This window comes from Pseudomonadota bacterium (assembly GCA_013285445.1).
Classification (GTDB): domain Bacteria; phylum Pseudomonadota; class Gammaproteobacteria; order Xanthomonadales; family Wenzhouxiangellaceae; genus Wenzhouxiangella.
The window spans coordinates 3106344-3221686 of the sequence record CP053448.1 but is presented as its reverse complement, the minus strand read 5'-3'; the positions used below and the strand labels follow the sequence as shown (position 1 = coordinate 3221686).

Here is a 115343-nt window from a genome sequence, read left to right as displayed (position 1 = left end):
GATCGACCGCAGTGCGGGCCCGTGAATGGCTGCTGAAGCTGGTCGAGACCCAGTCGCGTGCCGGCGATTCGGTCGAGTTCCTGGACGCGGCCAAGGCCGAGCTGTTTCCCGACGAGGTCTTCGTGTTCACGCCGCGCGGCAAGATCATCGATCTCAAGGCCGATTCGACCGCGCTGGACTTCGCCTATGCCATCCATACCGATATCGGCAACCAGGCCGTTGGCGCTCGTATCGACCGCGAACCCATGCCACTCAACACACGCCTGGAAAGTGGTCAGACGGTCGAGATCATCACCGATCCGGAGGCCACGCCCCAGCCCGAATGGCTGGAGTTCGTGGTCACCTCCAAGGCGCGCTCCAGCATCCGTGCCCACCTGAAGAATCTCGAACAGGCCGATTCGGTCGCCATCGGCCATCGCCTGCTCGATCAGGCCCTGGCCCGCCGCGGCTATTCGCTCGAGAAGATTTCGCAGCGCCGGCTCGGTCGCTACCTCAAGCGCCTCGGTGTCGATCGCCTCGAAGACCTGCTGATCCGGATTGCCCGCGGTGACATGCTCGCACGAGTCGTTGCGCACAAGCTGCTGCCGTTGACCCAGCGGCGGTCCAGCGAGGAGCCAGAATCCGAAAGCCTGACCATTGGCGGCACCGAGGGCAGCGCCATCGAGTACGCCAACTGCTGTCATCCGGTACCCGGTGATGCCATCATGGGCTACCTCTCGCCCGGCAAGGGGATTGTCGTGCATCAGCAGCGCTGCCCCAACGTGCCGGAGTTACGCAAGAGCCATGCCGATCGCTGTCTGGAAGTCAACTGGGCGCCGGTGATGCGTGGACAGTTCCTGGTGCGGCTGAAGATCGTGACGGTCAACGGCCCCGGTGTGCTGGCCTCGGTTTCGGCCACCCTGAGCGAGGTCGGCGCCAACATCGAGCGGGTCGAACAGCCCTCCAGCACGCGGGAGACGGCCATTTTGCACTTCACCCTGGCCGTGACCGGGCGCGATCAGCTCGCGCGCGTCATGCGCCGTCTGCGCCGCAACCGCCACGTGCTAAAAGTCACGCGGGAGATCGCGTGAGTATCAATCCGCCTGATTCACCACCCGCTCTACTGCGACGCCGCCAGACCGCGCATCTGCACCGTTTCGCTCGGTCGCGCATCCTTCACCGTACAGGTGAGTGCATTTCCGGCGCGCTCGGTCGAGAAACGCCTTATCTGCACGCCCTGACGACCTCTCGTGACGTGCGGGTGGTGAATGACGCGGGATCAAACGAGTTGCATGCCGGCGCGGGTGCTGTTACAAGGCAAGTCTGCACGTTCGGCCGCAGGGTGGAGGCGAGGCCCGTTCTTCGGACACGCCCTGTTGCCGGAGCCATCCTGCGCGCAAGTCTTATCAACCATGCGAGATCGGCTCGTCTGCGGCATCAAGGGCTGAACGATTGACACGCTGCCTGGCTTACATCCCCGGAGAAGGATCATGTCAAGACAACCCATCCATTCCAGCCACGCACCGGCGGCCATCGGGCCGTATTCCCAGGCCGTCAGGTCCGGTGACACGGTTTACCTGTCCGGTCAGATTCCGCTCGATCCGGCGACCGGCGAAGTCGTCGAAGGCGACTTCACCGATCAGGTCAACCGCGTATTTGACAACCTGAAGGCGGTGGCCGAGGCAGCCGGCGGCTCGCTTGACGATGTCGTCAAGCTCAATATCTTCCTGACTGACCTGGGGCAGTTTGGTGTGGTCAACGAGCTGATGGCCGAGCGCTTCTCCGAGCCGTATCCGGCGCGGGCCACTGTCGAGGTTTCGGCCCTGCCCAGGGGCGTGCCGGTCGAGATGGATGCCGTCATGGTGCTGGGCGGCGGCTGAACGCCGTCGACCGGTATTGTCTGCATCGTGAGCGAAGGCGGCCTGCGCGCGGTCAGCGAACTCGATGGCGTCGGGCCGCAGGTGGCCTCGCGCCTGAAGGCGCTGGGCCTGACCCGCGAGATCGACTTGCTGTTCCATCGCCCGTTGCGCTACGAAGACCGCACGCGTATCGTGCCGATGAACCGGGTTCGGCCGGACACCCGCGTGCAGGTCGAGGGCCGGGTCGTCCACCATGAAGTGGTGCAGCGCCGGCGGCGCATGCTGCTGGTGACGCTGGCCGACGACGCCGGCGAAATCACGCTTCGTTTCTTCCGCTTCTACCCCTCGCAGCAGCGCATGTTCCGGGTGGGCAACCGGGTGCGCTGCTTCGGCGATGTGCGTTTCGGGCCGCAGGGTTTTGAAATGGCCCATCCACAGGCGCAGGTGCTGGGCAAGGGCGCCGCGCCGCCGCTGCCGAAGTACCTGACCGCCATCTACCCGGTTACCCAGGGCCTGGCCCAGGCCACGCTGGCCCGCTTGATCGACGCGGCTGTCGAGCGCGCGCTTTCCGGTGCGCTGGCGCTGCCGGATGCGCTGGCCGGAGCTGCTTGTCCGGCTCTGGTCGAGTGCGTTCGCATCGTTCACCGGCCGGCACCTGACGAGAGACTCGACGCCCTTCTCGACGGCCATCATCCGGCCGTGCAGCGTCTGGCCGTTGAAGAGCTGCTGGCCCATCACCTCGCCCTGACCCGGCTCAACCGCGCCCGCGCCCGTCAGCAATCGCGGCCGCTCAAACCGGATGCGGCGCTTGAGTCGCGCCTGCTCGAGGCCGTCGGCTTCGCGCCGACGGGCGCACAGCGACGCGTGATTGCCGAGATTGCGGGCGACCTGGCCGGACGCCGGCCCATGCGTCGCCTGTTGCAGGGCGACGTCGGCTCGGGCAAGACACTGGTCGCGGCCTTCGCCCTGCTGGCCGCGGCCGCCAGCGGCCGCCAGGCGGCGATCGTCGCGCCCACCGAAATTCTGGCCGAGCAGCACCTCAACACGCTCTCGGCGTGGCTTGGTCCGCTGGATATCGAGCCGGTCTGGCTGGCCGGCAAGGTCAAGGGCAAGGCCCGGCGCGAGGCGCTTGAGGGCCTGGCCGGCGATGCGTCGATCGCGATCGGCACGCATGCCCTGTTCCAGAAAGGCGTGGAATTCCGTGACCTGGCGCTGGTCGTGGTCGACGAGCAGCACCGCTTCGGCGTGCATCAACGCCTGGCGCTAGCCGCCAAGGGCAGCGAGGGGCAGCGCGTGCCGCACCAGCTGGTGATGACCGCCACACCGATCCCGCGCACCCTGGCGATGACCAGCTATGCCGGCCTCGACATTTCGGTGATCGACGAGCTGCCGCCGGGTCGCAAGCCGGTGACTACCGTGGCCATCAGTCAGGGCCGTCGCGAGGAAATCATCGAGCGCCTCAGGCGCGCCCTGGCCGAGGGTCGCCAGGCCTACTGGGTCTGCCCGCTGATCGAGGAGTCCGATGTGCTCGAGGCACAGGCGGCCGAGTCGACCGCCGGGGAGCTGGCCGCAGCCTTGCCGCAGTTTACCGTCGGGCTGGTTCACGGTCGCATGAAACCGACCGACAAGCAGGGCGTGATGGAAGACTTCGCCGGCGGCCGGGTCGACCTGCTGGTCGCGACCACGGTGATCGAGGTTGGCGTGGATGTACCCAATGCCAGCCTGATGATGATCGAAAACGCCGAGCGGCTCGGGTTGTCTCAGCTGCACCAGCTCAGGGGCCGGGTCGGACGCGGCAGCGAACAGGCCGCCTGCGTGCTGATCTACAAACCGCCGCTGGGACAGACCGCGCAGAAGCGCCTTGAGACGATGCGCGAGACCAACGACGGCTTCGTCATTGCCGAACGGGATCTCGAGCTGCGCGGCCCCGGTGAGGTGCTCGGCACCCGCCAGACCGGCATGCTGCGTTTCCGCGTGGCCGACCTGGCGCGCGATGCCGGGCTGCTCGATTCGGTCAAGTCGCTGGCCGGAACGCTTGATGCTGCAGGCGCCGACCTGATCATCGAGCGCTGGCTGGGGGATGCCGAGCAGTTCGTGGACGTCTGAGCCGACGCTGGCGCCATGGCCCCGAAGGCGGTGGTCGGATGGGTGCCCTGGCCGGCTACTCCAGTTCGTCCAGCCGCACCACGAATTCGGTCAGGTACCAGATCGTGGTGCCCTCGAATCCCGAATCGCTCAGGCCGTAGACCCAGATGCGGCCCTCGGCGTCGGCGGTGACTTCAAGTGCCTGCCCGGCGGTCGAGACGCGCTTGAGGCGCCACGGCCGATCCGGATCCGCGCACAGCGATTCATCAAGGCCGTTGGCCAGAGTGCCGACGCCCAGCGCATCGTCACCCGGGCTGGCCTGCTGACCCAGGTCGAGGATGGCCCGGTGCATGCCGTCGACGATCTCGGTATCGGGCCGTTGGCCGGCCGCGCCGAGCCGCATGAACACGCTGTCCCCGGGCGACCCGCCGATACCGACGCAGCCTGACGGCACATCGCTGGCAAACTGCATCTCCAGCTCGATGACATAGCTGGCGCCGGGAGTCAGTCCGCGAAGCGGGCGAAACAGCAGCATCATCAGATCGTCGGAGTGATTGTTGCCGCTGATCTCGATGCCGCCGCGATCATCCCATGGTGCCGGCATTGCGCGGTGGCCCGCGGCCAACTCGTAGAAGTCCTCCCCGCCTTCGGGATAGTCGACAAACAGCGGCTCGAAGCCCTGGTTGCCGTGACGCAGATCCCAGGCCACGGTCTGGCCCGGCGCCTCCGGGCCGCAGCGCGAGCCATCGATGCGGGTCAGCCGCTGCAGCGGGAACTCGGCGGGCAGGTAGGCGCCCTCTTCGGGTGTGTAGGAAAACGCTGCCGCATCGCAGCCGGTGCGGCGGATCTGGATTCGGCCCCACTTCGTGCCCGCAATCTCGTCGGACTCGAAGTCGGGCGGAAAGCGGGTGCCCTCGAAGCGGTACAGATCGGCAACGATCGTGTCGCCTTCGATGCGGCCCTCACCGAACAGCCACAGGGGCTGGCCCTCGGTGTCGAAGGTATACCAGGCAACGACCGCGCGACTCAGATCGATGATTTCGAGCTGCAGGCCATGTCCGGGCTGACCGGCAACGAACCAGTTTCCGGTCATGTCGGCATCGATGACCATGTCGGCCCTTGCCGACGACACGACCACCGTGCAGAACATGATGACGGCTGTTGTCCGTTTGGCAAGGCTCATCGATCGCTCCAGGCGAGGCAAGACTGCTCCAAGCGTAGCAGACGGAAGCGGCAGCGCGCATCCCGGCGCGCCGTTCGGTTGCTACCGTTGATGCAAGCGCCCCCCGGGTTGTGCGATACTTTGCCGCTCCGTACGGCACGGCATTGTCGTACCGGTTCGTCAAACCACAGCCCAAGGAGACCCCGGTGAGCGACCGCAACATCACCCTGTCCGACGAGGAGTCCGGAAAAGTACTGGAGCTGCCGGTGGTGGCCGGTACTGAAGGTGATCCGACGCTGGACATCAGCCAGCTGCACCCGACACTGGGATACTTCACCTTCGATCCCGGCTACGGGGCGACGGCGAGCTGCAAGAGTGACATCACATTCATTGACGGCAATGCCGGCATCCTGCGCTACCGCGGATATCCGATCGAGCAGCTGGCCGAGCGGTCCAACTTTGTCGAGGTGGCCTATCTGCTGCTCTACGGCGAACTGCCCGACCCGAACCAGTACGGTCAGTTCGAGCGCGATATTACCTACCACACCATGGTCCACGAGAAGATCAACAACTTTATCTCGGGCTTTCACTACAACGCCCATCCGATGGCCATTCTGTCGGGTGTCGTGGGCTCGATGGCCGCCTTCTATCACGACAAGCTCGACGTCAACGATCCCGAGCAGCGCGAGCTGGCCGCCAAACGGCTGATCGCCAAGATGCCGACCATTGCTGCCGCTGCCTACCGCCACTACATGGGCTGGCCGAGCGCCTACCCGCGCAACTCGCTGGACTACTCCGAGCGCTTCTTGCACATGATGTTTTCGGTTCCAGCCGAGGCCTACGAAGTCAATCCGGTGGCGGCCCGGGCGCTGGATCTGCTGTTCATCCTGCACGCCGACCACGAACAGAATGCCTCGACCTCGACCGTCCGGCTGGTCGGATCGACCGGCGCCAATCCCTATGCCTGCGTGGCCGCCGGCCTGGCGGCGCTATGGGGGCCGGCACATGGTGGCGCCAACGAGGCCGTGCTCAACATGCTCAACGAGATCGGCGATCTCAGCCGGGTCGGCGAGTTCATCAAGCGCGCCAAGGACAAAAACGACCCGTTCCGGCTGATGGGCTTCGGCCATCGCGTCTACAAGAATTTCGATCCGCGTGCCACCATCATTCGCAAGGCCTGCCACGAGGTGCTCGAAGATCTGGGCCAGCAGGATCCGCTGCTTGATCTGGCCATGGAGCTGGAACGGATTGCGCTCGAAGACGACTACTTCGTCGAGCGCAAGCTGTATCCCAACGTTGATTTCTACTCCGGCATCATCTACAAGGCCCTGGGGATCCCGACCAGCATGTTCACCGCCATGTTCGCCATCGGCCGCACCGTTGGCTGGGTTAGCCAGTGGCTGGAACAGTCGGCCACGCCCCACCGCATCGGGCGGCCCCGCCAGGTCTACACCGGCGCCGCCGAGCGCGACTATGTGGCGATCGACAGGCGGTAGGGGCGAGGTGAAAGGCGAAAGGTGAAAGGCGCCTTGCGCCGCTTCCCTCCTCCTCAAATAAACAGATCCGGCAACAGCTCGTTGCCGGGCTCGACGGCGTACTGGTCCAGGTCGGTCACACCCATCTTCTCGAGCACATCCTCGTCGATGAAGAAATGGCCGGTGGTCTCGCCGGCGGGCCGGGTCAGGATCCAGTGGGCGGTGTCAGCCAGGATCTCGGGTTTGCGGCAGTTCTCCGGCCGGACGGCGCCGCCGAGCATGGCCAGCGCGGCCGTGGCGATGACCGTCTTCGGCCACAGGGCGTTGACGGCAATGCCGCGCTCGCGGAATTCCGCTGCCATGCCCAGCACGCACATGCTCATGCCGTACTTGGCCATGGTGTAGGCGACGTGCGGTGCGAACCACTTCGCGTCCATATTCAGCGGCGGTGAGAGATTGAGAATATGCGGGTTCCCGGCCCGCTCCAGCCAGGGCAGGGCGGTCTGCGAGCAGACGAACGTCCCCCGCGTATTGACCCCGTGCATGAGATCGAAGCGCTTCATCGGTACGTCCGGCGTGGGTGCCAGATAGATCGCCGAGGCGTTGTTGACCAGGATGTCGATGCCGCCGAACCGGTCGGCTGTCTCGCGCATGGCATCGGCAACGGCTGTTTCGTCGCGAATGTCGACTTTCAGCGGCAGCGCCTGGCCCCCGGCCGCCTCGATTTCCGCCGCCGCCGTGTGAATGGTGCCGGGCAGTTTCGGGTGCGGTCGATCGGTCTTGGCGGCAATCGCGATGTTGGCGCCGTCGGCGGCGGCCCGGAGCGCAATGGCCAGGCCAATGCCGCGTGAGCCGCCGGTAATGAACAGGGTTTTTTGCTTGAGTGATGGATTCATGATGGCAAATCGTCATTCCAGGGACAGAACATCGCATTATGCTATGGAATGACGGTAGCCAGCGCCATTTGGAATGGAATCCAGTCTGATCGCCGGTATCATCGAGTTTGCCCGGGTGCACCCGGGGTGGCTGGTCGGCATGGCCCTGGTGTTTGCCTTTCTCGAATCGCTGGCCATCGTCGGCCTGTTCATTCCCGGGATCGTGCTGCTGTTCATCGTCGGTGCCGTGGTTGGCTCCGACCCGGTCCTGTTTGCCGCCTGCTGGGCCAGTGCTTCGAGCGGTGCCCTGGCCGGTGATCTGGTCAGTTACGGATTGGGCCGCCGCTACCGCGATCGGATTGACCGGCTGTGGATTCTGCGTCGTCGGGCCGATCTGCTGGCTGCCGCCCGGGGTGCGGTGGCGACCCACGGCCGCAAGGGGCTGTTTTTCGGACGGCTGATCGGGCCGTTGCGTCCGCTGACACCGCTGGTGGCCGGCATGATGGACCTGCCTGTCAGGCGCCTTCTGAGCGTGGCCGTGCCGGCGTGCATCATCTGGTCGCCCCTGTATCTGCTGCCGGGCATGCTGTTTGGCGCGTCACTGTCCCTGGCGGCGGAGTTCGCCGGCCGCCTGGTTGCGGTACTGATCATCCTCGTCGCCGGTGTATGGCTGGCGGTCTGGCTGACGCGCCTGGTCTATGGCTACACGGCGCGCCGCAGCGCCTGGTGGCTGCGCAGCCTGATTCGCTGGAGTCGCGATCATCCGGTGATCGGCGGGCTGGCCCGGCCCTTGTTCGAGCCCGCTTCGGGACGGCGCGAAGCCATCTCGGTGGCGTTGCTGGGCCTGCTGCTGCTGGCCTGTATCGGCGTGCTGGCTGCGGTGCTGACGATTGCGCCGCTGGTCGGCGGCGACGATCAGCAGTCCGTCCAGGCGCTTGCCGGGCTGGCCGCCAGCTTGCGCACGCAAACGGCCGATCCCCTGTTCATCACGCTGGGGCTGGCCGGGGATCTGCCGGTCATGGGTCTGGTTGCTGGCCTGATGACGATCCTGATGGTTGCGCTTGGACGTGGAAACGCAGCAGCGCACTGGCTGGTTGCCACCGCCGGCGGCTGGCTGCTGGCCGAGGTGCTGGCGGCGCTGATGAGCCTGACAGCGCCGGCTCCGGCGCTTCTGCCGGCACTTGGTGAGCTGCCGCATCGCGGGCTGACGCTGACCACGGTCGTGCTCGGTTTCTTTGCCGTGATGATTGCCAAGGATCTCGCCGCAAGCCGCCGCAAGTGGCCCTACCTGATCAATTCCGCGCTGCTGACGATGATGGTCTTTTCCCATTTCTACCTGGCGCGCGCGTCTCTCAGCGGCCTGCTGGCTGCGCTGGCACTCGGCGGTGGCTGGCTGGCGCTGGTTGGCATGGCCTATCGTCAACGTGCGCTGCAGCGACGCCATCCGGCGATGCTGGCGGTTGCCTTTTACGCCCTGATCGTTGCTGCGACCGCACTGCAGTTCCCGGCCGGCTACGGGCGGCTGGCCGACATCACCCGCATGGCCCTGCCAGAGCGCTCGCTGGCCCGGGACGACTGGTTGACAGGGCAATGGCGCAGCTTGCCGCAGCAGCGTTCGCAGATCGGTGATGCGGCACGGCAGCGCTTTGACTTCCAGTATGCCGGGCCTGTCGACGCGTTCGAGGACGAGCTGGCGCGGTCGGGCTGGGTGCGGCCCGGGGAGCGATCAGGCGGACTGGCGGCGCTGCTCAGCGTACCGCCCCGTCGCGATGCGCTGCCCCATCTGCCGCGCGACTTTGCCGGCCATCGCGAGCGCCTGGTCCTCGTTCGGCCGCTCGACGAGGATCGAAAGGCCGTGCTGCGGCTGTGGGATTCGGGGGTTGCTCTCGACCCGGGCGCTGTCCCGGTCTGGCTTGGGCAGGTGCGAATCGAGGGTATCGGCGAATTCCTGCTGCTGCTGCACCGCTGGCGCGAGACGGGTGATGCGCGGCGGGCTATGGCGGTGCTGGAGCGCTCGCTTGGATCGATCGAGGTGATTGATGTGGAAGACGGCGGGCGCGTGTTGCTCGCCTACTGATCGTCCTGCAGCAGGCTGACCAGCGCTTCCAGGCGCGCAACGGGGTCGGTGATTTCGAGCAGCGCCTGGCTGTGCTCGAGCGACAGCGCCAGGATGGCGCTCAGCGCGCGTCCCAGGCTGCCGGCATCCTCGATGTCGACATCGACCCGATGGGCCACTTCGCGCTGGCGCAGCAGCTCCTGCATCAGTGTTTGCAGTGTGGCAAATCGTATCGGCACCGGCACGGCCGGCTCCGGCGGCAGCCAGTTCGCCTCGGCAATCAGCAGGCCGTTATCGCGTGCTCGCGTGGACTGAACGCGAAAACGCCGCTGGCCACGACAGCTCACGCCCAGCAGTCCGTCCTCGAGCGTGGTGAAGTCGATCAGCGCCGCCTCCGTGCCGACGCGGGCATGCCGGGCGGCCGGGTGGTCGCCGTCGCCGGTGTGTGCACAGACCACGCCAAAGCCGGTGCTGCTGCGGGCGCAATCGCGAATCATGTCGAGATAGCGTGGCTCGAAAATACGAAGCGTCACGACGGCGCCGGGGAACAGCACCGTTTGCAGCGGGAATAGCGGCAGCTCCACGGTGTTCACTTCAGCGTGTCGAAGAATCGTCGCGGGGCGTTGTCAAAGCCCCGGTTGCTCATGAATATCACGTGATCACCGCTGCGGGCCTGGGCACGCAGGTCCTCGAGCAGGTCGTCGACAAGCCGGTGCGGCCGCCCATCGCCGCCGGTGTGTTCGAGCAAATCGTGAGGGTTCCAGTCCATGCCCTCGGATGTGCGCAACCAGACATGGTCGGCGGCGGCCAGGGCCGGCGGCAGTTCGGCGACGTGAAAGCCGCCGCGCATGGTATTGCTGGCCGGTTCCAGCGCGACCAGGATACGGGCCCCGCCAACGGCGCGCCGCAGGCCTTCGAGCGTCAGGCGGATGGCCGTTGGATGGTGGGCGAAATCGTCGTAGACGCTGATGCCGGCGCGTTCGCCGAGCAGCTCCAGCCGTCGCTTGACGCCGCGGAATCTGCACAGCGCCTCGATGGCGGTCGAGGGTGCCACGTCGGCCTGGGCCGCGGCAGCCACGGCGGCCAGCGCATTGAGCGCGTTATGGCGGCCGGTCAGGGACCAGCTCAGCGTGCCGACGGCCTGTCCGTCATGGAGAAAAGTCAGCTTTCGGCCGGCGGGCTCGTCCAGGCGAACCTGCCAGGCACATTCGCTCGAGTCGCTGATGCCGAACAGGTGCATCGGGCTCCAGCAGCCGCGTTCGAGCACCTGTCGCAGGGCCGCGTCAGCGGCATTGACCACCACATGACCGTTGCCCGGAATGGTGCGAACCAGATGGTGAAACTGGGTCTGGATGGCGCCGAGGTCGGGATAGATATCGGCGTGGTCGAACTCGAGATTGTTGAGCACGGCAATCCGCGGGCGATAGTGCACGAACTTCGCGCGCTTGTCGAAGAAGGCGGTGTCGTACTCGTCGGCCTCGACCACGAACAGGCGCTGGCCCGAGCGGGCGGACAGCTCGAAGTTGAGCGGAACGCCGCCGATCAGGAACCCGGGCTGCAGGCCGGCGTGTTCGAGAATCCAGGCCAGCATGCTGGCGGTCGTGGTCTTGCCGTGGGTGCCGGCGACCGCCAGCACGGTTCGGTGCCGCAGGTAATTCTCGCCAAGCCAGCGCGGCCCCGAGCTGAATGGAATATCGTGATTGAGAATATGCTCGACGGCCGGGTTGCCGCGGCTGAGCGCATTGCCGATGAGCACCAGCTCGACATCGTCCGGGATATGGGCCGGGTCATAGCCCTCGTGGACCGCAATTCCCAGCGACGCAAGCAGCGTGCTCATCGGTGGGTAGGCGTTTTCGTCCGATCCGCTGACGCGGTGCCCGTCGGCTCGCGCCAGCGCGGCCAGACCGCCCATGAACGTGCCGCATATGCCGAGTATGTGAATGTTCACGGAACCCCCGTCAGAGCAGTGATGGTCAGCAGGCTGATGGCAAACAGGACCACCGCCACGGTCAGGCCGGTCACGAACCGGACCTCGAGCGCGTGGCGCCAGATATGGGCATCGACTGCGAACGACCAGAAAAACAGAAACAGGCTGAGCAGCACCAGTGGCGCCGTTGGCGGCCTGGCGTCCGATGCGGACAGCGGCAGGGCCGCCAGCGACAGGATCGCCGCCGTGCCGAACAGCGCGGTCAGGGTCTGCTCGGTCCGCTCCGGACGCCTGCGCAGTGCCAGTACAATGCGAGCCAGCCCGATGGGCAGGACTACGGCCAGCAGCAGGAAAGTTGCCGGACGCTCCGGCTGCCCTGCCCAGTGCATGCTCAAGGCCAGCGCCGCCAGGTAGAGCAATACCGACAGCCCCGTCGGCAGCCAGCCGGCCGGCAGGTCCTGGGGGCCGAGTCGCAGCAGGACAATGCCCAGCAGCCGGGACAGGAATTCAATCATGCAAGAACCACTCAAGCCGCATCGCCGACTGGATTGTACCGGAATGCTGTGTCCGCAGCCGGTGGTCAGCACGCGGTCGGTGATCAACGACATGGCCCAAGGCGAGCTGCTCGAAGTCATCGCAACCGATCCGCTGGCCGAGCTTGACCTGGCGGTCTTCTGCCACAAGACCGGGCATGAGCTGGTTCATGCCGAGCGCGGGCCGGACACGCTGCGGGTGCTGATTCGGGTCAGTCCAAGACCGCCGCCAGCCGCTGATTGATCGCCTCGATCGTGCCGGCGCCGTCAACCTGCACCAGGAGCCCGCGTTCGTCGTAGTAGTGCGACACCGGCGCGGTCTGTTGGCGGTAGACCTCAAGGCGATTGCGCACCACGTCTTCGCTGTCGTCGGAGCGATTTTCCTCGGCCGCGCGGTTTGCCAGCCGTTCGATGATCTGCTCCTCGTCGACAACCAGTTCGACCGCGCGGTCAAGCGGCTGGCCGAGCCGGGTCAGCAGCTGGTCGAGCGCATGCGCCTGGGCCAGGTTGCGCGGGTAGCCGTCGAGAATGAACCCCGGTTCGACCTCGGGCTGACCCAGCTTTTCCTCGATCAGGCCGAGCATCAGCTCATCTGAAACCAGCTGTCCGGCGTCCATCGCCGCCCTGGCCTTGCGGCCCAGTTCGGTGCCTTCGGCAACGGCCGCGCGCAGCAGTTCGCCGGTCGAAATATGCGGCACGCCGATTCGCTCCTTGAGCAGCGCCGCCTGAGTGCCCTTGCCGGAGCCCGGCGGGCCAAGCAAAACGATACGCATAAGATGTTGTCGCCGCGATGCGGCAGTCGGTGGAATCAAGCCGCCAAAGCTAACCGGGATGACCGGGGGTGTCAAATGGCGGCATCGCTGCCTGCGGCTGGTTTGGTGGCGTCCTGGCGGATCGAAGTCCGCGCAGGCCGGGTCCGCGTCGCTGACGGACGAAGTATCAGGCGCGAATACGCGTAGATCGGTGTGTACAGATCTCGGATAATGTCCGTCGGGGACGCGGCCCCGACCTAAGGGACTCAACGGGGCGCGGCCCCGACCTGCGGGCGCTCAATCAGGCAGGCATGCGCATGGACGATTCGATATGCTTCCCCCAACGTCGAGTGAGAAAACACCCCATGCCGAAGAAGAATATCTTGTATGCCCAGTCCGGCGGCGTCACGCCGGTGATCAATGCAACCGCGGCGGCGGTGATCGAGACCGCGCGCGCCAACCGCGATCGCATCGGCCGGGTGCTGGCTGCGCGCGACGGCATCATCGGTGTCCTGGAAGAGCGCCTGGTGGACGCTTCAAGGCTGAGCCAGAAGGATCTCGAGGCCCTGGGTTACACCCCGGGCGGGGTGTTCGGGTCGTGTCGCCACAAGCTCAAGTCGATCGAGGACAACCGGCACGAGTACCAGCGGCTGATCGATGTCTTCCGGGCCCACGATGTCGGCTACTTTTTCTACAACGGCGGCAATGACTCGGCCGATACGGCCTGGAAGGTCTCGCAGATTGGCGACACGCTCGGTTTTCCGGTCCAGTGCATCGGCATACCCAAGACCATCGACAACGACCTGGCGGTGACCGACAACTGCCCCGGGTTCGGATCGGTGGCCAAGTACGTGGCCGTCTCGATCATGGAGGCCAGCCTGGACGTCATGGCGATGGCGTCGAGCTCGACCCGGGTCTTCATCATGGAGGTCATGGGTCGTCATGCCGGCTGGATTGCCGCGGCCGGCGGACTGGCTGCGCGCGGCAAGGGCGATCCGCCGCAGGTCATCCTGTTTCCGGAGGTGGCGTTCGACGAGCGGACGTTCTGTGCCACGGTGAAACGTTCGGTCGACGGCCAGGGCTACTGCTCGATCGTGGTCTCGGAGGGCGCGCGTGATGCCGCTGGCCGATTCCTGGCCGATGCCGGCACCATCGATGCGTTCGGGCACCGACAGCTCGGCGGCGTGGCGCCGGTCGTGGCCGACATCGTCAAGCGCCGACTGGGTTACAAGTGCCACTGGGCAGTCAGCGACTATCTTCAGCGCTCGGCCAGGCACATTGCCTCGGCAACCGATGTCGAGCAGGCCCGGGCGGTGGGCAGGGCGGCGGTGGAACTGGCGCTGGCCGGCCAATCGAGCGTGATGCCGGTCATCAAGCGCCACTCCGATCAGCCTTACCGCTGGACCATCGAGTCGGCACCGCTGTCGCGCATTGCCAACCGCGAAAAGAAGATGCCGAAGAAATTCATCTCGGCCAGCGGGTTCGGCATCACGCCCAGCTGCCGTGCCTACCTGGAGCCGCTGATCCGGGGCGAGGCCTACCCGGTCTACGGGCGCGACGGTCTGCCGCAGTACCTGCGCCCGGAACTGGTCGATCGCCCGCGCCGGCTGAAACCCTTCAAGGTGTAGATTTATTGATGTGGCTGATTGTGTATAAGTTCAGTATTTGAAAAATCGATGCAATGGCGTTGCATCGGCCGGCCTGACTCGCTAGTCTGCACGCTCCTGTCCGACGACTCGCACAAAGACTGAACATGTCATCGAAACTGCAAGCCCTGAACGACTGGGTCGATCAGGTGGCCGCGCACACCCGCGCGGCTCGGGTGCACTGGTGCGACGGTTCCCGTGCCGAACGCGATCGACTGCTCGAGCAGATGCTTGAATCCGGTGAGCTGGAGCGGCTCAACCCGCAGTCTCATCCGGACTGCTATCTGCACCGCTCCGACCCTGACGACGTCGCGCGCGTCGAGCACCTGACCTACGTGTGCACCGAGCGCGAGGACGACGCCGGCCCGAACAACAACTGGATGGCCCCGGCCGAGGCGCGCGCGCTGATGAACGGTCTGTTCGCCGGCTGCATGGAGGGCCGCACGCTTTATGTGGTGCCGTACTGCATGGGCCCGGTCGATTCTCCGCTGGCGCGCTGCGGTGTCGAGATCACCGACAGCGCCTACGTGGTGGCCAACATGCGGCTGATGACGCGCATGGGCGCGTCGGCGCTCGAGCGTATCGAGCGCGACGGCGGCTTCGTCAAGGGGCTGCACTCGACCGGCGAGCTCGACCCGAACCGGCGCTACATCATGCACTTTCCCGAAGCGCTGTCGATCCAGAGTTATGGCTCGGGCTATGGCGGCAACGCGCTGTTGGGCAAGAAATGCCACGCGCTGCGCATTGCCAGTCACCAGGCGCGCAGCGAGGGCTGGCTGGCCGAGCACATGCTGATCGTCGGCATCGAGAATCCAGAAGGTGAGGTGCGCTACATTGCCGGCGCCTTTCCCTCGGCCTGTGGTAAGACCAACCTGGCCATGCTGATTCCGCCGGCGGTCTATCGGGAGGCCGGCTGGAAGGTCTGGACCGTCGGTGACGACATCTGCTGGCTGCAGCCAGGCAAGGATGGCCGGCTGTGGGCGATCAACCCGGAAGCCGGGTTTTTCGGGGTCGCGCCGGGGACCAGCGAAAAGACCAACCCGAATGCTCTGGCGATGCTCGGTCGCGAGACGATCTTTACCAACGTTGCAGTGACCGAGGACCGCCAGCCGTGGTGGGAGGGGCTCGACCAGCGTCGTCCCGTGCGCGATTGGCGCGGACGCGACTATGACCCCAAGAACGGCCCGGCGGCGCATCCGAATTCCCGCTTTACGGTGTCGATCAAGCGCTGTCCGAGCTACTCCGGCCAGGCGGAGAATCCGCGTGGTGTGCCGATCGACGCCATCATTTTCGGCGGGCGGCGCGCGACCCTGGCGCCGCTGGTGCTCGAGGCGCACGACTGGGTACACGGCGTGCTGCTGGGGGCCGGCATGGCCTCGGAGACCACGGCGGCGGCCACCGGACAGGTCGGTGTGGTGCGCCGCGATCCGATGGCGATGAAGCCGTTTTGCGGCTATCACTTCGGTGATTACTGGGCGCACTGGCTCGATATCGGCAGCCGCCTTTCACATCCGCCCCGCATTTTTCAGGTCAACTGGTTCCGGCGCGATGCCGGCGGCCGGTTCATCTGGCCGGGGTTTGGCGACAACATGCGCGTGCTCGAGTGGATTCTGGCGCGCTGTGCCGGCGGTGGTGAAGCCGAGGAGCGGGCCGTGGGGCGTTTGCCTGCCGAAGGCGCCATTCGCCTCGACGGTCTCGACCAGGCGCCCGACATGAGCCAGCTGCTCGCGGTCGATCCCGATCAGTGGCGTGCCGAACTCGAGGCGGTCGCCGGTCATCTGGCCGGGTTCGGGCCGCGTGTGCCGTCGGCGCTCAACCAGGCGCTGGACCGCGTGCGCCGCGAATTGGGTTAGCCGTTTACGATCACTTAACAAACCCCTTTTCTTTGCTGCATGATGGTGCTAGTATCGGCGACGAGTTGAAGGGCCCGTTTGTTCGGGTCGCGCTGTATTGCGGCCGTCTGCGCGTGGCTCCTTGGCTCCGACACATTGCTGTCGATACTAGTATCGAATGCTTTAACCAGAAATCAAAAGACAATGGAGAGTCTGATGAAGCACAACCGTAACCCACTTGCCAAGGCAATTACCTACGCCCTCGGGGCGGGGATGGTTGCCGGCCTGGCAGTGACCGCTGGCCCGGTCGCCGCCCAGGAAGAGGCTGCCGATCTGGATCGCGTCCAGGTCACGGGTTCGCGCATCAAGCGAACCGATATCGAAGGCGCCCTGCCGGTCACCGTCATCGACCGTGAAACCATCGAGTTCTCGGGCAAGACCTCGGTCGCCGACCTGTTGCGCGAAACGCCGTTCAACAGCGCCGGTTCATTCCGCCCGCAGTCCGGCTCGTCCGGTCAGTCGGCGGCAACCCTGTCGCTGCGCGCCCTCGGCTCCGGCCGCACGCTGATCCTGATCGACGGCCGTCGCGCCCCGGTGGCGCCGAACCTCGGCTCGGGTCAGGACCTCAACACCCTGCCGCTGGCCGCCGTTGAGCGCATCGAAATCCTGTCCGACGGTGCCTCGGCCATTTACGGTACCGACGCCATCGGCGGTGTTGTCAACATCATCACCCGCAAGGACTTCACCGGCGTCGAAATTACGGCCGGCCTGTCCGAGCCCGAGCGCGAAGGCGGCGATACCGAGGAAGGCTCGATCGTCTTCGGTGCGGCCAGCGACCGCGGTCGCGTGATGGCCGGCGTGTCCTACAACTCGCGCGACATCATCTTTGCCCGTGATCGCGAATGGTCTCAGGGCGGCGCCTCGATCTTCTCGAACAACTTCCTGACCAGCGGATTCTCGTTCCTGCCGGGCGGCTTAGCGGCCAACCGTGCCGGTTGCACGGGTCCGGGTTTTATCATCAACGAGGCGGCCGGTCTGTGTCAGTATGACTTCACGCTGCAGTCCGCCGACGAAGCCGCGACCCGCAACGAGTCGCTGTTTACCCGCGCCAGCTACGACATCAACAACGACTGGACCATCTATGCCAACGCCCAGGTCAGCCGGGTGACGTCCTTCGGCCGCTACGCGCCGGTGCCGTCCTCGCCGTGGCTGGTCGGCGGCTTCGGTGCCATCGTGCTCAGCCCGGGTCTGCCCAACCATCCGGCCACCCCGCCGGGACAGGGCGGCCTGAACCCGCTGTGGGAAAACTACCAGGACTTCGCTGACGATACCCTGCTGCTGACCCATCGCTTCGCCGCCAACGGCCCGCGTGATACCTCGACCGACGCCAACGTCTACGACATCGACGTCGGCTTCCAGGGTCGCATCGGTACCTTCGATCTCGACTTCGGTCTGCGCCGCACCGAGTCGCAGTACCACGAAATCGGCCGCAACTACATCGTCTCCGCGCTGGCCCAGCCGCAGTTCGACAGCGGCGCCTACAACATCTACGACCCGTTCGGGGTCAGCCAGGACGTGCTGCAGTCGTTTACCGCCACCATCGGTCGTGACGCCAACTTCAAGCAGAAGGAAGCCTACGCCATGGCCAGCACCGATCTCGCCTGGGATCTGGGCGCCGGTCCGGTCGGCGTGGCTTTCGGCGCTGAGTGGCGCGAGGAAGATTATCGCGACATCTATGATGACCTGCAGGCCAACGGCAACATCACCGGTTCGGCCGGCAACTCGGCTTCCGGCGGTCGCGAGCAGTGGGCGGTGTTTGGCGAAATCCTGGTGCCGCTGACCGAAACGCTGGAACTGAGCGGCGCGCTGCGCCACGATGACTACAGCGACTTCGGTTCGGCCACCTCGCCCAAGCTGGCGCTGCGCTGGCAGCCGATCGACGAGCTGACCCTGCGCGCGTCCTGGGGCCAGGGCTTCCGCGCACCGCCGCTCGATATCCTGTCGGCTCGGCCGTCGTTCTCCGCCGACTCGGTGGTTGACGAAGCCACGGCGATTGCCTTCGGTGTCGATCCGACCGATGCCATCCAGGTCACCACCTTCGTCATCGCCAACCCGGATCTCGGTGCCGAGGATGCCGATCAGTACAGCATCGGTGCGGCCTTCGAGCCGCTCGACTGGCTGAGCGGATCGATTGACTTCTGGCACACCGAAATCGAAGATCGCGTTGCCGCCATCGGCTCGCAGCAGATCATCAACTGCCTGCTGGGTACCACGCAGAACTGCCCGCCCGGACTGGCCGATCTGCCGCCGGGCGCCGATGTGCCCGACGAAAACCTCGGCCTGGGTGTGGCGCGTGATCCGAGCACCGGTCAGATCCTGTACGTCCAGCGCGGCTTTGCCAGCCTGGGTACGATCGAGACCGAAGGTGTTGACCTGAACCTGCGCACCAACTTCGACTTTGGCGACATGGGCAGCCTGCGTACCGATCTGCAGGCCACCAATACGTTCAACTTTGAAGTGGACAGCGGCGCCAATGTCGCCGGCGAAGCCGGTTTGCCGAAGTGGCGTGCCACGCTGGCCAACCAGTACCGCTGGGGCGACTTTGCGTTCATCTGGAACCTCAACTACATCCACAGCCAGAACAGTGCCCAGAGCAGTGCGCTGGATCGTCTGCCTTCCTGGACGACCCACGATCTGCAGGTCAACTGGTATGCGCCGTGGAATGCCCAGGTCACGGTTGGCGTCGACAATATCGCCGACAAGGATCCGGTGCTGGATCCGGGTGAGCTGCGCGGCTTCAACTTCAGCCTGTACGACGGCTACGGCCGCATCCCCTACGTTCGCTACAAGCAGAACTTCTAAGTCCTGCCTGCAGCAACGCAGCAACGAAAAACGGCCCGGTCTTCCGGGCCGTTTTTTTGGTTGTGAACCCCCGGCCTGCTAACATGCTTGTTGCCTTGCCGCCGGCCGCACGCAACTGGCCCAATCCGATGCGCGATGACTGAAACCTCTGAAAAACCGGATGCCGCGGCCAGCTGGTCCCGCTACTGGGCGTCTGGCGCCCTGACCTCGCTGCCCGAGGATTTCCACGCCAACTACGACGGGGAGATTGCCGACTTCTGGGCGCGACAGGTCGATGCCCTGCCCGAGGGGGCGGCCGTGCTCGATGTGTGCACCGGCAACGGCGCCATTGCGCTGCTGGTTGCCGAGCAGGCGCGCAGGGCGGGCCGGCGCGTGCGCATCACGGCGGTTGATGCGGCCGAGGTGCACCCCGAGGTCATTGCCCGCCGCTTTCCCGGTGCCGGTGAGTTGCTTTCTTCGATCCGCTTCGTGGGTCGACGGCGGCTCGAGGACCTGGCCGTCGCCCCCGACTCGATCGACCTGATCACCAGCCAGTACGGGATCGAGTATTGCCGCTGGGCCGCAGCTGCCGAGCGTTGCCGTCACTTTCTCAGGCCCGGCGGCCGCCTGGCCATTGTCGCCCACGCGCTGAGCAGCGATCTGCTCTCGACCATGCGGCGCGAACGCGATGAATACGAGCGGCTGCGCCAGGCCGGTCTGACCGAATTGCTGCGGAAGCGGCTGGCCGGGCGCCTGGACGGACCGAGCTTTGATTCGCGCATGCGCGCCGTGCACGCCGGGCTCGAGCACGCGGCTACGGGCTCACCCACGCCCCTGCTGCGCTACGCCCTCAGCCTGGCCGCCGGCAGTATCAGCATGAGCGCGGCCGCGTTTGCCCGCCGGCGCCAGATCATCGAGCAGGCCTGTAATCAGCTTGACGATGGCTACAACCGGCTGTCTCAGATGCTCGCAGTCAACGATGCGCTGGCCGCGCATCCGGACTGGACCGATGCGTTCACCGTCGCCGGACTGGACCGGCTCGATCGCGGTTCGCTCACCTACCGCGGTCAGCACAAGGCCGGCGACTGGTTCGTATTTGGCAAGCCGTCGGCCTGACCAGGACCCTCAGCCGCGCGGCACGTCCGCCGGGCGAGCACCTGCCAGCTTGAAGCGGGCGTTGAAGGCAACCGTGATCCGGCGGGTGTCGCCTTCGTAGGGCATGACCTCGTGCAGCAGCCAGGACGGAAACAGCACCAGCTGCCCCGGCTTCAGGCGCAAGCCCATCGTGCCCATACGGTAGGGTGCGCGCAGTTTGGCGACTGCCGTATCGATGAAGGTCGTCGAGGTAATGAACGGGCTGATGAATGTCAGCTGTCCGCTGCGGGTGTTCGGATCGTCCCCGTCATGCTGCACGCAATAGACGCCGGACCAGGAATGCATCGGGTGGTTGTGCGCGCCGAACAGGCCGCCTCGGTGGGCGATGTGAAACCACGATTCGGTGGCGACGTGCAGTCGGCGCAGCAGGTCGAGATCGTAAGCGTTGAGCTCGCCGATGGCCCGGTAGAGGTGGCTCAGACAGAACTCGCGCAGCCGCTGCACGCAGGCCTGCGGCCACTCGAACAAGGTGAAATTGCTCTCGAACAGGGTATCGTTCCGGTAGACCATCGGGTCGGGATTGCGATACTTGTCGCCTTCGGCCGCGCAGCGCTCGAACAGTTCGATCAGCTCGGCGTTGAGCGAGTCGGGGTCGGCCATATGGGCCACCGCCATCGGTACGGCGAAGGCCGGCGCAATCTCGAAACTGGTGCTGGCGGGTGGGGCGGGCATGATGAGCGCTGGTGTACGGGTTTGCCTCGATTATAGCGTTGTAAGTGCCTGCAGGCGTTCGAACCAGGGCTTGATTGCCGCCGGTGGCCGGGTATGCTGTAGTCATGGTGTCGCATTTGGCAGCAGGACAGGCGGTCGGTCCGCCGCTATCGGTCGGCTTGAGGCATGATGCGCCGGATTGCTTCGGGCGAGAGCGCTGCGGTTGGTCGTGGCCGAATTTTCCGGCGATCCGGATGGCTCTGGCCCGCCTGCTTGCCATGATGGCGCTGGCCGCGGTATCGACTGATGTATTGGCCGACGGTCTGGGCCCGGTATTTCACCGTCTCGGCGCGGCCGACGGCCTGCCCGACAACCGGGTCGAGGCCGTGGTGCAGGACCAGTTCGGCTATGTCTGGATTGGCACGCAGGGTGGACTGGTTCGCCACGATGGGACGCGGATCGAGGTCATCGGCGCTGATCCCGACCGGCCCGATCCGCTGCCCGGCCGCAATATCATGGCGCTGCATGCACACTCCAGCGGCACGGTCTGGGCCGCCGTTGCCGATCAGGGCGTCATTGAAATCGGACCGGATCTGCGCCAGCGCCGGCATCTGGCGCCACGGGATGCCGGCGGTCCGCTGGACTACGGCCACATCTGGTCGATCGCCGAGGACTGCGACGGCGGCATCTGGCTGGCCTTCATGCTCGGCGGCGTGGCCCGCTACGATCCGGTCACCGAGGACTACCGTTTCTATGGCCAGCAGTCCGACAGCGGGCTGAGTCCGAATGGTTTCCAGCTCAAGCTGCTCACCGACAGCGCCTGTCGGGTCTGGCTGCTGCAAACGGGGCAATTGAGTCTGTATTCGCCCGATCAGGATCGCTTCAGGAGCATTGTCGGTCGCGACGACGGCGCAGTGCTGATGTCGCTCGGCGAGGTGGAGGGTCACATCTACTACTCGCAAGGCACCGAGCTTCATTCACTCGGACCGGTTGCCGGGGCCGATGCGGCTGAGCCGGCTGTCGTGCTGACCGCCGAAAGGACCATCAGCGGTCTCGCCGGCGCGGATCCGGACGGCCACATGCTGGTGGTGTCCTACAGCGGCCTGTACCGTTGGCATCCGCAACAGGGCCTTTCCCGGCATATCGGTCATGTCGATGGTCTGCCGTCCGGCCTGCCCAGCGAGCAGCTGCACGCGATCATGATCGATCGCGAAGGCGGTGCCTGGATTGCCGTTCAGCGCCAGGGGCTGGTCTATCTGCCGCCCGATTACGCGGCGTTCGAGCGCTATCAGCGCGTGCCCGGCCATGACACCAGCCTGTCGACGGGCACGATCGCGGCGCTGGCGGCCGATGCGGACGCTCGCCTGTGGCTGGCCGGACCCACCGGCCGAATCGATCGCCTGTCCCTTATCAACGGCAAGATCGAGGCGCTTGAACAGGTCTATCCCGGAGCGAGCTTCAAGAGCACCGGGTCGGTGGTTGATCTGGTGGTCGACGATGATGCGCTCTATGTCGTTTCCCTGGCCAGTGTCCATCGTTATCGGCAGGGCGAGGCGGGGGATGCCGTGCTGATGCAGCGCCGGCAAATCGATGAAGGCACCTTTCATTTCCTGCGTCCCGACGCCGACGGCTGGTTGTGGGTCGGTACCCGTGACGTCGGCCTGTTGCGCCTGCATCCCGAAACCGGTCGGCGGCAGCATTTTCGCCCGCACGCCGAGGGGCGCTTCAGGCTGGCGGAAACAGCGCCGGTCGAGCTGGTGCGCGGCCCCGACAATCGCTGGTGGCTGGCCGGGCAGCAAACAGTGTACCGCTATGATGCACAGACCGGTTTTGCACCGGCCTGGCAGGTCGACCGGCCCCCGCTCAAGCAACTGGTCTGGTCCGGCAACCGGCTCTGGGTCGCGACCGAATCGGGCCTCGAACTCCTGCGTCTGGACGGCCGGCAACTCGAACCGGTGCGCACCTTTCCCTTCGAGCGATCGCTCGGGCCCGGCCAGGTCCTTGCCCTTTACCCGGATGGACAGGATCAGCTGTGGCTGGTGCGCGCCAACGGTCTGGTTCGTCTTGATGTCCCAGGCGCGCAATTCCGCAGCTATACCAGTGACGATGGTTTGCCGTTTTCCGACTTTCTGCCCGCGGCATCGACGCTTCTGGATGACGGTCGGCTGGCGCTCGGCGGCAGTCGCGGGCTGGTGTTGTTCGACCCGGCCCGTCTGCACAGACACAACAGCACCGCGCCGGTCTATATCACTGCCCTGCAAAGCGGTGCCCGTCACTTCGATCTGGCGCCCGGTCCGTCACCCGCCATTGAGCTGACTCATGATCAAAACAGTTTCTCCGTGGACTACCACGGTGTGTCGTTTTCGGCTGCCGGTCGCTTGCGCTATCGTGTCCGACTGGCCGGTTGGGACAATGAATGGAGCGAGCCACTCAGCCAGACCCGCCGCTACTATTCCCGCTTGCGCCCTGGGCGCTACCGCTTCGAGGTTCGGCTCGACGGGCCGACCGATGCCGGGGCGCACGCGACCGATGCCGTCGATATTTACATCGCCTCGCCACCCTGGCTGAGCCCCTGGGCCATTCTCGCCTACGTCCTGACCGGGGTAACCGGCATGGGTTTCGGCTGGCACGGTCTGCGAAAAACGCAGCGCCGCCGGCGCGAGCTCCGCGAGGCGCGCCAGAAGCGCAGGCTGGCCGAGTCGCAAAGCCGTGTCGTTGCGCGGCTCAATGCCAGCCTCGAGTCGCGCGAGCTCGCCGCGACCATTGGCCGGGAGATGTTGATGGTCACCGGCGGACGGCGGGCGATTGTCGGTTTTACGCACCCACTGTTGCCCGAGGAGCTGATCTGTGCCGGCGAGCTGGATGCGGACGCAAGACCGAAACGCGATGACTGGCTGCGCCGCTGCGCCAATACCGACGGCATCACGGCCATGGTCGTGACGCTCGAGGCGGACTGCGAAGCCATCGCCCGCGTCCTGATCGAGGCCGGTGCCGGCGGATTCGCGCCTGATCATGGGGAACGTCTTGACCTGCTGACCCGGGTCTGCGGGCAGGCGCTGCACAACGCGCTGCTGCTAGAACGCGTGCGCAAGCTGGCCGTCGAGGCGCGCCAGGCCAGCTCGGCGAAATCGGAGTTTCTGGCGACCATGAGCCATGAAATCAGAACGCCGCTACACGGTGTGCTCGGCATGGTCGATTTGCTGTGCGAGAACCGAAGCGAGGTTGATCGTCAGCAGTTGCTTGACACACTGCGCCAGTCGGGACAACAGCTGCAGCGGATCATCGATGATGTTCTCGATCTGTCCCGCATCGAGGCGGGCCGGCTGTCGCTCGAGCCGGCCTCCTTTGACCTGGTTGCTACGCTCGAGCACGTGGTTGATCTGCACGCCGCCAATGCCGCGCGCAAGGGTCTGGATTTGCGATTGCGCATGGCCTCCGATCTGCCGCCAGTGGCCTGCGGTGATGCCGACCGTATCGCCCAGATTCTTGGCAACCTGCTCAGCAACGCGGTCAAGTTCACACCGCTCGGCGGCGTTGAGCTGTCGGCCGAACAGGGCCAGGACGGTCAGCTGGTGGTGGTGGTCTCCGATTCCGGTCCCGGTATCGACGCCTGCGACCGGGCCCGGCTGTTCGAGCCGTTCACACAGCTCGATGCGGTCAAGACCCGATCACACAGTGGTTCCGGCCTGGGTCTGGCGATCTGCCGGCGCCTGGTGGACGCCATGGGAGGCAGTCTCGAGCTGCTCGCAAGCCAGCTGCCGGGTAGCCGATTCATGATGAGATTGCCCGTACTCGACGCCGCCAGCATTCCGCTGCCGCTGACCGGCCTGCTCGCTGACATGATTCTGGCCGCCTACGTTCAGGCGCCGACCTGGCGGGTGCTCAGGCGCCTGGCACGCCGCTGGGGCGTGAAGCTGGTCACGCCCGGTTCGAATCAATACTCGTCCTGGGATGTCGTGCTGGTCGATGCGCGGGTTCTGGTCGACGACGACGGCGCCGAGCTGGAGGCATGGCGCGAGCGCGCCGGGACACTGGCCTGGCTGCAGTCGCCGTTCCAGCATGCATCCGGCCAGCCGCCACCGCCTCCCGACTGCTGCTACCTGCGCTGGCCGCTCGTCGAGAGCCGCCTGGCGGGGCTGCTGCTCGATCTGAGGATGGGACGGGTTGCGTCTCAAGGGGATCATTGAAAAGCTTGGGCTGATCCGGCAAAGCGGGTACACTTTTCAGCAGTTCCTCCGGAGTCTCCATAATGGAATGGATCGTACTTGCTCTGGCCGTCGGTCTGGTACTGTTCGGCATCGTCCTCTACAACCGGCTGGTGGCTGCCCGCAATCGCTATAAGAATGCCTTTGCGCAAATCGACGTGCAGCTCAATCGCCGCCATGACCTGATCCCCAATCTGGTCGAAGTGGCCAAGAAGTACATGAGCCATGAGCGCGAGACGCTCGAGGCGGTGATTCAGGCTCGCAACGGCGCGCATCAGCAACTCAAGCAGACTGCCGCTGACCCGTCTGATCCGGACGCCATGCGCAAGCTCTCGGAGGCTGAACAGGGGCTGTCCGGCGCGCTGGGGCGTCTGTTCGCGCTGTCGGAAAACTATCCCGACCTCAAGGCAAACCAGAACATGATGCAGTTGTCCGAGGAGCTGACCAGCACCGAGAACAAGGTGGCGTTCGCGCGCCAGGCCTTCAACGATGCGGTCATGAACTACAACATCCTGCGCGAAAGCGTGCCGGCCAATATCATTGCCGGCCTGTTCAGTTTCAACCCGGCCGAGCTGCTCGAGATCGACGACCCGAGCAAGCGTGAGGCGGTGCAAGTCGATTTTTCATAAATGAAAAAGCGGGGTTCCGGGTTCGGGGTTCGGGGTTCCGGAGCGGGCGCTTCGGGGTTGTGGTGGGCGGCCAAGCCGCGCACTTGCCCGAGTCGGCTTAGCGGCCTCCACTCGGCGACTGCGGTTCGCGGCGTAGCCGCCCACCGTTGCTACAGCGCGCCCGCCCCGGAACCCCGAACCCGGAACCCGGAACCCCTCGCGTTTAAGCGATGAACTTCTTCGAGCACCAGGACCGGGCTCGGCGGCAGACCAGGCTGTTGGTGGTGCTGTTCGCGCTGGCCGTGGTAGCGATCATCGTTGCAGTTGATGCGGTGGTCTTCACCATTGCTGGACCGGACCCCTTGATGCTGCTGACGGCCACGGGAGTGACCGCACTGATCATTTTCGGCGCCAGTACCATGCGCAGCCTGCAGCTGCGCGCCGGTGGCGGCGATATTGCCCGCCAGCTGGGCGGTACCCGGATCGAGCACGACACGACCGATCCGCTGCGCCAGCGCCTGCGCAACGTGGTCGAGGAAATGGCCATCGCCTCCGGTGTGCCCGTACCCGAGATTTACGTGCTCGAGCAGGAACAGGGCGTCAACGCCTTTGCCGCCGGCTTTTCGCCGGCCGATGCAGCGGTTGCGGTCACGCGCGGCACGCTCGAGCACCTTGATCGCGATGAACTGCAGGGCGTGATCGCGCACGAATTCAGCCATATCCTCAACGGCGACATGCGGCTCAACATCCGCCTGATCGGATTCCTGTTCGGTATCCTGGTGATCGCCATCGTGGGCCGCAAGCTGCTCTATTCGTCGCGTTTTGCCCGCGGCAGCCGCAACGCGGCACCGGCCGTGATGATCGGGCTTGCCGTGGTCATCATCGGCTATGTCGGGCTGTTCTTCGGCCGCTGGATCAAATCGGCGGTCTCGCGTCAGCGCGAGTACCTGGCCGATGCCTCGGCCGTTCAGTTCACGCGCAGCGCCGACGGCATTGCCGGGGCGCTGAAGAAAATCGGCGCCCTCCAGACCGGCTCACGCCTCGAGGTGGACACCGAGGAGGTCGGACATATGCTGTTTGGCCAGGGCATGAGCCAGCGCTTGTTCGCGACCCATCCACCGCTCGAGCAGCGCATCCGGGCAATCGACCCCGGCTTCGACCCGTCCGAGTTCAAGCAGATTGCGAAACGGCTTGATCGCCGGGCCGAGATGCGCCGGGCCGAGCTGGACGCGCAGGCTGAGGCCGGCGATGTCGGGGCGAAGGCCGAGCCTGCCTCACCCGGCGCCGGCGGCCTGTTCAATGCCGAGTCACTGATCGACCGCATTGGCAAGCCGGGACTCGAGCAGGTCCTGGCTGCGGCCTTGCTGAGCGCCGAACTGCCGCAGCCGCTGCGGCGCGCTGCGCGCTCTGATGAATGGGTACTGGAAGTGGTGTGCAGTGTGCTGCTCGATGCAGACGACGCGGTGCGTGAACGTCAGCTGCTGGCCATTGCGCGCGCGCTGGGCAGCGAAAGCGAGCGCCGGGTGCGAGCACTGCGTCAGGCCTGCCCGCAGCTGCCCCGTTCGCAGCGCCTGCCGCTGACCGAGATCGCCTTTCCCTCGCTGCGCAAGCGACCCGACGGTGAACTGGTCGAGTTCATGCGTCTGCTCGATGAGCTGGTCGGATCCGACGGGCACGTCGATGTGTTCGAGTATGCGCTGTCACGCCTGGTCAGCCGCCAGATACGCGATTCACTCAAGCCCGAAACTTCCGAACCAGCGGGACGATTGCGGCTGGATGATACCTTGGATGAGGCCGCCGAAGTACTGTCGATTCTGGCCCGACACGGACACCGGCAGTCGCCTGAACAGGCGCAGGCGGCCTTCGCCTCCGGCTGGGCCCTGCTCGGCGATCAGCCGGCCGACGACATCAGGCACATCGACAACTGGCCGGAGGCGCTCGACAGCGCCCTGGCGCGACTCGACAACCTGCGTCCATCGTCACGTCAGAAGCTGGTTCTCAGCCTGATGGCCTGCGTGGTCCATGATCAGCAGGTCAACGACGACGAGCTCGATCTGCTGCGTGTCGTGTGCGGCCTGCTGCACGTCCCGCTGCCGACACTCAGGAGTCCAGCGTAAAACCAACTTCCAGGGTGACCTGCCAGTGGGCGACCCGTCCGTTATCGACATGGCCGCGCGTGTCGATGACCTGAAACCACCGCATGTTCTTGACCGTGCCGGCGGCGCGTTCGATGGCGTTATTGACCGCCGCCTCCATGCTCTCGCTCGACGAGCCGGTCAGCCGGATGTGTTTGTAGACATGATCGCTCATGCGGATACTCCGATGCGTTTTCTGCCAGCCTAACACCATCGGTTGTTCACGCACCAGCCTGGCCGGAGCGCCGTATCGATCAGGCCGCGGCGGCCTCGCGCCGCTTTCTGACAACGGATCCGGTACCACCTCGAATCAGGTCGGCTGCCTTCTCGGCAATCATGATCACCGGGGCGTTGGTGTTGCCGCCAACCAGTGTTGGCATGACCGAGGCGTCGACTACGCGCAGCCCCTGCAGTCCGCGCACTCGTAGCTGCGGGTCGACCACCGAGTGCGGATCGCTGCCCATGCGGCAGGTGCCGACCGGGTGATAGATGGTTTCGGCCTTATTGCGGACAAAGTCAATCAGGCCATCGCGATCCCTGATTTCGTCGCCGGGGAAGATCTCGTGACCGCGAAACGGCTTGAAGGCCGGCTGAGCCAGCACCTCGCGTGACAGTCGCACGCATTCAAGCATCATCTCGAGATCTTCCGGAGCGCTGAGATAACCTGCGTGAATGGCCGGGGGCCGGCGTGGATCGTCGCTGACGATGCGAATGCGTCCGCGGCTTTGCGGACGCAGCGGACAGGCATGGACGGTGTACCCGTCGCCCGGCAGGCGGTTGCGGCCGTGGTCGTCGAGCAGGGCCGGCACGAAATGCATCTGGATATCGGGGCGATCATCACGACCGCGACCGCTGACCAGAAAGCCGCCGGCCTCGGCGATGTTCGAGGTGCCTTCCCCTTCATGGTGAAGGAAATAGCGCAGGCCGACCATCAGCTCGTTGAGCTGGTCGTAGGTGACCGGCTGAGAGCATCTCGTCAGGGTGCAGACGTCGAGATGATCCTGCAGGTTGGCGCCGACCTGGGGCAGCTCGTGGGCTACCCGAATGCCGGCGGTCTCGAGTACGTCTGCCGGACCGATGCCCGAGAGCATCATGATCTGCGGCGAGTTGATCGAGCCGGCGCTGAGCAGAACCTCGCGTTGGGCAGCGGCACGGCGGACCAGACCGCGGTGCCTGAACCGGACGCCTGCGACCCGCGCCCCCGAAACCTCCAGCGCCAGGGTCAGGGCACCGGTCAGCACGGTCAGGTTGCTGCGTCCGCGTATCGGATGCAGGTAGGCGACTGCCGAACTGCAGCGGCGCCCGTCGCGCTGCGTGACCTGGTATCGCCCGAAGCCGCGCTGGGCCGGGCCGTTGAAATCGCGGTTGCGCGCGTAGCCGGCCTGTTCGGCGGCCTGGATGAACACGTCGCTTAGGGGATTGACATAGCCCAGATCCTGCACGCTCAGCGGTCCGCCCACGCCATGCAGTGCCGATGGGCCGCGCCCCTGATCCTCGGCGCGCTTGAAGTAGGGCAGCACCTCGTCCCAGGACCAGCCCTCAGCACCGCCGGCGGCCCAGTCGTCGTAGTCGCTGCGATGGCCACGCGCGTAGCACATCGCGTTGATCGAACTCGACCCGCCCAGCACCCGGCCGCGCGGCCAGTACACGCGCCGGTTGTTCAGGCCGGGCTCGGGCTCGGTTTCGTAGTTCCAGTTGAGCGATTTGAACGCGATCAGCTTCGACAGACCAGCCGGCATGTGAATGAACGGATTCCAGTCACGCGGTCCGGCCTCGAGCAGCAACACCTGCACATCCGGATCCTCGCTGAGGCGGTTGGCCAGTACACATCCAGCCGAGCCGGCGCCGATGATGATGTAATCGTAGGTCTTGGGCATGATGCGTACCGAGTTTATCTCAGTCTCGATGGTAGGCGAGGCGTTTAGAGTAAGGGGTCTAGAAAAGGCGCCTCACGCCCCGCGCCTTCGCCCTCAAAGCCTGTGCAGCTGGCTCATCATCTCGAAACCCTCAAGGGGCTGGTCGAGATCGCGCGTCAGCCCGAGAACCTTGAATTTTTCGCCCATTTCCGCGGGCAGCGTCAGACGCTTGAGTTCGCCGGCAAGCTTCAGGCGTTCACGTTCGTTGCCGGCCAGGGCCAACGCGTCGGCTGCGCCAAGACCGAGCAGGAAACCCGCCTGACTGGTGAATCCGGAGACCTCGAGTCCGGCCCCGGCGCCAGCCTCGGCGGCGGCGGTGAAATCGACAAATGCCGATATATCGGTCAGGCCCGGCCAGGCAAAGGGCTCGAAGTGGGCGCGATGGCGATAGTGGCAGACCAGGGTACCGTCGCTGCGCTGCGGGTGATAGTACTCGTCACGCGGATAGCCGTAGTCGATCAGTAGCACGAGCCCGCGCGCAAGCGGCGCGGTGACCGTTTCGATCAGACCCGCCAGATTCAGGCTCAGCTCGCTGGTATAGCCGGTCGGCAGTCGGCGGCCCAGTTTCCCGGCGAGCCGTTCGATAGCTTGTTCAAGGCGTCTGCGCGGCGGTCGGGGCTGCCAGACCAGGCGGTGGCCGTTATAGGCGACGCAGTGCTCGACCCAGCCCTGATCGGTGAGCGCAAAGCGTGCGACCGGCAGGGCATCGAGCACCTCGTTGGCCACCATCACGCCCGAAAACGGGTCGGCCGGCGGCGCATCAAGCCATTCGACCCGACCCTGCAGCGGGGTGGGCAGGGCAGCGAGAGTTTTGGCCTGGACCTGGCGCAGAACGGCGCTGGGCTCGACGATCAGGTACTGCGCTGGCGGCTGCTGCAGCCGTTCGAGCAGGTCGCGCGACAGCGCACCCGAGCCGGCCCCGAGCTCGAGCACCGACCAGCCGTCGCCAAGGGCGCCGGCCACGGCATCGATCTGCCGGGCCAGCGAGGCGGCAAACAGCGTACCCTGCTCGGGAGCGGTGACGAAATCCCCACCCGGGCCGAACTTGTGCAGGCCGTTGACGTAGTAGCCCAGACCCGGCTCATAGAGCGCCATCGACATGTAGCGGTCGAACGGCATCGGACCCGTCGTTTCGATTTCATCGATGATCCTGGTGCACAATTGATGACTGAGCTCGGCCAGTTCGGCCGGTGGCTCGGGCAGGTCCAGCGCAGGAGTCAGAGATGGCATCGGATCATCAGCAAGACGGAAACCGCGTAGCGATTGTAACCGGCGGTGCGCGACGCATTGGCGCGGCCATCGTCGAGGCGCTGCACCATCGTGGTCTGGATATCGTGCTGCATTACCGCGGCTCCCGGCGCGAAGCCGAGGCGCTGGCCGTCGCGCTCGACCGCCGGCGGCCGGGGTCGGTGCTGGTCGTGCAGGCGGATCTGGCCGATCCGGATGCGCCGGTTGCGATTGCCGAAGCCAGCCGGGCACGCTTTGGCCGGATCGATGTGCTGGTCAACAACGCCTCGACCTTTTTTCCCACGCCGGTCAGGGAGGCCACCGCAGACCACTGGAACGAGCTGATGATCAGCAACCTGCGTGCCCCGTTCTTTCTTTCCGCAGCCTGCGCGCCGTGTCTGCGCGAGGCCCGCGGGGCCATCGTCAACCTGGTCGATATCCACGGTCTCGTGCCGCTGGCTCGTCACCCGATATACAGCCAGGCCAAGGCCGGCCTGATCATGCAGACGCGCTCGCTGGCGCGTGAGCTGGCCCCGCGCGTACGCGTCAACGGTGTTGCGCCCGGCGCCATTCTGTGGCCCGAGAGCGGGCAGGCGGAAGAGGCCGGTGCGGCCATTCTCGAACGCGTGCCGCTCAGGCGCCAGGGGCAGCCGGAGGATATTGCCGGGGCGGTGACCTTTCTGGCCCTGGATGCGCCCTACGTGACTGGCCAGATCCTGGCCGTCGACGGCGGTCGCCTGCTGAATATGTGAGGCCGTCGGTCGGCGAGGCGACGCCGACCTGCGCCGCGATGTCGGCGCTCGGCCGCGTAGGTCGCGGTCGCATCCGCGACGGCTCGGTTGGTGTGCCGCCGCGCGTTCCGCTTCCGAACCTCGTCCGTCGGGGACGCGGCCCCGACCTACATCCTGGGGGTCGGATTCGTGAGTCGTCCGTCGGGGACGCGGCCCCGACCTGCATCCTGGCGGGGCCGGATTCGCAGGTCGCGGTCGCATCCGCGACGGAGTGATACCGGCGCCTCAGTCGGGCAAATCCTCAACCCGCACCAGGGACCGGTCGCCGTCGAATTCATCCCAGTGCTCGGCAAACGTCTTGCCGGTTTCCGGATGCTTCAGATCGGGTGCAAGGTCGGCCAGCGGCCTGAGGACGTGGGCATACTTGAGAATCTCGCCGCGCGGCAGGGTCAGGCCGTCGAACTCGCCGACCTTGTCTCCGTGGAGCAGGATATCGATATCCAGGGTTCGGTCGGAGAACTTGGGCTGACTGCGGTCGCGGCCGTAGGCATCTTCAAGCGCGCTCAGCCAGTCCTTCAGCTCGCTGGGCGACAGGTCGGTATCGATGCGCGCGGCGCAGTTGAGGAAGTCGTTGCCGGAAAACCCCACTGCCGACGAACGGTACACGGGCGAAAAAACGGCGTCGGAAAAAGTGCGATCCAGCACCCGGATACCGGCGCGGATATTGGACTTGGCGTCCTGGTTGGAACCCAGGCCCAGATAGGCTGTGGTCATGGCCGACGCCCCCGTTCGATCTGAATGCCGACCGACCTTGAGCCGCGGACCGCGCCGGGTTTTTCGAGCCGCAAGCGCAGCCAGTCGACCGGAAATTCGCGCAGCACGATTTCGGCACAGCGTTCGGCCAGAGTTTCGACCAGCTCGAAGCGGCTGTCGCGAACGAAGGCGATCAGGCGCTTGGACACCGCCTTGTAGTCGAGCGCATCGTCGATCCGGTCAGATGCCGCGGCCCCGCGGATATCGGCACTCATCTCGAGGTTGAGCTTGACGGTCTGGCGAATCTTGCGCTCCCAGTCATAGATGCCGATGACGGTGTCGATTTCCAGATCGCTGATGAAGACGATATCCATGGCCTTGCCTTGCCGGCTTATGCGGCGGGTTCCAGACAGTCAGTCATCCAGGCGGGCCAGTGATTCGATCGGCCAGCGTGGGCGTACCTCGATCAGGCCATCGGTACTGCCTTCACAGCGGCGATACCAGCCGGCATGCGCGATCATCGCGCCGTTGTCGGTGCACAGGTGCATTGGCGGATAGAATACCTGCTTCGGCAGTGCCTGCTCCAGGGCTTTGCGCAGGTGGCGGTTGGCGCTGACGCCGCCGGCGACGACCAGCTGCTTCATGCGGGTCTGTGCAAGCGCTCGCCGGCACTTGATGACCAGGGTCTCGACCACTGCCTGCTGAAATCCGGCGGCAACGTCGGCGTAGTCGTCCCGATTGAGCCGGGCGACCAGGGTGCGGGTGTGCGTCTTGAGCCCTGAAAAGCTGAAGTCCAGGCCGGGTCGATTGACCATCGGACGCGGAAACTCGAACCGGTCAGAGTCGCCCTGTTCGGCAAGGGCGGCGATTTCCGGCCCACCGGGATAGCCCAGGCCGAGCAGGCGGGCTGTCTTGTCGAAAGCCTCACCGGCCGCGTCATCGAGTGTTTCTCCAAGCAGGCGGTATCGGCCCGGTCCCTCGACGGCCACCAGCATGGTGTGGCCGCCGGAGACCAGCAGGGCGACGAACGGAAACCTCGGGCCGGGACTGGCCAGCAGGGGCGAGAGCAGGTGGCCTTCCATATGATGTACGGCGATGGCCGGTCGCTTCAGCGCAGCGGCCAGGCCAACCGCGGTAGCGGCGCCGACCAACAGGGCGCCGGCCAGTCCGGGTCCGGCCGTGTAGGCGATCGCATCGATGGATTCACTCGGCTGTCCGCTGCGGTCGAGCAGTTCGCGCAGCATGCCGGGCAGCTTGCGGATGTGGTCGCGTGAGGCCAGTTCGGGCACCACGCCGCCGTATGCGGCATGGTCGGCCTGGGTGTAGACGAGTTCGCCGACGATGCCGTGATCGGGGCTGAACAGCGCCACCCCGGTGTCGTCGCAGGACGTTTCGATGCCGATTATGTTTTGCATGCTGCCCAATTCGCGGTTTATAATGGCCGACTTTCCACAAACTTCTGGATAGCGATTTTAATGCCCAGCGTCAAGGTCAAGGAAAACGAGCCGTTTGAATACGCTCTGCGTCGTTTCAAGCGCTCCTGCGAAAAGGCCGGTGTGGTGGCCGAGAGCCGCCGCCGGGAGTACTACGAGAAGCCGACCCAGGAGCGCAAGCGCAAGAAGGCGGCGGCCGTCAAGCGGCATCTGCGCAAGCTCTCGCGCGAACGGGTCAACCGCAGGCGATTGTACTAGAATCGCACCGGTCGCCGTGTCGAGGCTGTCCCTCCGGCCCGCAGCGACCGCCCCCGCTCCCCGCCGATGAGTCTCAAATCCCGCATTTCCGACGACGTCAAGCAGGCCATGCGTGCCGGCGACAAGGCGCGCGTGAAGACCTTGCGCATGGCCACCGCGGCCATCAAGCAGCGCGAGGTCGACGAGCGCGTCGAGCTTGATGACGCGCAGGTACTGGCGGTTGTCGAGAAAATGATCAAACAGCGCCGCGAGTCCGCGCAGCAGTACCGTGCCGGCAACCGCCCGGAGCTGGCAGAGATCGAGGAAGCGGAGATTGACCTGCTCAAAGCCTATCTGCCCGAACAGCTCACGGATGAAGCACTCGATGAACTCCTCACCCGTGCCATCGAACAGACCGGCGCCAGCGACATGAGCAGCATGGGTCAGGTCATGGGCCTGCTCAAGTCCAAGGTACAGGGCCGGGCCGATATGGGCAGGGTGTCGGCCATGGTGCGGCAACGTCTGGCCGGATGAGCCGCGGGCCGCTAGAATGAGCTGGTGGCCGGCCGCATCCCCGAATCATTCATTGAAACCCTCCTGGAGCGTGTCGATATCGTCGAGGTGATTGCCGCGCGCGTTGACCTCAAGCCCGCCGGCCGCGGCGAGCACAAGGCGCTGTGCCCGTTTCACGACGAAAAGACACCCTCGTTCACGGTGAGCGCCGAAAAGCAGTTCTACCATTGCTTCGGATGCGGCGCCCACGGCACCGCGATCGGTTTCATCATGCACTATGACGGGCTGGAGTTCCCGGCCGCAGTCGAGGATCTGGCGCACGCGGCCGGCCTGGGCGTGCCGCGCGAGGCCGGGTCGGAGCCGGTCAGGACCAACGACCGTCTCTACCAGGCGCTGGCGCAGGCCCAGACCTGGTTTCGTCGCCAGCTCGGCAGCAGCGAAACGGCTCGGAGCTACCTCAAGTCGCGCGGGTTCGACAAGGCCACGGTCGATGAATTTGGCATTGGCTATGCGCCGGATGCCTGGCAGGCCCTCGCCGATTTCTTGTTCAGCGATGGATTCCGGCCGCAGGAACTGGAAGACGCCGGGCTGGTCACCCGCCGCGACGGCCGCGTGACCGACCGGTTCCGCGGCCGGGTGATGTTCCCAATCCATGACCGGCGCGGCCGGGTGATCGCGTTCGGTGGACGGGCGCTGAGCGACCGCGGACCGAAATACCTGAACTCGCCTGAAACGCCCGTTTTTCACAAGGGTCGCGAACTCTACCGGCTGTTTCAGGTCCGTCGCGGCGGCCTGCCGGACCGGCTGCTGGTCGTGGAAGGCTACATGGATGCCGCCGCGCTCTACCAGTTTGGCTTCGACAACGCGGTGGCCACCCTCGGCACGTCCGTGACGGCCGAGCACATCGAGTTGCTGTTCCGGGCCACGCCGGTGGTCGTATTCTGTTTCGACGGCGATCGCGCCGGTCGCCAGGCTGCCTGGCGCGGGCTCGAGGCCGCCCTGCCGGTGCTGCGGGACAATCGGGAGGTCCGATTCCTGTTTCTGCCCGAGGGCGAGGACCCGGACTCCCTGATCCGCGAACAGGGGGCCGGCGCGTTCGGGCAACTGATGGATCAGGCCCGGCCACTGTCGAACTTTTTCTTCGATCACCTGTCTGCTCAGGTTGACGTATCCACGCTCGATGGCCGGGCGCGCCTGGTGGCACTGGCCCGACCGCTGCTTGAAAAGCTCCCCGAGGGGCCGTTTCGTGCGCTGATGCGCGACGAGCTGGCGCGCCGCAGCGGCCATTTCGGGGACATGCCGACGTCGGCAGCACAGGTGGGAGTCGTCCGTCGCGGCGCGGCCGAGGACGATCGGTCACTGACGCCGGTTCAGTACGCCGTGGCGCTGATCGTCCAGCGCCCGAGCCTGGCCGCCGGGGTCGATGTGGGCGGGCTGCAGGGGCCGGCGTCGATCAAGGGACTGGATTTCTTGCGTGAACTGATTGACTTTTGCCGTCAAAAGCCCCAATTTTCTACGGCTAAGCTGCTCGAGGCGTGGCGAGAGCGTCCCGAAGCGCCCTGGCTGGCCCGACTGGCCGCCCGCGATGTGATTGACGACCACGAAAAGATGCCCGATGCCTTGGCACGAACTGTGGTCAGAATCCGTCGTCAACAGATAAGGATGAGAGTCCGTGAACTTCAGCAGGCCCAACTCAACGCGGGCGGGCTGGACGAGGACCAAACCAGCGAACTGCGCCGGCTGCTGAGCCTGCGCCTGGATGAGCGACATCATGAGCACTGATACCGCAGCAATGGATAACGCACCCCGACCCTCGCAGCTCAAGCAGCTGATCCAGAAAGGACGTGAACAGGGCCAGTGGCTGACCTATGCCCAGGTCAATGACCATCTCCCCGGCGATATTGTCGATCCCGACCAGATCGAGGATATCGTCAACATGATCAACGATATGGGGATCAAGGTGTTCGAGGAAGAGCCTGACGATGCCGATGCGCTTATCCTCAATGATTCGGCCAGTACCGATACCGATGACGAAACCGCGCAGCAGGATGCCGAGGCCGCGCTGGCCGCAGTGGAAACCGAACTGGGTCGCACCACCGACCCGGTGCGCATGTACATGCGCGAAATGGGGTCGGTGTCCCTGCTGACCCGGGAAGACGAAATCGATATCGCCAAGCGAATTGAAGACGGACTCAACCAGGTCAACCAGGCGCTGGCGCGTTTCCCCGGCACGATCACAACCCTGCTCGAGGAAGTGGAATCCTGGAAGGAAGGCAACCTGCGCCTGAACGAACTGATCAGCGGCTTCATCAATCCGACGCTGCTCGCCGAGATGGATCTGATCTCGGAAGACGCGATGGAAGCAGCGGTTGCCGAGGAAGCGGAGTATTCCGAAGAGATTGACGAAGAAGACGAGGACAAGCCGGCGCCGACGGTCAGCACCTTGCCCGATCCGGAGCAGGTCACCCAGTTCTTCGACGAGATGGCCCGTCTGCACGAGCGCTTTCTCAAGCTATACGATCGCTATGGCCCGACCAGTCCGAAAGCGGCTGAAACCCGAGATTTGATCGCCGAGCAGTTCATGCGCCTGAAGCTGCCGCCGCGGCTGTTCGAGTACCTGATCGACCGAATGCGCTTCATCGTCTCGCGTACCCGCAACATCGAGCGGGCCATCATGATCATCTGCGTTGAGCGGGCCGGTATGCCGCGCAAGGAGTTCCTGGTCAGCTTCCGGGACAACGCCAGCGATCCGGAGTGGCTTGAGGGTCTGGTCAGGCGCCGCACAACATGGGCACGCGCGCTGGCCGATCACGCCGAAGAACTGGCCGAACTTCAGGGCAAACTGGCGCGCTTCGAACGTGACCAGCGCATCTCGATTGCTGAGCTGCTAGAGCTCAATCGCTCGATGTCGATCGGTGAGGCCAAGGCCCGGCGCGCCAAGAAGGAAATGGTCGAGGCCAATCTGCGCCTGGTCATTTCGATTGCCAAGAAGTACACCAATCGGGGCCTGCAGTTCCTGGATCTGATCCAGGAAGGCAACATCGGCCTGATGAAGGCCGTCGACAAATTCGAATATCGCCGCGGCTACAAGTTCTCGACCTACGCGACCTGGTGGATTCGCCAGGCGATCACGCGTTCGATTGCCGACCAGGCGCGCACCATCCGCATTCCGGTGCATATGATCGAGACGATCAACAAGCTCAATCGCATCTCCCGCCAGATGCTTCAGGAAATGGGTCGCGAGCCGACCCCGGAAGAACTGGCCAAGCGCATGGAAATGCCCGAAGACAAGGTGCGCAAGGTACTCAAGATTGCCAAGGAACCGATCTCGATGGAAACGCCGATCGGCGATGACGAGGATTCTCACCTGGGCGACTTCATCGAGGACGCCAACATCCTCTCGCCGGTCGATACGGCCACCACCACGGGCCTGACCGATACCGTGCAGAAGGTGCTCTCCGGCCTGACTCCGCGCGAGGCCAAGGTGCTGCGCATGCGCTTCGGTATCGACATGAACACCGATCACACTCTTGAGGAAGTCGGCAAGCAGTTCGACGTCACCCGGGAGCGCATTCGGCAGATCGAGGCCAAGGCGCTTAGAAAGCTGCGCCACCCGACCCGATCGGAACAGCTCAGGAGCTTCCTCGACCTCGAGTGAGGGCGGCCCCGGGCCGTGCCGCCGGGCTGTCGCAGTTTCAGCCTGGCGCAACCGGCGGCCGTGATGTGTCATACAGGTCGGTCGGGTTTATGAGATCCAGTTCACGGATTGGTCGGCGTTGCCTCGGCAATGATTCCAGGGCGCTTGACCCGCAGCAGCCGGGGGAGTAGTTTTGTGCGTTCAGACCCGCTCAAGCAACGGAATCAACCAGCATGTTCAACAAGCGCGACAACCCTCAAGGGACTGAGGCAGATGCACGGGAACGCCAGTCTGCCGCGGCCGTCGAGGCCCGGCGTTCGCCTCGTCCCGACAGCGGCAACCGACCCGGTTCGGCGGCCGTGATCGGACCGTCCATCAACGTCGACGGCAAGCTGCGCGGCGAAGAGGACCTGGTCATCGAAGGCAAGGTCAAGGGCACGATCGAGCTGAAGAAAAACAGCGTGACCATCGGCAGCCAGGGCAATGTCCAGGCCGATATCTACGCTCACACGATCTACGTCGACGGCACCATGGAAGGCAATCTCGTGGCTTCCGAGCAGGTGGTCATCCGCAAGCCGGCCCAGGTGCGCGGCTCGATCGTGGCCCCGCGCGTCAGTCTGGAAGACGGTGCCCGCTTCAACGGCTCGATCGACATGGATGCCGAAAGTGAAGTGCTCAGCAAGGCCTTTTCGGGCAAGTCACCGCATTCGACCACGGCAGGAGGCCGGTCTTCGACCGCGGACAAGCCATCGGGCGGACCGCAGCAGCCCGGAAAGGGACCGGACCCGGCACCGAACAAACCGGCTGCCCAGGGCATCAAGCACTAATCGTCAGCGCCTGCCGGCCCCGCAATGTCCGTGTCCAGTGCCGCAATGAGTTCGGAGCTTGAATCCGGGCCGCTCGAGCTGCGCGTCCCGCTGTTCGAATCGACCGTGGCCGCGTTTGAAGAGGACCGACGCTACGTCGTGGCCGATCTGGGCTGCGCCAGGGCCGGCACGGTGGATCTGTTCAGCCGCTTTCGCTGCCGCCTGCTGGTCATCGACCTGCCGGCGGCGCTGGAAAAGCGGCCGACCGACGGCGAGCCCGATTCGATGGCGGCCTGGCTGGATCGGCTGCTGGCGCCGATCGACGACGAGCCGCTGGATCTGATCTTGTGCTGGAACCTGCTCAATTATCTGTCACCTGACGAGATCAGAGCGCTGGCCGGCCGACTGGCCCGCTGTGCACGCCCGCGCGCCAGCCTGCACGCCCTGATCGAGTACTCGGCGCGCCACATGCCGAGTACGCCCTGGTCTTTTGCACCGCAGGGCCCTGGGCAATTGACTGTCGAGCCGATCTCCGGTCCGCAGTCTCCGGCCCCCCGCTACAGTCCCAAAGCGCTCGAGAAGCAGCTGCCGGGTTTTGGCTCGGAAAGCACCATGCTGCTAGGCAACGGTATGCAGGAATTCCTCTACCGCCGGCAGTAACCCGCGCCCATCGCCATGTGCTGCCAGCGGCTGTTGCCGGGGCCCGCACACGGAGCGTTCTGGCGCCCCCCCACAGTGCCGGATCCCGCGGCCTGGAAGGCCGTTTTCAGCGCCCGGCCAGCACCTGCAGCGGCCCGCTCCGGCCGGTCAGCTGGCCGGCGATGGCCCGCCGGAATGGCGCCACGCCAGCGGCCGTGCGCAGCGCCGCGCGGCGCAGGATTCGCGCCGGCAGCCGGTCGCTGGTATACAGACTCACAATCGTGTTCGTGGCCAGATACAGCGGCACGCTGTGAGCGCGCAGGCGAGCGGCATAGGCAGCCATGGCGCGGGGTGAGAGCGTCACGCCGGAACGCAGTCGTGACTTGGCGATTTCATCGGTCAGAATCCGGACACCGGTCAGCCCCAGGTTGAATCCGTGGGCGGTCACCGGGTGCATGCCAACGGCGGCATCACCCACGCACACCAGGCGCGGCGCGGTCAGCCGGTCCGGCATCACGCCAACCAGCGGGTAGGCATGACGCTTGCCGACCAGCTGCATCTGGCCGTGGCGGTGGCGGTAGAGCTCGGTGATTTCGCGATTGAAATCGGCTTCCTCGAGGCTCATCAATCGCTCGATGCGCTCGTGCGGCAGGGTGACCACGGTTGATGCCTGCTGGCCGTTGAGCGGCAGCAGGGCAAGGGTAAAGTCATGCCCGAACCACTCGCGTGCGATGTGCTCGTGCGGCTGCTCCAGCGTCATGCGCGTGACCAGCATCGATTTGCCGAAATCACGCATGTGCGCGCTGATCCCTGCCGCGCGGCGCGTCGCCGAGAAGCGACCGTCGGCGGCCACGACCACTCCGGCCTCCAGTTGCGTGCCGTCGGACAGCCTCAGCCGTCGGGCCTGGCCCTGGTCGGAGGTTGCCTCGACGCGCCGACCGGTCAGCCAGGTGAGGCCCTCGCATTCACGCGCGACCTGCCAGGCGGCTCTGCGGATCAGATGGTTGGAGACCAGCCAGCCGAGCTGTTCGGCCCGGCCGTCGCTGTGATCAATCCGCATCGGATGGGTGGAATTGCCGTCGGTAACCTCGGCGTCACGCAGCGCGCTGATCTGATCGGCATCGATGCGCGACCAAAGCCCGAGTCGGTCAAGCACGGTTTTGGAGGCATGCGTCAGGGCAATCTCGCGCCCGTCCCATTCGGGCTCGGCCAGAACGTCCTCGGTGGCCGGATCGATCACGGCCATCGATCGATCCGGCGCCGCCAGAGCCCGGGCCAGGCAAAGTCCCGCCGGCCCCGCACCGACGATGGCAATATCCACGTTCATCGCACACACCTCCGAATCGTGCCAGGACGCCATTATCGCACGCACGCACGGATGCTGTGACAAGGGGCGCGGCGCACGCTGCGGCTGAATGCGATCTGCAATCGTGCCGGGTCAATAGTCACTGCGCGACGTCGGCCCCATTCCTGACCGGGCAATTCAGGCGCCGGCTCACCGGACACGAGCGTTCTGATCGCGTCAGTGAATGTCGCGATGCATGCCCGCGATCCGCCGGGTGGTATTGGCGGGCAGGCCGGCGCGCTCGGCGAAACGGGGCCATTCGATGACGGCAGCCTTGACTTCGGACAGAATCGCCTCGGCCCTGCCGCGCTTCATCGAGGCGTTGCGGGCGCAGGCGCGCAGGTCTTCGAGCTCGAACCCATCGCGCTTGCCGTTGACGCTCATCTGATGGCTAGCGGTCCAGTCGCCGTCGGGGTTGTAGCTGTAGGTGACATCGAAGGCCGGCGACAGGCGCCATTGCCCGCGCTTGTCCATCAGGAAGGCGATGTTCTTGACGTGGTCGTCGTGGTTGCGCGCGAGCAGGTTGAACACCATGCGCCGGAACTGCTGCTCGAGCGCATCCGGGCCGAGATCAAGACGGCGGATGATCTGCAGCGCCTGCTCGTAGCTGTAGGCGCCGGGCAGGTTGTAGTCGAAGTGGGCCAGCGCACACAGCGACTGCATGTGGCGCTTGCCGCCGCGGCGGTCGCGGTCGAAGCGCCGGGTCATGAAATGGCGGCGGCCGTTTTCCTCGAACAACCGGCATTCTTCCATGTCGATGCCGGCGGCGGTAGCCATCAGGTAGTAGGCGTACTCGATCGCCCCATAGCCCTGCGGGTCGTCGAGGTCGTGGTCGCGGTTGCCGCGTACGCCGTCGAACTTCAGGATCCAGTGCTCGAAGCCTTCCTCGACCGGCACCTGGCCCGAACGCACCTCGTTGGTTTCCGGGTTCCAGGCGATGACCGCCTTGGCCCGGGCCCCGCCGGCCGAGGTGCCCACGCGCAGGATGTCGGCCATGGCGCGCTCGCTGGTGTCCTCGTCGAACCTGGCGTGCAGGCGGTCGCGGCCGGTCAGCACTTCGGACGCCAGCGCGACCAGCGCATCGACCTCGAGCCGGCGCGAGCGCGTGGCGCTGGGGCCGATGGCCGGCCGGAATTCCAGCGCACCCATGCCGCGGGCGCCGGTGTAGCACAGCCTCTCGACGGCGTTCATCGAAGCGGGCGGGCGGCCCTGGCGCGCCAGCCAGGCATTGATCAGCGCGTGGCCGAACCTGTCGGGCAGCGAATCGGCCAGCAGGCCGGGCAGCCCGTGGAAGGTCTCGCGCGGCAGCTCGGGAAAGCGGAAGACGCGGCGCGACAGCGGCATGGCCAGCGGTGCGATCTCGATGCCGCTGCTGACGAAAGCAGGGTCGTACTCGAACGCGGCCACGTCGCTGCCGGCCTCCAGCGCCACGGCGCCGATGCTGCGCCCCCACAGCCGGACTTCGGCGACGTCGCTCACGCGTCGTCACCCCAGGTCCAGTCGTCTTCGCCAGACGAGGTTCGGCGTTTCGACACGCGCTGCGGGCGCCGGCCCTGGTGGCGGAGCTTATCGAGCGGGCGCGGTCCGGTCGCGGGCAGCAGCTCGTCGAGCACCGCGAGCAGCTCCAGCACCCGGAAGATGCGCACCAGGCTGGTCATCTGCGCCGACTTGCCGGCCTCGATGCGCTCGACGGTGCGTTTGCCGACCCCGGCGCGCTCGGCCAGCTCGGCCTGGGTTAGGCGCGCGTCGATCCGTCGCTGGGCCAGGCGCTGCCCCAGCTCGGCGAGCACGGCATCATCGGTGGCAAGGTCGGACAGGTTCATGACTCATCAGATCTGACAATTTAAGGGTCAATTATGCCTTAATTCGCCAGTTTGCGCGATTAATTTATGATTACATAGTCGTCGATAATGACGAATTAGGATTATATTATGCGTTCAGTCGTCATATCAGACGGATTGAGATCGTCAGCTCCGTTCTCCACCGTCCGACAACGCCACGGTGCGTGCCCTGCAGGCCCAGACACCTCATGAGCCGCTCCACGGTAAATCGCGGCGATTCATGAATAATGCGGGCTAGGCTACCCGGTATAGCAGCATTTCCGGGGTCTGTACTCGCGTTGCCAATCCTCAGGTAGGGTGAAGCTACGCTCCGGTTGGCAACACTCTGTGCAGCCCCCGGAAATACGACTCTCCGGGCTTCCATCTCCGAAAAGTTATGCAACGTTGGGGTTCAGTTTGCGGTCGAGCTCCGGCTGGGTGAAAAAAGCGCTGGCCGTTCGGGTATTTCAACCCGCACGGCAACAACGCGCCTCGTGGCGCACGTGTGTGGTTCGACATGACCGCGTAGGCGTACACGGACACCGCAAAGCTATCAGCCAGCGCAAGGATGCGATCTTCGATCCACTGGCGGCGGTGCTCGAAGACCTTGCCGGTGGTGCTATCGAAGCCGCTGAGGAAGGCGCGCCCGACGCAGCGGCTCATACAATGATAGAAACCGGGTTTCTCGTTGCTGACCAATGGACTGCGTGGATAAGTCATGCGTTGATCTTGCCACCCGCTTGGGCACTGGCCAATCCTCAGAATCCCGGGTCGGACTGTAGGACAATTCCTAGAATTCGTGGGTGCGTGAATTCCGGTGTCCTGGATTCCGCGTCACGACGCTTTCGTCGATAATCCTTGCCAGTGGATTCGAAGGCTGACCCTAAAACATGTTGACCGTGGCACTGCTCATGGGGATCGCATTCGGAGTGGCCGCAGGGTTCCATCCACTGCTGCGCTTCGAGCGTCCGTTGCTGGCGCTGGCTTGCGCAACTTTTTGCCTAATACTTCTGCCGCTTCCCCTGGTTCTGGAGTCGCGCCTTGGCCGGCTCGTTGCGGCAATCGGCTGCGGATTGCTGGCGCTCAAAATCATCGACGTGTCGGTTGGGGCTGCGAAAGGGCACCGGCCCAATTGTCCAACTTATCTCGCCTACCTGCCCAACTTCGGTAGCTTCGTCCTGCGCAAGGCAAACGCGGAGCCGGCCGGGACCCGGTGCGAGAATGTCATCCACCTGTTCCGTGGCACTGCGCTGATGGCGTGCGGTTTTCTGCTGCTCAAAGGGCTCTATGTCATCGCCTGGGGAAACTGGCCCTTCTTCGTGGAGCATCTGTGCAAGACTCTCGGTTTCTTTGTCGGCGTTCTCGGATTATTCGAGTCTTTCTTTGCCATTGCGCGCCTGATGGGCGCCCGGGCGCGGAATCCACATCATGCGCCGCTTGCTGCCCGCACCCCGGCAGATTTCTGGCGCCGCTATAACCGACCTATCCAGCAGTTTTTCCACGAGAACGTATTCAAGCCGTTCGGGGGACGACGGCGACCGGTGGTGCTGACGCTATGGGTGTTTTTTATCTCCGCACTGATCCACGAATTCGGATTCTCCCTCGGTGCAGGGCACTTCCAGGGCTATCAGCTTGCATTTTTCATGCTGCACGGCATGGTTGTAGCAGCCACGCTTGGGATTAAGCCGAGGGGTGTGCAGGCCATGGTCTGGGTCGGGTTGACGCTGGCTTTCAACGTCACGACCGGTTTGCTCTTCATGGCCAGCCTGGACCAGATCGTTCCGATCTACGTCAATCCCCTTCCACAATGGTTAGCCGGATGGTAAGCGGCGCTGGAGAGTCAGCGATCGAGCGAACTAACCGCCATACGCAGCACGGTTGCTGCCATCACCGCGCAAGGTTGGCCATATAGTCCGCGATCTTCACTTCGCGCCCGGGCACGAGGGTCTGCAGGCTTGCGGTCACCACCGTGTTGAATGGCACCCAAAATTGACCCACTAGCCCCCCCCGGATTTGCATCGAATTTTGACCCACGTATAACACCCCCCTGCCAAAGAATTTCCAACGGAACGTGAGCAGGCTGTAGTAACATCACTTACCCAAGGGCGCGTTCGGAATTGACGGGGTACACTAGCTTAGCCATGGCCAACGAGAACATTAGGCTTGCGCCCGCGTTCGAACGATTGAGCGACGTCCAGGAATGATCACACCTGTCCCGAACGCGGGACGGGCGTGACAAATCGTGGTTGGGAGTGGCCACTTTATGCTTCCCTGGTGACCATAAAGTGGCCAAAACGGCCAATTTATGGTTCCCCAACCAATACGCCACGCACCGTTCTGAATGTGGTGGGCCCTGCAGGACTTGAACCTGCGACCTACCGATTATGAGTCGGCTGCTCTAACCCAGCTGAGCTAAGGGCCCGAAATATCAGTCGTTCTTGATCTCGGTGGGGTTGCCGGCGTGCTGGTCGGCTTCGGCTTTGGGAATCGGTTTGAGTCCCTTGGCCTCCAGCTCTTCTTTCTTGCGCTGCTGGATGTAGGTCAGGTTATTCTTGTACATGGTCGCCACCTTTTCGATGCCGTTGGATGCGAGAAAACCCTGGTTTCCGGCAGCCACGAAGGTGGCATAGACGCCCGAGGCGGCCATCAGCGCGGCCGAAACGACATTCTGGTCGAATCCGCGTTCGTTGACCATCTGGTTGGCCAGTTCGATGAACTCGTTGGTTGCCTGGTTGTGGGCGTCGATCTGCTTTTGTGCGTCTGACATTTCAAGCTCGAATGGTACGGTTGGGGTCTGGCCGGCACCGCATCACACGGTGGCGGCCGCGATCGGAAAGGATAGCACGGCCTGATCCAGAAGCTGTCGGTTGACATTGAAAGAGGGGAAAGGCAACTTGATTCGCTGCAATATTAGCCGGAGTGCATATTTGTCTACAATCAGGACACTGGCGACTGCGCTGCTGTGGCTTTGGGCTGTCGGCGCGCTGGCCTATCCGGGCGTGCGCTTCGAGCGCATCTCGATGGCCGAAGGCCTGTCGCAGTCGGGCATATCGGCCATGGCACAGGACGACGCCGGCTATCTCTGGTTTGGTACCCAGTACGGGCTGAATCGCTACGATGGCTACCAGTTCCAGGTCTGGCGCCATGACCCAGATGACCTCGATTCGCTGGCGTCCAGCCGAGTAACCGACATTCTGGCGTCCCGCTCTGGCGAACTTTGGGTTGGCTCCAAGAAAGGGCTCAATCGATTCGATCCCCGCCACGGTCGGATCAAGCGGATTGAACTGCCCCATCCGGACGCCCCAGCGCATCCCGGGGAAACCGGCGTGTCGATTCTGGCCGGCGAGGACGGGCGCGGTAACCTGCTGATTACATTGTACTCCGGAGCGCCAGCCGTGTGGCGGGCCGCAACCGGTCGCGTCGAGCGACTGATCTTTGAACCGGACCTTCCGGTCGAAGAGCAGCGCACGGCCTCGGCGCTGGTCGATGATCAGGGCCGATTCTGGATTCACAACCGGCATGGATTGTGGCGCGGCTCGGCGGCCAGCCCGAAGCTGCAGCGGGTCTGGCAGGACGAGCTGGTGGTCCACGACAAAGACCCCGCAAACGCCCTGGCGTTCACTAGCGCCGGCGGACTACTGGCACTGGCCCGGGACAGCGGTCTGTGGCTGTTTGAGGCCGGGTCCGCCGAATTGCTGCGCCATGTCGATCCGCGTCGGCACGGAACCGGCTCGAGCATCGTTGATGCCGTGACAGCAAGCAGCGACGGGGCGTTGTGGATCGCAACCAGAAACGCGCTGGTGCGCTATTGGCCGGATAGTGATCATTGGCAGCGGATAGCCAAGCTCGATGATGCACCGGCAGTCAGCCAGCGCCGCCGGCTGCAGATTGCCGAGGCCAATGGCGAGGTCTGGCTGGCCGGTGAGTTTGGCGTGGCCCGTTATCGTCCCGGTTTCTCTCACCTGCAGCGATTCGAGCACCGCCCGGACGATCCTGGTTCGCTGCCGGGCTCGCCGCGCAGAAACCCCTACTCTGTGTTCGCCAGCGACGACGGTACGGTGTGGATTGGCAGCTGGCTGGGCGGCCTGGCCCGATACTCACCGCAGCGACATCGTTTCGAGCACGTCAGCAGCGCCGGGCTGTCGTCGGACATGCCGCTGGCCCGCAGGAACGTGGTGCGCGCGGTGCTGGAAACGCGCCTGAACGATCGGGAACTGCTTTGGATGGGACTCGATTCGGCCGGATTGCGCGTCCTTGAGCGGGTTGGCAACGGTCGTTATAGCTGGCGATTCAGTCTGCATGCCGATGCTCCTGATCCCCGGCACCGACTGCCCAGCGATCGGGTCTGCGGGTTGGCAACCGTCCACGGCGGGCGCGTTGTGCTGGTGTCCAGCGGCAGGAGCCTGCTGGCCGTCGACGGCAGCGACGGCCGCATTCTCTGGCAGCGTCCGGTCGATTCGCCCGAACGGCCCGCACGCAGCCAGTCGCTGCTGGTCAGCCGGTCGCAGGATCGGGTGCTGGTTGGCACCTCTCGCGGAATTCGGGTATTCGATCTGCCCAACGCCCGCCAGCCGCCCCGCTGGCTGACCGATCCGGCGCTGCTCGACGCCTGCGAGGCATTCAACCTGCTCGAGCTGGAGGACGGTCGGGTGCTCGTGGCCTGCCGGTCGCGGCTGGCGCTGCTCGACTCCGTAACGCTTGAGGTGGTGTGGCAGGCGAGCCACGAGGCGCTGGGTCAGCCGGCCGGAACGGCCTTCTACGGGCTGGCGCAGTCGCCGGCAGAGACGCTGTGGGTCGGCGCCGACGAGGGCGGTTTGCTGCGGCTGGACCTGCCCGGGCCCTCGGCCCGTCCCGATGTGTCGTCGCTGCACCAGTACAACGAGGCAGACGGACTGGTCGACCGCACCATTTATGCCATTCTGCCGCAGGCCAATGGCGCGCTGTGGCTGAGCAGCAACCGCGGCTTGATGCGATTCGATCCGGACCTGCCCGGGGTGCGCCATTTCACGCCGCGCGACGGCCTGCAGGAGTACGAGTTCAACAACACGGTGGCCGCCATCGGTCCTTCCGGTCGCTACTATTTTGGCGGCATCAACGGCGTCAACGGCTTCTTTCCCGACCGGATTGAGGCGCATCCCAAGCCGCCGCTGGTTCACCTGCAGGGACTGTCGATCAACGAGCAGCGACTGGATCCGGCGACGCATGAAGGCGTAGTGCAGCTCGATCTCGCCCACGACAACAACACGGTTGAATTCCAGTATGTGGGGCTGCACTATGCCGACCCGCAGCGCAATCGCTATCGCTACCGGCTCGAAGGCGCCGATCGGGGCTGGGTCGAGGCCGGTTACTCGCGCCAGGTTCGCTACCCGGATCTCAAGTCCGGGCAATACCGCTTTTTTGTGCAGGCGGCCAACAGTGACGGTGTGTGGTCGACGCCCCATCTGCTGGCCGGGTTGACGATTCGCCCGCCTCCCTGGCAAAGCGGCTGGGCCTATCTGGGCTATACGCTGGCATCGCTGCTGCTGCTGGGATTGTTCGCCTGGCTGCAGCTTCGCAAGCGCGTCGAGCTGGCCAACCTGGTGCAGCAGCGCACGAGCGAGCTTGCCGAACAGCGGGACCTGGTCGCCCGCCAGGCAAACGAGCTGCGGGAGGCGCTGGCTCAGCGAACCGCGATGTTCGCCAATGTCTCGCACGAGTTTCGCACGCCCCTGACGCTGATCCAGGCCAGCCTGGAGCGCCTGCACCGCCAGGGTGCCGACCCGTCGGCCATCAGCCTGGGGCGTCGCTACCTGCGAAAACTGCTGCTGCTGGTCGATCAGCTGCTCGATCTGGCCCGGCTGCGAAGCGAACAGCCCCGTTCAGAAACCGGGCCCTGGTCGCCGGGTGCACTCGTGTCGATGATCGTCAGCGCCTTCGAGCCGCTGGCCGAGCGCCGCGGCATCGGCCTGACCGTCGAACTCGAATCGGGCTGGCAGACGCGCTGTGCGCAGGAGCTGGTCGAGAAGATCCTGCAAAACCTCATCAGCAACGCGATCAAGTTCACTCCGTCCGGGGGGCGGGTCATCGTGCGCCTGCACGCCCACGGCAGCGGCCTGCGTCTGACGGTGGCCGACAGCGGGCCGGGCATCAGCCAGAGGGATCAGGAACGGATCTTCGAGCGCTTCCATCGCGTGCCGGCCACCGAGCAGCGCCACGTCGCCGGGGCTGGTATCGGCCTGGCGCTGGTCAGGGAGGCGGTCAATGCGCTGGGCGGACGGGTGAGCGTCGACAGCCGGCCTGGCCAGGGCGCCTGCTTTCATGTCGACCTGGCCGGCGAGCGGGTTGGCGCAGCCGCTCCGCCGCCGCGGCGGCTTGTGCTGCAAGCCGATGCCCTGGACCTGCCGCCACCCGCCTACGCGATAACACCTGAGCAGCCCGGGGTGAACAGTGGACAGCGCCGCGTGCTGATCGCCGAAGACAACCCGGACTTGCGTGACTATCTGCGGGAACTGCTGTCGCCGCAATGGCGGGTGATCGAGGCGGCCGATGGCCGCGAGGCCCTGGATCGGGCCCAGCGCCATGCGCCCGAGGTGATCGTCAGTGATATTCTGATGCCGCACATGGACGGCCTGGAATTGCTCACCAGGCTGCGTGAATCGGTCGAGACCCGTCATATTCCGGTGCTGCTGCTCACGGCGCGCCGCGATACATCAACCCGCCTGAAGGGCCTGTCGCTGAGCGCTGACGATTTTCTGGCCAAACCCTTTGAACCGGCTGAACTGACCCTCAGGCTCGAGCGGATGATCGCCAACCGCGAGCGCTTGCGCCAGCGCCTGCGCCGGGAACTGGCCGAGCAGACGCGGGCGCTGGATCGTGGGTCGATCGCCGGCGAGACGGATCTCGACCAGCGCGACCGGGCGCTGCTCGAGCGGCTCCATGACTGGGCCGCGGCGCATTTCGCCGATCCGGATGCGGGGGCGCGGGAGATGGCAGTGGCGGTATCGCTGGAACCGCGTACGCTGCAGCGCAAGGTCAAGTCCCTGACCGGCCTGACGCCGGCCCAGTTCCTGAGAGCCTATCGACTGCGATGCGCCAGCGAAGCCCTGCTGGCCAGCCGGCAGAGCGTCAGTGAGATCGCGTTTGACTGCGGTTTTTCCAGCCCGCAGTACTTCACGCGAGTGTTTCGCCGGGAGTATGGATTGCCGCCCGACCAGTGGCGTCAGCACGGCAGGCGACGCGAGTCAGGATCATGAAATGTCGCTGGCGGTCAAACGATTGTCCGAAAAGGTTAAAAGTGGCCTCGTCAATGCCGTTAAGCTGTCTTGGATTCAACCGCGAAGTGCAACACCACTGACTGGTTAGAGGTGAGGTGCGCTAGCATCGGCACTCTAACCACCACGTTGGAGTTGCACGATGAGCTATACGCACCTCACCAGGGAAGAACGTTACCAGATTCGAGCCATGCTTGACGCCAACTGTACGATCCGCCGCATTGCCAGTGTTCTGGGCCGCTCTCCGGGCACCGTCTCGCGGGAGCTGGCTCGCAATCGTGGTCTGCGAGGCTATCGACCCGGCCAGGCGGATCGGTTCGCCAGCGAGCGTGCGGCTGCCAGCCGATGCCGACACCGAATCACCAAGCGCCAATGGACCGAACTCAGCCGGCTGATTCGCCTCGACTGGAGCCCGGAGCAAATCAGCGCTCGAGCGGCCCTGGAAGGCACGCTCGACATCTCGCCGGAATGGATCTATCAGTTCATCTATGCCGACAAGGCGGTCGGTGGCGATCTGTGGCGCCACCTGAGGTGTCAACGAAAACGGCGCAAGCGCTACGGCAGTGGACGCGATCGGCGAGGCCGCATTCCCGACCGGGTGGGCATTGAGGCCCGGCCGGCGGAGGTGGATACGCGCGAGACCATGGGCCACTGGGAAGGCGACACGATCATCGGCAAAGGTCATCGCGGCGCCGCCATGACCGCGGTCGAGCGCAAGTCGCGATTGCTTCGTATCGGCAAGCTGCCGAGCAAGTCGGCCAATGCGATGCGCCAGGTGTTTCGGCGTCGTCTCGGACCCATGGCCGAGGCTGTTCGATCGATTACATTCGACAACGGCAAGGAGTTCTCACAACATCGCCTGATCGGGGAAGACTTGAACAGTTTGACGTATTTTGCCGACCCGTATGCTTCGTGGCAGCGCGGCACCAACGAGAACACCAACGGACTGATCCGGCAGTATCTCCCCAAGAGCCGCAATCTGGAGACACTGACCGGCGGCGAGATTCGAATGATCGAGCATCGCATCAACAACCGACCAAGGAAGTGCAATGGGTACCTGACGCCAAACGAAGTTGCTTACAATAAGCGAGAGAAGTTAACCGTTGCACTTCGTAGTTGAAACCAAGTGTTGATATTGCGATGGTCACCGGGTGTGACCGTGGCAAAGAAAAACGCCGGTCGGGGTGTGGCAGCCTGCCCGGTGACCAGCAACGGGACGCACCACGTCAGGGAAGGGGAAGACCGGCGCTTGCTCAGGCGGGTGCCGGTTTTTTTCGTTTGGCCGAGGGCGACCGGCATGTGCCTTCAACGGCGACGGATGGTCAGATTGGCCAGCGAAATGCTCGCCGTTTCGCCTTCGGCACTGCGAATCGGTTGACCCTCCTCGGGCGCCCAGGCCGAGGCGTAGACGATTTCCCAGGTGATTGCCAGATCGTCTCCGGGCCGGCCGTCGCGACCAGGCGCTCGCTCCAGGGCATCCGGCAGCCGGCACCGAAAGCCGGATGCCTCCAGGTCGGCCACCAGTTCCGCAACGCTGTTGTGGCGAACGGTGAGCCAGTCGGTATCGAGTACCGGTTCCTGGAAACCCGCCCGGATCAGCGCATCGCCGAGGCGCTGTGCCTCGACGCGATGATCGGGTTCGATCTGCGCACCGCGCTCGATCAGTTCGCGAAACAGGTCGAGTCCGGGCAGCGTCAGCAGAATCAGTCCGCCAGGTCGAACGATGCGCCGCAGGCCATCCAGCGACTCGCCAAGGTCGCTTGAGCGGTGCAGCCAGAAGTTGGCGAAGGCCAGGTCGACACTGTGCTCGGCCAGCGGCAGCGCCCGCGCCGCTGGCCTTGACCAGCAAAAACCGCCGTCGCCATCGACCGCGGCGGCGCCGGGCCGCGGTCAGCCAGTCCGGCTGCGCCTCCAGGGCGATCAGGTCGGCATCCGGGTAGCGCTCCCGCAGCGCCAGCGTCTGGCGGCCCGTGGCGCAACCAATCTCGACAATGCGTCGTGGCTGGAAGCGCAGGCCGTCCAGTCGCTCCAGCAGCCGTTCACCGACCGTCTGGCAGACGACAGCGCGGCGATCAAAATCCGCTCCCGCCTGACCCGGATGACGCCGCCGGTGTTCGGGCGCGGCGGTGCGGCTGTGTGATTTGGGTACCATGAGGGTCAGGTAGACAGGTGGTTTCGGGTCGATGCTGACACTGGCCGATGCCCGTCAGGGGCTGACTGCACTGCGGCGCTTGCTTCTGCCGCCAGTATGCCTGATCTGCGGCGGCAGCGGGCGCGGTCGCCTGGATTGTTGCGCCGGCTGTGAAGCCGGACTTCCGGCTGCTATGCCGGGCTGTCGGCGCTGCGGGCTGGAGCTTGCCGATACCGTTGCCCGCTGCGGTCACTGCCAGCGACGGCCGCCGGCCTTTGACCGCTGCCGGGCAGGCTTTGCCTATCGTGACGAGATCGAGTCACTGGTGCAGCGTTTCAAGTTTCGTCGTGACCTGGCTGCCGGTCGCCTGTTGGCTGAGCTGACCGCGCGCCGCCTGCTGGCCGTCGGTGTGCAGCGTCCTGACGCGCTGGTGCCGGTGCCGCTGCACTGGCGTCGGCTGTTGTGGCGCGGTTTCAACCAGTCCGAGCTGCTGGCTGCAGACCTGGGCCGGGCACTGGGCGGCATTCCGGTCGAGCGAATGCTCAGTCGGATTCGCGCCACGCCGGCTCAGTCGACGCTGGCGGCAGCCCGGCGCCGGAGCAACGTCCAGCGCGCTTTCCGTGCGCTGCCCGGCGCATTGCAGGCCCGCAGCGTGGCCCTGATCGACGACGTCATGACCACCGGTTCGACGCTGAACGCCTGCGCCCGGGCGCTCAAGCAGGCCGGCGTCGACTACGTCGAGGTCTGGGTGATTGCCCGCGCCTGAGACCCGCCGGCCCTCTAAAGAAGCGACAGTGCGGCGCCGCAGAACAGGATCAGACCGACCCAGTGGTTGCTCAGGAACGCCTTGAAGCAGGCGTCCGGTTTGCGCTCCCGAATGCGCCACAGCTGCACCTGGAAATGCGCAAAGACCAGGGCCACCGCAGTCCACCAGGCCGGTTGGGGCAGATACTGACTGCCGATGAGCAGCAGCAGCGCCGTGAACAAGCCCATCAGGGCAGCGATGACCATCACGTCGGCCTGCCCGAATGCGATGGCTGCGGATTTCACTCCGGCGATAAGGTCATCGCGGCGGTCGGCCATCGCGTATTCGGTGTCGTAAATCACCGTCCAGACAAAATTGGCGGCAAACAACCACCAGGCTAGCGCGGGCAGGCTGCCGGCTTCGGCAGCAAACGCCATGGGTATGGCCCAGCTGAACGCGGCAGCCAGCACCAGCTGGGGAAAATGGGTGAAGCGCTTGAAGAACGGATAGGTGGCCGTGAGTGCCGCACCGCCGAAGGCCAGCAGAATGGTCAGGCGGTTGGTCAGGCTGACCAGCACCAGCGCAACGGCCAGCAGAACGAAAAAAAGCCCGAGTGCCTGGCGCGGCGTGATCTCTCCGGCGGCAATTGGCCGGGACCGGGTGCGCTCGACTTTGGGGTCGAGGTGCCGGTCGGCGAAATCGTTGATGACACAGCCGGCCGAGCGCATCACGATTACGCCGAGCGTGAAGATGGTCAGGTTGCCGGGCGAAGGCAGACCGCCGGCGGCAAACCACAGGCCCAGCCAGGTCGGCCACAGCAGCAGCGCGAAGCCAATCGGCCGGTCGAAGCGCATCAGGCGCAGCCAGGGGCCGGCTGAGCCGGCAAACAGTCGTGCGCGCAGCCTGAACTCGATCATGCGGGTTCGTCGGGTGCCGTCGGATCAGGCTCGAAGCACGGGATCTCGAGGCGCTGCGCCCCGGGGGAGGCGCGCATGATAAAGCGCCAGGGTGGCTCACCGTCGTTACTGACCTGATAGTCAACCCAGAACTGCGGGACGGTTTCTCGCCTGACCTCGAGCTGGGCGTTGAAGCCCAGTTCACGAATCTGTCTCTGGCGCTGGCGCGCATTTTCGATCTGTTCATAGAGTCCGACCGAGACCGCGTTTTCCAGCGCGCCGCCGGCCACCACATAGTAGTCCTCCACGCCGCGCTCCGCCAGTCGACGCGTCAGCGTCATGGCCTCGTTACGCGAGCTGGCTGGCAGGTAGACCCACCAGCCGCGGTCGCGGTCGGCCTCGGTCTGGCGGGTGCGCAGTCGGTTCGTGAACGGGCGCAGCCGATCAACAGCCCGCTGCTGGGCCAGCAGCGTGGCCAGCGGGCCGATGGTGTAGCAGCCAGCCGGGCGCTGTTCGTTCGACCTGACCTGCGTGACCAGTTCGGCGCGCGGCAGTGCCGGATCCAGCGGCCGAATATCCTGGTGTATCGGTTCGGGCGGGCTGGAAAACAGCCAGCTCACCAGCAGCACCAGGTTGACCGCCAGCAAGGCGATTGCGGGCCAGCGCCAGCGCGATGGATTCATGTCGTTTTTGCCGCCATTGCCAGTCCTCGCAGTACCAGATATGGATCATGATGCGCCGGCTGCCGCAATACGCCGGCCAGCCCTGGCGCGTCGCCGCCGGTGATCCACACGTCGATGTGGTCGTCCAGCAACCCGCCGGCGCGATCGCAGGCGAACTCAATCGCCCCGGCAAGCTGCAGCCAGCCACCGGCGGCCACCGCTGCAGCGGTGGTCCGTGCCGGCCGTCCAGCCATAAACTCACCACAGGGCTCGCCGGCCAGGCCCGGCGCACGCGCGAGCAGTCCGTCGCGTGCGGCATGCAGACCGGCCATGATCCAGCCTCCAAGATGCCGGCCGGAGGTGTCGACCAGATCGATGGTCAGTGCGCTGCCGCAGTCGGCCACCAGCAGCGCGCCACGGCTTTGCTGCCAGGGCCACTGCAGCGCCAGCCAGCGATCACAACCCAGACCGGGGTAAGCCGGGGTCACCGGCAGAAGCCGGTCGCCGCTTGCAATGATATCGATATCCACCTGGCATTGGGCCAGGCGGGCAGTGATCGCTTCGACTGTGGCTCGCCGGGACTGTGCGCACAGCACGGCGCGCCGGACCGGCGCGTGCCGCCGAACGATCTGCTCGAGTTGCTCGAAGAGGCCCACACCGGCCTGTCCGGCCGTTTCGATGACCAGGCGGCCGTCGACAGCGCAGGCCCACTTGATGCGCGAGTGCCCGATGTCAATGAGCAGATCAGTCGGCACGAACGCTGACCTCACCACCGGCGATTGGCAGGGTGCCGGCCGAAGACCGGATCAGAAGCCGCCCGCTGGAATCAACTCCGGCGGCCACACCGTCTATGGTTTCATCCTGGGCACGCTCGACCCGGACCCGGCGATCCCTTAGCGCGTCGAGGCGATTCCACTGACCATGAAACGGCGCGAAGCCGGTCCGGTCGAAGGTCGCCAGCGCCCGGGCCAGGGCGTCGATCAGCCGGCCTGCCAGGACATTGCGCCCGATCGGGCAGCCGTGGACCATCAGCCCCGTGCAGGGCTGGTCGATCGTCGCAGGGTCAGGCGCAATCAGGTTGATACCGCAGCCGACCACGGCGCGGCAGGGTCCTTCAGCTGCGCCGCTGACCTCGACCAGGCAGCCCCCCAGTTTCGCGTTACCGATGACCAGGTCATTGGGCCACTTGACCTGAACGGCAGCCGGGCCCAGGCCGCGCAGCAGGCCTGCGGCGGTCACCCCCACCACCAGGCTCAGGGGCGCCAGTCCGGCGAGTCCGCTCTCAAACCGCCAGCCCAGCGAGAGGTAGACACCGCCGCCCAGCGGCGAGGACCAGCCACGGCCGCGCCGACCACGGCCTGCCGTCTGTGCTTCGGCAACCAGTGCGGTGGCGTGCGGCGTGCCTTGCCCGATCAGCTGCCGGTTGGTCGATGCGACGGCACCGGCAACCTGCAGATCGACGCCGGCATACGTGGTTTCGGCGGCGATGAGGCTTGCGTTCAGGGGTTCGATGGGCTGTGCCAGGCGGTAGCCTTCTCCGGCCGAACCGCCGATCGCCAGGCCCAGCTGGCGCAACGCCCGGATGCGTTTCCAGATGGCCGCCCGGGTGATGCCCAGTTCTTCGGCCAGCGCGGCGCCGTTGAGACATTCACCGTTGGCCAGGTGCTGGTAGATGTGCATGAGTTCGGGGCTCATCGGCCGGGCCTACCTGCGTCGGATCAGTCGCGCCTTGTCGAAGCGGTTTTCGCGGCCGGCACGCATGCGCGCCAGATTGCCGCGGTGGGTCAGCACCAACAGCAGCGCCAGCGCAATGGCCAGGGCGCCCAGGGCCGGCGGCAGCGGATCGGGGCCCAGCAGCCACATGGACGGCACCAGGCTCAAGCCGGCCAGAATGGTCGACAGGCCAACATAGCCGGTGCCGATGAGCGTGACCAGCCATACCAGCACCAGCGCTGGCAGACACCAGGGCGCGACGATCGCCAGCGCCCCGACTGCGGTGCCGGCCCCCTTGCCGCCGCGGAATCGGAAATACAGCGGCCAGATGTGTCCGAGCACGGCGCAGAAGCCGGCGGCCGCCGCCAGGCTGACCGCCGGCATTGGCTGATTGCTGACCAGTGGCCCGAGCAGCGGCAGTGCAGCGGCCGCCAGCGCCCCCTTGCCGATGTCGATGATCACCACGCCGAGGGCGAACTGCCAGCCGACTGTGCGCAGTGCATTGGTGCCGCCGGCATTGCCCGATCCGAGCTGTCGAATGTCGATGTTGCGCAGACGACCGAGCACCAGCGCGCCGGAGATCGAACCGAGCAGGTAGCCGCCGATCATGGCCAGCAGCAGCTCAATCATCGTGTGCCTCCGGCGGCTGCCAAGGGTGCAGGCCGACAATCAGTGTGCCCGGCCCGGCATGGGCGCCGACGGCCGGGCTGGCCTCGACAATCCAGCACGCATCGATTTCGGTGTGGGCCGCAAGCAGTCGGTCGCGCAGCTGACGCGCGTCACGGGCGGCATCGGTGTGGCTGATGACAACGCGGTAGACCGTGCCGGAATTCATGCGGCGCAGCACGTAGCGACAGAATCGCTCGAGCGCCTTTGTGCGCCCGGGTATGACTGCACGTGCGGTCAGATCCCCCTCTTTCGATGCGGTCAGAATAGGATTGAGGCGAAGCCGGCGGGCAATTGTCTCCATCCAGGGCCGCACGCGGCCGCCGCGCACCCCCCAGGACAGATCGCGCGCCAGCGCAAAGGTGCGGAATTCGTGTCGATGCTCGGTCAGCCAGGCGGCAATGGCAATCCGTTCCCAGCCGCGCGCGGCCGCTTCGGCGGCCCACAGCACCATCAGGCCCTGTCCGCAGGCGGCGTTGCGTGTATCGAACACGGCGATGCGCCCGGCATCAACCCGTTCAGCCGCCTGGCGTGCTGCCTGCAGGGTACCGCTGAGCCGGCCCGAGATGTGCAGGCCAATGACCTCGAGCTGGTGGGAGACGAGGAGCTCGAACTGCCGGCGAAAGTCGGCCGGTGGCGGCTGTGAGGTTTGCGGATGCCGGCCGGGCTGGCCCAGCCGACGGTAGAAGGCGGCCGGGGTCATCGTGAGCTTGTCGAGAAACTCGTCCTGGCCGAAGTTGAGGCGGATGGGAATGATGTGGATGCCCAGTCGCTCCGCTTCCTCGGGGGGCAGATCGGCGGCTGAATCAGTGACGATCGCTACGCGGCCGCGCTGGCTCATCAGCCGGTGCTGGCGGCGCATGTCGTCGGCCTTCTGTTGCCGGATCTCGCCAAAGCGCGCGCAGATGCGGAACACCTCTCCGGGCGTATTGGTGTGGATGTGCACGCGCACGCGCCGGTCGCTGCCGGCAACCACGAGCGAGTCGGCTGACAGCGATTCGAGCTCACGCCGGAGCTGGCCAACGGGCATCTGCTCACCATCGACCAGGCACTCGGTGCAGTAACGGTGGCCGTCCGGAGCCGGCATTTTTTCGGCCGGCAGTTCCGGCACTGTGCTCGCCACGGCTTCGGTGCTGGCCGGGACGCGCCCGCTGCGGGTATAGCGCCAAACGCCTTCGAGCAGGTCGACGAAGCCCTGGGCACCGGCATCGACCACGCCGGCGTCGCGCAGAACCGGCAGCAGGTCGGGCGTGCCGGCCAGCGACTGCCGCGCGCGCCGCAGACCGTAGCGCAGCAGGGCACGAATATCGTCCACGCCGTCGCGGACCCGGCGCGTCAACTCATCGGCGAAGTCCTCGAGCACGGTCGGCAGGGTGCCGGGCACCGGCTCGGACATCGCCTGCCAGGCCGACTGCGCCCCGGCAGCCGCTGCGCTGGCCAGACGGGCGCCGTCGAACACCTGGTATCCCCGGCTGCTTTCGCTGAGACCCTGGAAGTACTGCGCGAGAATGGCCCCGGAGTTGCCGCGTGCCCCGTCGAGGGCTGCGTCGGCAATGCGGCCCAGCAAATCGGGCAGGCTGTTGCCCGGTTGCTGCTCGATGACGCGGCGTACGCTGGCCAGGGTAAAGACCAGGTTGGTCCCGGTATCGCTGTCGGCCACCGGAAACACGTTGATCCGGTTGATGGCCTCCCGGTGCCGGAACACGTTGGCAATGCCGGCCAGTAGCGCTTCACCGAAACGCGACGCATCGACATGCGAAATGGCGCTCGACACGTCAGTCTTCGAGCAGATCGCGAACCTGGGAAGCGGTGAATGGCCAGGCCAGTTTTTCGCCGGTTTGCGGATTGAAAAGCACCGGGATCTGGTCGCCATAGCGCTCGCTGAGTTCGGCGTCGCTGTCGATATTGACCTTTTCGTAACGGTTGCCCAGGCCACCTTCGGCCAGCAACGCCTCGGCCTTGGTGCACAGGCTGCAGTCCGGCCGGGTGTAGAGCTTCAAAGACATGGCTCCCGAACTCCTTGTCGTATCGCCTTGGTCGAATTCACCATTGTAGCTGCTGACGGCGGCGCGCGTTCATTGGTCCAGCGGCTTACACGCGGTAAACTTGGCGCCCATGGCTGTCAGTGTATTCGACCTGTTCAAGATCGGCATCGGACCGTCGAGCTCGCATACTGTCGGGCCGATGCGGGCTGCCGCGATGTTTGCTGAACGGCTTGCCGAACAGGGGCGGCGGGAGGCCGTTGCCCGCGTGACCGTCGAGCTGTTCGGATCGCTGGGTCATACCGGTCGCGGTCACGGCACCGACCGCGCTGTTGTCATGGGGCTGGAGGGTGAGCAGCCCGACCGGATCGATCCCAACCACATTCCCCGGCGCATGCAGGCCATTGCCGGGAGCGGGTCGCTGAGGCTGGCCGGCGTTCGCGAAATCGTCTTCGATCTGCGTCGGGATCTGGTCTTTCACAAGCGCAAGACGCTGCCGCACCATCCCAATGGCATGCGGTTTACCGCAATGGACCGCGAGGGCCAGGTCGTTCGCAGCGGCGAGTACTACTCGATCGGTGGCGGCTTCGTGCTCGATCCGGATGATGCGGCCGAAAGCCGTATCGTGGCCGACGACACGCCACAGCCCTATCCGTTCGCGACAGCCGAGGCGCTGCTGCAGATCTGCAGGCAGCACGATCTTCGGATCGCCGAGGTCATGATGGCCAACGAGTGTGTCTGGCGCAGCCAGGACGAGGTCGTCGACGGCCTGATGACGATCTGGCAGGCCATGCAGGACTGCGTGAAGCGCGGTCTGGGCGCTCCCGGTCATTTGCCCGGGCCGCTGAAAGTGCCGCGGCGCGCGCCGGAGCTGTTCGCGCGGCTGAAGGAGCAGGCCCGGCAGGATGACCTCGACAGTCTGGACTGGATCAACCTGTACGCGCTGGCGGTCAACGAGGAAAATGCGGCCGGCGGCCGCGTGGTCACGGCCCCGACCAACGGCGCTGCGGGGATCATACCGTCGGTTTTGCACTACTACCGGCGTTTCGTCGACGGCGCCAGTGAGGCGGGTGTGATCGAGTTCCTGCTGACCGCCGCCGCGATCGGTCTGCTCTACAAGGAAAACGCATCGATCTCCGGCGCCGAGGTTGGCTGCCAGGGAGAGGTCGGCGTGGCCTGTTCAATGGCCGCCGGCGCACTGGCCGCGGCGCGTGGCGGCAGCATGGCGCAGGTCGAGAATGCCGCCGAGATCGGCATGGAGCACAACCTGGGACTGACCTGCGACCCGGTCGGTGGCCTGGTGCAGATTCCCTGCATCGAGCGCAACGCCATGGGCGCGGTCAAGGCGGTCAACGCCGCGCGCATGGCGCTGGCCGGTGACGGCACCCACAGCGTCTCGCTCGACAAGGTCATCAAGACCATGCGCGATACCGGGCGCGACATGAAGACCAAATACAAGGAAACCTCGCGCGGCGGGCTGGCGGTGAACGTGATCGAATGTTGACGAATCAGGATGCAGGCTCGGGGATGGCGCTTCGCGCGGCGCAGTCGGGCCGGGTGGGTCCGCCTCCCAGCTCTTCAGGCAGCCGGCGGCCGGTCCTGAGCCGTGCGCACCTGGAGGTGATGTGATCGGGCGTGCTTTGACCAGTCTGGCGTTGTGGCTGTTACCCGTCGTGGTCGCGGGGCAGACGATCTATATCTTTGAGGATGACGAGGGCATCACGCATTTCACCGACCGAAAGCCGGTGACCGACCACGAGGTCAGGGTCCAGCGTGCGGTGGCCGAACCGAAGAACCTCATCGAGATGCATCGCAGCGGTCCGGACAGCGCGCCGGTGTGGTGGTTCCGAAATCGCATTCACGGCCCGGTTGCGCTCAGCATCCGCTTTTCGGAGGCGCGCAACGTGGTCAGCGAGCCGCCGCTGCCGGCTCTGTTCGTGCTCGAGGCGCGGGTCGAGCGCGAGCTGGTGACCATCGGGCCGCTGGACCGGACGCGTTCCTGGGAATACCGCATCGAGACGGCCAGTATTCCAGGTCACCCGGATGCAAGGCATCGGCCCGAACGGCCTTACCGGGCCCCGGTGCCGGCCGGCCGACGCTTCCGGATCGGGCAGGCATTCGGTGGTCCGTACAGCCACACGACGGCATCGAGCCACCACGCCGTCGATATCGATATGCCTGCCGGAACGCCGGTGCATGCGGCACGTGCCGGCCTGGTCATGGATATGGCCCGTCATTTCCACGGTACCGGCGAGGATCCCCGGCGCTACGGCCCGCGCGCCAATTTCGTGCGCATTCTGCACGAAGACGGTTCGATGGCCGTCTATGCCCACCTTGGCTACGAGGGGGTGACCGTCAGGCCGGGTGACCGCATCGAGCGGGGTCAGCAAATCGGCCTGTCGGGCAACACCGGTTATTCGACCGGCCCGCACCTGCATTTTGTCGTCCAGGTCAATCGCGCCATGGAGCTGGTCTCGGTGCCGTTCGAGTTCGAGGACGAGAACGGCCAGCCAGTTGCCCCGGAGCCGGGCATGTTCCTCCAGGTACACTAGCCTGATATCAGATCCGCACCCATGCGTCGAAGCGAGCGATAGAGGCTGCCGGATGCGATTCAGGCTGCCGTGGCTGTCGCCGACGTTTTGACGCTGGTGGCGCGCAACGCGCACGACTTCCAACCGGGCGGACGCCCGGAAGTACTCATTCCGTATCAGCTCTGATCGGCGTCCGTTTCGCACTCGGCCAGCATGGGTCGGGCGAGGCGCTGGAGGGGGTATTCGCCGCTGCCAAAGCTCTCCAGCTCGCTGGTCCAGATGATCCGCCCGTCGCCGACTTCCGGGAATCGCAGCTCCAGGCTGCCCCAGTCGACGATCTCGATTTCGTCGGCGTCGAAATCCTGACCGAAGCCGGTGCCCTGCGGCTGGTAGATCTCGATTTCGGCCCGGTAGGGAAATTCCGGCGGTGGATCCATGGTCAGCCCCAGGTTCTCGAACACGCCCTGCCCGATCATCCAGGCCTGCTGGCCAGAACCGTCCGCGGCGTGGGTGAACCAGTAGATCACCACCCGATCGTCCGGCAGCACTTCGACGACGAAGCCTTCGCCTGAGCGTTCCGGGTTGTACCAGGCGCCCGAATACTGCTGGAAGTCACTCCGGTTGTCGCAGGTGGTGCCGGCCAGCCGGCTCAGACGCGTCTGGTCGAAGCGGCCCGTGAAGACATCCCAGAAGCAGGCGCCGGTGATGCAGAAGCCATTACCCCGGTAGTCATAGAAGAAGTGCAGGGTGTCCTGGTCGATCCGGTTCTGGCGTATCCAGGTGTGGCTGGGTCGGGACGAACCGTCGGCCAGCCCTTCGCTGAACCGGCCGCCGGAGGTGATCCACATTGGTCTGAACTCGCCGTACGTGTCAGCCGGGTCGGTGACTTCTACCAGCCACATCTGCTCAGGCGCCTGGTCTTCTTCTTGCCCCTGCGGGGCGTAGGTGAACCAGTAGTTGAGCAACTGGCCATTGTCCAGAAGCATCAGCGTCACGCCTTCGCCGGAGCGTTCGGGCTGGTACCAGGAGCCGCTGATGGTTGGATCCAGGCCGCCCTGTTCACGACCGATGCAGGACTGCAGTGCCAGGCCGCGATGCACCGGTTCAATGGCTTCCAGCATCTCGGCCTCTGGCATCTCGATGTCGTTGAAACAAAGGTCGAGACCGAAGTCCGGCGATTGCCACTGGAAGGGGGTGTTGAACTCGGTGTAGTCGATGTCGGGCAGGGCGCCGGAGAAACGGTTGTTGGCGACGTGCAGGCGAAGCCCGAGATCGCCGTGCGGGCCGGGCACCGGAAAGTCGTCCAGATCGAGCGCTTGGAATACATCGGCGATCGGGCCGGCCAGGTCATTGTTGTCCAGGTCGAGTTCGGCCAGGTCCAGCTCGTCGATCCATTCGGGCAATTCACCCGAAAGCGAGTTGTCACTCAGATCGAGTTCGGTCAACGCCCCCAGGGCTGGAAGCAGCGCGGGCCATTCGGCGATGTCGTTGTCGGCGATGTCGAGTCTGAAAAGATTCGGAAACAGATCCCCTTCAGTTGAATTGATCTCGGTGATCCGGTTTTCCGACAGGTCGAGCAGGTTCAACTCGGGCCACGGTTCGGACAGGTTCAGTGCGCCTTCGAGGCGGTTGTTCGACATTTCCAGAGAATGAATCACGCCAGTGGCTTGCCAGGACGCCGGTGGAAGACCGTCAAACCGATTGCCATTGAGCGCGAGTTCGATTTCCCTGCCCAGTGGGCCTGCGGGAAGCGGACCCGGATCGAAGCCGTCGAGCATGTTGCCGGACAGCTCCACCTGCGTGTGGGGCATGCCCTCTGCCATCGCGAGAATTGCTGCTGGAACCGGGCCGGAAAACTGGTTCTGACTCAGGAAGAGACCCTCGAGCGAAGGCAGCCCCCAGAGATTGGGCGAAATCGACCCCGTGAGCTCATTGTCGCTGACCACCAGACTGATCAGGCGATTGAGTCCGACGAGGGAGTCCGGAAGCCGGCCCACCAGGTTGTTGCCCGGAAGCATCAATCGAAGTATGAACGGCGTGCCCGACTGCTGTCCCGCGCACTGCACGCCGAACCAGTTGCATTCGCTACCCGCTTCGGCCAGCCACCCGGCGTTGTCGTCCCAGTCGTCTCCCCCGGTTGCCTGGTAGAAGTCAATCAGGGCCTGCCGTTCTTCAGCCGAGACCCGGGCGTGCACATTCGTGGACCCGGCGAATGTCAGAAACCCGGCCAACAGCGCCACGAGGAAGCCCGAGCGGACGGCGCTGCGATAGTGGCTGATCGCTCTCACTGGCTGCCTCCGTCCTCGCAGTCGGCCAGCATCGGCCGGGCCAGGCGTTCGAGCTCGTAGCTGCCCGAGCCATAGCCCTCGATATCACTGTCCCAGCGAAAGACCGGATGGTCGGCGTCCACGATTTCGAGGTCGAACTCGATTCGGCCCCACTCGATCAGCCTGATCTCGGCCGGATCGAACTCCGGACCATAGCGACCGCCGGTCGGCTGCAGCACCGGGTCGACCACGAGGCTCGTCGCTACCGTGCCGGGCGCCGGGGCAGCCAGAATGAGGTGACTCTCTATTTCACCCTGACCGACCAGCCAGGTCTGCTCGCGTGAGCCGTCGGGCTTGTAGGTGAACCAGTAGACGAGGGCCTGGCGGTTGGGCAGCACCTCGATGAGGAACCCTTCGCCGACCCGGTCGGGGCTGTACCAGGCGCCGGAGTATTGCTGAACGCTCGATTGGCTGTCGCAGGACACGCCGGCCAGCCCGGTCAGTCGCTGATAGTCCATGCGGTCGCCAATGACCGGCGGCACACACAGCTCGGGCGGCGGCTGATCGGGGTCGGCTTCGTCCCAGGGTCCGCAGCCGGACAGATCATGGTAATGACGCTGCAGGTGAAGCCGGTCGGCTGCGACCCGGCCCATCCGGAAGCCGGCGAGGCCCCGGACGAACGGATGGTCGCCGTCGAAGCGCAGGCCGGCGTTGAAGCTGCCCTGGGTCTCGAGCAGCCAGTCCCACTCGAAAAATCGCTCGCCGGCCAGGCCGACCTCGAACAGCCACTGCTGCCGGCCCTGGGTATCGAAGCCGAAGTGGTAGAGCAGGGGTGCGCCGTTTTCGAGCAGCATCAGGGCAACCCCCTCGCCGGCGCGCTCCGGATGGAACCAGCTGCCGCTGACGGTCGCGTCCACGGGCTGGCGCTCGCGCGCCAGGCACTGTTCGTAGTCCGGGCCGCCGACGTGGCGGTCGGCCACCCATTGCGCGACTTCAGGGTTGTCGATCAGGAAATCGTTGAAGCACAGGTTGAGTCCGCCGCCCATGTTGCCGATGTCGCGCGTGTAGAGCCTGGCGGAGAGAATGTCGGTGCTCAGCTTGCCCGAGAACCGATTGCCGGCCAGGTCGAGCCGGGACCATTCGGTGCTGCTGACAGCGCCAAAGGCATTGAGGTGGCCGGCATCGAGCCGGTTGTCGGCCAGGTCGAGATCGCCCAGATCCAGCTGCTGCCAGCTGTCGGGTACGGCCCCCTCGAAGTCGTTTCTGGCAAGCAGCAGGCGTCGATCCTCGATCAGTGGAACCTCATCTTCAAAGCCCGGCAGGGGCCCGGTGAACCGATTGCCGGACAGATCAACCTGTTGGGTGCGCAGCGGGAAATGGTCGACCTGACCGGAAATCCGGTTGTCGCTGAGGTCGATCAGCCGCCCGGCGGGCAGCAATCTGAACAGCAGCGCCGACAGCCTCTCCGTCATTTCGCCGGACAGGTCGTTGCCCGGCAGTTCAATGGCATCCAGCTCGAAAAGTCCCGGCCAGAACTGCTCGCCGCAGACCACCCCGTACCAGTCACACCAGTGGACTTGCGGGTCGAGCCAGCCGTCGTTGCGGCGCCAGTTCTCGCCGTCCAGGGTTTCGTAGAGCAGCGGCAGCAGTTCATCGTCGGGCTGTGGCGGTTCCGGCGACAGCGCCGACAGCGGGGCGCTGAGCGCAAGTACAACCGCGGCCAGGGCCGGGGCGGGGCGGTTCCGGATTCGTGCGCAAGCCTGCATGAAGTTTCTGCCTTTATTGCAAGGGCCAGGTCGTCCCCCTGCACCGATGGTACGGAAAGGCTCGGAGTCGTGCAATTCCCGAGCCTGGCCCCGTGCGTCCGGGGCGGTGCGGCCGGTATAATAGCACGCTTTTCCCAACCCTGTCGCAGCATGTCCCGACTGACCGATGAAATCGCGCGCCGGCGCACCTTTGCGATCGTCTCGCACCCGGATGCCGGCAAGACCACGCTGACCGAGAAGTTTCTGCTTTTTGGCGGCGCGATCCAGCTCGCCGGCTCGGTCAAGTCGCGCAAGGCCTCGCGTCACGCCACTTCCGACTGGATGGCCATGGAAAAGGAGCGCGGGATCTCGATCACCTCCTCGGTGATGCAGTTTCCCTACAAGGAACGCATCGTCAACCTGCTCGACACGCCGGGCCACGCCGACTTTTCCGAGGACACCTACCGCGTGCTGACCGCTGTGGATTCGGCCCTGATGGTCATCGACTGCGCCAAGGGCGTGGAGGAGCGCACCATCAAGCTCATGGAGGTGTGTCGGATGCGCGACACGCCGATTTTCACCTTCATCAACAAGCTCGACCGCGAGGGCCGCGAGCCGATCGAGCTGCTCGACGAGGTCGAGGACGTGCTCGGGATCGAGTGTGCGCCGGTGACCTGGCCGATCGGCATGGGTCGGCGCCTCAAGGGCATCTACCACCTGATCCGCGACGAGATCCATCTCTACGAGTCGGGCAAGAACTACATGCGCCAGGACCCGAAGATTATCGCTGGCCTGGGTTCGCCCGAGGCCGACGAAGCCCTGGGCGACATGGCCGCCGAACTCCGCGATGAGATCGAACTGGTCAAGGGCGCCAGCCACGACTTCGAACTGGATCGCTACCTGGCCGGCGAGCAAACGCCCGTGTTCTTCGGCTCGGCGCTGAACAACTTCGGCGTGATCCCGCTGCTCGACGAGTTCACCGAACACGCGCCGCGACCGCAGCCGCGTGCCACGCTGGGCCGGACCGTCGAGCCGGCCGAGGACAAGTGCACCGGGTTCGTGTTCAAGGTGCAGGCCAACATGGACCCGGCCCACCGCGACCGCATGGCCTTCATGCGCGTGTGTTCCGGCGTGTTCGAAAAAGGCATGAAGCTGCATCACGTCCGGCTCGGCAAGGAGCAGCGCACCCACGGCGCGCTGACCTTCATGGCCGACGAGCGCGCGGCGGCCGAGTACGCCTATCCCGGCGATATCGTCGGCCTGCACAACCACGGCACGATCGGTATCGGCGACACCTTCACCGAGGGCGAGCAGCTGCAGTTCGCCGGCATTCCCAGCTTTGCGCCGGAGTTGTTCCGCCGGGTGCAGCTGAAGGATCCGCTCAAGCTCAAGGCGCTGGCCAAGGGCCTGACCCAGCTTTCCGAGGAAGGCGCCACCCAGTTCTTCAAGCCGCTGTTCGGCAACGACCTGGTGCTGGGTGCGGTCGGCGTGCTGCAGTTCGACGTGGTCGCCTATCGTCTGAAAGCGGAGTACAACGTCGAGGCGGTGTTCGAACCGGTCAACGTTGCCACCTGCCGCTGGGTCAGCTGCGACGACGAGAAGGCGCTTGAGAAATTCCGCGACAAGAACGAGCGTCATCTGGCCGAAGACGGCGGCGGTCGCCTGGTCTACCTGGCGCCGACCCGCGTCAACCTGCAGCTCGCCGAGGAGCGCCACCCCGAGATCACCTTCCGGGCCACGCGCGAGGTCAGCGTCTACGTCGAAGCCGACTGAGCCGCCTCAGTCGGCTTCGAAATCGTCGGCGAAGATCCGCTCGTTTTCGTCGAGCCACTCGACCGCACCCAGATCGGGCGATGCGCCTCTCGGCCGGCCGAGGATGTCTTTCAAGGCCGCGTTGGACGGGTCTGCCTGGTCGATGATCGGGCTGCCCGCGGCCGGCGTGCCGTAATCGTCAACCAGCTTCTCGAAGGCCTCGCCGATGGTGCTCGAGCCGTCGGCGAAGCTCGTTCCGTTCCACACCGGCGGCACGAGCCCGGCCTGGCCGGGCAGCAGCGGGTCGGCGACGAGGGGGCTGGCGTCGTCGCCGAAGACCACGGCCTGCCCGGCGTCCTGCGGAATGGCGTTGTCCCCGTTGAAGTAGGCGTTGTTGTCGAGCAGGGCCGATTCGGTCTGGCCGGCCGGGGCGTCGAACAGGTCCACGCCGGTGTAGGCCTCGCTGCCCATGCTGCCGGTCGGGTCGGAATAGACGTTGTTGACGAAAACGAGATCTCGGTTGGGCGGATTGTCGGGAGAAGCGATCAGACGCCCGGCGAAGCTGCGCGACGGCATATCGCCGACGAGGGTGTTGTTGCGGAAGGTCACCGCATCGGAGCCCTGGACCGTGAGCGGTGTGCGCATCAGGTCGCCCGAGTTGCCGATCATCAGGTTGTTCTCGATCAGCGTGTCGACGGTTTCGAAGTTGGTCGTGCCGTCTTCGCCCAGGCGCAGGAAGCTCTGGCCGGAGCTGCCGTACCAGTTGAGAAAAACGTTGCGGCGCACGACGGTATCGCGCGTCCCCAGCACGGTGTCGTCGCTGCCGTTGGAGTCCTTGATCACCACGAAGGAGCTGGTGTCCGGGCGCGCGTCGGTGTTGAGGAAGATGTTGTCCTGCACGGTCACGCCGACGACGCTGTTGATGTCGATGTGCTCGTCCGAGCCCGACTGGTTGAAGAACAGGTTCCCTTCGATCAGGACGTTTTCGGCGCCGTTGTTGATCTTGAGGAGATCGTTGTTGGTGCTGGAGTGAATGATGTTGTTGCGGAAAACGAGGCCCGAGACCACCGGGTCGGTGCCGCCGTTCGATCCGTTGAAGTCGCCGAGCAGGTCCTGGACCTGGATGACCAGCGGCGTGGTGTTGGCGGGGTCGTGGGCGATGTCGAAACCCTCGACGACGATATTGCGCCCGTAGAAGCTGATCAGGGCGGCGCCGTCGTCATTGCGCAGCCGGGCCGCGTAGGGAACGCTGGAGCGGACGGTCACCGGCGTATCGAACTGCTGCCTCAGCCGCTGCCGGCCGTTGTAGGTGCCGGGTGCGACCAGAACCAGGTCGCCGCTGCCGGCGTTGTCGACGGCGTGGGTGATCGTGGCCCATGGATTCCCGGGCGAACCGTCGCCAACGGCGTCGCTGCCGTCGGTCGCGACGTACCAGGCGGCTGCCTGCGCGACAGCCGGGGTCGCGAGGATCAGCGTCATGGCGAGGAAAACGGACACTCTCTTCAAGGTGGCTCCTCCGTGATTCGGCCCCTTGATTGGATTTCGTAGGCGCCGACTGAGCCGCCCGGAACCGCCTATCATATTCCAGCGTGGGGGTACACTAGCCGGGCTGGCGGATTGCCGCGACGTTTTTCGTTATTGACGGAAAGGGAGAGCAGTGGCGCTCGCCCGGGTGTGACGCCGCTGTTCATCCCGGGCTTAGCCCACGCTCTGCTATATTGCCAGTCAAGCAGTCGCCAGCGGCCCCGAGGGAAACGGGCAGGAGAACGAAGGTATGGCACAAACACTGGGTCGTTACCACATCATCAGTGAGCTCGGTCGGGGCGGCATGGGCGTGGTCTACAAGGCGCTCGATCCCAAGCTGGAGCGCTTTATCGCGATCAAGTGCCTCAGCGAAGAGCTGAGCGCAGACGAGATCGTTGTTGCCCGCTTTCTGCGCGAAGCGCGCAACGTCGCAGCGCTCAACCATCCCAATATCGCCCAGATTTTCGTCGCCGACGAGCATGACGGCAAGCCGTATTTCGTCATGGAATACGTCGACGGCGAGTCGCTGGCCGACTTCATCGACCGCGAAGGCCAGTGCTCGCCCGAAATGGCGCGCCGCGTGACCGAGCAGGCGGCCAACGCGCTGGCTGCGGCGGCCGCGGAAAACCTGGTGCACCGTGACGTCAAGCCAGGCAATATCATGCTGGACAGACGCCGCCGGGCCGTGCTGACCGATTTCGGCATCGCCGGGGTGGCGACCGGTGGCGGCGAGGGACGTGAATCGTCCATCATGGGCACGCCGGGATATCTTCCGCCAGAGGCGCTTGGCGGTGCGTCCCCTGATGCGCGAGCCGACATGTTTGCCCTTGGCGCGGTCTACTACGAGATGCTGACCGGGGAGCGGCTCATTGTCAGTCACGATTTCAAGGACATGTTCAGGCAGTTCGCCGAGCCCGGCTTTCCGGATCTGTCGTCGCTGGAGGGCAAGATTGACCCGCGCGTGATCGATATTCTGCGCCGCCTGCTGGCGATTCGACCTGACGATCGGTTCGGCAGCTGGGCTCAGGTTCTCGAGGCCATGGCGCCGCTGAAGACCGGCGAAACCGGTCCGGTAAAGCGTCCGGATTCCGGCCCCAGCACAGCCGAGACGGCGATCGCCGCAACGCTGGCAACGCAGCCCACCGGCGCGACCGCCGATACGCCCACCGAGATCGCGACCGGCGCAGCGACGCCGGCGGGCGCGTCGTCGCCGGGGCGTGAGGCAGGCGCGCCCGTTCCGGCAACCGCGCAAGCGCCGCGGCGCGGCAAGCGCCTTGCGCTGGCGGGCGGCCTGGTGGTGGCGCTGGCCCTGGCCGGTCTGGGCGTGGCGCGCATGGACGCTGGCCATTGGCAACAGCTGCGCAGTTTCTGGCCCGGGGGTGAAGAGACAGTCGTTTCCGATGCCGATGCCAATGACACTGCCCTGGCGGTCAGTGCCGGGCCGCCGGGCGCCGTTGAACCTCAGCAGGTCGAATACGCCAGCGCCAACGGCGATCGTGGAGACCCTGCGCCCGCTTCGAGCGGGGATGCCGATGCGCCGGCGGATCACTCGCGTGCCCGGCCGGAGCCGGCCGGTGACCAGCAGACTTCAGTTGACGCTCGGTTGCTCGCCGGAACGGGTCCGGCCCAGGACGCATCGGCAGACGATAAGCCGGAAGGAGCCGACGAGTCGGGCCGGGCCGCAGTCCAAAGCGGCGCGGACATCCAGGTGCCCGCCGAGTCGTTTGCCGCCCGGACCGCCGAGCTTGGACCTGTTTCGGCATACGCCGATGACGCTCAGGAACAGGCCGTCACCGATGATGCCTCTGCCACATCGCCGCAGTTTGATTCACAGCGCGGCCTGGCGCTTGCCGAAGTGCCTGAAACGCCCGTCCGGCCCGTCACTGAAGCAGTGCCGCCGCCGCGTGGCGTCGTCGTGGTTGCGGTTGGTGATCCGGTGCTGGCCGATCCGATGGTGCGGGAGATCGAGGCTGCGCTGGGCGGAACGGGTCGGCCACTGATCGATCGTCGCTTTGTCCGCGGACTGGATCAGTACGCCAGCGGCAACGACATCGATCTCGGCGGGCTGGCCGAGGCCGCGATGGGCGCCGGCGCGCGCTACGCGGTGGTGGTACGTGCCCTGCCGGCCGGCGAGCGTGAACTGTACTACTACAATCGGGTGGATACCGCCTATATCGCCCAGCTCGAGGCGGTCACCTACGACCTGCATCGGCGTGAGCAGATCGGCAGCTCGCCGATCGAGGAGGTGGAATTCACCTCGCTCAATGCCACCGACAAGGCGCGCGAAGCCGTGCAGCCCTGGCTGGTCGGGCTGCGCGAACAGCTGCAATAAGGGGCGGCGACGGCAAGCGAGACCCCGCCGGCACCGGCGGGGTCGTGGTGGGACTCAGAGCCCGGTTACTGTACCGCCAGGGTGTAGTCAGCCGCGACCCAGCCATCGCGGCCCTGGTCGTCGCGAATCTGAATCCATTCCCCGGTTCGCGCGAGCACATCGACAATCGTGCCCGAGGACAGGCTGAACTGGACCGGGTTGCTGCTGCCCGGGCCGCTGCGCACGTTGAGCGAGTTGGCCGTGATGACCACGCGCTCGCCGGTGCCGGAACCCCCGGAGCTGCCGGTCGCCTGGTAGCTGCTGGCCGATGACGACGAAGCGCTTGTGCCGTGGCGGTAGTAGGTCTGCGGTGTGCGCCGCACGACTTCCTCGACCGCCTTGCCGATGACCTGGCGCAGCGCCTTCTCGCGCGGCGTGTTCTTCCAGCTCGACAGGGAGCCGCCGAGGGCGTAGCTGCCGGTATAGCCGGCCAGTGCGCCACCGAGGTTGAAGTCGCGGGCCTCGCCTTCGACGCTGGTCGCTGCCAGCACCCGGCTGGTGTTGGTGTCAATCAGGCGCAGGTCAATGGCCATGTGGGCGCTGCGTGATCCTCCGGCGATGCCGCCGAGTACCCGGCCGATCTTCCCGCCGCCGATCGACCCGGAGGTGCCGCCGGAGTTGTCGGAGAACTCAGTGACGGCTGCGACCACCAGCAGCTCGGCGCCTTCGATCTCGCCGATGGCGGCTGCCGTATCGCCGCGTACCCGGCCGCTGGCGCCGAGATCCTGTTCGGACAGCACATCGTCGATGGCCTGGCGTTCGAGCACGATGAAGCGGCCCGAGTTGAACAGCGCCGTGGTCAGCATATCGGCCATGCCGTCTCCGATGGCCGGGTTCCACCAGCTGCCCATGTTGCCGGCCTTGTTCTCGAAGCGTGACACCGCGATGCGCGCCTGCGGCCCGTCGTAGGGCGCCTCCCGCGCTTCGCTCATGCTCGGTGCGTTACCGCTGTCGCGGACCTGGGTCGTCGTGCCTGCTGTCGGGCAGCCCGTGACCAGCCCGAGCAGTCCAATCCCTGCGATCAGTCTCCAAAACATGGTATTCCTCCTGAGTGTCTCCGATGAGTCGATGGTCTGCATGTCCTGCGGCCAGCGCCGGACGACCGTCTTGTTCCTTAAACGTATTGCCGCGTCAAAGTCGGTCAATGCAATCATCCGTCACGACCGGCATTGTAGGCCGGTCGTGTCCGTTTTTTCCACTGGCAGTACATCCTCGTTGGTGCTACAAGTACTGAACCGCCCGCTGGACCCGGATTGACCATGCAAAGCTTGCTCGGACTGGCCGGAATCTTCGTCCTGCTCTCGCTGGCCTGGAGCCTGTCGCAGGCGCGACGGCAGATTGCCTGGCAGACCGTGATCGTTGGCATCGGCCTGCAGCTCGCCCTGGCCATCCTGGTGCTGTGGGTGCCTTTTGGCAAGCTGCTGTTCGACCGGCTTGGTGAGCTGTTCGTCACCCTGATTGGCTATACCCGTGCCGGCTCGACCTTTCTGTTTGGCCCGCTTGCCGACAGCGATGCATTCGGGTTTGTCTTTGCTTTCCAGGTGCTGCCGACTATCATCTTCTTCGCCTCGCTGATGGCCTGTCTCTATCACGTCGGCATCATGCAGCGGCTGGTTGAGGTGATGGCCTGGGTGATGACGCGTTTCATGAAGGTCTCGGGCAGCGAGTCCCTGGCCACGGCGGCCAACGTGTTTGTCGGACAGACCGAAGCGCCGCTGGTCGTGCGTCCGTTCATCGCCGGGATGACCCGATCGGAACTGTTCGCCCTGATGACTGGCGGCATGTCGACCATCGCCGGCGGCGTGTTGGCGGCTTACGTGATGCTGCTCGGCGGCTCCGATCCGGTCCAGCAGGCCTTTTTCGCCAAGCATCTGATCTCGGCCTCCATCATGGCCGCGCCGGCTGCACTGGTCGTGGCCAAGCTGCTCCTGCCTGAAACACAGCAGTCGGAAACCGCCGGCACGGTGCGCACGGCGATCGATCGGCCGCACACCAATCTGATCGAGGCGGCCGCCGGTGGTGCTGGCGAGGGTCTGAAGCTGGCGCTCAACGTGGGTGCCATGTTGCTTGCCTTCCTGGCGCTGATCGCACTGATCAACGGCCCGCTGGGCTGGCTGGGTCAGGTCACCGGCCTGGAAACCCTGGCCGGACAGCCGATTGATCTGGCGCTGTTGCTGGGCTGGGTCTGTGCGCCGCTGGCGGTTCTAGCGGGTGCGCCGCTGGACGAGGCGGTTGCCGTCGGCGGCCTGATCGGGCAAAAAATCGTGGCCAACGAGTTTGTTGCCTACGTGGCGCTGACCGAGATGCAGGCCGAGCTGTCCGAGCGCGCGGTGCTGATCTCGACCTATGCGCTGTGTGGTTTCGCCAACTTCGCCTCGATCGCCATACAGATCGGCGGCATTGGCGGTATTTCTCCGTCGCGCCGGCCCGACCTGGCCCGGCTCGGTCTCAAGGCCGTGCTGGGCGGGACACTTGTTTCTCTGCTCAATGCCGCCTGGGCCGGCGTGCTGGTGGGTCAGTAATCGCCACAGCGGGCCATCGCGATCTGGCGCTCGGCGTCGAGGTCATAATCGTCGCCGGCGTAGCTGCCGTGAACCCGGATGTCCTCGAATCCGGCGGCGGTGAGCAGGGCACGGAGCTCGCCGGCCGACCAGACGCGGTGGGAAAAGGTTGCCCGATGCGCGTGGCCCTGGTCGATCAGCAGCCATTCGTTCTCGACTCGGGTCAGGTCGTCGATCAGCACAGGTCGTTCGACCAGGACCCGGCCGTCGTCGTACTCGGTCAGATGCACCGGCTGCAGGTTGCGGCATAAGTACTCCAGGCCGACCAGGTCGAGCACCAGGCGTCCGCCGGGTCGCAGGCTCGCGTGGATGTTGTCGAGGACGCGCCGGTGATCGGCCTCGTTTTCGAAATAGCCGAAGCTCGTCCACAAGACGACGACCAGATCGAAGGCGTGCTGACGCCGGAATTGACGCATATCGCCCTCGGTGATCTCGATCGAACGCGCGCCGCGCCGCGCCGCAAGCTGTTGCAGCAGCCAGGGGCTGCTGTCGACAGCGGTTACGGACAGCCCGGCGTCGGCCAGGGGCAGGGCATGCCGGCCCGGCCCGCAGCCCAGGTCGAGAACTGTTTCGGGCTCGCCGCCGACGAGTTCGAGGAGTTGCTGGACTTCTGCTTCGCCGCGGGCGAAGGTAGCGTCGTTGAACATCAGCGAACCGAAATTGCGCCAGAACGTCTCGTCCAGATACCAGTCGTCGCTCAAGACCGTGTTCCTTGTGTATGTGATGGCGGGGCTGGCCGGCTGCGCCACCGTAGCCTGGTACGGCCAGGCTGCCCGGGGCCAGCTCGAAGTGCTGGCCAAGCGTGAGGATATCGCAGATCTGATCGCCGATCCGGCGACCCCGGACAGACTGCGGCAGCGTCTGGAGCGGGTCCTGGCGATCCGGGACTTCGCCTCCCGCAAGCTGGGTCTGCCCGACAGTGGCAGTTACCGGCATTACGCCGATCTCGGGCGTTCGGCGCCGGTGTGGAATGTGGTCGCGACGCCGCGCTATTCCGTCGAGCCGAAGACCTGGTGCTACCCGCTGGTCGGCTGTCTGGCCTATCGCGGTTACTTCCGACGCGATGCGGCGAGCCGCCACGCGTTGCGACTGCGCGAGGAAGGGCTGGACGTCGCCGTTTTTCCGGCCGTGGCCTATTCCACGCTGGGCTGGTTCGACGATCCTGTGCTCGACAGCATGCTGGGACTTGAAGACGAGCAGCTGGCTGAACTGGTCTTCCACGAGCTGGCGCATGAAGCCCTTTATCTGCCCGGTGAAACCGCTTTCAACGAAGCGTTTGCGACCTTTGTCGGCCGTGAGGGCGTGCGGCGCTGGCTTGAGCTGCGCGGCGATGCGGCCGCCCTGGCGCGGTGGCAGCGTCGGCGCATCGTTGACCGGGCGCTGACCGATCAGCTGCTGATGGCCCGCGAAGCGCTGGCCCGGGCCTACGCCGAGCCGGTCGATGAGACGCAGCTCGAAACGGCGCGCGAGCGGATTTTCGGGCGGCTCCGGGCGCAGCTGCGGCAGCTGGCCGATCAGCACGACAGCAGCCGCCTGAACGGCTGGCTGGAGCAACCACTCAACAACGCGCACCTGTCGCTGGTGGCCACCTACGAATCCGGCGTGGCGGCTTTTGCGGGTTTGCTGGCCGAGTGCAACGGCGATGTTGACTGTTTCCGCGACCGCGTCAACGCGCTCGAGCGTTCCGATTCGGCAGTCCGCGCAGCCTTTCTCGCTCCAGACCATTGAACAAATGCCGCGATTGTGCCAATTTAACCGGCTGTCACTGTCGTTGAGTCCGCGCTTGTTTCCGTTTCGCCTGCTTGCCCTGACGATGTCGGCCGCGGCGCTGTCGGCGACCGCTCCGCCGCAGGGTGATACCGCCGGGGCACTGTCGTGCCCGCCGCCGGCCCCCTTGCGCATTCCGCCGCCGACGGCCTCGGGCCAGCCCGGTGCGATCAATATTCGTGCAGCCCGCTACGAAGCGGTCCAGGGCCAGCCCATTCGCTTTCTCGACAACGTGCGCGTCGTGCAGGGCAGCCAGCAGCTCGAGACCGATGAAATTGCCTACGACCGGGCCAGCGGGCGGGTCGACATTCCCGGCCGGCTCCGGTTCAATGACGCCCGCCTGCAGCTCGACGCCGCCGAAGCCTGGTACCAGACGCGCGAGCGCCTGGCCTGGTTTCTGGACGTCGACTATGCGATTTCGGGCACGACGGCAACCGGTTCGGCTGCCCAGGCCGAGTGGCTCGGCCCGGACCGGGCCCGCCTGGAGCAGTTCGACTTCACGACCTGTCCTCCGCAGCAGCGCGACTGGCAGCTCAAGGCTTCGCGCGTCGATCTGGACCTGGACAGCGGGGTGGGCACCGCGCGCAATGCGCGCCTGAGCTTCAAGGGCATACCGCTGCTGTATTCCCCTTGGCTGAGCTTTCCGCTCGATGACCGGCGCAAGACCGGCTTTCTGTACCCCGGCTTCGGCTACTCCACGGACGACGGCATCGACATTCAGGTGCCGTGGTACTGGAATATCGCGCCCGAACAAGACGCCACCCTGACCCCGCGCTGGATCGAGAAGCGCGGCGTCCAGCTTGGTGTTCAGTACCGGTTCCTGGGGGGCAGACAGGCCGGTCAGGTCAGGTCGATATCGAGTGGCTGCCCGACGATCAGCGCGCCGACCGCGATCGCTATTTTGCCGAACTGGCCTACGGCGCCCGTCCGTGGACGGACTGGCAGGCGGCCATCAATTTCAGGCGTGCCAGCGATGACAACTATTTCATCGACCTGGGCGGTGACCTGAACGCTTCGGCAACGCAGTTTCTGCGCTCCTCGGCCAGCCTGACCGGCAATGGGACCAGCTGGCTCCTGTCCCTGTCAGCCGATACGTTTCAGGTGCTCGACGAGAACGTACGCCCGGAGCGCGAACCTTACCGGCGGGTGCCGCGCGTGCAGCTGGCGGTCAATCGCCCGCTGGGCCATGGATGGTCGCTGGCGCTGGATGGTGAAGCAGTGTATTTCGATCGCAGCCAGGGTGTGACCGGCGGTCGCGTCGACCTGCTGACCCGTCTGCACTACGATCTGGTGGCCCCGGGGTGGTATCTGCGACCGCGGCTGGGCCTGCGGGCGACCGGCTATGCGCTGGAAGACCACACGGAGGACAGTCTCTCGCGCACCCTGCCGATCGCCAGTCTGGATGCCGGGCTGACTTTCGAGCGACGCTTGTCCGGCGGCAGGATCCAGACGCTCGAACCCCGTTTCTACTATCTTTACGTACCGTTTCGCAGCCAGGCGGATCTGCCCGACTTCGATACCCGCGAGCTGACCTTCGGGTTCAGCCAGCTGTTCCACTACAATCGTTTCAGCGGCCCCGACCGGCAGGGCGATGCCAATCAGCTGACCCTGGCGTTGACCTCGAGGCTGCTCGATGCCGGTGACGGCAGCAGCCTGCTCGATGCGAGCATCGGTCAGATCGTTCACTTCGGCGACCGGCGCGTACAGCTGCCGGGACGGCCGGTCGAGGAGCGTTCGCGCTCGTCGGTGGTCGCCGAGCTGACCTGGCGACCGGCGCGGGCGCTGGCGGTCAGTGCCGGTCTGCAGTGGGACGATGATGCGGATGAAACGGAAGTGGCTCGTTTCGGTCTCAGTTATCGCGGCGATGATCGTCGCCAGGCGGCATTTGGCTACCGTCTGCGGCGCGACCGGGTTGACCAGGCCGACCTGCGCCTGCGCTACCCGCTCGGTGAGCGATTGAACATCATCGGCCGCGTGACCTATTCGTTCGAGGACAATGAAGCGCTGGAGCTGCTCGGTGGACTGGAATATGACACCTGCTGCTGGTCACTGCGGCTGACCGCACGCGAGTGGATCAACGACCGCGAGTCGGACACGCGCACCGCCTTTTTCATCGAGCTGCAGCTCAAGGGCCTCGGCACCATCGGGCGTGCCCCTTATCCGCTGTTTTACGATCAGGAGTGAACACCGCAAGGAACCCATGGACAGGATGAAGACAATGAGACAGAGAATGACGACCCTGCTGACCGCCCTGGCCGTGCTGCTGCCGGTGCTGGCGATGGGCCAGGATGAACGCGAGGAAATTGACCGTATTGTGGCACTGGTCGAAGAGGACGTGATTCTCAAAAGCGAGCTGGATCAGGCCGTCGAGAGCATCCGCCAGCAGGTCCTGGCGCGCGGGCAGAGTCTGCCGCCTCAGGATGTACTGGAAGAGCAGGTCCTCGAGCGACTGATTCAGACGCGCCTTGAGGTGATTCGCGCCGAAGCCACCGGCATTCGGGTCTCCGACAGCGACGTCGACAGCGCGCTGGAGCGGGTGGCCGAGCAGAACAATATCAGCCTGGCGCAGATGCGCCGGGCACTGGAAGCCGATGGCATCGAATTCGAGGAGTTCCGGCGCGAAATCCGCAACGAGATGATGTCGTCACGGCTGCGCCAGCGGGTGGCCAATTCAATGGATGAAATCACCGAAACCGAAATCGATATTCTGCTTGCCTCTGAACGGTTCGGCGGTCAGGAGTATCTGCTGTCGCAGATTGTCATCACCGCGCCGGAATCAGCCAGTCCGGACGAGCTGCGTCAGGCCAGGGCACGCATGCAGGAGGTCATGGACGAAATTGAATCGGGGATGTCGTTTGCGGCCGCCGCCATTTCCTACTCGCAGGGACCCGATGCGCTCGAAGGCGGTGATGTCGGCTGGCGCAGCATCAGCGCCCTGCCGCAGTCCTTTGCCGAAGCCATCGAGAATCTCCAGCCCGGGGAGATCAGCGAGCCGGTTCGAACGCCGGCTGGATTCGTGGTTTTTCAGGTGCGCGATCTGCGCGATCGCGGCCGGGTCATGGTGCGTGAGCATCGCGCACGCCACCTGATGATCGAAACCAACGAGCTGACCTCGCCGGAGGAGGCGCGCGAACGCATTGAATCGCTGCGCGAGCGCATCGAGCAGGGCGAGGACTTCGCCGAACTGGCCCGGGAGTACTCGGCCGACGTCTCCAGCGCCAATCTCGGCGGTTTGCTCGACTGGTTTCCGGCCGGACGTTACGGCCCGCAGTTCCAGCAGGTCATCGACAGCCTGGAAACGGGCGAGCTGAGCCGGCCATTCCAGAGCGCGCAGGGCTGGCATCTGGTGTTGCTGGAGGATGTGCGTGAACGCGACCGGACCGAGGAAGCGATGCGTTCCGAAGCCCGTGAGATGCTGTTTCAGCAGAAGGCCGAAGAGGAAGTCGAGCGTTTCCTGCGGCAGTTGCGAAGCGAGTCCTTTGTCGAGGTGCGGCTGTAACCCGGACGACGATGCGGCATGGACGCCCCGCTGCTGCTGACACCCGGTGAGCCGGCCGGTATCGGCCCGGAGCTGGCCGTTCGTGCGGCGCTGGCCGACCCGGCCCTGCTGCTGGTCGCCGACCCTGGTCTTTTGCGCCGGACGCTGGCCCGTCTGGGCCGCGACACCCCGGTGCATCCTGTCGAGGACGTATCGATCGCGGTCACCGGCGGGATCCGCTGTCTGCCGGTTGCCATGGCCAGGCCGGAACAGCCAGGCCGCCTGGACCCCGCCAACGCCGGCTATGTGCTTGAGACGCTGCGCGTGGCGGCAAGGTTGTGCCAGTCTGGCGCGGCCGGCGCACTGGTGACCGGGCCGGTGCACAAGGGCGTGATCAACGACGCCGGCTTCACGTTTTCCGTGCACACCGAGTTTCTGGCCGGGCAGGCCGGTGTCGTGCGGGTGGTGATGGTGCTGGTTGCCGGCGCGCTGCGGGTGGCGCTGGCCACGACCCATCTGCCGCTGCGCGCGGTACCCGACGCGATCACCCGGGACTCGCTCGGGCACACTCTGGAAATCCTGCAAGACGGGCTGCGACATCGTTTCGGCATCAAGCGCCCGCGTATTGCCGTTCTGGGTCTCAATCCGCATGCCGGAGAGGATGGTCACCTGGGTGATGAGGAAATCCGGGTCATCGGACCGGTCATCGAGCATTTCTCGTCGCGCAGCGATCTGGACCTGCTTGGGCCGCTTCCGGCCGACACGGCCTTCACGCCGGACCGGCTGCGGTCGTTTGATGCTGTACTGGCGATGTATCACGACCAGGGGTTACCGGTGCTCAAGCACGTCGGTTTCGGTCATGCCGTCAATACCACTCTGGGTCTGCCTTTTGTGCGCACGTCGGTTGATCACGGCACCGCGCTGGATCGGGCGGGTCAGGGCCGGGCTGACAGCGGCAGCCTGATTGCCGCCATTCGCCTGGCGCGCGAGCTGGCTGCGGGCAAGCCGTGAAGCCACATCGCCCGCGCAAGCGCTTCGGGCAGCATTTCCTGCATGACCAGGCCGTGGTGCGCCGGCTGGTCGGGGCCGTCAATCCGCGGCACGGCCAGACCATTGTCGAGATCGGGCCGGGAGAGGGCGTGCTGACCGGCCCTCTGCTGGCGGCCGGGGCGCGGGTCATCGCGGTCGAGCTCGATCGCGATCTGGCCGCGTCGCTGCCCCGGCGGCTGGGGTTTCCGGGTTCACTGGAGGTCATCCAGGCCGACGTGCTCGAAACCGACCTGGCCAGGCTCTCGCCATTACCCCTGCGCGTGGTCGGCAATCTGCCCTACAACATATCGACGCCGATCCTGTTTCACCTGTTCGGGTTTGGCGAACGCGTCGTCGATATGCATTTCATGCTGCAAAAGGAAGTGATCGATCGTCTGGTGGCTGATCCGGGCTCGAAGCAGTATGGCCGCCTGACGGTCATGGCGGCTTTCCATTGCGACATGGCGCGATTGTTCGACGTGCCGCCCGGCGCGTTCCGGCCGCCGCCAAAGGTGGTTTCGGCCGTGGTCCGGATGACGCCCAAACCGCTGGACTCAGCCGGGCTGGACAGGCTGCCCCGTTTGCATGCGGTGGTGCGTGCCGCCTTCGGTCAGCGCCGCAAGACCCTGCGCAACGCCCTGAAAGACCTGTTCAGCGAAGAGGAGATCGCCTCAGCCGGTGTCGATCCGAAAGCCAGGGCAGAAACGGTATCCCTGGCCGGGTTCTCCGCCCTGTCCGACCGGCTGACCGATTCCCGCGCGCCTGAGCGCCGCATGGCCGATTGACCGGACGGGGCTGTCGGGAATTCACCACTCGGCGATCTTCCAGTGCGCTGGCCGGACCGGCTGCATATGCTCATGGCGGCTGTCGAAGTTGCCGTCACCGGTGGTATCGATCAAATAGTAGGGCGGCCCGACATCGGGCACGATCCGGATCATGTAGACGACACCGCCGGAGCTGTATTCCTCGACGATACGATCGTCCTCGCGGCGAATGACCACCTGCGGCTCGATCTGATCATCGGAGTCCTGCACCTTGGGTGGCAGCGGTTCGCGAATCGGCGGGGGCGGTGGCGCATCGGCCGGCGGCGGATCCTGCTGCTGCGCCAGAACGACGCCGGGTAGCGTCACCAGCCCGGCCAGCAAGGTGACGGGAACTCTGGTACGCATCATATCGGACTCCTCGCTGTGGCGGACGCTGCATGCCGGGCGCGTGTTGCTCTGTCGAGCTCGCCCTGTCCTCATTCCATCAGACCGCAGATCAACGTCGGGATTCCGCGGACCCGTGCAGATAGTATCATCGTGTGACGATGCCAACCCGTGACGACCGATGCCCCAAGACTTCGACCTGTGCCTGATCGACGGCTCGTCCTATCTCTACCGTGCCTTTCATGCGCTGCCGAACCTGACCAGCGGTGATGGACAGCCCACCGGTGCCATTTTCGGTGTAGCCAATATGGTCAGGCGTCTGGTGGAGCGCTACCAGCCACGCCGTGTTGCGGTGATCTTCGATGCTCCGGGCAAGACCTTCCGGCACGAGACCTACGCCGAGTACAAGGCAACACGTCCGCCCATGCCCGACGAGCTCAAGCGTCAGATCGAACCCCTCTACCAACTGATCGATGCCCTGGGTCTGCCCCGGCTGGTGATTGACGGCGTGGAGGCAGATGATGTAATCGCCACGCTGACCCGCCGGGCGCGTGAAGCCGATCTTGCGGTGCTGGTTTCGTCCGGGGACAAGGATCTTGCGCAGCTGGTCGATGATGGCGTGGTGCTCGAGGACACCATGCAGGACAAGCGCTATGACCCGGTCGCGGTGCGCGAAAAATTCGGTGTCGGGCCCGAGCGGATGGCTGATCTGCTGGCTCTGACTGGCGACAGCTCGGACAACATACCCGGTATCGAGAAGGTCGGGCCGAAGACCGCAGCGAAATGGCTCGATGCCTATGGCGACCTGGATGGAATCATCGGGCACGCCGACGAGATCGGCGGCAAGATCGGCGACAATCTGCGGGCCGGTCTGGACCAGCTCGCTTTGTCGCGGCAGCTGGTCGCGCTGGACGATGCGGTGAAGCTGGAGGGGGGACTGGACGCGCTCGAGCCCACCAGCCCCGACCGGGAGCGCGTGGTCGAGCTGCTCAGGTGCTTCGGCTTCTCCACCTGGCTGAAGCGCTTTAGCGACGGCGAGGACGAAGACCATGCCCTGGCCGGCAACGGGCTCGAAGTCGAGACGGTCACCACCCGCAAGCGGCTGGATGGTTTGCTCGAGGCGCTGCAGTCGGCCGAGCTGATCGCCCTGGATACCGAGACCACCAGTCTCGAACCGCTTGATGCCGACCTGGTTGGCTTGTCCTTCGCCGTTGAAACCGGCAAGGCCTGGTATGTGCCGCTGGCCCATGTCGACCAGGACAACGAGTTCAGCGCCGGGGAGGCCGTCGAGGCGCTGCGCGGCATCATCGAGGACGCCGACAGGCCCAAGGTCGGCCAGCATCTCAAGTACGATCTCAACGTGCTCGAGCGCGCCGGCATCCGGCTGGCCGGCATGGGTCATGACACCATGCTGGAGTCCTACTCCTTTCACTCGACCGCCACGCGCCACGACATGGACTCGCTGGCATCGCGATACCTTGGCCGCCGCACGACCGCCTATGAGACGGTCGCTGGCAAGGGCAGCAAACAGGTCACATTCGACCAGGTGCCGGTGGCGGTCGCAGCTGATTATGCCGGCGAGGACGCCGAGGTGACGCTGGCGCTGCATCACCACCTCTGGCCGCGGCTTCAGAAACTCGATGGACCATGCCGCATCTATCGCGAACTGGAAATTCCGCTGATTGGCGTGCTGGCTCGTATGGAGCGTGTCGGCGTCGCGCTCGACGTCGAGCAGCTCGCTGTGCAGAGCCGTGAAATCGAGCGGCGTCTCGGTGAACTGGTTGAACAGGCCCACGAGATGGCCGGGCAGCCGTTCAACCTGGGCTCGCCCAAGCAGCTGCAAGAAGTGCTGTTTGATCAGCTGGGGCTGCCGGTGCAGCGCAAGACGCCGACGGGTCAGCCGTCAACCGCCGAGGACGTCCTGCAGGAGCTGGCGCGTGACTACGAGCTGCCGCGCCTGATTCTCGAACACCGCAGCCTGGCCAAGCTCAAGAATACCTACACCGACCGCCTGCCCGAGCGCGTTCATCCGCGCACCGGGCGGATCCACACGCACTATCACCAGGCCGTGGCGGCCACCGGGCGGCTGTCATCGAGCGACCCGAATCTGCAGAACATCCCGGTACGCACGCCGCTGGGCCGTCGTATCCGCAAGGCCTTTGTGGCCCCCGAGGGCCGATTGTTGCTGGCCGCAGACTATTCACAGATCGAGCTGCGCATCATGGCTCATCTGTCGGCCGACGAGCGCTTGCTGGAGGCTTTTGCCGCCGGCGAGGATATTCACCGCGCGACCGCTGCCGAAGTTTTCGGGGCCGGCCTCGATGAGGTGACCGACCAGCAGCGGCGTGCCGCCAAGGCGATCAACTTCGGCCTGATGTATGGCATGAGTGCCTGGGGTCTGTCACGCCAGCTCGAGCTGTCGCGCGAACAGGCCGGGCAGTACATCGAACGCTACTTCGAGCGCTACCCGGGCGTGCGCCGGTTCATGGACGCGGTGCGCCGGCAGGCGCGCGACCAGGGCTACGTCGAAACCCTGTTCGGCCGGCGTTTGTGGACCGACGAGATCCGCTCGCGTAATGGCCAGCGTCGCCAGGCGGCCGAGCGGGCCGCCATCAACGCGCCGATGCAGGGCACCGCGGCCGACATCATCAAACGCGCCATGATCGACGTCGATGCCTGGCTGCTGGCCGAGGATGTGCCGGCGAGCCTGGTGATGCAGGTACACGATGAACTGGTGCTGGAGGTCGATGCATCGGTGATTGACAGGGTGCGCGAGGAGGTGATTGCACGCATGCAGGCCGCCGCCGAGCTTGCGGTGCCGCTGGTTGTCGACGCGGCATCCGGACCTGATTGGGAAAGTGCACATTAACCCGGCCATTGCATCGGTTTCCGGCGCCAGACCGCTACGCTGACCGGTATAGAAGCTTTTCCGGGCCGCGCGGTTGATTTTTCAGTCCTCACATAGTGTGAACCATGCCCCGGGTAAAAAATCTCCGAGCCACGCCCCGGAAACACGACTCTCCGGGCTCCTGCGTCCGGGAATTGATGCAATAGCCAGGTTAAGCCATTGAAATCAATACAAAAAAAATTTAAAGAAATTTGCCGATTTTTTTGGAACTTTTCGATTTGCCTGCCGGTCTCAGTAATCGCCATGCGCATGGTTTGGTCCGCTTCCCTCCCTAGGCGGACCATAGGATTCGGTGACAGTCCCCAAACCGGATCCGACTACAGGCCCCGGGTCCTCCCTCGCCCGGGGCCTTTTTATGTCTGGCGCTGCCGATTGTGTCTGTGCAATCAGGCACCCGGCTAGGATTCCAGCCCTTATACTCCGGGTTTGTGGACCGTCGCCCGGGGGTGGACAACCTCATGCTTGAAATCGTGATTCTCGCTGCCGGCGAAGGCAAGCGCATGCATTCTGGTCAGCCCAAGGTCCTGCAGCCGGTCGGCGGACGCGCCATGCTGGAACATCTGCTGGATGCCGCCGCCGCGCTCGATCCGGGTCGCTTGCACGTGGTGATCGGCGCCGGCGCCGACCAAATTCGCCGTCACTGTGCCGGACGGCCATTCGGATGGGTCGAGCAGAAGGCCCGGCGCGGTACCGGCCATGCGCTGATGCAGGCGCTGCCGCAGCTCGGGACATCCTCGCGCGTGCTGGTACTGCCAGGCGACATGCCGTTGATTCGCCCCGAGACCCTGGGCAAGTTGCTGTCCCGGGATGCGGATCTGGCCCTGCTGACCTTCGTTGCCGACGATCCGACCGGCTACGGCCGCATCCTGCGCAGCGAGGGGCATGTCTCGGGCGTGCGCGAGGAACGCGACGCCAGCGAGGCCGAGCGCGCCATCCGCGAGGTCAATAGTGGCGTCATGCTGGCCTCGGCCGGGGACTGGTCGGCGTGGCTGCAGCAGATCGACGACGACAATGCCCAGGGCGAGTACTACCTGACCGACTGCATCGGTGTGGCCGCTGCGGAGGGTCGCACGATTGATGCGGTTGTCGCCGGCGACGCGGCCGAGCTGAAGGGGGCCAACGACCGGGCCCAGCTGGCCGACCTTGAACGCATCTATCAGCAGCGCGCCCGGGCAGCGTTGCTGGCCGCCGGCGCAACCCTGCTTGATCCCGACACGGTTCATGTCCGCGGCCGGGTCGAGGCCGGTCGCGACGTCACCGTCGATGTCAACGTGATCCTGTGCGGCGACGTGCAGCTCGGTGACGGCGTCCGGGTGGGTGCCGGCTGCGTGCTCACCGATTGCCATCTCGCGGCCGGCACCCGGATCGAGCCCTACAGCGTGCTCGAAGGGGTCCGGACAACCGGTCCGTGCGACATTGGCCCGTTTGCGCGACTGCGGCCGGGCACCGAACTGGCTGAAGGCGTGAGAATCGGCAATTTCGTGGAAACCAAGAAGGCGCAGTTCGGCAGCGGCGCCAAGGCCAGCCATCTGGCCTACGTCGGCGACGCCGAGATTGGCGCCGGTGCCAACCTGGGTGCCGGCACAATCACCTGCAACTATGACGGTGTCAACAAGCATCGCACCGTCATCGGCCGCGGTGCGTTCATTGGGTCGAATTCGGCGCTGGTCGCCCCGGTCACGATTGGCAGCGAGGCCACGATCGGCGCCGGCAGCGTGATATCAGGACAGGCACCGGCCGGCCAGCTGACGCTGGCGCGCGGTCGTCAGCGTACCGTGCCGGGGTGGAAACGACCGGCCGGGCGGGGCAAAAAGTCGTAGTCGGGAGTTGGCGCGAAGCCGCCGCCTGCGGTATTCTTCCCTTCTTGCCACCATTGGACCGGGAACAAGGACACCATGCGCAAACGTCATCGCCCTGAAGACGAGGCCGAGATCAACATCACGCCGATGCTCGACATCGTTTTCATCATGCTCATTTTCTTCATCGTGACCACCTCGTTCGTGCGCGAAAAGGGTCTGGATATCTCCCGCCCGACCCAGAGCGAGGAGCAGATCGTCGAGGAAGACGACAGCCTGCCGATTGTGGTGCGCATCGATCACACCAGCTTGATCACGATCAACAAGCGGCGGGTGGAGGCCGATGCCGTGCGCGCCAACCTGGAGCGCGAGCGGGCTCAGAACCCGCGCTCGCCGCTGATCGTGGCTGCCCACCCCGACTCGGAAACCAACGCGCTGGTGCGGGTACTGGATGCCGCCAACGTTGTCGGCATCGACAGTATTTCCGTGGCGACCGAATCGCAGGGCCGCTAGATGACGACCGATCCGCAGCAGCCCGGCCCCGGCCATGAAAACCCCGACAGCGAGACCCGCAACTGGGCCATGATCCTGCATCTGTCGCTGCTCTCCGGGCTGGTCGTGCCACTGGCCGGCCTGATCGTGCCGATTATCATCTACGTCATCAAGAAGGAGTCGCTGCCGGGGCTCGTACCCCACGGCCACGTGGTGTTCAACTGGATGATCAGCGCGGTCATCTACGCAATCATCAGCGTACTGCTGATTCTGGCCGCCGGTCTCGGTCTGCTGCTGCTTGGCGCGCTGGCCATCGTCTCGATCGTCTTTCCGATCATCGGCGGGGTCAAGGCTTCCGAAGGCGAGCTGTGGCCGTATCCGCTCTCGATCCGTTTTTTCGGCTGACGCGGCAGCGGCTACCACCCACCGGCGGATAGCCCGCTGATCAACGGCCTCATCGGTAACCTGGCGGCGTGATCGTCTTCAGATCCCGAAAAAGCGGCGCGCGCAGCGGGTGGTCTCTTCGGCCAGCTGCACTGGCGAGACGCCGCGGCAGGCGGCCAGGGTGCCGGCAATCCATGGCAGCCACTGCGGTTCGTTTCGCCGGGTCTTGATCTTCGGCGTGAGGTTGCGCGGCTTGAGATAGGGCGCGTCGGTCTCGACCATCAACCGTTCGGCCGGAATGCGTCCGACGAATTCCTTGAGGTGCCGCCCGCGGCGTTCGTCGCAGATCCAGCCAGTGATGCCGATGTGACAGTCTAGCTCCAGGTAGGCATCCAGCGCTTCGCGCGTATCCGTAAAACAGTGCACCACCGCGCCGGCCAGCCGGGGCCGGAACTCGCGCAGAATGGCGAGAAATTCGTCGTGGGCATCGCGCTGGTGTAAAAAGACCGGTTTGCCGCAGTCGACGGCCAGCTCCAGCTGGCGCTCGAAGGCGCGGCGCTGGGTCGGGCGTGGAGAGAAATCGCGAAAGTAATCCAGACCGCATTCGCCGGCGGCGATCACCGTCTCGCTTCTGTGCAGCTCAGCCAGCACACTTTCGGTCTCGGCGCAGTAATCAACGGCGTGGTGCGGATGAACACCCGCCGTGGCGAACAGCACACCCGGGTGGCCCTCTGCCACCTCCACTGCGCGCAGACTGCCCGCTTCGGATGCGCCGGTCACCACCATCTGGACGACGCCGGCCGCGCGCGCATGCTCGATGACCTGCTCGCGATCGGCGTCGAAGCTGTCGTGGCCGAGGTTGCAGCCAATGTCGATCAGTTCCATGGCGCGCGATTCTAACGCAGGCCGGCCCGGCTGGCTTCAGTTCGGCGGTTGCCGCGACGCCCTGGCGCTGCCGACCAGGCGGATGTGCAGCCTGTCGGCCAAATCACGCTCGTTGGCGGGCGTGACCAGGTCGGCCAGTGTATAGCCGCCAAGCACCTGCATGAAGGCCTCGAGCGCCTCCTGAAGCATCGCCGGCAGACGGCAGGCCGGCGTGATCACGCAGCAGTTGCCGTCCCGAAAACACTCAACCAGGCCGAAGTCCGGTTCGAGATCGGCAATCACCTCACCAACCCGTATGGCCGCTGGCGGGCAGGCCAGGCGTATGCCGCCGCCGGCCCCGCGGGCTGAGTCGACGTAGCCGGCGCAGGCCAGCTCATGAACGACTTTCATCAGATGATTGCGCGAGATGCCGAAGGCGCTGGCGATGTTCTGTATCGTCGCCCGCCGGTCGCCGGTCAGTGCCAGGTACATCAGCACTCGCATTGCCAGGTCGGCGTGTCGCGTCAGCCGCATGCCGGTGTCAGCCCGGACGACCGTCGGGTCGCGGCCGCAGCAGGATCGGCAGGTATACGGCCAGAAAGACCATGAAGGCACCGGCCCATGCCGCGCCGGTCAGCAGCACGCCTGGCTGGTAGGGCATGACGCCGAGGCCTGTGGCCAGGCGCACGAGTGCGGCCAGCAGAATGAGTAGATAAGCCGCCAGGGCCGGCTTTGGAAGCGCCAGTTCGCGCCCGGTATGACCAATGGCCACGCGCGTCATCACACCGACGATCATCACGCCCATCGCCCCCGGTCCAAGCGCATGCAGCCAGACCGTATCCGCTACCAGCGAGAACCCGGTGGCCGCGGCCATCAGCAACAGGCCAATCGGAATCCAGGCGTAGCCAACGTGCAGAATCCAGACCAGCGGATCGCGTGCCGCCACCCAGCCCGACCAGCCGATGACGCGGGCCGCATTGGCCACGCCGGCCACCAGCGACGTGCCGGCAAGCAAAGCCTCTGGCGCGCCGGCAAGCACCATCAACACCAGCAGGGCCGTTGCCGAGATCGCGGTGACCTCGATCAGGGCATAAGTGCGCACGCGCTTAGGATCGGCCTGGCGTCGCAGCAGCCAGTTGCGCGTGAATGCCGGCGTGATTCGGCCGCCGATGATCACGATCAGCAGGACAATGACGAATATCGTGGCCATCTGGGCACGACGTGCGAGTTCGGGGTCACCGCTCAGAATGCCGGCATGAAACAGCAGGTTGGCCAGCCAAAGCACCGAGACGACGGCAACCAGCGGCAGGTTTCGGTAGTTGCCGGCAGCGATGATGACGCGCCCGGCGTAGACGGCTACGCCCAGCAGGAATGCGAGATCGGCGACGGCCACCACCCAGCCTGGCAGCCATGACGCCGTCCACATCGCCAGGCGTCCGATCAGCCAAAGCGCAAACAGTCCCTGCAAGGCGCGTCCGGAAAGCGGCGCCGTGCCGGTCCAGTTGGACATGGCCGTGAGCAGAAAACCGGCGATGGCTGCCGCGACCATGCCATAGAGCATTTCATGACTGTGCCACTGCATCGGCGCGATCGTGGTCGGCAACAGCCAGCCGCAGAACAGGGCGGCCAGCCAGCCGCCCAGTGCCACGACCGCATACACGCCGGTGGCCAGGAAAAACGGTCGGAACGGACATGCCCAAAGCGCAAAGCGGGTCGGGGTCGCAACGGTTATCGATTCAGGTTGCATCCAGCAGTCTCGGGTTGTTCGGCCCGGTAAGCGGGTCGGGTCAGAATAAAGCTCATGACAGCAATGAAAAACACACCCATCGTGGCCAGGATCCAGCCGGGCGTGCCGACCAGCCACAGCACTGACCAGCTGGCGATCATCAGCGCGCAGGCGGCCAGCTTCGCGCTTCTCGCCACGGCGCCGTGGCGGTGCCAGGCGCGCAGGGGCGGCCCGTAGCGCGGATGCCGATAGAGCCGGTAGCGCAAGCGGGGTGACGAACGGGCGCCGGCCCACAGCGCCACCAGCAGAAACGGTGTTGTCGGCATGACCGGCAGGAATGCACCGACCACTCCGAGCCCGACGCAGCCATAGGCCAGCGCCAGATAGCCAAGTCGCCGGGTGGCGGGTTGGCCGACGCTCACGCTTGCTGCAACTGATAATACATGTATATATTATACCTTTTCGGACGCCCCGATAGTACCTCCCGGTCGCCGCCGATGTGACGATGATCTGACCGGTGCGGCGAATTCGGTACAATCAGCTGCGGAAAGCCGGCTTAGCTCAGTTGGTAGAGCGGCTGATTTGTAATCAGTAGGTCGGGGGTTCGAATCCCTCAGCCGGCACCATATTTCTCCCGGGGGGCAAGTCCGCCGGGCGCAGCCATCTCTCAGAGGGCACCATATTTCCAGACGGCCCTGGAGTCGGTGACGTTTCTGTATCCAAAGCCCCGCGTATTGGAAGGATGAGCCCCCATTTGCTGATTTCCAGCGTTTCCCGGCGCCGCGCCGAGCAGCTGAGCGCTGGACTGCGTCGTTACGAGTATCGCTCTCACATCATCTTCTACCAGGCAATTCATTCCGAAATTATGATCGTGCGCGTCCTGCACTATCGCATGGACGTCAGGCGACATCTCTGAATGCACCCGCGCTGGGTAACGATTGGGTAACTTGCTTGAGGGGGGCTGTTGTCCAGCCAATGTCCAGAGTTTCCGGGACCATGAAGCTCTTTCGAGCGCCATCGCAGGAGGCTTTTTCAGCCAGTCGCTGCGGAGTAGCCATTCTCGCTCGGTCAGGGCCTTGACCGCTTTCCTTTCCCGCACCTCCTGCATCTTCCTTCACGGTCCAGGCGCTACGTTTCGCGGTCATGGCGAAACGGAGCAAGGAAATGAAACAATTCATCAGCATACTCGCGCTGCTGGTGCTGTCGGGCTGCGCCATGATGCGCGGCGGGCCGCCGCTGGAGACGGTCGACTCGGTCGACCTCGAGCGCTACATGGGGCAGTGGTACGTGATCGCCAATATCCCTTATTTTGGCGAGCGCGGAAACGTTGCCGGGCGCGCGATCTACCGCATGCGAGATGACGGTCGCATGGATGATATCTATCTTTATCGCGAAGGCAGTTTCGAGGCGCCCGAGGAGGAGATGGAAGGTATCGCCTGGGTCGTGGACGAGGAGACCAATGCGCAGTGGAAGGTGCAGTTCTACTGGCCGATCCGTTTCGGCTATTACATCATCGGGCTCGACGAGGACTACCGCTGGGCGGTGGTTGGCCACCCTTCGCGCGAATACGCCTGGATCATGGCGCGCGAGCCCGAGCTGTCCGACGAGCGCTACGGCGCACTGCTCGAGCTGCTTGAAGCCAGGGGATTCGATGCGACATTGCTTGAAAAGGTGCCGCAGCGCCCGGAGCAGGTCGGGCAGCCTGGTTTTCAGTAGGCCCCGCCCCGGATTCAGTGCTTGCCGGGAACCCAGTCGGGATCGCGCCGGCGCCAGCGTTCGATAAAGCGTTCGGGGGCGAGCGCATCGATGATGTCGCGGTCGACGGGGGCGGGATGACCGGCCAGTTGATCGGCGAGCATCTCGGCGCACAGCGGGGTGTGGGCCAGCCCGCGCGAGCCGTGGGCAATGTTGAGGTGGATGCCGGTTCGTATGCGGTGGGGATTGTGAACGGGATCGGGCAGCGGACCGACCATCGGCAAGGCGTCGGGTGACTGGCAGCGCAGGCCGGCCATCTGGCCGACGATCTGGACGTCGTCCCCGCCCAGGATCTGCCAGGCGGGCGGAAGGTTTTTCCTGAGTTCGGCCAGGTTGAGTTGGTCGTCACCGGGATCGATCACCGGCTCGCTGCGCTGCCGGTCAAAGGTCGCGCCGATGCAGTGGACGCCGTCGAAGGCCGGCGTGAGGTAGCCACTGTGACACTGTGGTCTCGTCCAGCGCGCGCTTTCGTCCGTTGCCCGGCAGAACGTGACCTGCCCGCGCACGATACGCAGCCCCAGCCAGTCCAGGCCGGGCAGGTCCCGGGTGGCGCCGGCGGTGCACAGGATGACCGCGTCAGCCGTCAGCGCCGAGCCGTCGGCCAGCTGGATGCCCGGCCCGTCTTCGATGCGCGCAACACGGCCGGCGCGGGTGTCGATCGCCGTGTGATCGAGCAGGTGCCGGCACCAGGCGACCGGGTCGAGGCAGCCGGCGCCGTGGAAGACGACGCGCTCGTCGTCGACGGCGGAAAGCAGCTCGGCGGGCCAGGCGCCGGTGGCCATGGCGCGGCGGGTCTTGGTCGCGATACGCGCGTCGACGAGGTGCTGGATGACGCCCTCGAGGCGGCCGTCTCGCGCGTGGCGCGGAAAGCCGAGATGATCGAGGCGGCGGCGGGCGTGAAGCAGGCCGGTCAGGTAGAAACGGTTCTGGGCATTGAGGTGATGGCTGGCGGTGGTATAGAGCACGCCCATGAGCGGGCTGGTTGGGGCCTGCCCGGTCAGGCATGGATCGATGACGGTCGACTGCCAGCCGCGCTCGGCCAGCGCCCGCGCGGTGGTACAGCCGGCCAGACCGGCGCCGACAATGAGCGCCTGACCGCGGCGCGTTCGTTGCGGCGTCCAGGTGCCGGGCTGATGCGCGGTCAGCCGGTGGCGTTTGCCGCTGAAGCCGGGCCGGCGCGAGACCTCGAAGCCGGCCTCGGCCAGGCCGCGCCTGACGCTGCCCGCGGCCGTGTAGGTGGCAACCGTTGTGCCGGGACGCGAACGCGTCGCAAGCGCTGTGAGCAGTTGCTGGTCCCATAGCCCGGGATTGCGTGCCGGGGCGAAGCCGTCCAGAAACCAGGCGTCTACCCGGTCGGGGCCGACCGGCCAGAGGGCTCTGGCATCACCGAACATCAGCGTCAGTTCGATGCGCTCGGTCAGTCTCAGGCGATGGAAACCAGGCGCCGGCGGCGGCCAGACCGCAAGCAGGCGCTGCGCTGTGCCGGCCAGTTCAGGCCAGTGCGAGACGGCACGGGCCAGGTCGGCTTTGGACAGGGGATGAAGCTCGGCGGAGTAGTAGTGCAGATGAGTCAAAGGGGGCGCGCGGTGTGCGAAGCAGTCTGCGGCCAGGAGGGCATTGAGGCCGGTCCCGAAACCCGTCTCGCCGATCACGAACAGGCCACCGGGGGGCAGTGCGGCGAAGCGGCGCGGCAGGTCGCTGGCCTCGATGAAGACTGCCTGGCTTTCGGCCGGGCCCTGTTCGGGCATGAAGTAGCTGTCGGCGTAGTCGACGGCCCATGGTGTTGTGCCCTGCCAGTCCACGCGAGCGGTCTGCACAGGCGGCAGTTGAAGGTGCATCGGCAAACAGGTCCGGAAATGCACCCATTTTACGCCGTGCCGGTTTGTGGTCGACCGCAAATATGTTATATCATATCGATCTGACCGAGAATGACGGGTACCGCCTGTATGTCCGCCGTAATCAAAGCGCCCGCGAAGACGATGACCGGCTCGGTGCTGGATCGAGCGGCGATCTGCGTTTCGGCGGCGTGCCTCGTGCAGTGTCTGCTCCTGAGTCTGACCTTGCTGATCGCACCGGTGCTTTCACTCGGCGTGTTCGGCAGCGATGCCTTTCACCGTGTGCTGCTGGCGGTGATTCTTCCGCTCAGCGTGGCCGCCTTTGCGCTCGGCTATCGGGCTCATCGCAGTGCGGGTTTGCTGCTGCCCGGCGCGGTTGGCCTGGGCCTGTTGTTTCTGGCCGCCTTTCTGGAGGCCAGGGTGCTCGGACCGCTGACCGCCTCCGCGCTGACTTCGCTCGGCGGACTGTGCCTGATGGCCGCCCACTGGCTGAATCTGCGTCAGCGCCGGCGGGCTCGCATGCGCCCCGGTCACTGATCATTTTCGGCTACGCGCCGGCCGGGGTTTGTTGGTAGAATCGGGCAAAATTCAAAGGGAGTGGTCATGAGCGAGATTCCTTCCGATCTGCGCTATGCGGAAAGCCACGAGTGGGTCAGTCAGGAAGAAGAAGGCATCGTCAAGGTCGGCATCAGCGATCATGCCCAGGAGCAGCTGGGTGACCTGGTGTTTGTCGAGTTGCCCGAGGCAGGAACCATCTTCGGTCGTGGTGATGCCTGTGCCGTGGTGGAGTCGGTCAAGGCCGCTTCCGATATCTACTGCCCGGTTTCCGGCGAGGTGGCTGACGTCAACGAGGCGCTGGTCGACGCACCGGAGATTGTCAATAACGATCCCTACGGCGATGGCTGGCTGTTTTCAGTTCGCTTGTCCGATGGCGAGGAACTCGACGAGTTGATGGACGCGGACGACTACCGCGAGCACCTGGAAACCGACTGACCGGCAAGCCGATCTGCTGCCCGGATGGGTTCGGGCAGACGATAGCGCGTTGTGCAGGCCAGCGTCAGCGCCACCGCGCTGTCGAGCCCGACGCGGTGTCCTATAGATACAAACAGCGGCCGGACCCGCTCGCGGCTGCGCAGGACCACACCGATGATCTCCTCGCCGTCGTAAAGAGCGGTGCGTTTACCCTTGCCCGCGCCGGGCTGCCGATGCGTCCCGCACAAGCGGCTCTTGCCGACACCGATGGTCGGAAGACCGGTCGTCACTCCGAGATGACAGGCGATACCGAAGCGCCGCGGGTGGGCAATGCCCTGCCCGTCGCACAGCACGATGTCAGGAGGTCTCGATAGCTGCCTGAGTGCTGCCAGCACCGCGGGCAGTTCGCGAAACGACAGCAGGCCCGGGATGTAGGGCAGGCTCGTTGCCTGCTCGGCAATCCTCGATTCGACCAGGTCCATTTGCGGATAGCGAAACAGCACCGCTGCCGCGCGCGTGGTCCGGCCCGCGTCTGGGAAGGCCGAGTCGACCGCGGCAACCAGGCGCGGGGGATCCGGGAAGTCATCGTGACGCACGACCTGTTGGGCCAGCCGGCGCTGTTGCGCCTGCAGCTGTGCCACGTCGAGGCGGGCAGTCATGAACTTCGGCTGCCGTCGACAGCAAACAGACCTGCCCAGGTCGAGCGCACGGTTTCCTCGATGGGCGCCGGGTCGGTAAGCTCCGGTTCGCGCTGCAGCCATTGCCGGTGTCGGGCCGCGTGCAGCTCACGCCAGTGGCCGATGAGCTGGTGCGCGCGCTGCTGCTCGATCCAGCCCGCTGTTGCAAGCGCGGCGAGCTGACCGGCCGGATCGCGGTGATCGATGAGGGCGGGATGCCTGTCGGCGCTGACGTGAATACCGAGTTCGGTCATGAACTGAATATCGATCAGCAGGCGACGCAGCTGACTTTCGCGGCGTTGGTCAAGCTGACGGCGTCGCATCTCGGCAAGATCGGCAGCGGTTGCGTCGGCATCGCGCCGTCGGCACAAGACCTCGCGACGCACCCGTTCGACATCGGCGGCGAGGCCGTGCTCGCCGGCGACCCAGCGCGCCCGGATGAGGGCCTGGTGTTCCCAGGTCCAGGCCTGGTCGCGCTGGTAGTCGCGAAAACTGTCGATGTGTGTAACCAGCAGACCGGCGCGCCCGTTGGGTCGCAGCCGCGTGTCGATCTCGAACAGTCGACCGCCGGGCAGCGGCATCTGCAGGGCATTGATCAGGCGCTGCACGGCGCGAAGCGGCGCTTCGCCTGCCCGATGCACGAACACCAGGTCAAGATCGGACTCGTAGTGCAAACGCCGGGCACCAAGGTTACCGTAGCCGACGACGGCCAGTTCATTGCCTGTCGGCGTGACCAGGGTCAGAACCCGATCGACGATCGTATCGGCCAGGAAGCTGAGCTGTTCGGCGGCCTGTTCGGCTGTAAGGCGTTCATCGAGTTCGGCGAGCGCGGTGCGCAGAAAGCCGGCCTGTCGCCAGCGCCCGAGCGCCCACAGGCTGCCTTCGCGATCGTCGCGGTCTGGTGTCGGCGGCTCGGGCAGGTCCAGACCGTGAACGGGATCGAGCAGGTCGTCGAGCAGCTGCGGCGAGGCAATAATCCACTCGGCGATTCGCTGGCTGAGCTGAAATACGCGCACCAGGCGGGAAAGCGTTTCCGGCCGTTCGTGGAGCAGGGCCAGGTAGGCCGATCGGCGGCTGATCTGCTCGACCAGGCGAAGCAGATCGGCAAATCCGGCATCGGGAGAATCCTGAGATGCGGTTTTGGCGATCAGGCGCGGCATGAGACGTTCCAGCCGTCGTCTTCCCTCGGCGCTGAGTGCGCGCCGCACCAGGTTTTCGTGCAAAGCACGCAGTTGCCCGGCGGCCGCGTCGGGTTGCTCGAAACCGGAGCGTTTGAAGCGCTCGGGTGTCGAATCATCCGGTGGCCACCAGTGCGCGTCTCCGTCTTTGCGGGGCGGGTGACGAAACTGATCGCTGAACTGCTTGCGCACCCGCTCGCGATGATGCCTGAGCCCGGCGCTCAGGGCAGTGAAGTCGGTATACCCCATCAACCAGGCCAGGTTGGCGCGCTGGCGCTCGTCGGCAGGGATGCCGTGGCCCTGGCGTCCGGTCATTGCCTGCAGACGGTTTTCGAGGATACGCAGCCAGGCGTAGGTTTCAGTCAGTTCATCAGCGCGCTGCCGGTCAATCAGTCCGAGCCTGCCACAGGCCTGAAGCGCCGGCAGAAAGCCTCGCTGGCGCAGCTGTGGCTCGCGTCCTCCGCGCAGGATCTGCAGGCTCTGAACCAGGAATTCGAGCTCGCGGATGCCACCGCGCCCGCGCTTGATGTCGTCGCCGGCAGCGCGTGTCCGACTCGCGTCATCGATGCGCTGGTGCAGCTCACGCAGACTGTCAAAGATGCCGTAGTCGAGGTAACGGCGGTAGATGAACGGTGTGAGTGTGTCGATCAGACGCTGACCGGCCACCCGGTCGCCGGCGACCGGTGCAGCCTTGAGCCAGGCATAGCGTTCCCAGGTGCGGCCTTCACTCAGGAAGTACTGCTCCATGGCCGGCATCGACCACACGAGCCTGCCGGCATCGCCGAAAGGCCGCAAGCGGGTATCGACGATCCAGACCCGGCCTTCGGGCGTGACCGCGTCGATCAGGGCGATCAGTTCGCGCACCACCCGTCGCGTCCATTCGGCCGCGTCAACGCGCTTTGGACCGCTGCTGCGGCCGTCACCGGCGCGCGCGAACACCAGATCGATATCGGAGTTGAAGTTGAGTTCTTCGCCGCCCAGTTTGCCCAGTCCCATGACCGCCACCCGCACCGGTTGACCATCGTCGTGCTCGATCCGGCCATGGCGTCGGGCGACGCGCGCCTCGGCGACTGTCATGGCGATCTCCAGACAGTCGCGCGCCAGCGCGGACAGCGCCTGGCCGGTCTGGCTGATATCCGCCTGACCGGTCAGATCACGCCACAGGATATGGACTGACTGCAGCTGACGGTAGCGGCGCAGTGCGGCCTCGGGATTGGCGTTCACCGCCGCCGGGTCGGGTTGGTCGAGCGCCTGGCCTGGATGCGGTGCATCGCCAAAGCGGCGCCAGGCGTCGGCGACGTAGCGACAACGCCTGGCCAGTTCGTCGGGCGCTGCAATGTCAATCGGGCGTTTCATCGCGGCGTGCTGCGGGCGGCCAGGACCAGCGCTTGAAACAAGGCCATCTGATTGCGACGCTGGGGCAGATACTCCGGGTGCCACTGTACACCGATGATCCAGTGCCCGCCATTGCCTTCGATCGCCTGGGCAATGCCATTGGTCTCGCGGCCGCAGACCCTCAGACCGTTGCCGACGCGGTCGATGGCCTGCCGATGCAGCGCATTGACCCAGACATCATCACGCCCAATGATCGTGGCCAGCCTGCTGCCTGGAACAAGCATGACGCGCTTGCGCGGCAAAACGGTGCGCAGGGCCGGCGTTTCCTGATAAAAGCCCTCGATACTCTGGTGCAGGCTGCCGCCTGCGGTGATGTTGATCAGCTGCATGCCGCGACAGATCCCGAGAAGCGGCAGGCCGGCGTTCAGGGCGTGGACAATCAGTGCCTTTTCGAGACGATCCCGCTCGGGACTGAAGCCGCTGCGCTTGGTGGTCAACAGCCGACGAACGATGAACAGTGCCGGCAGAACAATCAGGCCGAGCAGGCGTCGGGCGGTGCGGGCGCCGTGGTCGTCGGGGCGGCCCAGCGGTTCACGCGGCCGCTGGCCGTACAGCTGCGGGCTGACGTCGGCACCGCCGCCGATAACCAGGCCGTCGAGCGCGAGATCGAAGCGCGGCCGCTGCGGCCGGATACGCCGTGGCCGGCCGCCGGCTCGCCTCACCGCCCAGGCGGTAAACCACCATGCCGCCAGCCCGCCGCGATCGGGGCCGGTGATACCGATGATCGGGTGGGCACTCATCGTCGCAGCCGGCGCCAGAGCCTTGACAACCCCTGTCGCCAGCGGCTGGATTGTGACAGCCGTTTGCGTTGCCGGCGTTCGCGCAAGCGATCGTCTTCGGCCAGTTCCTCGACCCTCACCCAGGCGTTCCAGCCCGCTGCAAGCGACCAGCCGGGTTCGTCGATGCGACAGTTGGGCAGGCGATAGTGAAAGGCCGGTCTGGGCTTGATCAGGGCGGTTTCAACCGGCGCGTTCATGACCCGCGACGCGTCGACATGGGCAAACAGCGGCAGCAGGTCCAGCGGGCGGTTGCGGGTGGGCGTCAGGCGCAGGTAGTCGTCGATCAGTGCCGTGAGCTCGGGTCTGTAGTCAGGCTCCAGCACGTGGGCAATGAACTCCTCCGGGAAGGGCTGAATGTAGGGTGAAATGCGACGTGCCAGATCGACCTGTTCATGCTCAACCAGGGTTTCGTAGCGCAGCAGGAAGGCGCGCAGGACAGCCAGCAGGTAGCTGACCTCCAGGCTGGCTGCCTCGATGTTGATCTGCATGCCGAATGCATACAGGGGTGAGGAATGCGTGCCGCGTGCCCCCGCCTGATGGAGGCGCTGGCGAATACGGTCAAGGGCGTCGAGCTGCGTCCACGGCACCGGTGGCGCGACCAGCTCCATGGGTACGACCAGCCCGGCCAGGCGCGAAAGCAGGTGCTCGATCTGCTCGCGTTCCTTGCCCTCACCGATGTCGATGCCGAGTTCGGCCAGGTGTTTCTGGTAGCCGCGGTTCTTGAGCACGTCGGCATCCAGCTCGATTCGGAATTCGCCGAGCGCGGTGTCGTGCACGCGGGTCAGAAACGCGCTTTCGGCTTGTGCCCGGCCGCCAATCTCGGCGATGACCGCCTTGGCAATGTGTTCCGGCCGAATACCGGCCATTTCCAGCTCAAGGCCGACACGGCGCGTCTCGCCGTTGGCGTTGTCACGACGCGGCGGGGGATCAAACTGCGGGATATCGACGCGGGCATCCATGGATGCCTACAGGATACCCGACGGGTGACGGACGGGCGCGGACGAAGGCGCCGCAGGTCGGCGCCGCATCCCCGACGCACGACCTACGCGATCGAGCGAGACGGGCGGAGAGGCATCAACCCAGCGACCAGTGCTTGTCCTCGTCGCGCATCAGGAACAGCGCGATGCAGGCGCCGAGCATTGGGATGGCGGCCAGAAACAGCATGTGGTTGAACGGATCGAGATACTGCTGCCACGACGACAGCGTCGAAATGGCGTGCGTGACGAGCACGAACCCGTAGGTCCAGAACTTCCAAAGGCCCAGCAGAAAAGCAATTTCAATGGCCAGTTGGGCCAGGCCAATGATCAGCAGCACGCTGCTGCCCATGCCGGAAATGAAGTAGAAGTTCTCGAATACGGCCGCTGAATGACCGGGGTTGACGATCTTGTCGAGTGACCACATGGCCATGACGATGAAAACGGTCAGACGCAGGATGAACAGGGAAACGCCGAGACGGTTGTGCATGACTGCATCCGGAGCTTGGTGTGTAAGCCTCAACATAGCAGGCGGGCAACCACCGGTCCCTACGTAATTGCCGCAGGTCGTCTGTGGGGGGATGCGTCCCCGCCCTGCGGCCCCTGAACGAAAAACCCCGGCGCGGGGGCCGGGGTTCTTCGACGCGGTTACCGGCAGGCAACCACGGAGGCTGTGGCCAAGCGCTCTTACATCATGCCGCCCATGCCGCCCATGCCACCCATATCCGGTGCACCACCGCCTTCATCCTTCTGCGGGATTTCGGCGATGGCTGCCTCGGTGGTGATCATCAGGCCAGCCACGGAAGCGGCATTCTGCAGTGCCGAGCGAGTGACCTTGGTCGGGTCCAGAATGCCGGCCTCGATCATGTCGACAAACTCGCCGGTGGCAGCATTGAAGCCGTAGTTGCCCTTGCCGGCAGAGACATCGGCCAGCACCACGGACGGCTCGCCGCCCGAGTTGGAGACGATCTTCCTGAGCGGCTCTTCCATGGCGCGCAGGGCAATCTTGATGCCAACGGTCTGGTCGTCGTTGTCGCCGGTGAGCTCGGCAATCGCGGCACGGGCGCGCACCAGCGCGGTTCCGCCGCCGGGCACCACGCCTTCCTCGACGGCTGCACGGGTTGCGTGCAGGGCGTCTTCGACGCGCGCCTTCTTTTCTTTCATCTCCACTTCGGTGGCGGCACCAACCTTGATCACCGCCACGCCACCGGCCAGCTTGGCCACGCGCTCCTGCAGCTTCTCGCGATCGTAGTCGGAGGTGGCGTCTTCGATCTGGGCGCGAATCTGCCCGACGCGGCCCTCGATAGCGCTGGCGTCGCCGGCACCGTCGATGATGGTGGTGTTTTCCTTGTCGATCTGAATCTTCTTGGCCGAACCGAGCTGTTCGATCGTGGCCTTCTCCAGGCTCAGGCCGACCTCCTCGGAAATCACCTGACCGCCGGTCAGGATGGCCATGTCTTCCAGCATTGCCTTGCGGCGATCACCGAAGCCCGGAGCCTTGACCGCCGCGACCTTGACCGTGCCGCGCAGGTTGTTGACCACGAGCGTGGCGAGTGCTTCGCCCTCGATATCCTCGGCGACAATCAGCAGGCTTCGCGACTGCTTGGCCACGGCCTCGAGAACCGGCAGGAGCTCGCGTACGTTGGAGATCTTCTTGTCGTGCAGCAGGATGTAGGGGTTTTCCAGCTCGACCTGCATGGTCTGCTGGTCGGTCACGAAATACGGCGACAGGTAGCCGCGGTCGAACTGCATGCCCTCGACCACATCGAGTTCATTGTCCAGCGACTGGCCTTCCTCGACCGTGATCACGCCTTCCTTGCCGACCTTGCCCATGGCGTCGGCAATGATCTTGCCGATTTCCTCGTCGGCGTTGGCCGAGATGGTGCCGACCTGGGCGATGGACTTGTCGTCGGTGCACGGCGTCGAGAGCTTCTTGAGCTCTGCCACCGCGGCCCGGACCGCCTTGTCAATGCCGCGCTTGAGATCCATCGGGTTCATGCCGGCGGCAACCGACTTGACGCCTTCACGCAGCATGGTATGGGCCAGCACGGTGGCGGTGGTGGTGCCGTCACCGGCCTGGTCGGAAGTCTGGGAGGCCACTTCCTTGACCATCTGGGCGCCCATGTTCTCGAACTTGTCTTCCAGTTCGATTTCCTTGGCGACCGAGACCCCGTCCTTGGTCATGGTCGGGGCGCCGAAGCTCTTTTCGAGCACGACGTTGCGGCCCTTGGGGCCGAGCGTAACGCTGACCGCACGGGCCAGCACATCGACGCCCTTGAGAATGCGGTTGCGGGCATCTTCCGAGAATCGTACTTCTTTGGCACTCATGGTTGAATTCCTCTGATCTTGGTATCTTGCATTGTCAGGATGTTCGGGTTGCGGTTCAGGACTCGATGACGGCCATGATGTCGTCTTCGCGCATCACCAGCAATTCCTCGTCGTCGACCTTGACCTCAGTGCCGGAATACTTGCCGAACAGCACCTTGTCACCGACTTTGACATCGAGCGCGCGCTGCTCACCGTTGTCTAGGATCTTGCCGTTGCCAACAGCGACAACCTCGCCGCGAATCGGCTTTTCGGTTGCACTGTCGGGAATGACGATCCCGCCGGGGGTGGTGCGCTCTTCTTCCACGCGCTTGACAATGACGCGATCATGCAAAGGACGCAGTTTCATGGGTTGTTCTCCCTTACTCCATAGATTGTGGTGAAAACCAGATGCCACCGTCAGGCCGGGTGGCCCCCGTGCGGCACCGTGATCCGGGACGCTGACCATCGTCTGCAGTCAGCGCCGACACGCTCTGGCAAATGGAGCCCGGCCGGCCTCATTTCAAGACTGGACCGGCCAATCGGTGCAAATTTGAAGCAGTTGGCCCGTCGACCTCATAATGGCGGGTTCAAGGGGCTGCCAACGTTCAGGCAGTGTGCACGAGTCCCGGGCGGTCACCATGGCGTGCCGCCGGCGCCGGCTGCGATGAAGACAACGACTGGAATGGATGTATGACCATGAATGGCGAGATATGCGTTGTGCTGACAACCTGCCCGAACCGGGAAAGCGCTGAACAATTGGCCGCAGCGCTGGTCGAACAACGGCTGGCCGCCTGTGTATCGATCAGCGCCCCGGCGCTCTCGATTTATCCGTGGCAGGGCCGGGTCGAGCGTGAGCAGGAGTTGCCGCTGACCATCAAGACCTCGACGGCGCGGCTGGGCGCGCTCGAGGAGGCGCTGGTGGAGCAGCACCCCTACGAGGTGCCCGAATTCCTGGTGCTGCCGATCGCGCAGGGGAGGCGGGACTACGTCCAATGGATACGAGACTGGGTTGAATGAATCGAATGCGACGATGGCTCACCGGCCTGTTGACGGGACTGCTGCTGCCACTGGCGGCAGCAGCACAGATCCAGCCTGATGATCTGCTGCCAGTCGATGAAGCCTTTGCGCTGAGCGCTGATCTGCGCCGGGGCGAGGTCATCCTGGACTGGCAGATCGCTGAAGGCTATTACCTCTATCGTCATGCGCTGTCGGTGGACCCGGGTCCGGGGGCGCGCCTGGGGCCGCCCGACATCCCGGCTGGTGAACGGACCGTCGATGATTTTTTCGGCGAAACTGAAACCTACCGGCACCATCTGCGCGTGGTCGTTCCTGTCGAGCGCATGCCCTCGGGCGGCCGGCTTGAACTGACGGCAGGATTCCAGGGCTGTGCCGATCTCGGTGTGTGCTACCCGCCGCACAGGCAGTTGCTGACGCTGACGGCCCCGGATCGGTCCGGAGGCGCCTCGCCGGTTTTCGGCACCTCGCGGTCGAGCGGGGATCTGGGTCAACTGCTGGGCGGCTCGCAGTCGGCCCTGCCGGCCGAGCAGGCGTTCCGCTACGAGGCGATCGCCGATGGCCCCGGGGGCATTCTGGTGCGCATGAGCGTGCAACCCGGTTACTACCTGTATCGCCACTCGTTCGTGTTTTCCGTGCCCGAAGACGGTATCGAAGTGCTGCGTGCCGAACTGCCGCCGGGTGAGGCGATGCACGACGAGTATTTTGGAGACACCGAAGTCTACTTCGGCCAGGTCGAGATTCCGCTGAGTCTGTCGCGCCCGGCCGGGGATGAGCGCAACGTGAGGCTGGTCGCCGAGTTTCAGGGCTGCAAGGACGAGGGAATCTGCTACCCGCCCATGACGCGCAGTCTGGATGTGGCGCTGCCGGCGGCCTCCGCGCCGGTCAATGCCGATCTGCAGCCTGCGGTGGCCGAACCGCCCGGCCAGGCAGCACCTGTGGCTGCAGCAGCGCGGGGCGAGCAGGACCGGCTGGCCCGGTTCATCGAAGAGCAGCCGCTGGCCCTGACTCTGCTGCTTTTCGTGCTGCTCGGTATTGGCCTGGCGTTCACGCCATGCGTATTCCCGATGGTGCCCATCCTGTCGGGCATCATCGCCGGGGAGGGTGAGGACATCACCCGCGCCAAGGCGTTCGCCCTGTCGCTGACCTACGTGCTGGCCATGGCGCTGACCTACACCGCAGTCGGTGTGTTCGCGGCGCTGGCGGGCTACAACCTGCAGGCGGCATTTCAAAATCCGTGGGTTCTGGGCGTATTTGCGGCCATCTTTGTCGCGCTGTCGCTGGCGATGTTCGGCTTCTACAACCTGCAGATGCCCCCCGCGGTTCAGGCCAGGCTCAGCGAAATCAGCAACAGCCAGTCCGGCGGCAGTCTGACCGGCGCCGGTATCATGGGCTTCCTCTCGGCCCTGATTGTCGGCCCGTGCGTGACCGCGCCGCTGATCGGCATCCTGATCTTCATCTCGCAGACCGGTGATGCGGTGCTCGGCGGCAGCGTGCTGTTCGCGTTGTCGATTGGCATGGGCCTGCCGTTGCTGGCCATTGGCGTCGGCCTGGGCCACTGGTTGCCGAAGGCCGGAGCCTGGATGAACGCCATCAAGTCGGTGTTTGGCGTTGGGCTGCTGGCGCTGGCCATCTGGATGCTTGAGCGTATCATCGCGCCGCAGCTGGTGATGGTGCTATGGGGCATTCTGGCTGTTGCCTCGGGCGTTTACCTGGGTGCGCTGACCCGACTCGATGCAAGCGCCCCGGGCTGGCAGCGGCTGTGGCAGTCGCTGGGTGTCGTGCTGCTGGTCTTTGGTGTATTGCAGCTGGTCGGCGCGGCATCAGGCGGCCGCGACTGGATGCGTCCGCTGGGGCATCTTGTCACTGGCGAGGCGGGTTCCCCGATGCCGCAGGCCGCAGAGTTCCGCCGGGTCGACACCGTCGCGGAGCTCAAGGCTGCCGTTGCCGCGGCCGACCGTCCGGTGTTGCTGGACTTTTACGCCGACTGGTGCGTGGACTGCGTTCGCATGGAGCGCCGCACCTTTTCCGACCCGGCGGTAGCGGCGCGGCTTGACAACTTCGTATTGCTCAAGGCTGACGTGACCGCCTATGATGCCGAAGACAAGGCGATGCTCGAGCAATTCGGGCTGATTGGTCCCCCAGCCTACCTGTTTTTCGATCGGGGCCGGGAGCTGGCTCAATACCGTATGTTCGGCTTCATGAGCCCGGCGCGATTCGCGGCGCTGCTTGATGAAGTCGCACGATGAGCTCGCTGCGGCTTTTCCTGCTCGTTGCTGTCGTCGGCTTTGTGCTGGGCACGAGCCTGGCCTGGCTGAACCGAAGCGCCGGCGATCGCCTTCCCGAACCCGGCTCGTCCGGCGCCTCGGTGGGTGATCCAGCGCCCGGATTTCGCCATCGCAACCTGGCTGGCGAGTGGGTCGACAGCGCGGCATTCCTCGGCGAGCGTGCGCTGCTGGTCAATTTCTGGGCGACCTGGTGCGCACCGTGCCGGCGCGAAATGCCGCTGTTGCAGGCGACCCATCTTTCCGACGACAGGGCACCACGGGTCGTCGGGATTGCCCTGGACGACCCGCAGCCGGTCAGCGCGTTCATCGATGAGTTTGGAATCACCTATCCGATTCTGGTTGGCCGCGAGGACGTCATGGACACCCAGCGCCTGTGGGGCAACAGCGCCGGGGTGCTGCCGTTTACCGTGCTGGTCGATATCGACGGCGTGGTCCGCTGGCAGCATTACGGCGAGGTCACAGCCAGGGAGCTGGGCGACGCGCTGCAGCTGCTGGATTGAACGCGGTCGCTGGGGCCACGCAGGCGCCGGCCAGACCCGGCCGCCGGTTGAAGCAATAGGCTGAGCGCCAGGACAGATTGTTCGATCTTCCGCGATTTGCGCCGAACGTGTGGACATTTCCGGCGCGATGGGGCACACTTCCGGGTCTTTGAAGCGGGGAGTTGCCATGACCGCCGTGCTGGTCATTCACGGACCGAATCTCAATCTGCTTGGACGCCGTGAGCCGGATATCTATGGTCACGATAGCCTCGAGACCATCAACGCCCGCATGGCGCGCTTCGCGGCGAGCTGCGACATCGATCTCGATACCTTTCAGTCCAACGCCGAGCATGAACTGATTGAGCGGATTCAGCAGGCATCCGAGACCGGCGTCGACTGGCTGATCGTCAATCCGGCCGGCCTGACGCACACGTCGGTTGTGCTGCGCGATGCGCTGGCCGCGGTGGGATTGCCGTTTGTCGAGGTGCATATGAGTAATCCGTATCGACGTGAACCGTTTCGCCACCAATCGTGTTTGAGAGACATTGCCGAAGGCGTGATCTGCGGATTTGGCGCGGATTCCTATCTGCTCGCGCTGCAGGCTGTGATCAACCGCACGGACCATTCGGGGTAGACCATGGATCTTCGAAAAATCAAGAAACTCATCGAGCTGTTGGAAGCCTCGGAGCTTGCCGAGATCGAGATTCACGAAGGCGAAGAATCGGTTCGCCTGATTCGGCATCATCCGCAGCCGAACCTGCCTCAGGCCTATCATTTGCCGCCATCCGGTCCGGCGCCGGCGCCGCCGCCCTCGGCAGGGGATGAATCAAAGGCTGCATCCGTGGCGCCGGACGGTGATCTGCCGGCCGATCTGCCGGATGGTGAAGTGGTCCGGTCTCCCATGGTGGGCACGTTCTACGGGTCACCCAATCCGGATAGCGGGCCGTTCGTGAGCGAAGGCAGCGAGGTATCGGCAGGCGACACCTTGTGCCTGATCGAGGCAATGAAAATGTTCAACCAGGTCGAGGCCGAGTTTTCCGGCACGGTGGTCGCCATTCTCGTCGAGGACGGCCAGCCGGTGGAGTTCGACGAGCCGCTGTTCGTGATCCGGAAGGCCTGAATACGCCATGAGGCCATTCAAGAAGGTACTGATTGCCAATCGCGGCGAAATCGCCCTGCGCATTCTGCGTGCCTGTCATGCCATGGGCATTCGCACGGTGGCCGTGCATTCCACGGTCGACCGCAATCTCAAGCATGTCGGCATGGCCGATGAATCGGTCTGCATCGGGCCGGCGCCGGCCAGTCAGAGCTATCTCAACATTCCGGGCATTATTGCGGCCATGGAAGTGACCGATGCCGAGGCGGTGCATCCCGGTTACGGGTTTCTGGCCGAAAACGCCGATTTCGCCGAGCGTGTCGAGGAGTCCGGCTTTACCTTCATTGGCCCGCGCGCCGAGACCATTCGACTGATGGGCGACAAGGTTTCGGCCATCAACGCGATGCGCCAGGCCGGTGTGCCCTGCGTTCCGGGCTCCAACGGCCCGCTCGACGGAGATGAGCGGCGTTCGCTCAGACTGGCCGAAGAGATCGGCTACCCCGTGCTGATCAAGGCCGCGGCCGGGGGCGGGGGGCGTGGCATGCGGGTCGTCGACCGTCCCGAGGATCTGGTGAGGTCGATCAATCTGACGCGCCAGGAAGCGAAAAGCGGGTTTGGCGACGACACCGTGTATATGGAGAAGTACTTGACCAACCCGCGCCATGTCGAGGTCCAGGTGCTGGCGGACATGCAGGGCAACGCGGTGCATCTGGGTGAGCGGGACTGCTCGATGCAACGCCGTCACCAGAAAGTGATCGAGGAAGCACCGGCACCGGGCATCAGTGCCGAGGCGCGCGAGCATATCGGCCGGATCTGCACCGACGCCTGCAAGCGCATCGGCTACCTGGGCGCCGGCACGTTCGAGTTCCTCTACGAGGACGGGGAATTCTTCTTCATCGAAATGAACACCCGCATTCAGGTTGAGCACCCGGTCACCGAGTGTGTAACCGGTCTGGATCTGATCCGCGCGCAGATACTGGCTGCGGCCGGTGAGCCATTGCCTTTTACCCAGCAGGATGTGCAGCTGCAGGGGCATGCCGTCGAGTGTCGCATCAATGCCGAGGATCCGGAAACCTTCATGCCGAGACCGGGCACGATCGAAGCATTTCATGCGCCCGGCGGGCCGGGAATCCGGGTCGACTCACATCTCTACGACGGCTACCAGGTGCCGCCCCACTACGATTCAATGATCGGCAAGCTGATCGCACACGGCGAAACCCGCGAAGCTGCGCTGGCGCGGATGCGGGTGGCGCTCGACGAGGTCGTTTTGCGCGGCGTGGTAACGAACATCCCGCTGCATCAGCGCCTGATCCGGGATTCCGGCTTCGCCAAGGGCGGCACCAACATCCACTATCTGGAGAAACTGCTCAAGCGCTGAGGCTGCTGTACAGGTTTTCGACGCCCGGTTCGTCGCGGATGCGACCGCGACCTACCCACCCGGACTGCAGGTAGGTCGGGGTCGCATCCCCGACGGACGGCGCCGAAAGCAGCCGGTCAGAGCGCAGGTCGGGGTCGCATCCCCGACGGACGGCGCCGAAAGCAGCCGGTCAGAGCGCAGGTCGGGGTCGCATCCCCGACGGACGGCGCCGAAAGCAGCCGGTGAGAGCGCAGGTCGGGGTCGCATCCCCGACGGATGGCGCCGAAAGCAGCCGGTCAGAGCGCAGGTCGGGGTCGCATCCCCGACGGACGGCGCCGAAAGCAGCCGGTCAGCCGGTCAGCGGCAGGGCGCCGAATGCAGCGTGCGCCACCAGGTGGCCGAGTCGATCCAGATCAGGGATCAGCGCCTCGCGCCCCTCGATGCTGACCCGCCCAGCCACCGCGATGGGGTTGCCCTCGCTTGTGATTTCGTCGAAGTTGTCTTCGGTGATTGTCGCCAGTCGCGGCTTACCCTGGGCCAGAATGGCCATGTAGGGCATGCGCTCTCTGTCGATCAGCGTCTTGATGATGCACAGGCGCGCACCCTTGCCCTTCGATGGTTCCTGTTCGGACTCTTCGGCCAGCCGGGCGAAACTGATGACCGGGACCTGCCATCCCTGCCAGACGACCGTGCCCAGAACCCAGTCCACCGCGTCCGGAATGGGCTCGGGCTCGCTGTAGTTGACGATTTCGGCAACCGTGGCATTGGGCAGGAGCATATCCACGCCGGTCAGCGGTACCAGGACGCTGCGCACTTCCGTTTCCGACATGACTGCTTATCCCTCCGGTACGGCCATCTTGAGTTTTTCGAAAACCTCTTCGATGAGGTCAGTTTCCTGATAGGGCTTGGTCAGGTAGCCGTTGACGCCGAGCTCGCGCGCATGCTGGCGGTGTTTCTCGCCGCTTCGCGATGTGATCATGACCATCGGTACGTGCTTGAGGCGAGGGTCGTTGCGGACGTGACTGGCCAGTTCATAGCCATCCATGCGCGGCATTTCGATATCGAGCAGAATCAGGTCAGGTATGCGGTCGAACATCGCCTCGACGGCATCGAGACCGTCGCGCGCGGTGATGACCTCCAGGCCCCGGTGTTCGAGCACGCGGGAGGTCACGCGCCGCATGGTGATCGAGTCGTCGACCACCATCACCAGTGGCGTGCGCTTGGCCTCATCGGCCGCCTCTGGTTTGTGAACCTCGACTTCCTGCCCCGGCAACAGGTTGCGCTCGAACGCGTTGCGGATGAGCGGACCCATGTCCAGGATGGGGATGACGCGCCCGTCACCGGTAATCGTGCCGCCGAGAATGCCGGTAATCGAGCTGATTTGGGGCCCGACCGGTTTGATTACGATTTCACGGTGCCCGTGCAGCTCGCTGACACGCATCGCCGCGCGCTGCTCGCCGGCCTCGATCATCAGCAGCGACAGGGTGCCATCGGGAACGTCCTCGGCATCGAATCCGAGCTGTGTTTCGAGCTCCATCAGCGGGAATCTTTCGCCGGCGTATTCCTGATGCGGATCAGACGTCTGGATCTGGTGTCGCCACTCATTGGCCAGCATGCGGGTCACGCCACGTACCGCCTGCAGCGGGATGGCAAACTGGCGATCGGCAACGCGTACCATGATCGCCTGCATCACGGTCAACGAGAGCGGGATGCGAATGGTAAAGCGTGCGCCCTGGCCGGGCTGGCTGGCGGCCGATACACTGCCGCCGATCTGTCGCACCTCGGAGGCCACCACGTCCATGCCGATGCCGCGGCCAGCCAGTTCGCTGACTTCCCTGGCGGTGCTGAAGCCCGGACGGAAAATCAGCTGTGCCAGTTCGCGCTCGCCAACCTCGTCGTCCTTGCCGATGAGGTTCTGCTCGATGCCGCGCTGCCGAATCGCCTCGTAGTCCAATCCGCCACCATCGTCGTTGACCCGCACCACGAGGTCGGTGGCTTCACGGCTGACGTCGACATGGATCGTTCCGGTTTCCGATTTGCCGGCCTTGCGGCGTTGTTCAGGGGGTTCGATTCCGTGGCTGATTGCGTTGCGGAGCAGGTGTTCCAGCGGCGCGGTGATGCGGTCGAGCACGCTGCGGTCCAGCTCGCCTTCGCCCTCGATGGAAACCCTGAGTTGTGCCTGCTTGCCCACGTCCCGGGACGCGTTGCGAACCACGCGGCGGAACCGCGGCAGCAGGGTGTTGAAGGCGATCATGCGCGCCTGCATCAGGCCTTCCTGCAGCTCGGTGTTGACGCGCGACTGCTGCATAAGCAGGGTCTCGGATTGGCGCGTCGCGTCGTCGAGCATGCCGGTCAGACTGGTCAGGTCATTGACCGATTCACCCAGCGCGCGTGACAGCTGCTGGATCGTGGAGTAGCGGTCGAGCTCAAGCGGGTCGAAGGTCTCGTCGGCCGGGCCGTGTTCGCGCTCGTAGCGGGCCAGGATCTGGGCCTCGGTTTCAATCTCGAGCTTGCGCAGCTGATCACGCAGGCGAATGACGGTCTCGTCGACCTCGGCCACGTTGGTCCGAAACACCATGACCTGCTCTTCCAGGCGTGAGCGGAATATGCTGATCTCACCGGCGTAGTTGACCAGATCGTCGACCAGTTCGGCCGGCACGCGCAGGGTTTCGGTCCGAACGACCTGCGTTTCTGTTTCTTCGGCCGCTTCGGGTTCGGCAGCGAGCTCGGGCAGAATCTCGGCCTCTTCAATGGCCTCGGCCTGCTCGCGGAAAACATCGTCGATTGACCGGCGCGGCAGTGGTTCACGCTTCTCGACGGCATCGACCATGGCGTGCAGATGGTCGCAGCCGCTTTCCAGCGCGTTGATGCGATCGGTGGACGGTTGCTGCAGGCCTGCCGCGATGCCTTCGAGCATCTCCTCCATGACATGGGCAATGCTGCCGATCGGATCGAGTCCGACCATCCGGGAGCTGCCCTTGATGGTGTGGAGATCACGCTGCAGCCCGGTCACCAGGCCGCGATCGTCCGGTGCTTCGCGCCAGCGCTGCAGGGATTCATCGGCGTGTTCAAGCACCTCCTCGGCCTCTTCGAGAAACGCCTCAAGCAGCTCCTCGTTAAGCTGGGCGTATTCGACCCGGAACTCCGTTTCAGCGCCCTCGGCTTCGACTTCTTGAGCTTCGGCTGCCTCGGCTTCGGCTGCCTCGGCTTCGGCTTCCTCGGCTTCGGCTGCCTCGGCTTCGGCTTCCTCGGCTTCGGCTTCCTCGGCTTCGGCTTCCTCGGCTTCGGCTGCCTCGGCTTCGGCTTCCTCGGCTTCGGCTTCCTCGGCCTCGGCTTCCTCGGCCTCGGCTTCTTCAGCTTCGGCTTCTTCAGCTTCGGCTGCCTCGGCTTCGGCTGCCTCGGCTTCGGCTTCCTCGGCTTCGGCTTCTTCAGCTTCGGCTTCTTCAGCTTCGGCTTCTTCAGCTTCGGCTTCCTCGGCTTCGGCTGTCTCCGCTGTCTCAGCTTCAGCGCTGGATTCCGCTTCGCTCACATCGGCTTCGATATCAAAGACATCGGCATCGTCGGTCGACACTTCGGCGAGGTCGTCCGCGTCCGAGGAAAACACCGGCTCATCGGCCTCTTCGGGATATCGCGTTTCGCTGATTTCGGCCCCATAATCGCGATGGGCCAGCTCGTGCAGCCTGCGCAGTTCGGCAGACAGTTCGGCAGTGTTGAACTCGCCGTCGGCGATTTCATCGCCCTGCAGACGCTCCAGACGTTTACGGAACAGCCGCTGGCAGTCCATGATCACGACCAGTCCGTCATCACCGGGCAGTTCGCCGGTGTGGGCCAGCTCCTCAAGGTACTGCTCGAAGATCTGCGCGGTATCGGTTTCGTCACCGATCGGCGCCATTCGCATGGTTCCCTTCATGGTGTGCACAGCTCGCACCAGGCGATCATCGATGCGCCCGGATGCATCGCGTTCGACTGCGGCCGCAACCCATTCGTCCAGCGGCTCAAGGTTCTCCGACAATTCCTTGATCATCAGTTCGATCAGGGTTGGATCAAGCCCTTCAACTTCTGCGCCACCGGCTGCGCGCACGGCCGCTTCGGATTCTTCCCCGGCCGCCAGTCGCTCGGCACGCCGGGCCAGTTCGGCACAATGTGCTTCGTCGTGGGCCTCGTCACCTTCGCCGCTGAGCCGTGCACGCATGCTGGGCAGGACAGTGACGGCTTGCTCGACCAGCTCGATCACGTCTTCGGCGGGTCTGAGCTGGCCGTCCAGGACGCGGTTCATCAGGTGCTCGATCTGCCAGGAAAACTCACCGATCTCTTCAGCGCCGGCCATCCGGCCGGAGCCCTTGAGCGAGTGAAACGCGCGCCGTATGGTGGTCTGGACATCGTTGTTGTCCGGCTCTTGCCGCCACTGCGGCAGCATCTCCTGCAGTGTTTCGGTTTCCTGGTCGAACTCCTCGAGAAAAATCTCGGTAATGTCGAAGTCTTCAAAGCTGAAACCGGCGCCCGATTCGTCCGCCGGCGCCGGGCTGTCTGCAGGAGTCTCGTCGGGTTCGAGGGTTTCGTCGAGGCTGGCCGGCTGTTCTTCGGGAGCCAGGGTGCTCTCGGCCGGTTCAAGTTCGGATGTGAAGTCGTCCTCGAGATCTTCAGTAGTCCCTTCGGCTTCAGCCATATCCTCGGCCGGCTCGGGCGCTTCGACGGGTGCGACCTCGTCCGACGGCCAGTAACCAAACTGCTCCAGCTGCTCGCGCGTGTTGTCGAAATACTCCTGGCCCTTGTCATCCAGACGCGTCTGGCTTTCCAGGTAGAACTCGGCGACGGTCAGCGCCTGCGCCAGCGCTTCGAGATGGTCGGAGCGGGGAGATGTCTGGCCGTCGAGCAGCTGACTGGCGACCAGGCGCCGCGCGCCCTCGATCATGTTGGCCCCGTCAGGCAGCATGGCCATGTCGAGGGCGTGGGAAATCCGCTCCAGCCGGGCATGTGCCTCCTGGGCGGCATTGGCGTCGGCCTTGCCGCGATTGACCGCGTCGAGCAGGCTTTTGGCGTGGGCCAGGTCTTCGCCCGCCTCGTGGAACAGCTGGCGCATGACCCGCCGTTTTTCCGAAGCCGGCAGCAGTGTGGCATCGTCGGCTGATTCGATTTCCGAGTCGCTGACATCGTTGATACCAAAGTTTTCCTCGAGCTGCGACTCGACGACCAGCAGCTCTCGCGCTACTCCGAGTAGCGTTGGGTCATCGGGGTCGGAGCCCAGCTCGGACAGCTGACTGGCCTGAGCCTTGATACGTTCGGACAGGGTATCCAGCCCCAACATTGCCAGGCTTTGGCCAACCGATTCCAGCAGCTCGGTTTGCTGTTTGAGTACGTCGGGATCGGCCGCGCGTTCCAGCTGTGAGCCCAGGGTGTCCTTGATTTGCGCCAGGTCCTCACGCGCCGCGGCAGTCACCGCGGCAAACAGCGCGCGGTTGCGGCCTGCCAGGAAAACGCGTGCTTCGGTTGCGTTCTCCGGCGCGTGCCGCACCAGATCAAACGCTTTGTGGACTGCTCGGGCCTGATCGTTATCGGGCCGTGCCACGGCGATCTGGAACAGAAAGCTGCGGCAAAGTGCGTCAGCCGCATCATCAATGCCGGGTGCATCGTCCAGCAGCTGTTTGAGCAGGGCATCGAGGCGCGCATACAGGCGGGCCATGGCCGGGCCGCTTTCGAGCTGCCCCTGCGCGAGCGAGTCCGAAACCGCGCCTGCGGCCCATCCGACGCGGCGTACTGATGCCGGCAGGCTGGCCTGGTCGCGCAGCTTGAAGGCGACGTCGCTGATCGCCTCCAGCGCCTCGGAGTCGCCATTGTTGACCAGGAACCCGCTGAGCGCTTTCTGATAACTGCGCCGCAGCGCATTCGGTTCATGACCATCGCCGTCGTGGTCGGGCAGTTCAGCCGCATCGAGCGGCGGCTGGAAAAAGCGGGCTTCGTCGAGCGGCTCGGCATTGACGACTGCGCGCAGGTTGTTGATGGTCGCGAGCAGCACCACTGGCGCGTCGCGCTGCGTGTTTTCGAGATAGTCGAGGTAATCCGGCACCACCGCCGTGGCTTCCATCACAGCGTTGATCGCCTCGTCCTTGCGCGCGAAGTTGTCGTCGCCCTGGACCGCTTCCAGGACTGAGGCAATCGCTTCCCCGAGCATTTCCCCACTCTGGAATTCCAGCACCGACAGGCTGCCGGCCATCCGGCGCGCCGCGTCGATGGCGCTGTCCAGGCCGTCGTTCGACGGCTCGGCGTCGGGATCGCTCCATTCCTCGACCGTCTGCCGGATGTCCTGACAGAGTTCGTCGAGCAGCGGGCGTGTCCACTGAAGGGACTGGTGGCTTGTGCTCGAAGGGCTCATTTCGATAACGTGTTCATTCGGCTGCAAGGCATGTCATTGTGCTCCCGGCCGGTTGTCCGATTCAGCGCGCGCAACGAGGTCTGCTCAGGACTCGTCCTCGGGCAGCTTGAAGTCGGCCACCGAGTCGCGCAATTCGCGCACCAGGTCGGCCAGATTGGCCACCGATTTGGCGGTCTTGCCGGTCCCTTCGGTGGTTTGGATCGAGATGTCTCGAATGCTGTTCATCATCTCGGCGATGCGAGTCGCGTTTCTGGATTCCTCCTGCGCCTGCCTGGAAATGTTCTGAATCAGTCCAGCCAGGTCGTTGGAAACGTTTTCGATCGACTCCAGGGCTTCACCGGCATCCTCGGCCAGCCGCGCTCCGGAAACCACCTGTGAGGTCGTTTGCTCCATGGATGTGACCGCTTCGGAGGTGTCGGCCTGAATGGTCTGGACCAGGGCCTCGATGCGTCGCGTTGCGTTGGTGGCCCGTTCGGCGAGTCGCTGCACTTCGTCGGCAACCACTGCGAAACCGCGCCCGGCGCCGCCGGCTGAAGCCGCCTGAATGGCAGCGTTGAGCGCGAGCACGTTGGTCTGCTCGGAAATGCCGTTAATCAGCTCGACGATATCGCCAATTTCCTGCGAGGACTCACCCAGGCGTTTGATTCGCTTTGAGGTTTCCTGAATCTGGTCGCGAATGTTGTCCATCCCGGAAATCGTCTGGCGCACCATGTCGGCGCCGCGGTTGGCGATTTCGACCGAATTCTGCGCGACCTCGGCCGACTCGCTTGAGCGCTTGGCCATATCGTCGAACGAGCGCGCCATTTCGTTGATCGTCTCGGTGGCCGAACGAATCTCCTGGGCCTGGTGTTCGCTGGCCTCGGCCAGCTGGGTGGTGGTTGCACGTGTCTCCTGCGCCTGGGCGGCCACTTGCTGAGCCGTGGTATTGACGCCCGAGACGAGGTCGCGCAGTGCTTCGACGGCATAGTTGACCGAGTCGGCGATGGCGCCGGTGACATCCTCGGTCACGGTGGCCTGAACGGTCAGGTCGCCGTCGGCGAGCGAAGACATTTCATCGAGCAGCCGCAGAATGGCTTCCTGGTTGCGCTGGTTGACTTCTGCGGTCTGGCGCGCGGCGCGGCGCTGCTGGAAATAGGCGCCGGCGCCGATCAGGAACAGAATGAGCAGGGCGACGGCCGCAATGGCCAAGCCGGCCAGCAGCGATGGCCAGATCACGCCTTCGCCGAGATTGGCGTATTCACTGGCCAGGTCGCGTGCCTGATCGGTCAGATCCTCGGCGTCGAGGAAGATTTCGTCGGCCGCCTCGCGCACCTCGAACAGGTCGGTCGACGCAGTGAGAATGGTGTCGACGTCAAACCGGATTTCCTCGAACACCGGCACGACTTCGGCCAGCGTCTCCAAAACACGCGGATTGCGCACCGCCGACAGGCCAAGCTCCTGGTCGCCGTTGATCAGGCCGTTGAGCACGCGGTTGAACAGGCTGGCGTCGCGGCTGAACGCGTCGGCTGCGGTGATTGCGCCGGTGCCGCCGGCCATGATGTCGCCGACGCGGCGCAGCATGCGGTCGGCCAGGGCCAGCTGGCGACTGGCCACGTAAATCTGGACGGTCGGTGCGCCGGTTTCGATCATGCGCCGCACCACCTCGT

General features: G+C 65.1%; 95 protein-coding genes and 2 tRNA genes (2 of these 97 cut by a window edge). 50 read left to right on the top strand and 47 right to left on the bottom strand.

Annotated elements, in window-relative coordinates; translation table 11 throughout:
* The 3 genes from HND55_14310 to recG form a co-directional block, all read left to right on the top strand.
* On the top strand, window positions 1-1070 hold the 3' portion of the coding sequence (locus HND55_14310) for a bifunctional (p)ppGpp synthetase/guanosine-3',5'-bis(diphosphate) 3'-pyrophosphohydrolase (protein ID QKK03733.1). The gene continues 1045 nt to the left of window position 1, outside the view; only the last 1070 of its 2115 coding nucleotides appear in the window; its start codon lies off the left edge, out of view; its stop codon occupies window positions 1068-1070.
* A gap of 399 nt (window positions 1071-1469) precedes the next feature.
* Window positions 1470-1859 carry a RidA family protein gene (locus HND55_14305; protein QKK03732.1) on the top strand — a complete coding sequence of 130 codons (390 nt, stop codon included), beginning with the start codon at window positions 1470-1472 and terminating at the stop codon, window positions 1857-1859.
* Window positions 1860-1883: 24 nt separating this feature from the next.
* A complete protein-coding gene (gene recG / locus HND55_14300; GenBank protein QKK04126.1) occupies window positions 1884-3944 on the top strand; it encodes an ATP-dependent DNA helicase RecG in 2061 nt (686 codons plus the stop codon).
* 55 nt (window positions 3945-3999) lie between these two features.
* On the opposite strand, the gene HND55_14295 is transcribed toward recG, so the two are convergent.
* The gene (locus HND55_14295) at window positions 4000-5106 is read right to left on the bottom strand and encodes a hypothetical protein (protein QKK03731.1); all 1107 of its coding nucleotides are present in this window, start codon (window positions 5104-5106) and stop codon (window positions 4000-4002) included.
* A gap of 185 nt (window positions 5107-5291) precedes the next feature.
* Here HND55_14295 and HND55_14290 point away from each other — a divergent pair, with 185 nt between their 5' ends.
* Window positions 5292-6581: a citrate synthase gene (locus HND55_14290; GenBank protein ID QKK03730.1), complete on the top strand. Its 1290-nt coding sequence runs from the start codon at window positions 5292-5294 to the stop codon at window positions 6579-6581.
* A gap of 53 nt (window positions 6582-6634) precedes the next feature.
* Here HND55_14290 and HND55_14285 read toward each other — a convergent pair whose 3' ends face one another.
* Window positions 6635-7456: an NAD(P)-dependent oxidoreductase gene (locus HND55_14285; protein ID QKK03729.1), complete on the bottom strand. Its 822-nt coding sequence runs from the start codon at window positions 7454-7456 to the stop codon at window positions 6635-6637.
* Window positions 7457-7529: 73 nt separating this feature from the next.
* On the opposite strand from HND55_14285, the gene HND55_14280 reads away from it, so the two are divergent.
* On the top strand, window positions 7530-9512 hold the full coding sequence (locus HND55_14280) for a DedA family protein (GenBank protein QKK03728.1): 1983 nt from the start codon (window positions 7530-7532) through the stop codon (window positions 9510-9512).
* Here the strand turns inward: HND55_14280 and HND55_14275 are convergent.
* From HND55_14275 to HND55_14265, 3 genes are read right to left on the bottom strand one after another with little or no spacing between them, the layout of a single operon-like run.
* A complete protein-coding gene (locus HND55_14275; GenBank protein QKK03727.1) occupies window positions 9506-10084 on the bottom strand; it encodes a peptidase S16 in 579 nt (192 codons plus the stop codon). The two genes, HND55_14280 and HND55_14275, sit on opposite strands and share 7 nt — an antisense overlap.
* A complete protein-coding gene (gene mpl / locus HND55_14270; GenBank protein QKK03726.1) occupies window positions 10081-11439 on the bottom strand; it encodes a UDP-N-acetylmuramate:L-alanyl-gamma-D-glutamyl-meso-diaminopimelate ligase in 1359 nt (452 codons plus the stop codon). The genes HND55_14275 and mpl overlap by 4 nt, the downstream gene beginning before the upstream one ends.
* The gene (locus tag HND55_14265) at window positions 11436-11933 is read right to left on the bottom strand and encodes a hypothetical protein (protein QKK03725.1); all 498 of its coding nucleotides are present in this window, start codon (window positions 11931-11933) and stop codon (window positions 11436-11438) included. The genes mpl and HND55_14265 overlap by 4 nt, the downstream gene beginning before the upstream one ends.
* Between HND55_14265 and HND55_14260 the strand changes: the two genes are divergently transcribed.
* Entirely contained in the window at window positions 11932-12195 is a 264-nt protein-coding gene (locus tag HND55_14260) for a sulfurtransferase TusA family protein (protein QKK03724.1), read from the top strand. The two genes, HND55_14265 and HND55_14260, sit on opposite strands and share 2 nt — an antisense overlap.
* Here the strand turns inward: HND55_14260 and HND55_14255 are convergent.
* Window positions 12164-12724 (bottom strand): adenylate kinase, encoded by a 561-nt coding sequence (locus tag HND55_14255; GenBank protein ID QKK03723.1) that lies wholly within the window; start codon window positions 12722-12724, stop codon window positions 12164-12166. The genes HND55_14260 and HND55_14255 overlap by 32 nt on opposite strands.
* A gap of 344 nt (window positions 12725-13068) precedes the next feature.
* On the opposite strand from HND55_14255, the gene HND55_14250 reads away from it, so the two are divergent.
* The 4 genes from HND55_14250 to HND55_14235 all read left to right on the top strand — a co-directional run bounded on the left by HND55_14250 (window position 13069) and on the right by HND55_14235 (window position 20138).
* The gene (locus HND55_14250) at window positions 13069-14331 is read left to right on the top strand and encodes a 6-phosphofructokinase (GenBank protein QKK03722.1); all 1263 of its coding nucleotides are present in this window, start codon (window positions 13069-13071) and stop codon (window positions 14329-14331) included.
* Between the two features lie 125 nt (window positions 14332-14456).
* On the top strand, window positions 14457-16202 hold the full coding sequence (locus HND55_14245; GenBank protein QKK03721.1) for a phosphoenolpyruvate carboxykinase (GTP): 1746 nt from the start codon (window positions 14457-14459) through the stop codon (window positions 16200-16202).
* Between the two features lie 195 nt (window positions 16203-16397).
* The gene (locus HND55_14240) at window positions 16398-19043 is read left to right on the top strand and encodes a TonB-dependent receptor (GenBank protein QKK03720.1); all 2646 of its coding nucleotides are present in this window, start codon (window positions 16398-16400) and stop codon (window positions 19041-19043) included.
* A 135-nt stretch (window positions 19044-19178) separates the two neighbouring features.
* Window positions 19179-20138, top strand: a complete 960-nt coding sequence (locus HND55_14235) for a class I SAM-dependent methyltransferase (GenBank protein ID QKK03719.1) — start codon at window positions 19179-19181, stop codon at window positions 20136-20138.
* Between the two features lie 9 nt (window positions 20139-20147).
* Here HND55_14235 and HND55_14230 read toward each other — a convergent pair whose 3' ends face one another.
* A complete protein-coding gene (locus HND55_14230; protein QKK03718.1) occupies window positions 20148-20849 on the bottom strand; it encodes a hypothetical protein in 702 nt (233 codons plus the stop codon).
* A 233-nt stretch (window positions 20850-21082) separates the two neighbouring features.
* Here HND55_14230 and HND55_14225 point away from each other — a divergent pair, with 233 nt between their 5' ends.
* The 3 genes from HND55_14225 to HND55_14215 all read left to right on the top strand — a co-directional run bounded on the left by HND55_14225 (window position 21083) and on the right by HND55_14215 (window position 27758).
* On the top strand, window positions 21083-25015 hold the full coding sequence (locus HND55_14225) for a hypothetical protein (protein ID QKK03717.1): 3933 nt from the start codon (window positions 21083-21085) through the stop codon (window positions 25013-25015).
* Between the two features lie 62 nt (window positions 25016-25077).
* Window positions 25078-25662, top strand: a complete 585-nt coding sequence (locus tag HND55_14220) for a LemA family protein (GenBank protein ID QKK03716.1) — start codon at window positions 25078-25080, stop codon at window positions 25660-25662.
* 209 nt (window positions 25663-25871) lie between these two features.
* Window positions 25872-27758, top strand: coding sequence for a M48 family metallopeptidase (locus tag HND55_14215; protein QKK03715.1), 1887 nt, complete (start codon window positions 25872-25874; stop codon window positions 27756-27758).
* Here the strand turns inward: HND55_14215 and HND55_14210 are convergent.
* The 3 genes from HND55_14210 to HND55_14200 form a co-directional block, all read right to left on the bottom strand.
* Window positions 27742-27951, bottom strand: coding sequence for a dodecin domain-containing protein (locus HND55_14210; GenBank protein ID QKK03714.1), 210 nt, complete (start codon window positions 27949-27951; stop codon window positions 27742-27744). The two genes, HND55_14215 and HND55_14210, sit on opposite strands and share 17 nt — an antisense overlap.
* Before the next feature lie 79 nt (window positions 27952-28030).
* The gene (locus HND55_14205) at window positions 28031-29653 is read right to left on the bottom strand and encodes a choline dehydrogenase (GenBank protein QKK03713.1); all 1623 of its coding nucleotides are present in this window, start codon (window positions 29651-29653) and stop codon (window positions 28031-28033) included.
* A gap of 93 nt (window positions 29654-29746) precedes the next feature.
* Complete coding sequence (locus HND55_14200; GenBank protein QKK03712.1) at window positions 29747-30922, bottom strand: SAM-dependent methyltransferase; 1176 nt, start codon at window positions 30920-30922, stop codon at window positions 29747-29749.
* Here HND55_14200 and HND55_14195 point away from each other — a divergent pair.
* Entirely contained in the window at window positions 30883-31671 is a 789-nt protein-coding gene (locus HND55_14195) for a pteridine reductase (GenBank protein QKK03711.1), read from the top strand. The genes HND55_14200 and HND55_14195 overlap by 40 nt on opposite strands.
* 264 nt (window positions 31672-31935) lie before the next feature.
* On the opposite strand, the gene folK is transcribed toward HND55_14195, so the two are convergent.
* From folK to tsaD, 3 genes are read right to left on the bottom strand one after another with little or no spacing between them, the layout of a single operon-like run.
* Window positions 31936-32424: a 2-amino-4-hydroxy-6-hydroxymethyldihydropteridine diphosphokinase gene (gene folK / locus HND55_14190; protein QKK03710.1), complete on the bottom strand. Its 489-nt coding sequence runs from the start codon at window positions 32422-32424 to the stop codon at window positions 31936-31938.
* Complete coding sequence (folB, locus tag HND55_14185) at window positions 32421-32777, bottom strand: dihydroneopterin aldolase (GenBank protein ID QKK03709.1); 357 nt, start codon at window positions 32775-32777, stop codon at window positions 32421-32423. The genes folK and folB overlap by 4 nt, the downstream gene beginning before the upstream one ends.
* A gap of 39 nt (window positions 32778-32816) precedes the next feature.
* A complete protein-coding gene (gene tsaD, locus HND55_14180; GenBank protein ID QKK03708.1) occupies window positions 32817-33818 on the bottom strand; it encodes a tRNA (adenosine(37)-N6)-threonylcarbamoyltransferase complex transferase subunit TsaD in 1002 nt (333 codons plus the stop codon).
* Between the two features lie 60 nt (window positions 33819-33878).
* Here tsaD and rpsU point away from each other — a divergent pair, with 60 nt between their 5' ends.
* The 6 genes from rpsU (at window position 33879) to HND55_14150 (ending at window position 39689) form a co-directional block, all read left to right on the top strand.
* Window positions 33879-34094, top strand: a complete 216-nt coding sequence (gene rpsU, locus HND55_14175; GenBank protein QKK03707.1) for a 30S ribosomal protein S21 — start codon at window positions 33879-33881, stop codon at window positions 34092-34094.
* A gap of 66 nt (window positions 34095-34160) precedes the next feature.
* Complete coding sequence (locus HND55_14170) at window positions 34161-34607, top strand: GatB/YqeY domain-containing protein (GenBank protein QKK03706.1); 447 nt, start codon at window positions 34161-34163, stop codon at window positions 34605-34607.
* A 24-nt stretch (window positions 34608-34631) separates the two neighbouring features.
* Window positions 34632-36368 (top strand): DNA primase, encoded by a 1737-nt coding sequence (locus tag HND55_14165; protein ID QKK03705.1) that lies wholly within the window; start codon window positions 34632-34634, stop codon window positions 36366-36368.
* A 10-nt stretch (window positions 36369-36378) separates the two neighbouring features.
* Window positions 36379-38244: an RNA polymerase sigma factor RpoD gene (gene rpoD, locus HND55_14160; protein ID QKK04125.1), complete on the top strand. Its 1866-nt coding sequence runs from the start codon at window positions 36379-36381 to the stop codon at window positions 38242-38244.
* Between the two features lie 212 nt (window positions 38245-38456).
* Window positions 38457-39050, top strand: coding sequence for a polymer-forming cytoskeletal protein (locus tag HND55_14155; GenBank protein QKK03704.1), 594 nt, complete (start codon window positions 38457-38459; stop codon window positions 39048-39050).
* Window positions 39051-39095: 45 nt separating this feature from the next.
* Window positions 39096-39689: a class I SAM-dependent methyltransferase gene (locus HND55_14150; protein QKK03703.1), complete on the top strand. Its 594-nt coding sequence runs from the start codon at window positions 39096-39098 to the stop codon at window positions 39687-39689.
* A 106-nt stretch (window positions 39690-39795) separates the two neighbouring features.
* Here HND55_14150 and ubiM read toward each other — a convergent pair whose 3' ends face one another.
* The 3 genes from ubiM to HND55_14135 form a co-directional block, all read right to left on the bottom strand.
* Entirely contained in the window at window positions 39796-40995 is a 1200-nt protein-coding gene (gene ubiM, locus HND55_14145) for a 5-demethoxyubiquinol-8 5-hydroxylase UbiM (protein ID QKK03702.1), read from the bottom strand.
* Between the two features lie 195 nt (window positions 40996-41190).
* The gene (locus HND55_14140; protein QKK03701.1) at window positions 41191-42492 is read right to left on the bottom strand and encodes a type II toxin-antitoxin system HipA family toxin; all 1302 of its coding nucleotides are present in this window, start codon (window positions 42490-42492) and stop codon (window positions 41191-41193) included.
* Window positions 42489-42836, bottom strand: coding sequence for a helix-turn-helix transcriptional regulator (locus tag HND55_14135; protein QKK03700.1), 348 nt, complete (start codon window positions 42834-42836; stop codon window positions 42489-42491). The genes HND55_14140 and HND55_14135 overlap by 4 nt, the downstream gene beginning before the upstream one ends.
* 887 nt (window positions 42837-43723) lie before the next feature.
* Between HND55_14135 and HND55_14130 the strand changes: the two genes are divergently transcribed.
* Entirely contained in the window at window positions 43724-44659 is a 936-nt protein-coding gene (locus HND55_14130) for a hypothetical protein (protein QKK03699.1), read from the top strand.
* 518 nt (window positions 44660-45177) lie between these two features.
* Here HND55_14130 and HND55_14125 read toward each other — a convergent pair.
* Both HND55_14125 and HND55_14120 read right to left on the bottom strand, forming a co-directional pair.
* Window positions 45178-45255: transfer RNA gene (locus HND55_14125), tRNA-Ile, on the bottom strand.
* A 6-nt stretch (window positions 45256-45261) separates the two neighbouring features.
* Window positions 45262-45600, bottom strand: a complete 339-nt coding sequence (locus tag HND55_14120) for a DUF3144 domain-containing protein (protein ID QKK03698.1) — start codon at window positions 45598-45600, stop codon at window positions 45262-45264.
* Between the two features lie 160 nt (window positions 45601-45760).
* Here HND55_14120 and HND55_14115 point away from each other — a divergent pair, with 160 nt between their 5' ends.
* Window positions 45761-50065, top strand: a complete 4305-nt coding sequence (locus tag HND55_14115; GenBank protein QKK03697.1) for a response regulator — start codon at window positions 45761-45763, stop codon at window positions 50063-50065.
* Window positions 50066-50225: 160 nt separating this feature from the next.
* Window positions 50226-51203 carry an IS30 family transposase gene (locus HND55_14110; GenBank protein QKK03696.1) on the top strand — a complete coding sequence of 326 codons (978 nt, stop codon included), beginning with the start codon at window positions 50226-50228 and terminating at the stop codon, window positions 51201-51203.
* Between the two features lie 185 nt (window positions 51204-51388).
* On the opposite strand, the gene HND55_14105 is transcribed toward HND55_14110, so the two are convergent.
* Window positions 51389-51904 carry a methyltransferase domain-containing protein gene (locus HND55_14105; protein ID QKK04124.1) on the bottom strand — a complete coding sequence of 172 codons (516 nt, stop codon included), beginning with the start codon at window positions 51902-51904 and terminating at the stop codon, window positions 51389-51391.
* On the opposite strand from HND55_14105, the gene HND55_14100 reads away from it, so the two are divergent.
* Together HND55_14100 and HND55_14095 are read left to right on the top strand one after the other, a co-directional pair.
* Entirely contained in the window at window positions 51864-52223 is a 360-nt protein-coding gene (locus HND55_14100) for a hypothetical protein (protein ID QKK03695.1), read from the top strand. The genes HND55_14105 and HND55_14100 overlap by 41 nt on opposite strands.
* 43 nt (window positions 52224-52266) lie before the next feature.
* On the top strand, window positions 52267-52980 hold the full coding sequence (locus HND55_14095; GenBank protein QKK03694.1) for a ComF family protein: 714 nt from the start codon (window positions 52267-52269) through the stop codon (window positions 52978-52980).
* Window positions 52981-52994: 14 nt separating this feature from the next.
* Here HND55_14095 and ubiA read toward each other — a convergent pair whose 3' ends face one another.
* Genes ubiA through HND55_14060 form a run of 7 tightly spaced genes read right to left on the bottom strand, consistent with a single transcriptional unit; the run spans window position 52995 to window position 58902 of the window.
* A complete protein-coding gene (ubiA, locus tag HND55_14090) occupies window positions 52995-53876 on the bottom strand; it encodes a 4-hydroxybenzoate octaprenyltransferase (GenBank protein QKK03693.1) in 882 nt (293 codons plus the stop codon).
* Window positions 53873-54538, bottom strand: coding sequence for an SPOR domain-containing protein (locus HND55_14085; protein ID QKK03692.1), 666 nt, complete (start codon window positions 54536-54538; stop codon window positions 53873-53875). The genes ubiA and HND55_14085 overlap by 4 nt, the downstream gene beginning before the upstream one ends.
* On the bottom strand, window positions 54535-55272 hold the full coding sequence (locus HND55_14080; protein ID QKK03691.1) for a type III pantothenate kinase: 738 nt from the start codon (window positions 55270-55272) through the stop codon (window positions 54535-54537). The genes HND55_14085 and HND55_14080 overlap by 4 nt, the downstream gene beginning before the upstream one ends.
* On the bottom strand, window positions 55262-56212 hold the full coding sequence (locus tag HND55_14075) for a biotin--[acetyl-CoA-carboxylase] ligase (protein QKK03690.1): 951 nt from the start codon (window positions 56210-56212) through the stop codon (window positions 55262-55264). The genes HND55_14080 and HND55_14075 overlap by 11 nt, the downstream gene beginning before the upstream one ends.
* Window positions 56213-56221: 9 nt before the next feature.
* Window positions 56222-56860, bottom strand: a complete 639-nt coding sequence (plsY, locus tag HND55_14070) for a glycerol-3-phosphate 1-O-acyltransferase PlsY (protein ID QKK03689.1) — start codon at window positions 56858-56860, stop codon at window positions 56222-56224.
* Window positions 56853-58670: a DegV family EDD domain-containing protein gene (locus tag HND55_14065; protein QKK03688.1), complete on the bottom strand. Its 1818-nt coding sequence runs from the start codon at window positions 58668-58670 to the stop codon at window positions 56853-56855. Before HND55_14065 ends, plsY begins: the two co-directional genes overlap by 8 nt.
* A gap of 1 nt (window position 58671) precedes the next feature.
* Entirely contained in the window at window positions 58672-58902 is a 231-nt protein-coding gene (locus HND55_14060) for a glutaredoxin family protein (GenBank protein QKK03687.1), read from the bottom strand.
* 109 nt (window positions 58903-59011) lie between these two features.
* Between HND55_14060 and HND55_14055 the strand changes: the two genes are divergently transcribed.
* Together HND55_14055 and HND55_14050 are read left to right on the top strand one after the other, a co-directional pair.
* On the top strand, window positions 59012-60382 hold the full coding sequence (locus tag HND55_14055) for an L-serine ammonia-lyase (protein ID QKK03686.1): 1371 nt from the start codon (window positions 59012-59014) through the stop codon (window positions 60380-60382).
* A gap of 301 nt (window positions 60383-60683) precedes the next feature.
* The gene (locus tag HND55_14050) at window positions 60684-61430 is read left to right on the top strand and encodes a M23 family metallopeptidase (protein QKK04123.1); all 747 of its coding nucleotides are present in this window, start codon (window positions 60684-60686) and stop codon (window positions 61428-61430) included.
* 155 nt (window positions 61431-61585) lie between these two features.
* Here the strand turns inward: HND55_14050 and HND55_14045 are convergent, their stop codons facing one another.
* Both HND55_14045 and HND55_14040 read right to left on the bottom strand, forming a co-directional pair.
* Entirely contained in the window at window positions 61586-63697 is a 2112-nt protein-coding gene (locus HND55_14045) for a hypothetical protein (GenBank protein QKK03685.1), read from the bottom strand.
* Entirely contained in the window at window positions 63694-65442 is a 1749-nt protein-coding gene (locus HND55_14040; GenBank protein ID QKK03684.1) for a hypothetical protein, read from the bottom strand. The genes HND55_14045 and HND55_14040 overlap by 4 nt, the downstream gene beginning before the upstream one ends.
* Before the next feature lie 150 nt (window positions 65443-65592).
* On the opposite strand from HND55_14040, the gene HND55_14035 reads away from it, so the two are divergent.
* Window positions 65593-67194, top strand: a complete 1602-nt coding sequence (locus HND55_14035; protein ID QKK03683.1) for a peptide chain release factor 3 — start codon at window positions 65593-65595, stop codon at window positions 67192-67194.
* A 6-nt stretch (window positions 67195-67200) separates the two neighbouring features.
* Here HND55_14035 and HND55_14030 read toward each other — a convergent pair whose 3' ends face one another.
* The gene (locus HND55_14030; protein QKK03682.1) at window positions 67201-68679 is read right to left on the bottom strand and encodes a hypothetical protein; all 1479 of its coding nucleotides are present in this window, start codon (window positions 68677-68679) and stop codon (window positions 67201-67203) included.
* A 268-nt stretch (window positions 68680-68947) separates the two neighbouring features.
* Between HND55_14030 and HND55_14025 the strand changes: the two genes are divergently transcribed.
* Window positions 68948-71029 (top strand): protein kinase, encoded by a 2082-nt coding sequence (locus HND55_14025; protein ID QKK03681.1) that lies wholly within the window; start codon window positions 68948-68950, stop codon window positions 71027-71029.
* Window positions 71030-71094: 65 nt separating this feature from the next.
* Here HND55_14025 and HND55_14020 read toward each other — a convergent pair whose 3' ends face one another.
* On the bottom strand, window positions 71095-72105 hold the full coding sequence (locus tag HND55_14020; protein QKK03680.1) for an SH3 domain-containing protein: 1011 nt from the start codon (window positions 72103-72105) through the stop codon (window positions 71095-71097).
* A 222-nt stretch (window positions 72106-72327) separates the two neighbouring features.
* Here HND55_14020 and HND55_14015 point away from each other — a divergent pair, with 222 nt between their 5' ends.
* Window positions 72328-73590, top strand: coding sequence for a NupC/NupG family nucleoside CNT transporter (locus tag HND55_14015; protein ID QKK03679.1), 1263 nt, complete (start codon window positions 72328-72330; stop codon window positions 73588-73590).
* On the opposite strand, the gene HND55_14010 is transcribed toward HND55_14015, so the two are convergent.
* Window positions 73584-74330, bottom strand: coding sequence for a class I SAM-dependent methyltransferase (locus HND55_14010; protein QKK03678.1), 747 nt, complete (start codon window positions 74328-74330; stop codon window positions 73584-73586). The genes HND55_14015 and HND55_14010 overlap by 7 nt on opposite strands.
* Before the next feature lie 4 nt (window positions 74331-74334).
* Between HND55_14010 and HND55_14005 the strand changes: the two genes are divergently transcribed.
* The 5 genes from HND55_14005 to rsmA all read left to right on the top strand — a co-directional run bounded on the left by HND55_14005 (window position 74335) and on the right by rsmA (window position 80688).
* The gene (locus HND55_14005) at window positions 74335-75357 is read left to right on the top strand and encodes an aminopeptidase (GenBank protein QKK03677.1); all 1023 of its coding nucleotides are present in this window, start codon (window positions 74335-74337) and stop codon (window positions 75355-75357) included.
* A gap of 765 nt (window positions 75358-76122) precedes the next feature.
* Window positions 76123-77580, top strand: coding sequence for an LPS assembly protein LptD (gene lptD / locus HND55_14000; GenBank protein ID QKK03676.1), 1458 nt, complete (start codon window positions 76123-76125; stop codon window positions 77578-77580).
* Between the two features lie 34 nt (window positions 77581-77614).
* Window positions 77615-78895, top strand: a complete 1281-nt coding sequence (locus HND55_13995; GenBank protein QKK03675.1) for a molecular chaperone SurA — start codon at window positions 77615-77617, stop codon at window positions 78893-78895.
* 18 nt (window positions 78896-78913) lie between these two features.
* Window positions 78914-79885, top strand: a complete 972-nt coding sequence (gene pdxA, locus HND55_13990; GenBank protein ID QKK03674.1) for a 4-hydroxythreonine-4-phosphate dehydrogenase PdxA — start codon at window positions 78914-78916, stop codon at window positions 79883-79885.
* A complete protein-coding gene (rsmA, locus tag HND55_13985) occupies window positions 79882-80688 on the top strand; it encodes a 16S rRNA (adenine(1518)-N(6)/adenine(1519)-N(6))-dimethyltransferase RsmA (protein ID QKK03673.1) in 807 nt (268 codons plus the stop codon). The genes pdxA and rsmA overlap by 4 nt, the downstream gene beginning before the upstream one ends.
* 21 nt (window positions 80689-80709) lie before the next feature.
* Here the strand turns inward: rsmA and HND55_13980 are convergent, their stop codons facing one another.
* Complete coding sequence (locus tag HND55_13980) at window positions 80710-81075, bottom strand: DUF2782 domain-containing protein (GenBank protein QKK03672.1); 366 nt, start codon at window positions 81073-81075, stop codon at window positions 80710-80712.
* A gap of 157 nt (window positions 81076-81232) precedes the next feature.
* Here HND55_13980 and polA point away from each other — a divergent pair, with 157 nt between their 5' ends.
* The 4 genes from polA to HND55_13960 all read left to right on the top strand — a co-directional run bounded on the left by polA (window position 81233) and on the right by HND55_13960 (window position 86652).
* A complete protein-coding gene (gene polA, locus HND55_13975) occupies window positions 81233-83920 on the top strand; it encodes a DNA polymerase I (GenBank protein QKK03671.1) in 2688 nt (895 codons plus the stop codon).
* Window positions 83921-84417: 497 nt separating this feature from the next.
* Window positions 84418-85779, top strand: a complete 1362-nt coding sequence (glmU, locus tag HND55_13970) for a bifunctional UDP-N-acetylglucosamine diphosphorylase/glucosamine-1-phosphate N-acetyltransferase GlmU (GenBank protein QKK03670.1) — start codon at window positions 84418-84420, stop codon at window positions 85777-85779.
* A 75-nt stretch (window positions 85780-85854) separates the two neighbouring features.
* Window positions 85855-86268 carry a biopolymer transporter ExbD gene (locus tag HND55_13965; protein ID QKK03669.1) on the top strand — a complete coding sequence of 138 codons (414 nt, stop codon included), beginning with the start codon at window positions 85855-85857 and terminating at the stop codon, window positions 86266-86268.
* A complete protein-coding gene (locus HND55_13960) occupies window positions 86269-86652 on the top strand; it encodes a DUF4870 domain-containing protein (protein QKK03668.1) in 384 nt (127 codons plus the stop codon).
* Between the two features lie 78 nt (window positions 86653-86730).
* Here the strand turns inward: HND55_13960 and HND55_13955 are convergent, their stop codons facing one another.
* The 4 genes from HND55_13955 to HND55_13940 are packed head-to-tail and all read right to left on the bottom strand — an operon-like array spanning window position 86731 to window position 89670.
* Entirely contained in the window at window positions 86731-87516 is a 786-nt protein-coding gene (locus HND55_13955) for a hydrolase TatD (GenBank protein QKK03667.1), read from the bottom strand.
* 36 nt (window positions 87517-87552) lie between these two features.
* On the bottom strand, window positions 87553-88029 hold the full coding sequence (locus HND55_13950; GenBank protein ID QKK03666.1) for an Rrf2 family transcriptional regulator: 477 nt from the start codon (window positions 88027-88029) through the stop codon (window positions 87553-87555).
* 7 nt (window positions 88030-88036) lie between these two features.
* Window positions 88037-89242 (bottom strand): NnrS family protein, encoded by a 1206-nt coding sequence (locus tag HND55_13945; protein ID QKK03665.1) that lies wholly within the window; start codon window positions 89240-89242, stop codon window positions 88037-88039.
* On the bottom strand, window positions 89224-89670 hold the full coding sequence (locus HND55_13940) for a YbaN family protein (GenBank protein ID QKK04122.1): 447 nt from the start codon (window positions 89668-89670) through the stop codon (window positions 89224-89226). Before HND55_13940 ends, HND55_13945 begins: the two co-directional genes overlap by 19 nt.
* 101 nt (window positions 89671-89771) lie before the next feature.
* On the opposite strand from HND55_13940, the gene HND55_13935 reads away from it, so the two are divergent.
* The 3 genes from HND55_13935 (at window position 89772) to HND55_13925 (ending at window position 90937) form a co-directional block, all read left to right on the top strand.
* Window positions 89772-89847: transfer RNA gene (locus HND55_13935), tRNA-Thr, on the top strand.
* A gap of 116 nt (window positions 89848-89963) precedes the next feature.
* Window positions 89964-90137 (top strand): type II toxin-antitoxin system RelE/ParE family toxin, encoded by a 174-nt coding sequence (locus HND55_13930; GenBank protein ID QKK03664.1) that lies wholly within the window; start codon window positions 89964-89966, stop codon window positions 90135-90137.
* A gap of 302 nt (window positions 90138-90439) precedes the next feature.
* Window positions 90440-90937: a lipocalin family protein gene (locus HND55_13925; GenBank protein ID QKK04121.1), complete on the top strand. Its 498-nt coding sequence runs from the start codon at window positions 90440-90442 to the stop codon at window positions 90935-90937.
* A 14-nt stretch (window positions 90938-90951) separates the two neighbouring features.
* Here the strand turns inward: HND55_13925 and mnmC are convergent, their stop codons facing one another.
* Window positions 90952-92814: an FAD-dependent 5-carboxymethylaminomethyl-2-thiouridine(34) oxidoreductase MnmC gene (gene mnmC, locus HND55_13920; protein QKK03663.1), complete on the bottom strand. Its 1863-nt coding sequence runs from the start codon at window positions 92812-92814 to the stop codon at window positions 90952-90954.
* A 195-nt stretch (window positions 92815-93009) separates the two neighbouring features.
* Between mnmC and HND55_13915 the strand changes: the two genes are divergently transcribed.
* Window positions 93010-93348: a MerC domain-containing protein gene (locus HND55_13915; protein QKK03662.1), complete on the top strand. Its 339-nt coding sequence runs from the start codon at window positions 93010-93012 to the stop codon at window positions 93346-93348.
* Window positions 93349-93414: 66 nt separating this feature from the next.
* Window positions 93415-93804, top strand: a complete 390-nt coding sequence (gcvH, locus tag HND55_13910; protein ID QKK03661.1) for a glycine cleavage system protein GcvH — start codon at window positions 93415-93417, stop codon at window positions 93802-93804.
* Here the strand turns inward: gcvH and nfi are convergent.
* From nfi to groES, 7 genes are all read right to left on the bottom strand, one after another.
* Window positions 93777-94442, bottom strand: coding sequence for a deoxyribonuclease V (nfi, locus tag HND55_13905; GenBank protein QKK03660.1), 666 nt, complete (start codon window positions 94440-94442; stop codon window positions 93777-93779). The genes gcvH and nfi overlap by 28 nt on opposite strands.
* Window positions 94439-96994 (bottom strand): bifunctional [glutamate--ammonia ligase]-adenylyl-L-tyrosine phosphorylase/[glutamate--ammonia-ligase] adenylyltransferase, encoded by a 2556-nt coding sequence (glnE, locus tag HND55_13900; protein QKK03659.1) that lies wholly within the window; start codon window positions 96992-96994, stop codon window positions 94439-94441. Before glnE ends, nfi begins: the two co-directional genes overlap by 4 nt.
* Window positions 96991-97758 carry a gamma-glutamyl-gamma-aminobutyrate hydrolase family protein gene (locus HND55_13895; protein ID QKK04120.1) on the bottom strand — a complete coding sequence of 256 codons (768 nt, stop codon included), beginning with the start codon at window positions 97756-97758 and terminating at the stop codon, window positions 96991-96993. Before HND55_13895 ends, glnE begins: the two co-directional genes overlap by 4 nt.
* A gap of 11 nt (window positions 97759-97769) precedes the next feature.
* A complete protein-coding gene (locus HND55_13890; GenBank protein ID QKK03658.1) occupies window positions 97770-98771 on the bottom strand; it encodes an amidoligase family protein in 1002 nt (333 codons plus the stop codon).
* 115 nt (window positions 98772-98886) lie between these two features.
* Window positions 98887-99276 carry a hypothetical protein gene (locus tag HND55_13885; protein ID QKK03657.1) on the bottom strand — a complete coding sequence of 130 codons (390 nt, stop codon included), beginning with the start codon at window positions 99274-99276 and terminating at the stop codon, window positions 98887-98889.
* A 197-nt stretch (window positions 99277-99473) separates the two neighbouring features.
* On the bottom strand, window positions 99474-101114 hold the full coding sequence (groL, locus tag HND55_13880; GenBank protein QKK03656.1) for a chaperonin GroEL: 1641 nt from the start codon (window positions 101112-101114) through the stop codon (window positions 99474-99476).
* 55 nt (window positions 101115-101169) lie between these two features.
* Window positions 101170-101460 carry a co-chaperone GroES gene (gene groES / locus HND55_13875; GenBank protein ID QKK03655.1) on the bottom strand — a complete coding sequence of 97 codons (291 nt, stop codon included), beginning with the start codon at window positions 101458-101460 and terminating at the stop codon, window positions 101170-101172.
* Between the two features lie 323 nt (window positions 101461-101783).
* Between groES and HND55_13870 the strand changes: the two genes are divergently transcribed.
* The 6 genes from HND55_13870 (at window position 101784) to accC (ending at window position 107348) form a co-directional block, all read left to right on the top strand.
* On the top strand, window positions 101784-102110 hold the full coding sequence (locus HND55_13870; GenBank protein QKK03654.1) for a divalent-cation tolerance protein CutA: 327 nt from the start codon (window positions 101784-101786) through the stop codon (window positions 102108-102110).
* Entirely contained in the window at window positions 102107-104356 is a 2250-nt protein-coding gene (gene dsbD / locus HND55_13865; GenBank protein QKK03653.1) for a protein-disulfide reductase DsbD, read from the top strand. The genes HND55_13870 and dsbD overlap by 4 nt, the downstream gene beginning before the upstream one ends.
* Window positions 104353-104895, top strand: coding sequence for a TlpA family protein disulfide reductase (locus HND55_13860; protein ID QKK03652.1), 543 nt, complete (start codon window positions 104353-104355; stop codon window positions 104893-104895). The genes dsbD and HND55_13860 overlap by 4 nt, the downstream gene beginning before the upstream one ends.
* A gap of 166 nt (window positions 104896-105061) precedes the next feature.
* On the top strand, window positions 105062-105508 hold the full coding sequence (gene aroQ / locus HND55_13855; protein ID QKK03651.1) for a type II 3-dehydroquinate dehydratase: 447 nt from the start codon (window positions 105062-105064) through the stop codon (window positions 105506-105508).
* Window positions 105509-105511: 3 nt separating this feature from the next.
* Window positions 105512-105994, top strand: a complete 483-nt coding sequence (locus HND55_13850) for an acetyl-CoA carboxylase biotin carboxyl carrier protein (GenBank protein ID QKK03650.1) — start codon at window positions 105512-105514, stop codon at window positions 105992-105994.
* Between the two features lie 7 nt (window positions 105995-106001).
* Window positions 106002-107348 carry an acetyl-CoA carboxylase biotin carboxylase subunit gene (gene accC / locus HND55_13845; GenBank protein ID QKK03649.1) on the top strand — a complete coding sequence of 449 codons (1347 nt, stop codon included), beginning with the start codon at window positions 106002-106004 and terminating at the stop codon, window positions 107346-107348.
* A gap of 328 nt (window positions 107349-107676) precedes the next feature.
* Here accC and HND55_13840 read toward each other — a convergent pair whose 3' ends face one another.
* The 3 genes from HND55_13840 to HND55_13830 all read right to left on the bottom strand — a co-directional run.
* Window positions 107677-108156, bottom strand: a complete 480-nt coding sequence (locus HND55_13840) for a chemotaxis protein CheW (GenBank protein ID QKK03648.1) — start codon at window positions 108154-108156, stop codon at window positions 107677-107679.
* 6 nt (window positions 108157-108162) lie between these two features.
* Window positions 108163-113697 carry a response regulator gene (locus HND55_13835; protein ID QKK03647.1) on the bottom strand — a complete coding sequence of 1845 codons (5535 nt, stop codon included), beginning with the start codon at window positions 113695-113697 and terminating at the stop codon, window positions 108163-108165.
* 84 nt (window positions 113698-113781) lie between these two features.
* Window positions 113782-115343, bottom strand: partial view of a hypothetical protein gene (locus tag HND55_13830; protein ID QKK03646.1) — the 3' portion only. It continues 478 nt past the right edge of the window; only the last 1562 of its 2040 coding nucleotides appear in the window; the start codon falls outside the window, past its right edge; its stop codon occupies window positions 113782-113784.

Coding starts and splice junctions, on each gene's coding strand:
- aroQ (QKK03651.1), top strand. CDS start 105,062: ATGACCGCCGTGCTGGTCATTCACGGACCGAATCTCAATCTGCTTGGA.
- HND55_14200 (QKK03712.1), bottom strand. CDS start 30,922: ATGCCATCTCTGACTCCTGCGCTGGACCTGCCCGAGCCACCGGCCGAA.
- HND55_14150 (QKK03703.1), top strand. CDS start 39,096: ATGAGTTCGGAGCTTGAATCCGGGCCGCTCGAGCTGCGCGTCCCGCTG.
- HND55_13860 (QKK03652.1), top strand. CDS start 104,353: ATGAGCTCGCTGCGGCTTTTCCTGCTCGTTGCTGTCGTCGGCTTTGTG.
- HND55_14085 (QKK03692.1), bottom strand. CDS start 54,538: ATGAATCCATCGCGCTGGCGCTGGCCCGCAATCGCCTTGCTGGCGGTC.
- nfi (QKK03660.1), bottom strand. CDS start 94,442: ATGACTGCCCGCCTCGACGTGGCACAGCTGCAGGCGCAACAGCGCCGG.
- glnE (QKK03659.1), bottom strand. CDS start 96,994: ATGAAACGCCCGATTGACATTGCAGCGCCCGACGAACTGGCCAGGCGT.
- HND55_14205 (QKK03713.1), bottom strand. CDS start 29,653: ATGCCCAAGACCTACGATTACATCATCATCGGCGCCGGCTCGGCTGGA.
- HND55_13925 (QKK04121.1), top strand. CDS start 90,440: ATGCGCGGCGGGCCGCCGCTGGAGACGGTCGACTCGGTCGACCTCGAG.
- rpsU (QKK03707.1), top strand. CDS start 33,879: ATGCCCAGCGTCAAGGTCAAGGAAAACGAGCCGTTTGAATACGCTCTG.
- HND55_14255 (QKK03723.1), bottom strand. CDS start 12,724: ATGCGTATCGTTTTGCTTGGCCCGCCGGGCTCCGGCAAGGGCACTCAG.
- HND55_13955 (QKK03667.1), bottom strand. CDS start 87,516: ATGGAACTGATCGACATTGGCTGCAACCTCGGCCACGACAGCTTCGAC.
- HND55_14260 (QKK03724.1), top strand. CDS start 11,932: ATGCAAGAACCACTCAAGCCGCATCGCCGACTGGATTGTACCGGAATG.
- HND55_13870 (QKK03654.1), top strand. CDS start 101,784: ATGACCATGAATGGCGAGATATGCGTTGTGCTGACAACCTGCCCGAAC.
- HND55_14035 (QKK03683.1), top strand. CDS start 65,593: ATGTCCCGACTGACCGATGAAATCGCGCGCCGGCGCACCTTTGCGATC.
- HND55_13950 (QKK03666.1), bottom strand. CDS start 88,029: ATGCGGCTGACGCGACACGCCGACCTGGCAATGCGAGTGCTGATGTAC.
- HND55_14305 (QKK03732.1), top strand. CDS start 1,470: ATGTCAAGACAACCCATCCATTCCAGCCACGCACCGGCGGCCATCGGG.
- HND55_14235 (QKK03719.1), top strand. CDS start 19,179: ATGACTGAAACCTCTGAAAAACCGGATGCCGCGGCCAGCTGGTCCCGC.
- HND55_14170 (QKK03706.1), top strand. CDS start 34,161: ATGAGTCTCAAATCCCGCATTTCCGACGACGTCAAGCAGGCCATGCGT.
- HND55_14210 (QKK03714.1), bottom strand. CDS start 27,951: ATGAGCGATCATGTCTACAAACACATCCGGCTGACCGGCTCGTCGAGC.
- HND55_14285 (QKK03729.1), bottom strand. CDS start 7,456: ATGAATCCATCACTCAAGCAAAAAACCCTGTTCATTACCGGCGGCTCA.
- accC (QKK03649.1), top strand. CDS start 106,002: ATGAGGCCATTCAAGAAGGTACTGATTGCCAATCGCGGCGAAATCGCC.
- tsaD (QKK03708.1), bottom strand. CDS start 33,818: ATGCAAAACATAATCGGCATCGAAACGTCCTGCGACGACACCGGGGTG.
- HND55_14050 (QKK04123.1), top strand. CDS start 60,684: ATGCATCGCAGCGGTCCGGACAGCGCGCCGGTGTGGTGGTTCCGAAAT.
- HND55_13840 (QKK03648.1), bottom strand. CDS start 108,156: ATGTCGGAAACGGAAGTGCGCAGCGTCCTGGTACCGCTGACCGGCGTG.
- ubiA (QKK03693.1), bottom strand. CDS start 53,876: ATGATCGAGTTCAGGCTGCGCGCACGACTGTTTGCCGGCTCAGCCGGC.
- HND55_14135 (QKK03700.1), bottom strand. CDS start 42,836: ATGAACCTGTCCGACCTTGCCACCGATGATGCCGTGCTCGCCGAGCTG.
- HND55_13835 (QKK03647.1), bottom strand. CDS start 113,697: ATGAGCCCTTCGAGCACAAGCCACCAGTCCCTTCAGTGGACACGCCCG.
- groL (QKK03656.1), bottom strand. CDS start 101,114: ATGAGTGCCAAAGAAGTACGATTCTCGGAAGATGCCCGCAACCGCATT.
- HND55_13960 (QKK03668.1), top strand. CDS start 86,269: ATGACGACCGATCCGCAGCAGCCCGGCCCCGGCCATGAAAACCCCGAC.
- gcvH (QKK03661.1), top strand. CDS start 93,415: ATGAGCGAGATTCCTTCCGATCTGCGCTATGCGGAAAGCCACGAGTGG.
- HND55_13965 (QKK03669.1), top strand. CDS start 85,855: ATGCGCAAACGTCATCGCCCTGAAGACGAGGCCGAGATCAACATCACG.
- HND55_14120 (QKK03698.1), bottom strand. CDS start 45,600: ATGTCAGACGCACAAAAGCAGATCGACGCCCACAACCAGGCAACCAAC.
- HND55_14110 (QKK03696.1), top strand. CDS start 50,226: ATGAGCTATACGCACCTCACCAGGGAAGAACGTTACCAGATTCGAGCC.
- HND55_14265 (QKK03725.1), bottom strand. CDS start 11,933: ATGATTGAATTCCTGTCCCGGCTGCTGGGCATTGTCCTGCTGCGACTC.
- rpoD (QKK04125.1), top strand. CDS start 36,379: ATGGATAACGCACCCCGACCCTCGCAGCTCAAGCAGCTGATCCAGAAA.
- HND55_14155 (QKK03704.1), top strand. CDS start 38,457: ATGTTCAACAAGCGCGACAACCCTCAAGGGACTGAGGCAGATGCACGG.
- HND55_14040 (QKK03684.1), bottom strand. CDS start 65,442: ATGCAGGCTTGCGCACGAATCCGGAACCGCCCCGCCCCGGCCCTGGCC.
- HND55_14130 (QKK03699.1), top strand. CDS start 43,724: ATGTTGACCGTGGCACTGCTCATGGGGATCGCATTCGGAGTGGCCGCA.
- mnmC (QKK03663.1), bottom strand. CDS start 92,814: ATGCACCTTCAACTGCCGCCTGTGCAGACCGCTCGCGTGGACTGGCAG.
- HND55_14245 (QKK03721.1), top strand. CDS start 14,457: ATGTCATCGAAACTGCAAGCCCTGAACGACTGGGTCGATCAGGTGGCC.
- dsbD (QKK03653.1), top strand. CDS start 102,107: ATGAATCGAATGCGACGATGGCTCACCGGCCTGTTGACGGGACTGCTG.
- HND55_14075 (QKK03690.1), bottom strand. CDS start 56,212: ATGAGCCCCGAACTCATGCACATCTACCAGCACCTGGCCAACGGTGAA.
- HND55_13885 (QKK03657.1), bottom strand. CDS start 99,276: ATGCACAACCGTCTCGGCGTTTCCCTGTTCATCCTGCGTCTGACCGTT.
- HND55_13945 (QKK03665.1), bottom strand. CDS start 89,242: ATGCAACCTGAATCGATAACCGTTGCGACCCCGACCCGCTTTGCGCTT.
- HND55_14295 (QKK03731.1), bottom strand. CDS start 5,106: ATGAGCCTTGCCAAACGGACAACAGCCGTCATCATGTTCTGCACGGTG.
- HND55_14020 (QKK03680.1), bottom strand. CDS start 72,105: ATGTTTTGGAGACTGATCGCAGGGATTGGACTGCTCGGGCTGGTCACG.
- groES (QKK03655.1), bottom strand. CDS start 101,460: ATGAAACTGCGTCCTTTGCATGATCGCGTCATTGTCAAGCGCGTGGAA.
- ubiM (QKK03702.1), bottom strand. CDS start 40,995: ATGAACGTGGATATTGCCATCGTCGGTGCGGGGCCGGCGGGACTTTGC.
- HND55_14025 (QKK03681.1), top strand. CDS start 68,948: ATGGCACAAACACTGGGTCGTTACCACATCATCAGTGAGCTCGGTCGG.
- polA (QKK03671.1), top strand. CDS start 81,233: ATGCCCCAAGACTTCGACCTGTGCCTGATCGACGGCTCGTCCTATCTC.
- HND55_14055 (QKK03686.1), top strand. CDS start 59,012: ATGGCTGTCAGTGTATTCGACCTGTTCAAGATCGGCATCGGACCGTCG.
- HND55_13995 (QKK03675.1), top strand. CDS start 77,615: ATGAGACAGAGAATGACGACCCTGCTGACCGCCCTGGCCGTGCTGCTG.
- glmU (QKK03670.1), top strand. CDS start 84,418: ATGCTTGAAATCGTGATTCTCGCTGCCGGCGAAGGCAAGCGCATGCAT.
- HND55_14215 (QKK03715.1), top strand. CDS start 25,872: ATGAACTTCTTCGAGCACCAGGACCGGGCTCGGCGGCAGACCAGGCTG.
- HND55_14060 (QKK03687.1), bottom strand. CDS start 58,902: ATGTCTTTGAAGCTCTACACCCGGCCGGACTGCAGCCTGTGCACCAAG.
- HND55_14240 (QKK03720.1), top strand. CDS start 16,398: ATGAAGCACAACCGTAACCCACTTGCCAAGGCAATTACCTACGCCCTC.
- HND55_14250 (QKK03722.1), top strand. CDS start 13,069: ATGCCGAAGAAGAATATCTTGTATGCCCAGTCCGGCGGCGTCACGCCG.
- pdxA (QKK03674.1), top strand. CDS start 78,914: ATGGACGCCCCGCTGCTGCTGACACCCGGTGAGCCGGCCGGTATCGGC.
- HND55_13850 (QKK03650.1), top strand. CDS start 105,512: ATGGATCTTCGAAAAATCAAGAAACTCATCGAGCTGTTGGAAGCCTCG.
- HND55_14230 (QKK03718.1), bottom strand. CDS start 20,849: ATGCCCGCCCCACCCGCCAGCACCAGTTTCGAGATTGCGCCGGCCTTC.
- HND55_13980 (QKK03672.1), bottom strand. CDS start 81,075: ATGATGCGTACCAGAGTTCCCGTCACCTTGCTGGCCGGGCTGGTGACG.
- folB (QKK03709.1), bottom strand. CDS start 32,777: ATGGATATCGTCTTCATCAGCGATCTGGAAATCGACACCGTCATCGGC.
- HND55_13890 (QKK03658.1), bottom strand. CDS start 98,771: ATGGATGCCCGCGTCGATATCCCGCAGTTTGATCCCCCGCCGCGTCGT.
- plsY (QKK03689.1), bottom strand. CDS start 56,860: ATGATTGAGCTGCTGCTGGCCATGATCGGCGGCTACCTGCTCGGTTCG.
- HND55_14095 (QKK03694.1), top strand. CDS start 52,267: ATGCTGACACTGGCCGATGCCCGTCAGGGGCTGACTGCACTGCGGCGC.
- HND55_14220 (QKK03716.1), top strand. CDS start 25,078: ATGGAATGGATCGTACTTGCTCTGGCCGTCGGTCTGGTACTGTTCGGC.
- folK (QKK03710.1), bottom strand. CDS start 32,424: ATGACCACAGCCTATCTGGGCCTGGGTTCCAACCAGGACGCCAAGTCC.
- HND55_14280 (QKK03728.1), top strand. CDS start 7,530: ATGGAATCCAGTCTGATCGCCGGTATCATCGAGTTTGCCCGGGTGCAC.
- HND55_14015 (QKK03679.1), top strand. CDS start 72,328: ATGCAAAGCTTGCTCGGACTGGCCGGAATCTTCGTCCTGCTCTCGCTG.
- HND55_13930 (QKK03664.1), top strand. CDS start 89,964: ATGAGCCCCCATTTGCTGATTTCCAGCGTTTCCCGGCGCCGCGCCGAG.
- HND55_14225 (QKK03717.1), top strand. CDS start 21,083: ATGGCTCTGGCCCGCCTGCTTGCCATGATGGCGCTGGCCGCGGTATCG.